Origin of the sequence: Pseudomonas farsensis, from assembly GCF_014268805.2 — a bacterium.
Classification (GTDB): Bacteria; Pseudomonadota; Gammaproteobacteria; order Pseudomonadales; family Pseudomonadaceae; genus Aquipseudomonas; species Aquipseudomonas farsensis.
Genome location: NZ_JABWRF020000001.1, coordinates 573211 through 688553, shown reverse-complemented (window position 1 = coordinate 688553; position 115343 = coordinate 573211). Strand labels below are relative to the sequence as shown.

Below are 115343 nucleotides of genomic sequence, written 5' to 3'. Positions count from 1 at the left end.
GGCGACCTGCGCGAGGCACGTCTGCGCCATGCCATGAGCAGCGGCGGCGAAGCTGAGAGCAAGGCACTGCAAGCGGCCATGGATGCGTTCAAGACGCCGCTGACGCAACTGCGCGCCGTGGTCCGTGCCCCGGAAAACCGCGAAATCCAGAGCAAGGCCGAACAGCACCTGCAAGCCTACGCTGCCAATCAGGCACTGAGCTTTGCCGCCTACCAGCAGATGCGCGAGGCGCAAAAGCAGATGGGCACCCTGGCCAGCACCGCCTTTGCAAGCCTGGACCAGATCGCCGAGCAGGTACGCAACCTGCCCGATGCCGAGCAGCGCTATGTGCGCAGCGAAGCCGTGCACCAGCTGCGGGAAAACCTGATCCTGCTGCGTTACCAGGTGCGCGGCTACACCAGCAACACCAACGCCGACACTGAAAAGCTGGTGAACACCCAGTTGGCCACAACCCTCAGCGACCTACCGACCCTGGTTGCACGCTTCAACGGCAGCTATGCCACACAAGTCGAGCAGTTGCAGGCCCAGGTGCGCGCCTACGCCGCTGCGGTCGAGACCTTCCGGGGCCAGGCCAGCAAGCTGGTCGAATACCGCGCCGCGATGGGCGCCGATATCGAAGGTTTGAACACCCAGCTCGGCCAGTTGCTCGACAACCAGGCCGCCTCGGTAGAGCACGACAGCCACTTCGCCAAGACCCTGCAGATCGTCACCACGCTGCTGGCGCTGGTGCTCGGCATCATCGCCGCGCTGACCATCGCCCGGCAGATCAGCCAACCGCTGCAGCGGGTGCTCAAGGCCATGGAGCAAGTGGCCGATGGCAACCTCGGCGAGCAGCCGGCCAGCCCGCGTCGCGATGAGCTGGGCCTGTTGCAGAACAGCCTGCGCGCCATGACCGCAAACCTGCGCGAGCTGATCAGCGGTGTGCGCGACGGTATCGGGCAGATCGCCAGCGCTACCGAAGAGTTGTCGGCGATCACCACCCAGACCAGCGCCGGGGCCAACAACCAGAAGATCGAGACCGACCAGGTGGCCACCGCCATGCAAGAGATGGCCGCCACCGTGCAGGAAGTGGCGCGCAATGCCGGCGAGGCTTCGGTGGCAGCCAGTGCCACCGACCAGGAAGCCCGCGAAGGCGACAGCGTCGTCACCCGCGCCGTGGCGCAAATCGACCGCCTGGCCAACCAAGTCGGCTCGACCAACACCGCCATGGATGCGCTGCGTAGCGAAAGCCTGCGTATCGGCAAGGTGATGGATGTGATCAAGGCGGTGGCCGAGCAGACCAACCTGCTGGCGCTCAACGCCGCCATCGAGGCTGCGCGCGCCGGTGAAGCCGGGCGTGGCTTTGCCGTGGTGGCCGATGAGGTGCGCGGGCTGGCCCAACGCACCCAGGCCTCCACCGCCGAAATCGAGTCGGCGATCAGCAGCCTTGAGCAAGGCACGCGCTCGGTCAGTGACCTGATGGAGGAAAGCCAGAGCCTGACCAGCAGCAGCGTGGCGCTGGTGCGCGAAGCCGGCTTGGCGCTGGAAGGCATTACCCGCCGGGTGTCGGCCATCGAGCTGATGAACCAGCAGATCGCCGCCGCTTCCGAGCAGCAGAGCGCAGTGGCCGAGCAGATCAGCCGCAGCGTGGTGACCGTGCGGGATATTTCCGAACAAACCGCCGAAGCCAGCCAGCAGACCTCGGTGTCCAGCGTCGAGCTGGCACGCCTGGGCGGTGATTTGCAGCAGATGATCAGCCGCTTCCGCTTCTGACGCTGCCTGTACCGGGGCTGGCGCGCAGCCCCGGTGTTACCGCCTGTTCTAGGCCGAAGCCTTGAGTGCCGTGTCCAGGTCTTCGATCAGGTCGCGATAGTCCTCGATCCCCACCGACAGCCGCAGCAGGTTCTCGCTGATGCCCATCACGCCCTTCTGCTCGGGGCTTAGCGAGTTGTGCGACATGGTCCAGGAGTGGTTGATCATGCTCTCCACCCCGCCCAGCGAATCTGCCAGCACAAAGATCTGCAGGCTTTCTACCAGCCGGTTGACCGCCGCCCGGTCGCCCTTGATCCGCAGCGTCACCACCGCACCGCCGGTGCGCATCTGCCGTTCGCACAGCGCGTGTTGCGGGTGGCTGGGCAGGCCTGGGTAGTAAACCTGCTCCACCTGCGGGTGGCTTTCAAGGAACTGCGCCACGCGCAGGGCGTTGGCGCTCTGGCGCTCCATACGCACATCGAGGGTCTTCAGCCCGCGCAGCGCCAGGTAGCAATCGAACGGCCCCTGCACCGCGCCCACGGCCATGCTGATATGGCGCAGGCGCTTGTACAGCGCCTCGTTGGCCGCCACCACCAGGCCGCCGGTAAGGTCGGAATGGCCGCCGATGTACTTGCTCGCCGAGTGCATCACCAGGTCCACACCCAGGGTGATCGGCTGCTGGTTCCACGGCGAGCAGAAGGTGTTGTCGATGCAGGTGAGGATGCCGCGGGCGCGGGCCAGGTCGCACAACGGCTTGATATCGACCAGGTGCAGCAACGGGTTGGTCGGCGACTCGATCCAGATCAGTTGCGTGTTCGGGCGGATGGCGGCGGCCACTGCATCCAGGTCGTTGAGGTCGACGTAGGTGGTGGTCAGGCCCGAGGTGCGCGCGCGGTAGTCTTCGAGCAAGCGGAAGGTGCCGCCATAGACGCCGTTCATCACCACCACATGGGCGTCTTTGTCGAGCAGTTCGAGCACCGTGGCGGTGGCACCCACGCCGGATGCGCAGGCCACTGCACCGACGCCCTCTTCCAGGGCTGCGACGCAGGTTTCGTAGGCGTGGCGGGTGGGGTTGGCGACCCGGCTGTAGGCGTATTCGGGGTGATCGTCCAGGCCGCGCTTGATGAACGAGCTGGAGGTCACGATAGCCGGAAAGATGGCGTTGTCGGCAACGCTGGACTGCTCGCCGGCGTGGATGGTGCGGGTGGCGAAATTGCGCGGCTTGTCGGACATGCTCAGGCTCGTGGAGTGTCGGGGGAAAGGCGTCACTATCTCATATCCGCCCGGCGCTGGCGCCTGCGGGGAAGCTCTTCTCGGCGAAGGTGCGCAGCCATTCCATCGGTTGCGGCAACCGGTTAATCTCGGGGTGACTTTTCTCCTTTCGAGCCAAAAAGCGCCATGGACATTTTCGACCAGCACATCCTCACCTTGCTCCAGCGCGATGCGTCGATGTCGCTCAAAGACCTGGCCGAAGCCGTCAACCTGTCGACCACCCCGTGCTGGAAACGGGTCAAGCGCCTGGAAGAGGAAGGCTACATTCGCAGCCGCGTCGCCCTGCTCGACCCGGAACGCCTCGGGCTGGGGCTGACGGTGTTCGTGCAGCTCAAGACCCAGCGCCATGACAGCGCGTGGCTGGCGCAATTCGCGGCGACCGTGACAGCCTTCGAGGAGGTGATGGAGGTGTACCGCATGTCCGGCGACTGGGACTACATGCTGCGGGTGGTAGTGGGCGACATCAAGGCCTACGACGACTTCTACAAAAGGCTGATTACCAGCACCGATGGGCTGTCGAACATCACCTCCAGCTTTGCCATGGAACAGATGAAGTACACCACGGCGTTGCCGGTGAATCGCTGAGCGGGCTTGCATAGTTTTCGCGCCCGTTGAGTAGGAGCGGCCTTGTGTCGCGAAAGGGCTGCGCAGCGGCCCCAGGATCTCGACCTCATGCACAATTGCCGGGGCCGCTGCGCAGCCCTTCGCGGCACAAGGCCGCTCCTACAAATTGACAGCACGCTGGCCAGCAGCCGTGATAGAGGGCGTCGATGATGCGGTCAGGCAAAGCAATTTGACGGGGCTGGCCACTAGGGATAGCTTGGACCGCATAGTCCAATGCCCTTCGAGCGCCAATGTGGAACAGCTTCCCGCCCTGATCGACGGTTTCAATCGCAAAGTCGACTACCTGCGGATGTCGGTGACCGACCGCTGTGATTTCCGTTGCGTCTACTGCATGGCCGAAGACATGCAATTTTTGCCGCGCCAGCAAATCCTCAGCCTCGAAGAGCTTTACCAGGTGGCCGAACGCTTCGTCGCCCTGGGTACCCGCAAAATCCGCCTGACCGGTGGCGAGCCCTTGGTGCGCCAAGGCATCGTCGAGCTGTGCGGGCGCATCGCCGCCCTGCCCGGCCTGCGTGAACTGTGCCTGACCAGCAATGGCTCGCAGCTCAGCCGCCTGGCGCAGCCGTTGTTCGATGCCGGGGTCACCCGCCTGAACATCAGCCTCGACAGCCTCGACCCCGAGCGCTTCCGCGCCCTGACCCGCACCGGCGACCTGGCCCAGGTGATCGCCGGTATCGACGCCGCGCGCGCTGCAGGCTTTCGCCGCACCAAACTCAACGCTGTGGTGCTCAAAGGCCGCAACGATGATGAAATCGTCGACCTGGTGCGCTTTGCCATCGAGCGCGAACTGGACATCACCTTTATCGAAGAAATGCCCCTTGGCGTCATCAGCGAGCACCAGCGCGACGAGTCGTATTGCTCAAGCGATGAGGTGCGCGCGCGCCTGGCCGAGCATTTCAGCCTGATCGAGTCGGCCGAATCCTCCCAGGGCCCGGCGCGCTACTGGCGTCTGGCCGAAGCACCGACCACCCGGGTTGGCTTCATCTCGCCGCACAGCCACAATTTTTGCGCCACCTGCAACCGCGTGCGCCTGACCGTCGAGGGCCGCTTGTTGCTGTGCCTGGGCAACGAGCATTCGGCAGACCTCAAGCAGGTGCTGCGCGAACACCCCGACGACCCGGCACGGCTCGAAAGCGCCATCCGCGATGCAATGCACTTGAAGCCCTACCGGCACCACTTCGAGGTCGGCGGCGAGGTGCAGATTCTGCGCTTCATGAACATGACCGGCGGCTGAGCCGTGATCGTCACGCCCCACACCGACATGCTGCGTGTGCTGTTCACCCTCAAAGGGTCGATCATCAAGCGCATCGCCCTGCGCTGCCTCGGGGTGACCTTGCTGGCAGCGCTGATCGTGCTGGTCGAGCGGCACTACCCCGCGCTGTTCTACCCGGTCAGCGCCACCCCGTTCACCCTGCTCGGCCTGTCGCTGTCGATTTTCATGAGCTTTCGCAACAACGCCTGCTACGACCGCTGGTGGGAAGGCCGCAAGGCCTGGGGCCAGATGATCGTCGAGGTGCGTTCGTTCACCCGCCAGAGCGTGGTGATTGCCGACGAACAGCTGCGCGGGCAACTGCTGCGCAGCCTGTGCGGCTTTGCCCACGCGCTGAACGCCAAACTGCGCAACGAAGACGAACTGCAGGCCGCCAAACCATGGCTGGACGATGCGCAATGCATCAGCGTGCACAATGTCTGCGACAGCATTCTGCGCGAGGTCGGCCGGCAGTGCGCGCAACTGCCCATCGGCGACCTGCGCTACACCCAGCTGGAGCAGCGCCTGAGCGGGCTGGCCCAGGTGCAGGCCACGTGCGAGCGGATCAAAGGCACGCCGCTGCCGTTCCCCTATACCCTGCTGCTGCACCGCACCATTTATATCTTCTGCCTGCTGCTACCATTTGCCCTGGCCGAGCCTCTTGGGTGGTTGGCGCCCTTGTTTACCACCTTGGTGAGCTACACCTTCTTTGGCCTGGATGCGATTGGCAACGAGCTGGAAGACCCGTTCGGGCGCGATGAAAACGACCTGCCGACCGATGCCATGGTGCGCACCATCGAACGTGACGTGCTGGCCGCGCTGGGGCACGAGCCGCTGCCGCCGGTGTGGGTGGCGGTGGAGCATGTGTTGAGTTGAACAGCGCCGTGCGGCAAACCTGACGATCACCGCAATGCCCCTGCGGCGATACGGCCAACGCCAGGGCGCCGGCTGCTCCATCCCATAGATATCCCGAACCAGCTGATCAATGCGCTCTATCGCGCCGGCCTGGAGTTGGTTAAGGTCAACCTACCCAGCACTTCCAGGCCGCACCATGGATATCAAGCAACTCAAGTTCCTTATCGCCCTCGACCAGACCCGCCACTTCGGCCAGGCGGCGGCGCTGTGCCACATCACCCAGCCGACACTGTCGATGCGCCTGCGTAACCTTGAGGAAGAACTGGACCTGGTGCTGGTCCAGCGCGGCCAGCGCTTCGAGGGTTTTACCGAAGCGGGAGAGCGCATTCTGGCCTGGGCGCGCACCCTGCTCGCCGCCCACGATGGGCTGCAGGCCGAGGCGGCCAGTTGCAGGGGCCAGGTGGTCGGCAGCCTGCGCCTGGGCACGGTGCCGCTGGCCAGTTTCAACCCCATGCAACTGCTGCTGCCGCTGCGCGAGAAATACCCGGGTTTGCAGTTTCAGCTCAGCTCCCACAGTACCGAGCAGATCATGGATGCGCTCAGCCGCAACCAGCTTGACCTAGGCATCTGCTACCTCGACCAGGTCAACGCCAGCTTCTTCGAGGTAATTGAACTGGGCACCACCACCATGGGCCTGCTGCACGATACCCGGCACTTTGCCTTCGACACTGAAAGCCTCAACTGGGACCAGCTCGGCGACTTGCCGTTGGGCCTGCTGAGCAAGGGCATGCACTACCGCCAGTCGCTGGACCTGAGTTTCCGCAGCCGCAGCCTTGCGCCCAACGCGGTGCTGGAAAGCGACTCGACCTTCCAACTGATCCAGGCCATCAATACCGGCGTGTGCTGCGCGATCATGCCGCTCAATTGCGGGCTCGAAGACTTGAGCGAGCACATGCGCATGCTGCCCATCCTCGATGCCACCATCCACAGCCCGGTGGGGCTGGTGCTGCGCCGCAGCGAGCCACGCTCGGCGCTGGCCGAGCAGTGCTTCGATGAGGCGCGGGCGCTGTTTGCGGGGGTATGAGCTCAAGCGCGCGCGATCAACTGCGGCCCCTGCCAGCCTCAGCGATAACGCTCAAGCCAATGCGCATACGGCGCCGGCAGCGTCCAGGAAGCTTTGTCGACACCCAGTTCCTTGGCGGCAACGTATGGCCAGTGCGGGTCGGCCAGGTGCGCGCGGCCTACCGACACCAGGTCTAGCTGGTTGGCCTGCAACGCGCCTTCAGCCAGTTGCGGCGTACCGAAGCCCCAGGCCGAGGTCACCGGCAGGCTTGCTTCACGGCGCACCCGTTCGGCAATCGGCCCCATGAACGCCGGGCCCCAAGGGATGTTGGTTTCAGGAATGGTAAAGCCGACGCTGACGCTGAGCAGGTCCAGGCCACCGGCCTTGAAGCGGCGCGCCAGGTCGATGGACTCTTGCAGGGTCTGCTCATCGCGCCCGTCATACTCCAGCACCCCAAACCGCGCAGTCAGCGGCAGATGCTCAGGCCAGACCTCACGCACCGCGGCGAGGGTTTCGAGCAGGAAGCGAATGCGGTTTTCGAAGCTGCCGCCGTAGGCGTCGGTGCGCTGGTTGGAGTGCTCGGAGAAGAAGCTCTGGCCCAGGTAGCCGTGGGCAAAGTGCAGCTCGATCCACTGGAAGCCGGCATCACGGGCGCGGCGCGCGCCGTCGACGAAGTCCTGCTTGACCCGGGCGATGTCATCCAGGGTCATTGCCCGTGGCACTTTCGGCAGGTTGGCACCAAAGGCAATTGCCGACGGTGCGATGGTTTCCCAACCGCGAGGGTCATCGGCGCCAATGTGGTCGTCACCTTCCCAAGGGCGGTTGGCGCTGGCCTTGCGCCCGGCGTGGGCGATCTGGATACCCGGCACCGAGCCGGCTGCCTTGATTGCCTGCACCACCGGCACGAAAGCCTGGGCGTGGGCGTCGCTCCAGATACCGGCGCAACCGGGGGTAATACGGCCTTCCGGTGCCACGGCCGTCGCCTCGACCACCACAAGACCAGCGCCACCACGGGCCAGGCCGGCCAGGTGCACATGGTGCCAGTCGTTGATCAGGCCATCTTCGGCCATGTACTGACACATCGGCGGGATCGCAATGCGGTTGCGCAGGGTCACATCTTTGAGGGTGTAGGGCTGGAACAATGCAGACATGGGAACTCCAGGGATGGGTTGAATACGATTGTTCGATCATATTCGAACTATGGCAATTTGGTAAACCCCGTTATCATGTGCGGCATGCGAGCCTATACCCACCCCTCCCCCGAACACCTCTCCCTGGAGCGCCTGCTCTACGCCTTGAGCGACCCCGTACGCCTGGACATCGTCCGACGCCTGGCAGGCGTTGCCGAAGCCAGCTGCGGCGAGCTGGACGGCGGCCGGCCGAAATCGAGCATGTCCCACCACTTCCGCGTGCTGCGTGAGGCGGGGCTGGTGTACACCCGCAACGTCGGCACCACGCACATGAACTCGCTGCGTAGCGATATTCTCGATGTGCGTTTTCCCGGTTTGCTTGAGTGTGTGTTGCGCCAGCACTGACGCTGCGCAGTCGTGTCTGGGCGCGATCACTGTTGGTGTAGGAGCGGCCTTGTGTCGCGAAGGGGCGCGCAGCGGCCCCAAAATCGCGGCCATACGCAAGATTGCCGGGGCCGCTGCGCGCCCCTTCGCGACACAAGGCCGCTCCTACACAAGCAAAAGCGAACCGGGAATCGCCCACAAAAAAGCCACGAGGCCGCCGCAGGCAGCACTCGTGGCTGGTGTTGCCGGGCGAACCCGGCAAGCGGTCTGGCTTACAGCGCCATGTCGTTGGCAGGCTTGCTTTCGACAGGTGCGCTTGGCGCAACGCTGGTGCCGACGCTCTGGTCGATGACCGGCGGTTTCTCCAGCTGCAGCACTTCAGCGGTGTAGTTCCACTCTTTCTGCGTAGCGGCTGCCGAATCATTGAGCTTGGTGCCATAGCTCGGCACGATCTCTTTGATCTTGGCTTGCCACTCTGGGGTAGCAACCTTTTCCTTGAACACAGTCTCAAGCACGTTGAGCATGATCGGGGCTGCGGTCGAGGCGCCTGGCGAGGCACCCAGCAGGCCAGCAATGGTACGGTCCTGGGACGCAACCACTTCGGTGCCCAGTTTCAGCACGCCGCCCTTCTCTTCGTCACGCTTGATGATCTGCACGCGCTGACCGGCCTGCCACAGGCGCCAGTCTTCTTTCTTGGCGTTCGGGAAGTAGGTGCGCAGGGCTTCGAAGCGGTCGTCATCCGACAGCATCAGCTGGCCAGCGAGGTATTCCACCAGCGGGTACTGCTCGACGCCGACCTTGGTCATAGGCCATACGTTGTGCATCGTGGTGCTGCTCAGCAGGTCCAGGTACGAGCCGTTCTTCAGGAACTTGGTCGAGAAGGTGGCGAATGGGCCAAACAGAATCACGCGCTTGCCGTCCAGCACGCGGGTGTCCAGGTGCGGTACCGACATGGGTGGCGCGCCAGTGGAGGCAATGCCGTAGGCCTTGGCCATGTGCTGCATGGCAACAGTCGGGTTCTCGGTCACCAGGAACGAGCCGCCAACCGGGAAGCCTGCGTATTCCTTGGCTTCAGGGATACCGGATTTTTGCAGCAGTTTCAGCGCGCCGCCGCCGGCACCGATGAACAGGAACTTGGCGTCGGTGGCAGACTCGGTGCCATCTTTCAGGTTCTTGTACTCGACGTGCCAGGAGCCGTCTTCGTTGCGGGTGATGTCCTGCACTTCGCTGGACAGCTTCAGGTCGAAGTTCTTCTGGGTCTTCAGGTGGCCGACGAACTGGCGGGTGATCTCACCGAAGTTGACGTCGGTGCCGATTGGCGTCCAGGTCACAGCCAGCTTCTGGTTCGGGTCGCGGCCTTCCATCATCAACGGGACCCACTTGGCGATCTGCGCGTGGTCCTCGGAGAACTGCATCGGGCGGAACAGCGGGCTGGCTTGCAGCGCGTCGTAACGCTTCTTCAGGAAGCTGATGTTGTCATCGCCCCAGACGAAGCTCATGTGCGGGGTGGTATTGATGAACGAGTGCGGGTTCTTCAGCACGCCCTGGCGAACCTGCCAGGCCCAGAACTGGCGCGAAATCTGGAACGACTCGTTGATCTCGATGGCCTTGGAGATGTTGACGTTGCCGTCTTTGTCCATCGGGGTGTAGTTCAGCTCGGCCAGCGCGGAGTGGCCGGTACCTGCGTTGTTCCAGCCGTTGGAGCTTTCTTCGGCGACGCCGTCGAGGCGCTCGACCATCTCCATCGACCAGCTTGGCTCCAGCTCATGCAGCCAGACAGCCAGGGTGGAACTCATGATGCCGCCACCGACCAGCAGCACGTCTACTTTTTTGGTCTCTTCGGCGTGGGCGTGCATGAAGCTCGCCGCAACAGCCATGCCCAGCAAGGTTTTGCCAGCTTTCTTGAACATTGATCGTATCCAGTGTGTAGAACGGAGGATGGGCCTGTGGCTAGCCCGGTATTTCCATGTTCTTCAGCGCAGGCTTGTTGTGGTCATTGTTCGGCAGCCAGAGAACCAGAAAACGCCACAGCCTTTTGTCGAATTGACTGATGGCTGAAACGTTTCGCGGCGGATTGTAACCGAATTGCCAGCACAAACAAATTCCGCCCCGACAGGCAACGCGGCAGGTTGTCTCAGGAGCGAGCCAACAGACCGGGAAGGAGGTGGTAGATAACTACCGACGGCCATTGCCGCAGCCACTTTATGCTCAAACTCCCTGACCAAAGGAGTTACCAATATGCCTATGCACGACATGGAAATGGTGATCAGCTGCGCTGACCCATCGGCACTACCGCCTGGCAACACCCTTGAAATCAAACTGGCCCACAAGCTCCTCGGTGTCGTTCACCGCGAGTACAGGAACCTGGATGATCTGAAAAATAGCGGCCAACCACTGGTTGTGATGCTTTCAGCGGATATACCGGAGCCCAATCAGAATAACGGCAAGCCTAATGGCTGGCTGGTCGCTTGGGTAGGTATCGCAGGGTTCAACGAGTGGTTCGTCATGGCACAGCATTATGACGACGAACCCCCCAGCCGGTGGGAGCTGGAGCTGCAACCCAACAACTACTGGGGCAAGAATTTCATTGATCATTTTGTTCACCCACAAGGCTGAAGCTGCGGGCGCAGTTCAGCACGCACCGTGGACTGCACCCACTGTTCTTCAGCAAGAACGCGAGGTGTTGCGAATCGCCTTTTAATAGCAGCACGTTCTGGCCACCCGGCAACCACGACAGTTTGTCGGTGCCGATTGCAGTATTCATCCGCCAGCACTACCATTGCGAGCATTTCTCATTCGCAAAAAGTCAGCGCTTGCGCCGGATGCCGCCGTGGTTTCGACACCTGAAGTGAATGCCTCGATCCAGACCTTGTATTGCAGCCATTCGCGCTGGCTGCTGGGTTTTCTGTACCGACGCCTGGGCTGCCGCTGCGAAGCGGCTGACCTGGTGCAGGACACTTTCGTGCGCATTATCCAGCGCCCGCGCAGCTTCGACGGCGCCAATGGCGAGCGCTCCTACCTGGCAACCATCGCCCGCGGCCTGTGCATCGACACCTGGCGGCGCCAGCGCCTTGAGCGCGCCTGGCTGGAACAACTGGCGCTGCAGCCCGAAGCCGTACAGCCCTCCCCCGAACAGCACGCGATCATCGTCGAAACCCTGCACGAGATCGACGCCATGCTGTTGCGCCTGCCGAGCAAGGTGCGCCAGGCGTTTCTACTGGCCCAGCTCGATGGCATGGCCTACCGCGACATCGCGGCGCACATTGGCGTGAGCGAACGCATGATCAAAAAGTACCTGGCCCAGGCGTTGCTGCATTGCGCCATCCTCGAAGCCGAACTCGACGGCGTGCTGGTGGAATAACCCATGAGCCTGCCCGCCCCCAAACTCAGCCACCAAAGCCTGCAGCAGGCCGCGCACTGGTACGTGCAACTGCAGGAAGAACCGGTGCCTGCGCACCTGCAGCAGCAATGGCAGCTCTGGCTTGACCAGCACGGCGACCACCAGGCGGCCTGGCATTACGTGCAACGGGTGGGCCAGCGTTTCGCCCCACTGCTCGAAGATGGCGGCGCCGCTGGCCGCGTGCTGCACCAGCCGCAGCGTTTCAGCCGACGTGCCGGGCTGAAGACCTTGCTGGTGCTCGGCGCCAGCTCGATGCTCGGCTGGCAAGCCTGGCGCGGCGCGCCCTTGACCGGGTGGACGGCAGACCTTTCGACCGGCATCGGCGAAAGCCGGCACACTCGCCTGGCTGATGGCAGCCAATTGTGGCTGGGCGCGCAAAGCGCCATCGACCTGGACTTCACCGCACAGGCACGGGTACTGCACCTGCGCTTCGGCGAAATGCTGGTGGACACCGCCCATGACCCCCGCCGCCCCTTCTTCGTCGACACCGCCCAAGGGCGTATGCAGGCCCTGGGTACGCGCTTCGCGGTGTGCCAGCAGGGCGATCTTACGCGGCTGAACGTGTACGCCGGCGCAGTCGAAGTGTGCACGGCCCTTGGCGGCGAGCGGCGCATCGTGCAGGCCGGCCAGCGGGTCGAGTTCAACGCCCAGGCCATCGCTGCCAGCGGGCCTGCGCAAAGTGCCGGGCAATCGTGGGTCGACCATCGCCTGAACGCCGAGGACATGCCCCTGGCGCAACTGCTGCACACTCTGGGCCGTTACCGCCACGGGCATCTGGGCTGGCACCCGTCGGTGGCGCAGCTGTCGGTGATGGGCGCGTTCCCGCTGGATGACACCGACCGCGCATTGGCGCTGCTACAGGCGGCATTGCCGGTGCGGGTACAACGGCTGACGCCATGGTGGGTGAGTGTGGAGCCGGCTTGAAGTGGGCGGCCAGGTAAGGATTACCGGGGTGCAAAAATAAAGTTGCACGCGCAGTTCCCTTTTCTCGGTCTCGTCCGGTTTACCCCTGGCAACCCCCTTCAACCTACCGTACCGACTTCAGGGACCCGCATGCCGACGCCTTTGCACCCCGCGCTTCGTCTGGCGCTCGCCGCGCCGCTCACCCTTTGCGCCGCCGCCCCTCTACTGCTGCCGGCAGCCACTGTGCAGGCTGCGCAGGCTACCCCGGCAGAGCAGACTTTCGACATCGCCCCCGGCTCGCTGGCCGCCGCCCTCAACCAGTTCAGCGGCCAGGCCGGCATTTACCTGGCTGGCAGCAACGAACTGGCTGCCGGCAAGACCAGCCGGGGCTTGCAGGGCCGCTACAGCGTGGCCCAGGGCCTGGCACTATTGCTGCAAGGCAGCGGTTTGCAGGCCGTGCCCCAGGGCAGCGCCGGCTATGTGCTGCAACCCGCCCCGCAAGACGGCGTGCTGCAACTGGACGCCACCGCGATCAACGCCGGGCTGCTGACTGCCAACGGCCAGAGCGACAGCGGCTACCGCGCCGTAACCAGCAATACCGCGAGCAAAACCGGCGCCGCCTTGGCCGAAACGCCACGCTCGGTATCGGTGGTAACCCGCCAGCGCATGGACGACCAGCAATCGCAGACCCTCACCGAGGTGCTCGGCTATGTACCGGGCATCTTCTCGCCGCCCTTTGCCGGCGGTGACGGCCAGGCTGGCGACTTGTTCTTCATTCGCGGTTTCAATGCCACCGACTACGGCTATGGCCTGCTGCGCGACGGCCTGCGCGTGCAGGGCAACCGCTACGACACCAGCAGCGAGCCCTACGGCCTTGAGCGGGTGGAAGTGTTTCGTGGCCCCACCTCTATTCTGTATGGCGAAAACGCCCCAGGTGGCGTGGTCAACCTGGTCAGCAAGCGCCCCACCGCCGAAGCGCGCGGCGAGGTGCAGCTCAGCTACGGCTCGCACAACCGCCGCCAGTTGGGCGTGGACGTCTCTGGGCCACTGACCGATGAAGGCAATATTCTCGGGCGCGTAGTGATGATGGGCCGCAACGCCGACACGCAAGTCGACCATCAGCCCGACGACCGCCTTTACATAGCGCCGTCGCTGACCCTGGACTTCGACGACTTCAACAGCCTGACGCTGCTGGCCACCTACCAGCGCGACCGCACCTTGATGGAACTCGGCCACCCCGCCGCCGGCACGCTGCTGAACAACCCCAATGGCAAGATCGACAAGGACCAACTGTCGGGCAACCCTGACTGGGACAACTTCGAGCGCGAAACCTGGAGCCTGGGCTACGAGTTCAGCCACCGCTTCAACGACACCTGGCAGTTCCGACAGAACTCGCGCTACCTGCAATCGCGCATCGACCGCCAGGAAATGTGGCCTGGCAGCCTGAATAACGGCGGTTTTGGCACCACGGTCTTCAACACCGCCTACGACCGCTTCAACAAATCCAGCGCCTATTCGCTGGACAACCAGTTTGAAGGCCACTTTGAAAGCGGGTCGGCCGAACACACCGTGCTGATGGGCGCAAGCCTGGACCGCACCTCGTTCAGCCAGGATTGGTACGCCGGCAGCGGCGGCACCAGCAACGTCTTCAACCCGGTGTGGAATGTCGTGCCCAGCATGACCGTGCACGTACAGGACGCGGTGCTGGACCAGACCATGTATGGCCTGTACGGCCAGTGGCAAACCAAGGTCGACCAATGGGTGCTGCTGTTGGGCGGGCGCCTGGACCGGGTCAACAGTCAGTTCACCAACAAGGCCGGCACGAGAGCCGACATGGATAACTGGGACAGCGACTTCACCTGGCAGACTGGGGTGATGTACCAGTTCGAAAACGGCCTGACGCCGTACGTCAGCTACTCCACCGCCTTCGCCCCAACCCAGCAGACCGAGAGCAAGGGTGGCGCGCTCGACCCGACCACCAGCGAGCAGTACGAAGTAGGCCTCAAGTATGAGCCCAAAGGCTGGAACACCGCCTTCACCGCCTCGGTGTACGACCTGCGCAAAAAAGACGATGTGCTTTTCGACAGCTCAGTGGGCGACTACCGCCAGGTCGGCGCCAGCCGCTCCAAGGGTGTGGAGCTTGAACTCAACAGCGACCTGAACGAAAACCTCAACGTCACGGCGGCCTACACCTATACCGACTCGCGCATCACCAAGGACGTAGCAGGCTCGCTGTACGAAGGCCATCAAATGACCGGCGTACCGCGCAACCAGGCCTCGGTGTGGAGCACCTACCGCTGGCGTGACGGCTTCCTTAAAGGGCTGCAGCTCGGCGCAGGCGTGCGCCACTTCGACAGCACCTTTGCCTACACACCAGCAACCCTGTACGGCAAGCTCGATACCGGTGATGTCACCTTGGTGGACGCCAAGGTTGGCTACACCATCGACGAAAACTGGTCGGTTGAAGTCAACGCGCGCAACCTGTTCAACCAGGAATACGTGGCCGGCTGCAACAACGCCGGGCGTTGCTACTGGGGCGAAGAGCGCACGCTGCTGGGTACCGTGTCGCTGCGCTGGTAAACCCGCTTGACCCCAATAACAAAAACCCCCGGCCATATCCATGGTCGGGGGTCTTGGATCACGCCATTAGTGGCCTGATCGGGGCATTTCCAAAATTACTGCTGCTGAGGCAGTTTGTCGATCGGGCCGCAGCCGCCGATGATTTTGGAGATGGAAACTGCTGGGTGGAACAGGTAGTCGTACGAGCAGTTCTTAGGCTGGTTGTAGACTTGGCCGGTGCAGCCGGACAGCAGGGCAACGCCCGAAACAACAGCGATAGCTACGGTAGCTTTGATCAGCTTTTTCATAAAAGTCCTTTAAGTCCTTGATCCGCCACCACACTGATGGCGCGGGGATAATACGGGAAAAGCTGCCCTAACAACAGTCGATGCCACAAGGGCGCTATTGATCGAAGACAGCCTGCGCAATAGCTTCCTGGTCGTGCGCAGCCCGAACTTGGACATCAACCGATTCAGCAACTACTACGCTGTCAGTTACAGCCTTTTGCACGTTGAGCCAAGTGAGCAAAACTAAATAACGCACAACGCAAAAGCCCCTGAAGGCAGTGCCTTCAGGGGCTTTCACTTATATGGCGGAGAGATAGGGATTTGAACCCTAGGTACTGTTGCCAGTACAACGGATTTCGAATCCGTCCCGTTCGACCACTCCGGCATCTCTCCAGTGGCGCGCATCATACCAGCGTTTTCGTTTCAGGCAAACTTTTTTTGAAAAAAATCCGCGTGGTATCAGGCGCTTGCGTGAACGTGCGAGTTACAGCGGCACGCCCAGACGCTTGGCGACTTCTTCGTAAGCTTCGATGACATCACCCAGGCCCTGGCGGAAGCGGTCCTTGTCCATCTTCTTGCGGGTTTCCTTGTCCCACAGGCGGCAGCCATCTGGGCTGAACTCGTCGCCCAGCACGATCTGGCCGTGGAATACGCCGAACTCGAGCTTGAAGTCGACCAGCAGCAGGCCGGCGTCATCGAACAGCTTGGCCAGCACTTCGTTGACCTTGAGCGACAGCTTTTTCATCTCGACCAGCTGCTCGGCGGTACCCCAGCCGAATGCAACCACGTGGGACTCGTTGATGAACGGGTCGCCCTTCTCGTCGTTCTTCAGGAACAGCTCGAAGGTCGATGGGGTCAGCTGGATGCCTTCTTCGACGCCCAGGCGCTTGACCAGGCTGCCGGCAGCATAGTTACGCACCACGCACTCGACCGGGATCATGTCGAGCTTCTTGACCAGGCACTCGTTGTCGCCCAGCAACTTGTCGAACTGGGTCGGAACGCCCGCTTCTTCGAGTTTCTGCATGATGAAGGCGTTGAACTTGTTGTTCACCATGCCTTTGCGGTCGAGCTGTTCGATGCGCTTGCCGTCGAACGCCGAGGTGTCGTTGCGGAACAGCAGGATCAGGCGGTCGGCGTCGTCAGTCTTGTAAACCGATTTGGCCTTGCCGCGGTAAAGTTCTTCGCGTTTTTCCATGATGGGCTCCGCTTGCTGAGTTGGTGGGCTAGGCGATGTGGCGCCAGTCGAGCCCATGGTCCTGATTGGCCACCTGGAGCCAGGCTGGGTCGCACCCGAGGGTGTCGACGAAGCACTGCAGCGCCAGTTGTGGCAGGTTGTTCTTGCTGCTGAGGTGGGCCAGCACCAGGTGCTGCAGGTTGTTCCAGCCCAGCTCGGCCACCAGGCTCGCGGCCTGGTGGTTGTTCAAATGGCCTTGGCTACCACCCACTCGCAGCTTGAGAAAGCGTGGGTAGTGCCCGCGGGCAAGCAGGTCGCGGCAGTGGTTGGCCTCGATCAGCAACGCATCGAGCCCTTGGTAGCGCTCCAGCAGCAGTGAATCATAGCTGCCCAGGTCGGTGAGCATGCCAAAACGCCGACGACCATCACTGATCACGTATTGCAACGGCTCGTAGGCATCATGCTCGACCCTGGCGGCACTGACTTGCAGCGCGCCAATGTGCAGCAGGTCGCCGCAGCCAAGAAAACCCGCCACCTCGACCGGCTTGCGCAAGCCGCGCTGGGTGCCTTGGCTCATGTACACCGGTACGTTGTAGCGCCGCGCCAGCAAGCCCACCCCATGCACATGATCGGCATGTTCGTGGGTCACCAGCACCGCGCTCAGTTGTGCCGCCGACACACCGAGCAGCGCCAGGCGCCGCTCGGTTTCACGTAGCGAAAAACCGCAATCGACCAGGATGAACGTGTCACCACTGGCGATCAGCGTGCCGTTTCCCTGGCTACCGCTTCCAAGAACTGCGAAGCGCACTTAACCCAGACGGTCCTGGATGGCGCTCAGCACGCGGCGGGCGACATCGGCCGGGGCCACGGTGTTGATGTTCTTCTCGACGGTCACCTGGACGTTTTCGCCCACCTTGCTCAGACGCACCTGGTAACGCTCGGCGCGGGCTTCACGCTCTTCCTTGCTCGGCTCGCTGCCGAACAGGCGACTGAAGAAGCCAGGCTCTTTCTGCTTGTCGTCAGGCTTTTCGGACAGGTTGATGTAGTACAGGCCCAGGCTGCGGTTGATGTCTTCAACGCGCCACTCGCCTTGCTCCAGGGCACGGCCAACGCCGGACCAGGCGCGGTCGAGGTCGGAGCCCAGGTTGAGCACCGGGTTGCCGCTGCCGTCTTCGCTCAGGCTGACCTGGCTCGGGGCATCGAAATCACGCGCGGCGAGCAACGACACCGAACCGCCCTTTTCGGCATTGCGGTTCATGCTGGCGAGCATTTCGTCGACCAGCAACGCGTCGGCGCCGGCATTGGTGGAGTTGGACGGGAAATCAGGCTGGGCCGTGCTGCCTGCCGGGCGCTCGACGGTGACCACGTACACCTCGGAGGTGTTGCGCTGCACGCCGGGCTCCATGCGTACACGTACCCGCACTTCGCTGTCCTGGCTGCTGGAGACACTGGCCAGACGCTGGCCGAGCGACGCCGACAGCTCGTCGAAACGCTGCCAGGTGGTGGTGAATTCGCCGGTCTGCGGGCGCTCTTCAGCGATGCGGAAACCGTTGTCTTCGAAGAACTGGTGAGTCACCGGCCAGACTTCGGCCGGCGCACGCTGGGCCAGTACCCAACGGCTGCTGCCGCTGCGCTGCAGGGTGAAGTCGCTGACATCGGCACTGGCCGAAAGCGGCTGCGGGCGTGGCACTTCGAACTCGCCGGTGGCACGGTCGTCGGCAACGTTGCGCGGAATCGGCAGCAACGGGTCGAGACGCTTGACGTTGGTGGCGTCCGGGGGCAGCTGCATGGCAGCGGTGGGGCGCGCTTCCAGGTAGTCGCTGCCGCGGTCGCGGAAATAGCCGTCCTCGCCCCATAGCCAGCCGCAACCGCTGGTGCTGGAGATGATCAGGGCAAGGGTGGAAAGACCAGCCAATCGCTTCATGCGGTGTACTTCCTCGATTAAACCAGTACGCCGGACTGGCGCAAGGCAGTACGGACTTTGTCGTGGCAGCCTTCACTGAGCCAGGTCAGCGGCAGGCGGATACCTTTTTTCATCAGGCCCATTTCAACGAGTGCCCACTTCACCGGAATCGGGTTGGCCTCGCAGAACAGGTCTTTGTGAAGCGGCATGAGTTTGTCGTTGATCGCGCGGGCCTTCTCGGCATTGCCCTCAAGGGCGGCCTCGCACAGATCGGCCATTTCGCGCGGGGCGACGTTGGCAGTCACGGAGATATTGCCTTTGCCGCCCATCAGGATCAGCTCGACGGCAGTCGGATCGTCGCCGGACAGCACGATGAAGTCGCTGCCTACGCCATCGAGGATGGCCTTGGCACGCACCAGGTCGCCGGTGGCTTCCTTGATGCCGATGATGTTCGGCACGCTCGACAGGCGGATAACGGTTTCGGCCTGCATGTCGCAGGAGGTGCGGCCGGGCACGTTATAGAGGATCTGCGGGATGTCGACGGATTCGGCAATGAGCTTGAAGTGCTGGTACAGGCCTTCTTGCGTCGGCTTGTTGTAGTACGGCACCACCAGCAGGCAGGCGTCGGCGCCGGCATTTTTGGCGTTTTGCGTCAGGTGCACCGCTTCGGCAGTGGAGTTGGCACCGGTACCGGCGATCACCGGCACGGAGTGGTCGCTGCGTTTGACGCGCTCGACCACGTGCTTGATGACCAGAATGTGCTCTTCGACATCGAGGGTAGCGGACTCACCCGTGGTGCCGACCGCAACGATGGCGTGAGTGCCGTTTTTCAGGTGGAAGTCTACAAGTTTGTCGAGGCTGCCCCAGTCCACACGCCCTTGTGCATCCATGGGTGTGACCAACGCCACCATACTGCCCGCAATCATGTAACTGCTCCTGCCGGAAAAAGAGAGCGGTAATGGTACTGGCGCCATCGGCCTTGCACAAGCGAAGCAGGCGGGCGGAGCATTCCCCTTCGCGCTGCTTTTCGCTACCCTTGATCCTTTGATCGGTGCAACGCGGCCCGCCGGGCCGTCGACAGTGCCCGCTGCCCTGCCTGCAAGGCCGCCCACCACGTCCTGCGCCGACCGCTCATCGCTTTAGGAATGCTGCATGTCCACCGCCACCGTCCGCGAACAATTCCTCGTCATCAGCGCCTTGGGGCCCAACCCCATGGAGCTGGCCAATGTGCTGAGCCGCGCAGCGTTCGAAAACCGCTGCGCGGTAGTGTCCTCGCGCCTGACCCGCCACGGCGAAACCAGCGCCCTGGTGCTGCAAGTCGGCGGTAGCTGGGATGCCCTGGCACGCCTCGAAACCACCCTGCCGGGCCTGGCCAAGAAACACGGCCTGACCCTTGATGTGGTGCGTAGCGCCGAGCAGGAAGTACGCCCGCAGGCACTACCGTACGTCGCTTATGTCAGCGCCGCCTATCGCCCGGACATCGTCAACGAGCTCTGCCAGTTCTTCCTCGACCACCACGTCGAGCTGGACGCCATGACCTGCGACACCTACCTGGCGCCGCAAACCGGCAGCAGCATGCTCAATGCCCAGTTCACTGTGATCCTGCCGGCTGGCACGCAGATCAGCTGGTTGCGCGACCAGTTCCTGGACTTTGCCGATGCCCTGAACCTGGACGCGCTGATCGAACCGTGGCGCCCACAGAACCCTGTCTAAGGAAGCTCCCATGGCCGTAGCTATCGACCAACCGGTCGCCGATTTCAATGCCCAGGCCACCAGCGGCCAGGCCGTCAGCCTGGCTGAACTCAAGGGCCAGCAAGTGGTGTTGTATTTCTACCCGAAAGACAGCACCCCCGGCTGCACCACCGAAGGCCAGGGTTTCCGCGACCAGTACGCGGCGTTCCAGGCGGCTAACACCGTGGTATTCGGGGTTTCGCGTGATGGCATCAAGTCGCACGAGAACTTCAAGGCCAAGCAGGCCTTCCCGTTCGAGCTGATCAGCGACAAGGACGAAGCCCTGTGCCAGCTGTTCGACGTGATCAAGCTCAAAAAGCTGTATGGCAAGGAATACATGGGCGTTGACCGCAGCACCTTCCTGATCGACGCCAACGGCGTGCTGCGCCAGGAATGGCGCGGCGTGAAGGTACCGGGGCATGTGGAAGCGGTGCTGGCCGCGGCCCAGGCGCTGAACAAAGGCTGAGCAGTCTCTGAAGGAGATTCTATGGCTTTGTACAACCCTGTTTTCGCCAGACATATCTCCTTGTGGCGAGCGGGCTTGCCCCGCGCTGGGCTGCGCAGCAGCCCTGAACACCCAAGGGGCTGCTGCGCAGCCCAACGCGGGACAAGCCCGCTCGCCACAACTATCTATCGTTTCCCTCAGGATTGGGTACAACCAGCAATGTTGCGGTTGAGTACGGCCTGCGTGTGAGCCTGCGATGAGGACGGTGCAGGACTGCACATCACCGACGCGGCGCTTCTACCCAATCAAAAGCACTAAAGCAGCGGCGCAACGCTGCTTTCGCGCTCATGCTTGGGCCAGGCATCGAGCACGGCCTTGAACAGCGTCGCCAGCGGGATGGCAAAGAAAATCCCCCAGAACCCCCACAGCCCGCCAAACAGCAGCACCGCACAGATGATCGCCACCGGGTGCAGGCTCACCGCCTCCGAGAACAGCAGCGGCACCAGTACGTTGCCGTCCAGCGCCTGAATGATCGCGTACACCGCCATGAAATAGATGAACTGGTCGCCCCAGCCCCACTGAAACAGCGCGATCAGCGTCACCGGCACCGTCACCACCACAGCCCCGACATACGGCACCACCACCGACAGCCCCACCAGCAGCGCCAGCAAGGCGGCGTAGTTGAGGCCCAGGCTGATGAAGGCGATGTAGGTCGCGATACCGCAGATCAGAATCTCGATGCCCTTGCCGCGGATGTAATTGGCGATCTGCCGATTCATCTCGTTACCCACCCGGTTGAGCAGGTTGCGCTCGCGTGGCAGGTAGCCGCTGACCCAGCGCCCGATCAGTTCGCGGTCCTTGAGGAAGAAGAACACCAGGATCGGCACCAGCACCAGGTAGATCATGGCGTTGACCAGCAGCGGCAGGCTCGACAGCGAGAATGTCAGCGCCCACTGGCCGAACTTGCCGATTTCGCCGCGCACCGACTCGATGGCGCGCAACACCTGCTCGTCCGAGACCAGATGCGGGTAGCGCTCAGGCAACAGCAGCAACAACGACTGCCACTTGCCGAGCATGCCCGGCAACTCGTTGAACAGGGTAATAAGCTGGTGCCAGAGCAGCGGCACCAGCACCAGCAGAAACACCCCCAGCGCCCCCATGAACAGCGCGAACACCAGCCACACCGCCGCGCGGGTCGGCACCTTGAAGCGCTCCAGAGCGTTGACCAGCCCTTGCATCAGGAACGCCAGCACCATGCCCGCCAGCACCGGCGCCAGCATGCCGCCGAGGGTGAGCACCACGGTAAAGGCCAGAAACAGCAGGACCGCCAGCACCACGGCTTCTTCATCGGAGAAGTAGCGCTGTATCCAGTCGCGTAGCACTTTGAACATTGACGATCCTAGGTAAAAGAAATCAGGCCTTGCGCAGCCAGTAGGTGTAAACACCGGCTTCGGCGGTTTCATGCAGCAGCGTATGACCCGCCAGTTGCGCAAAGGTGCGCAAATCGCGTTGCGAACCTGCATCGGTGGCGACTACCTTGAGCACCGCACCGCTGGCCATAGGGTTGAGCGCCATCTTGGCCTTGAGCAGCGGCAGCGGACAATTGAGACCGCTGGTATCGAGCTCGGCGTCACAGTTGGGGGTGTCACTCATCGGGCGCAGCTCCAGGGCGGGTACAAAGAGTGGGCTAGGATACCGCCACTGGTCGGCATCGCGCGACCCGGCTACAGTAAGCCTTTTCACCAACACGAGCCTGTGCATGAATCTACTGCGCCCTACCCTGCTCGCGCTGGCCTGCCTGATGGCCATGCCCGGCCACGCCGACGACCTGCCGTCACTGGGCGATGCCAGCTCCGCGATCGTTTCACCGCAACAGGAACATCAGCTCGGCCGCGCCTGGCTGAGCCTGCTGCGTGGCCAGGTCAACCAGCTCGACGACCCGCAGCTCAAGGACTTCGTCGAGACCAGCGTGTACAAGCTGGCCGAGACCAGCCAGCTGCAGGACCGGCGCCTCGAATTCATCCTGATCGACAGCAAAGAGCTCAACGCCTTCGCGGCGCCCGGCGGCATCATCGGGGTCAACGGCGGCCTGTTCCTCAACGCCCAGACCGAAGGCGAGTATGCCTCGGTGCTGGCCCACGAACTGGCGCACCTTTCGCAACGCCACTTCGCCCGTGGTGTCGAGGCGCAGCAGCGCATGCAACTGCCGATGATGGCGGCCCTGCTGGCCGGTATCGTGCTGGCGGCAGGTGGTGGTGGCGATGCCGGTATCGGCGTGATTGCCGGCACCCAGGCGGCGGCCATCCAGGAGCAGCGGCGTTTTTCCAGGCAGAACGAACAGGAAGCCGACCGCATCGGCATCCAGAACCTGGAAAAGGCCGGCTATGACCCGCGCAACATGCCGAGCATGTTCGAACGACTGGCCCGCCAGTACCGCTACGATGCCAAGCCGCCGGAGTTTTTGCTGACTCACCCGGTCAGCGAATCACGCGTTGCCGACACCCGCAACCGCGCCGAACAGGCGCCCAAGGGCGGCATCGAGGACAGCCTGCGCTACCAGCTCATCCGTGCTCGCGTGGCGCTCACCTATGAGGGCACCCCGGGCCTTGCCGCCAAGCGTTTCCGCGCCCAGCTGGACGAAAACCCCAATCTGGACGCAGCCCGTTACGGCCTTGCACTGGCGCAGATCAAGGGCGGCCAGCTCAACGAAGCGCGTGAGAGCCTCAAGCCGCTGCTGGCCAAGGCGCCCAACGACATCACCTATAACCTGGCGCAGATTGACCTGGATATCACCAACAACCGCCTGGCTGACGCCCAGCAACGCGCCACGCGCATGCAGCAGTTGTACCCCGGTAGTTACCCGCTCAAGCAGGTGCGGGCAGACCTTCTGGTCAAGCAGAGCAAGCCGGCCGAGGCGGAAAAGGTGCTTGATGACCTGGTGAAGAGCCGCCCGGACGACCCGGACGTGTGGTATCAGGTGGCCGAGGTACGCGGGTTGTCCGGCAATACCATCGGCCTGCACCGCGCCCGCGCCGAGTATTTCACCCTGGTGGGCGATTTCGACCAGGCGGTGCAGCAGTTGGATTACGCCAAGCGCCGCGCCGGCAGCAACTTCCCGTTGGCCGCGCAGATCGACCAGCGCCAGCGTGAGGTGATGGAGCAACAGCGCATGGTCAAGGAAATGATGGGGCGCTAGGGCCCCTCGCGGGGCAAGCCCGCTCCCACAGAGGCAGCGTCAGTTGCGATAGTGACGTCTGGCACGATTGCTGTGGGAGATTCTATGGTTTTGTACAAACCTGTTCCCGCCAGACATATCTCCTTGTGGCGAGCGGGCTCGTCCCGCGTTGGGCTGCGCAGCAGCCCCTAGGGTTTTCAGGGCTGCTGCGCAGCCCAACGCGGGACGAGCCCGCTCGCCACAACTGTCTGTCAGTTCCCACAGGATTGGGTCCCACCAGCAATGTTGCGGTTGAGTAGGGCCTGCGTGGGAGCTGGCGCCAGCCTGCGATGAGGCCGGCGCGGTCTGGCCTCAGGCGTTGCCAGACAGCTTCAGGCGCGCTGCCTGGGTGAAATCGAGCATGCGCTGCAACGGTTTCACAGCCTTCGGGATCAGCGCCGGTTCGACGAAGATCTCGTTGCTGCCAGTGCGCAGGCAGTCGAGCACCCGCTCCAGGGTGTTCATCGCCATCCACGGGCAATGCGCGCAACTGCGGCATGCCGCGCCGTTACCGGCAGTGGGCGCTTCGACGAACTCCTTGTCCGGGCACAGCTGCTGCATCTTGTAGAAGATGCCGCGGTCGGTGGCGACGATGAAAGTCTTGTTCGGCAACGTCTGCGCAGCCTTGATCAACTGGCTGGTGGAACCCACCGCATCGGCCAGGTCGATCACCGCCTCCGGCGACTCCGGGTGCACCAGAATCGCTGCATCCGGGTACAGCGCCTTCATGTCCGCCAACTGGCGCGACTTGAACTCTTCGTGAACGATGCAGGCGCCATCCCACAGCAGCATGTCGGCGCCGGTCTTTTTCTGGATGTAACGGCCAAGGTGCTGGTCCGGGCCCCAGATGATGGTCTCGCCGTTGTCCATCAGGCTTTCGACGATTTCGAGCGCGCAGCTTGACGTTACCACCCAGTCGGCGCGGGCTTTGACCGCTGCCGAGGTATTGGCATACACCACCACGGTGCGCTCGGGGTGCTGGTCGCAGAACGCCGAGAAGGCCTCTACCGGGCAACCCAGGTCGAGCGAGCAGGTGGCCTCGAGCGTGGGCATGAGCACGCGCTTTTCTGGGGTGAGGATTTTCGAGGTTTCGCCCATGAAGCGCACGCCCGCCACCACTACGGTGTCTGCGGCGTGGTTCTTGCCGAAGCGGGCCATTTCCAGCGAGTCGGACACGCAACCGCCGGTCTCCTCGGCCAAGGCCTGGATGATCGGGTCGCAATAGAAGTGGGCCACTAGTACCGCGTTCTGCTTTTTCAGCTCAGCAGCGATGGCCGCACGGTATTCGGCCTCTTGCGCGGGCGTCAGCGGCTGGGGCTGCTTGGCGTCGAGATGGGCCTGAACCAACAGGCGTTCGGAAATCTGGGTCATGATCGCTGGACCTGCGGGGCGCCGTGGCGCGTCAGTCGAGAGTATCACCCGGCCCTGGCAGATCGGCTAATGGCGCCGGACGGCCAGCCGGGGCGGGCCCTCGCGGCCCCTTCTGCGGGCGCGGATTATTATCGGACGGCGAAGGCTACAGGCAATCGAGGCGATGCAAAAGGGGTTTTTGCGCCGGGCTGCCCAACGCAATCGCGGGGCCAGCCCGCCCCCACGCTGCCCGGTATATCAGGCTTGCGTGCAAGCGCGCTGGCCCCGCGATTAAAGTGCCGCGCGGTGAATCAGCCCTGCGGCTGCAACGCCGCTACCTGCGAGCTGATCATCATGGCGAATTCTTCAACGGTCATTTTCTTGCCATTGAAGTCGACCATGCCATCGGCGTACTGCAGGCTGGTCACCACGTCGTTGCCCTGCACGGTAGCCATGCCGCTCTGCACCGCCATCATGCCGACCATTTCACCAGCCTGGCTGGACTGCTGAGCAATGGCCTGGGCATCGGTTTCACCGCCCAGCAGCGCTTGCAGCGTGGCCAGGTCGCCAATCATCGGCTTGGACAGGGTGAGCTTGCTGTGCATACGGCTGACCAATTGCTTGCCCAACTGGTCAGGCGGCAGGTCGAAGGAGCTCGGGTTGGTGAAGTCCATTGCCAGGTTGAAGTGGCTCTCGCCGTTGGCCGTCTTGAACGCCAGCTTTTCCAGTGCGAACTGCGGCTTGCCAGCCAGCAGCTTCTGCACATCGGCCTGCACCTTGGCTTTTTCTTCTGCGCTCAAGTTCAGCTGAGGCAGGCCGTTGCCTTCAGCGGCAGCTTGCTGCATTTCTGGCAGCTTGGTCTGGTACCACTGCACCAGCGCCTGCATGGCCGGGATATCGATGGACTTCATGGTGAAGACCATCTCGCCGCTACCCACTTTGCGCCCGGCATAGGTGATGTCGCCGACCTTGTACTCCAGGCGGCCAGACAGTTTGTCCTCGGCGTCGCCTTCAGCGGTGTACAGGTTGTTCTGCTGCAGGTCCGTCATCAACAGCACGTCCTGGGTCAGGCCGCTGGTGATGCGCGCCTCGGCCAGGGCCAGGTCGATGTTGCCGACGTAGATCATGTCATGGCTGGTCTGGCGCATCTTGCCGCCCAGCTTGAAGCCTTTGAGCTCGACCTTGGCCGGCACCTGCTGGGCATCGGCGAAGTTCAGCTCCAGGCTGCCCATATTGCCGTGCACCTCGGCGGCCTTGCCTTCACGGTCACCGCTGACCAGCAACTGCATGCCGGAGAAGTCCAGCACCTTGACGCCTTCCTCTTCGACCTTGACCGGCGCCAGGCGGATATCGCTGTCGACGCTGCCGGTGTAACCCAGGCTCACCTGCGCAGTAACCGGTGGCTTGTCGCCAGCGGCGGCGAACCAGTCGGCGGTGAAGTCGTCTTTTTCCAGCGCGCTGTTGCTGGTGGCCATGACCGGCATCAGCTTGAACGCCTTGACCCGCGACCATGGGAATGGCCCGTGTTCGATATTGTCGACCACGCCAACCTCGAAGTTGAGCGCTTCGGCTTCACCGAACGGGATGTCTTTGGCTTTGATGCGGTAATGGGCTGTGCTGGTAAAGAAGCGCTGCTCCAGCGAGGCCAGCTCGATGGTCATGCTGCCACCCGTGCCGGCCAGGGATTTTTTCAGCTCGGCGTTGCCGTCAGCGATCGAGCGCTCAAGCTCTGCCGGCAGTTGCTGGCCGGTGTACCAGGCGCCAGCGGTGGCGGCGATGGCGATGGCAACTGCCAGGCCGGAAAGGATGCCTACTGATTTCTTCATGAATGGGAACCGTTGCTGTCCATAAGGGGCGAATGCGCAGTGTTACGCAGGCGCCAAGAATATCCCATTGGATGGACCGGCTGCACGAGGCGAAGCGCAAGCAGGGTTGGCAATCAGGCAAAAAAACGGGGTTTCTTGCCTGGAACGCACCCATTGGCCTTAGCCGCACCTTGGATTGAAATACGGGCCGCGCATTCTCTGCACGATAGTGCTCATCGCCCTATTTACATACTGTAACAAGGTGGCAGAATGCCACAACTCTGCGTGACTGCTTTACGCCGCCCCGCTGCACCCCTTCCGCTGCCAGGGCACGAATGCCCTGGCCAATCCTGCAAGGAAATGGACATGAGCACTCTGGATCAATACACCTTCGGCAATGATGGCCAGAATATCGTCATCAAAGAAGGTGCTACGGTGAAGTACGAAGGCAGCGGCAGCCAGAGTGTTCAGCTCGATGGCGGTAGCGTGCAGATTATCCGCGAAAGCAACAACACCCTGGCCTCGGGCAACGTCGATGGGCCAGCCATGGCCGCACTGACCGCCAATGGCCAGGACGATGGCTATGCGCTGGTGTGGAGCTCTACTGACGCTACCTTCGAAGGCGTGGTAGTGGCGCGCTACAGCGCCAGCGGCGAGTTGTTGCAGCGTACCGAAATCGCCAGTGACGAGGTTGATGACCCGTCGGTTACGGTCTTGCCCAATGGGCAGTTCATCGTGGCCTGGACGTCGGAGAATGACGCAACTGACGTTTCTACCGTCTACACCCAGCTGTTTGCAGCTAACGGCAGCAAGGTCGGCAACCCGGTCAAAGTCGCCAGCGCCGGTTTCGAACTCGAAGACGCCACCGTCACAGTGCTGGGGTCGAACAAGTATATTGTCATGTGGGGCGAAACCCATGGCGACGACCGCACCCAGGACGATCTCTACTCCAATGTCAAAGCGGTGGTGTACACCAACGGCAAGGCCGGCGCGGTACAGACGCTGCTGACCGGCAACGCCCAGAAAGGTGAAGCCGACGACATGGCGTTGCATTCGGCGGGTGACGGTAACTACTGGCTGACCTACACCCTGCAGAAATACCAGTTCGATACCGACGGCCAGCAGTTAATGACCCCGACCACGCTGATGGCCACCAAAGTGACCGCCGATGGCAAGCCCATCGCTGGCACCACCGTGACCGTGCAGGAGGTGGTGCCTACCGGTACCGCCAACGCCGAGTACTTCCAGGTTGTGCCGACTTTTACCGGGTTTCTGGTTACCTGGGTCGACACCGGCAGTTCAGACCCCTCGCGCGTGATTCACGCCCAAGCCTATGAATCGAACTTCGAGCCGCGCGGCGACGCTTTCGAGGTGGGAAGCAGTGTCAACGGTTCTTCGGCCATCGCCCTCCCCGACGGCGCATACCTGCTAGCCTGGAACGTCTACGACCCAAATGGCGCCGATGTCTACGTACAACGCTTCAACTACAACGGCAGCGCCATGGATGAGACGCCGATTCTGGTCGGCAAGTCGGCCAGTGGCGAGCAGCTATGGGACGCCCCGACCGTATTGGTACGCGCCGACAACAGCATGGTCGTGAGCTGGTCGACCTCCACTGAGCCCGGCAACAGCGATGATAGTTTTTCTCAAGTCGTGCATGTGCAACATGTCAACGCGCAAGGCTTCCTGGTCGGTAATAGCACGATTACTGAAATCCGCGGTGACGAAGGCGACAACACCCTGCACTGGGTCGGCAGCGACGACGTCACCCTCGACGGCGGCGACGGCAACGACACCGCACAGCTGGACGGCAACCTGGCTGACTTCACCTTTGGCACCGACAAAGAAGGCAATGTCGCAGTCAAGGGCCAGCAGACCACCAGCTTGGAAAGCATCGAACAGATCCGCTTCGATGACGCCACCCTGACCCTCGACACCGGCCGCTTTACCAACGAAAGCGGCAGCACAATCACCATGGAGCCGGCCTCGACCAAGCTGAGCGATGGTGGCTACGTGATCGTCTGGGAACAACTCGGCGACGTTGGCCAGCCTAGCGGCATCTGGCTGCAGCAGTACGACAAAGACCAGGACCTGGTTAAAAACGTCCTGCTCGACGGCGCCAACGGCAGCAACCCGATCGTTACCGCCGACAAGGACGGTGGCTATCTGGTCGGCTGGACCGCCACCGATTACACCTTCACTGTCCAGGCCTACACCAATGCAGGTGTGGCCAATGGCACGCCGGTCACCATCCACACCCAAGACAGCGACAACCCCAGCGTGCGCGTCGAAGACGCCTCGATCACCGTGCTCAAGAACGGTACCTGGGTGTTTGCCTGGAACGAGGAGATGCGTGATTCGTGGGTGGACCAGCAGGGTAACAATCACTTCTCCGAAGGCGGTGAAGTGTTCATCCAACTGGTCAACCCGGTGACCCACGCGCTGATTGGCGAGCCCATTTCGGTCGATTCCGCCACCCGCGACAATTTCATCTACGCCGAAGAGCCGAGCGTGACCGCCCTGACCAATGGCGGCTTCGTGGTGGTCTGGGAGCGTGAAATCGACGCCACCGATGACGCCGATATCTACATGCAGCGCTATGACGACAGCGGCAAGGCCATCGGCGCGAATGTGCGCGTCAACACCACAACCGCAGGCAGGCAGACGGGCTCCGAGGTCGCGGTACTGGACGATACCAGCTACGTGGTGACCTGGGTCAGCACCAAGCTGGACAAGAACGAAAACGCCATCAGCGGCAATGTGTTCATGCAGCGCTACAGCGCCACCGGCGCCAAGCTGGGCGGCGAAACCCAGGTCAACACCGCAGGCACCGAGATCCAGGGCGAACCTGCAATCACCGCGCTCAAGGGCGGTGGCTACGTGATCAGCTGGGCCACCTCCGATGAAGCCCCGCACAGCGGCCCGGCCAACCTGTACGCGCAGGTGTTCGACAAGAACGGCGTCAAGGTCGGCAGCCAGTTGACCATCGCTTCGGACGACAGCAACGACCTGTTCCCGGTGGTTGCAGCCACCGACGATGGCGGTTTCATCGTTACCTGGGAAGCGCTGTCGCCTACTCGCACCAACGGCCGTAACGACTCCGGCGACATCTACAGCCAGCGCTTCGACGCCAACGGCAACTCCACCAAGCTGATCGGCGACAGCGGCGACAACACCATTACCTGGACTGGCGACAGCGCGGTGATTCTCAGCGGTGAAGAAGGCGACGACCACCTGGTCGGCGGCAAAGGCAACGACACCCTGATCGGCGGTGCTGGCGATGACGTGCTCGACGGCGGTGCCGGTGCCGACACCCTGGCTGGCGGCACCGGCAACGACACCTACATCGTCGACAACATCAAGGACGTGATCATCGAGAACGAAGGCGAAGGGACCGACACCGTACAGTCGTCGATCACCTGGGCCTTGGGCGCCAACCTTGAGCACCTGACCCTGACCGGCAGCGCCGCAATCAACGGCACCGGCAACGCAGGTGACAATATCCTGATCGGCAACAGCGCCAGGAACGTGCTCACCGGCGGCGCCGGCAATGACACCCTCGACGGCGGCGCCGGCATCGATACCCTGATCGGCGGCACGGGCGATGACAACTATGTCGTCGACCTGCTGGTCAAGGGCACCGGCGCCAAGGCGACCGTGGCGCTGGAAGACACCATCACCGAGAAAGCCAACGAAGGCACCGACACCCTGACCCTGCGCATGGGCAGCGATGCCATCGCAGCGTTCGCCGGGACCGCCGCACTCACCCTGGCCGCCAATCTGGAAAACCTCGACGCCAGCCTGACCGGCGCGCTCAAGCTGAACCTGACCGGCAACGCGGCCAACAACACCCTCACCGGCAACGACGCGGACAACGTGCTCGACGGCAAAGCCGGCATCGATACCCTGATCGGCGGCAAAGGCAACGACACCTATGTGATCGACGACGCCCAGGAACTCGACCTGCTGGTAGAACACGCCGACGAAGGCATCGACACCCTGCAGATCACCTACCGCAACCTGTCGAAAACCACCGCGTTGCAGGTCGACCTGTCCCAGGCCTCGCTGCTGAACGTCGAGAACGTCACCGTTACTGGCACCGGCCTGTTCAACATCACCGGCAATGACGGCGACAACGTGCTGATCGGCAATGCCCTGCGCAACATCATCATTGCCGGCGAAGGCGACGACACTCTCAACGGCAAGGGCGGCGGCGACCGCCTGGTCGGCGGCAATGGCAACGACACCTACTACGTCTACAGCGACAAGGACGAGGTGATCGAGGACAACGCCGAGGCCGGCGGCATCGACACCGTGCGCGTGGTGTCCTACGCCAAGAACAGCTACACCCTGGCCGACAACGTTGAAAACGCCATCGTCGACTCGGCCGCTGCCATCAACCTGACCGGCAACAGCCAGGACAACGTCCTGACGGGCAACGCCGCCGCCAACATCCTCGATGGCGGCCTTGGCGCCGACACCATGATTGGTGGCAAGGGCAACGACACCTATATCGTCGATAACGAAGGCGACGTGGTGGTCGAGCTGTTGAACGAAGGCATCGACACGGTCAAGTCGTCCATCGACTACGTCCTGGGCGATAACCTCGAAAACCTGATCCTGCTCGATGGCGCCAGCAACGGCACCGGCAACGACCTGAAAAACAGCATCACCGGCAACAGCGGCAACAACCGTCTGGACGGTGGCAAGGGCGTGGATATCCTGACTGGCGGCGCTGGCGACGACACCTATGTCGTCGACCTGCTGGTCAAGGGCACTGGCGCCAAGGCGACCGTGGCGCTTGAAGACACCATCGTCGAGAAAGCCGGCCAAGGCACCGACATTGTGGAACTGCGCCTGGACGCCAACAGCATCGCCAGCTTCACCGGCAGCGCCTCGATCACCCTGGGCGCCAACCTTGAGAACCTCGACGCTCGTCAGCTGGGCAACCTGTCGATTAATCTCACCGGCAACGCGGCCGATAACGAAATATGGGGCAGCGGTGGCAACAACGTGCTCAACGGCGGCGCTGGCAACGACACGCTGCATGCTGGGGACGGCGGCAACAATGTGCTGATCGGCGGCCTCGGTGCCGACACGATGTATGGCGGTTCGGGCAAGGACACCTTCAAGTTCAACGCCTTGACCGAGTTGGGCCTGGGTGACAAGCAGGATGTGATCCATGACTTCGGCACCGACGACACGCTCGATTTCTCGGCGCTCAAAGGTTACACCTTCAAGGGCACCGGGGCGTTCGACGGCGCCAAGCAGCTGCGTTACGAGGTCGATGGTGACGGCGGTATCACGGTGTATGGCAACAGCAACGCCAACACCGCGCCAGATTTCTCGATCAAGCTGGTCGGCGTTACCGAACTGCATGCCGATCAGTTGACGCTGTAAGGCATACTCGCCCCCTGCCCTGGCCTGCCAGGGCACCCTGCCAATGCCCATGCCTGCCTCGCAGCCATGGGCATTGGCCTGTTCGAACGTTCACTTTTTCACGCATCACCACCCGAATTTCAGGCACATACCCATGGCGACACCCACCCGAACCGAACTTGAGCAAGCGCTTGCCACCTGCAAGAACAGCTTCCTCTCGGTCGGCTTCTTCAGTTTCTTCGTCAACCTGCTGATGCTGGTGCCGTCGTTCTACATGCTGCAGGTGTACGACCGCGCAGTGGGGAGCGCCAGCGAATCGACCCTGTTGATGCTGACGCTGATCATGCTGCTGTTGATGGGCACCCTGGGCGCCCTTGAATGGGTACGCTCGCGCATCATGGTGCGCATCAGTACCCGGCTGGAAACCTTGCTGGGCAAGCGCCTGTTCGATGCAAGCTTTCGCCAGGCCCTGGACAGCGGCGGCATGAACGCTTCGGCGCAGCCGTTGAGCGACCTCAGCAGCCTGCGCCAGTTCTTGACCGGCAATGGCCTGTTCGCCTTCTTCGACACCCCGTGGATTCCGATCTACCTGGCCGTGATGTTCATGTTCCACCCCTGGTACGGCTGGATGGGCGTGATTTGCGCGCTGCTGCTGGGCCTGCTGGCCTGGTTCAACGAGCGCATGACCAAGGCGCCATTGCACAACGCCAACCGCGAGCACATGGCCGCCACCGCCTTTACCAACAAGAGCCTGCGCAATGCCGAGGTGGTGGAGTCGATGGGCATGTTGGGCGACCTGCGCCAGCGCTGGAGCGCGCGGGTGCACAAGGTGCTGAGCCTGCAGAGCGTGGCCAGCGACCGCGCCGGGGCCATCGCTTCGGTATCGCGCACCTTCCGGCAAATCGTGCAGTCGCTGGTACTGGGCCTGGGTGCTTACCTGACCATCAAGCATGAGATCAGCTCGGGGCTGATGATTGCAGGCTCAATCCTGCTGGGCCGGGCGCTGGCACCCATCGACCAGCTGATCGGGGTATGGAAGGGCTTTGTCGGCGCCCGTGGCCAGTATGCCCGCCTGCACGAACTGCTGGAGAAGATCGCCGCACAGCCCGAGCGCATGTCGTTGCCGGCGCCGGTGGGTGCAATCAGCGTCGAAGGCCTGTCGGTGGCCGCACCCGGCAGCCGCACGGCGCTGCTGCGCAACCTGAGCTTCAAGGTTGGCGCAGGCGAAACCGTCGGCATCATCGGCCCCAGCGGCGCGGGCAAATCGACCCTGGCCCGCGCCCTGTTGGGTATCTGGCCAGGCCTTGCCGGCACGGTGCGCCTGGACGGCGCCGATATCACCCAGTGGCGCCGCGAAGAGCTCGGCCCGCACTTGGGCTATCTGCCGCAGGATATCGAATTGTTCGAAGGCAGCATCAGCGAAAACATCGCCCGCTTTGCCAGTGTCGACGCCGCAGCCGTGGTGGAAGCGGCGCGCATGGCCGGGGTGCACGAGATGATCCTGCAACTGCCCCAAGGCTACGACACGCTGATCGGCGCCAACGGCGGCGGCCTGTCCGGTGGCCAGCGCCAGCGTGTGGGCCTGGCCCGCGCGCTGTACCGAAAACCGCGGCTGGTGGTGCTGGACGAACCCAACTCCAACCTGGACGAAACCGGCGAGCGGTTGCTGGCCGAGGCGCTGCTCAAGCTCAAGCAGAGCGGCGCCACGGTGTTTGTCATCACCCACCGCTCCGGCGTGCTGGCCGCCGTCGATCGCCTGCTGGTGCTGAACCAGGGCGAGCTGAGCCTGTACGGCCCACGCGACAAGGTGCTCGCCCATCTACAGAACGCTGCAAACCCGCCCGCGCCGAATGCGCAGGCCATCGGTACCCCGCTATGAACCTGAACCTGCAAGCACCGGCCTCGGCGGATGACGCCGACGCCCCACTGCCGGTGGACGACCGCCCGACCCGGCGCATTGGCTACCTGATCGTGCTGGTGACCTTCGGCCTGTTTGGCGGCTGGGCCGCCCTCGCCCCGCTCGACAGCGCCGCCCTCGCCCCAGGCGTGGTCACAGTGAAAAGCTACCGCAAGACCGTGCAGCACCTCGAAGGCGGCATCGTGCGCGAATTGCGCGTGCATGACGGCGATCAGGTCAAGGCCGGCGATGTGCTGCTGGTGCTGGACAACACCCAGGCCCGCGCCGAAGCCGAGATGATCCGCAGCCAGCTGATCGCCGCACAGGCGCTGGAAGAGCGCCTGGTGGCCGAACGGGACGGCCTCGCCGCCCCTGCCCTGCAAGCACGGCTCAACGCCGACGACCCGCGGGTGCGTGAAGCCCGCGAAAGCGAAGCGCGAATCTTCCAGGCCCGTCGCGCTGCGCTGCTGGGCGAAATCAGCCTGCAAGAAAAGACCATGCAGCAGATCCGCGCGCAGATTGCCGGCAACAAAGCCGTGCGCGCCGAGAAAGAGCGCCTGTTGCCGGGCTACGACAGCGAAATCGCCAACCTCGACGACCTGCTCAAGCAAGGCTATGTCGACAGCCAGCGCCTGCAAGAGCGCCAGCGGGACCTGGGCAACATGAAGGCGCAACTGGCCGAACTGCACTCGGACGCCGCCCGCGCTGAACAGCAGATCGCCGAGGCGCAATTGAAAATCCTGCAACTGAACAAGGCTTTTGCCAGTGAGGTGGCTGGGCTTCTGGGCGAGACTCGCAACAAGGTCTACGACCTCAGTGAACGCCTGGGTGCCGTGCAGGACCGCGAGCAACGTACCCAGGTGCTGGCCCCCGAGGCGGGCATGGTGATGGGCATGACCGTACACACCCTGGGCGGGGTCATCAGCCCTGGCACCCCGCTGATGGATATCGTGCCGGCCAATGAAGAGCTGATCGTCGAGGCGCAGATCTCGCCCATGGACATCGACCGCATCAACGTCGGCACCTTGGCCAACATCCGCTTCAGCGCCTTCAAAAGCAGCACCACCCCGGTCATCGAAGGCCGCCTGGTGCAGGTTTCGGCTGACCGCCTGATCAACAAGGACACCGGCGCACCGTACTACCTGGCGCGGGTTGCGGTGACCGACAACGGCCACAAGGCGCTGGGCCGCCTGGCACTGTTGCCGGGCATGCCGGCCGAAGTGCTGGTCAATACCGGCGCACGCACGCTGCTGCAGTATCTGATGCAGCCCGCCAGCAACGCCTTTGCCCGTTCGCTGATCGAGGAGTGACATGAAGTACTTGTTCATCCTCCTGCTGGGCTTGCCCGGCTTGGCAATGGCCAGCCCTGCGTCGACCGACCTGTGGCAGTTGCAGCAAGAAGCCGCCAGCGCCGACCCCCGCGTGCTGCGCGCCCAGGCGGTAATCCGCAGTGGCGCGGGCCGCGAACGCGAGGCGCTGGGCCAGATGCTGCCGCAGATCAGTGCCACCGGTAGCATCAACCGCAGCCGCCGTGACGATGCGCTGAGCCGCACCGAATACAACGGCAAGCGCGTGGCCATGAGCATCAACCAGGCGATCTACGACCCCCAGGTGTGGCGCAGCTACCAGAAGTTCCAGCAACTGACCCGCCAGCGCACCTTCGAGGCCGAAGATACCCGTATCCAGGCCAGCATCGACCTGGCCGAACGCTACTTTGCGGTACTGGCCGCCGAAGACGAACTGCAGCTGGTGCGTGCCGAGCTCGAAGCCACCGAGAAAGACAGCAAGCGCCTGGATGCCATGCTCGCCTACCACATGGCCACCACCCAGGACTCGCAGGCGATGCGCGCCCGCGCAGACAACCTGATCGCCGATGAAATCGAGGCAAGCAACCGCGTGGCCGTGGCCCGCGAGGCGATTTCCGAGCTGGTCGGGCGTGATGTGCAGGAGCCGCTCAAGCGCATCGCGAGCAACGCCACCTACACCTTGCCGGCGCAGTCACGGGCGTACTGGGAAGAGACCGCGCTGCGTGAGAACCCGGGCATCAAAGCCCGCGAACGCAGCCTGGATGCCGCCCAAGCCGCTATCTCGGAGGCCAAGGCGGGCCACTTGCCGCGCCTTGGGCTGAGCCTGACCGCGCTACGCAGCGACATCGGCTATGAAGGCACGCTGACCCCGCGCTCGGACAACTATGTCGCCTCGCTGGACATGCAGGTGCCGCTGTACAGCGGTGGGTCCACCAGCGCACGGGTGGCAAGTTCGATGGGGGATCGGGATGCGGCCGAGCAGGAACTGGAAGCGTTGCGCCGGGAAGTCAAACGCGAAACGGCCACGGCGTTTCTGACCATGAACGCCGAGTTGCAGCGCATCAAGGCGACGCGGGTGGCGGTTGAGTCGACGGCCAAGGCTACCGAGTCGTCCAAGGAAGTGTTCAAGCGCGGCATTACCACCAGCACTGATGTGCTGTACAACATCCGCGAAGAGTTTCGCGCACGGCGCGATTTGCAGCAGGCGCAGTACCGCTTCATCACCAGCCTGCTGACCCTGCACCGCTGGCGCGGGCAGTTGACCGACAGTGATATACGTCGGGCCAATGACTGGTTGGTCGAGCCCTGAGGCGGGGTTTGGCTTGGGCGCCATGGGGGCCGCCACGCGGCCCTTCGCGGGGCAAGCCCGCTCCTACACGTACCGCGTGATCATGCAGGGGCGGCCTTGTGCCGCGAACACCGGCTACACGTACCGCGTGATCATGTAGGGGCGGCCTTGTGCCGCGAACACCGGCGAAGCCGGTGCCCCGAAACAGCGATGCCAACTGTCAGGTGAGTGCCAGGAAGTCTGCCTGGGTCAGGCTCTTGACCCCAGTGAGTGCGATCTCGAAGCCTGGCTCCAGGCTGCCCTCCAAGGTGCCCTGCAGCACGCCTTGCACCAGTTTGACCTGGAAGGCGCCGGTGAAATCCGCACTGCTGTCGATCAACTGGAAGTTGCCGATGGCACTCAAATCGATCAAGTCTTCGCCGCTTTTGAAGTCGGTGATGGTGTCTCGGCCAGCAACACCTTTGCCCAACTGATCCAATGCATCAAAGCGGAACACATCGCTGCCACGCCCCCCGGTGAACACGTTCTGGGCGCTGTTGCCGACGAGCACGTTGTCCAACGCGTTGCCGACCAGGTTCAGGCGCACACCCGCTGCCGTTGCGCTAACGTCGAGGTTTTCAAGGTTGGCGCCCAGGGCGATGGTCTTGCTCGCAAGCCCGGCCGTGCCGCCACGTACATGCAAGGTGTCGCTGCCCTGCCCCGCCAGTTCGACAACCTGGTCCTCCAGCGCGTTGGCCGCAGTCAGGTCAACGAAATAGCTGTCGTTCCCGTCCCCGCCGCGCAACGTGTCCACCCCCGCACCGCCGTCGAGGCGGTTATCGCCGTCGTTGCCGATGATGATGTTCTTCAGGCCATTGCCGGTGCCGTCGATGCCGCTGGAGCCTAGCAAAGTGAGGTTTTCAACGTTGGCACCCAAGGTGAAACTGACGTTGGCCTGGACCAGGTCGATACCTTCATTGAAACCTTCGACCACGGTGTCGCCAGCGCCGACCACGTAGGTATCGTTGCCTTTACCGCCCGCCAACTGGTTTGCCGCGCTGTTCTGCGAACCGTCGAGCAGGTTGGCCAAGGCGTTGCCGGTGGCATTGATGGCTGTACTGCCGGTGAGCACCACGTTCTCCAGCGTGGAATTCTGCAGGTCGAAGCTGATGCTGGAGATGACCGTGTCGACTCCTGCGCTGTCGATGATGACATCGCCAGTATTGTCCACGTAGTACGTGTCGTTACCGGCACCACCGTTCATGGTGTCCGCACCCGCGCCGCCGTTGAGCACATTGGCGGCAGCGTTGCCGGTCAGGATGTTGTCCAGGGCATTACCGGTGAGGTCAAAGGCTACCTTGTTGATCAAGGTGCCATTCTCGACGTTGGCGCCGAGGGTGTAGCTGCCTTTGGCCAGCGCGATGGCGATCTTGACCGTGTCGGTGCCCTGGTCGGCCAGCTCGACCACAGTGTCCGCAACGTTGTCGACGGTGTAGGTGTCGTTACCTTCACCGCCGAACATCTGGTCGACGCCAAGGCCGCCGTCAAGGGTATCGTTGCCCAAGCCACCGCGCAGGGTGTCATTGCCGGCCAGGCCCTGGATCACGTTATCGGCATCATTACCGATGATTTCGTTGTCGGCGGTGTTACCCGTGAGGTTCAGCAGCGCCGCGCCGGTTTGCTGCGCGTCGAGGTGCTCAAGGTTGGCGCCCAACACCTGCGTCACCAACTTGATGCCAGTGGTGCCGCCGGTAAGGCGCAGGGTATCGGTACCGGCCGCGGTAGCCTCGATGACGCGGTCTTGCAGCGCGTTGGTGGCGGTCAGGGCAACGATGTAGGTGTCGTCGCCAGCCCCACCCTGCAAGGTATCCACGCCGCCGGCGCCGTCCAGCACGTTGTCGCCACTGTTGCCGATGATGATGTTGGCCAGGTCGTTGCCAGTGCCATTGATATCGGCACTGCCGAGCAGGGTGAGGTTTTCGATGTTGGCGCCCAAGGTACGACTGAAGCTGGTCTGGACCAGGTCAACCCCTTCATTGAACGCCTCGACAGCGGTGTCGTTGGCACCCAGCAGGTAGGTGTCATTGCCCTTGCCACCGGTCAGCACGTTGGCTGCGCTGTTGCGGGTGCCATCTAGAATATTGGCCGCGTCGTTGCCGCCGCCGTTGATCGCGGCGTTGCCGGTCAGGGTCAGGTTTTCAAGGCCTGCGGCGAGGCTGTAGGCGATGGACGACTCAACGGTGTCGATGCCTGCGCTGTCGATGATGCGGTCATCGGCATTGTCCACCACATAAGTATCGTTGCCTGCCCCACCGTCCATGGTATCGGCGCCCAGACCACCATCGAGGCGGTTGGCCGCAGCGTTGCCGATGAGGATGTTGTCCAGCCCGTTACCAGTAAGGTCGTAGGCAACCCGGTTGGTGAGCGTGCCGTTTTCGATATTGGCGCCCAAGGTGTAGCTGCCGCTGGCGGCAATCGCGACCTTGACCGTATCGGTGCCTTCGTTGGCCAGCTCCTCGACCTGGTCGGCGATATTGTCCACCACATAGGTGTCGTTGCCTTGCCCGCCACGCATGAGGTCGGCACCCGCGCGCCCGTCGAGCAGGTCATTGCCGGCAAAACCCAGCAACGTGTCGTTGCCCGCACTGCCCAGCAACGTATCGTCGCCGTCGAGGACATAGGCGTAGGTTTCCAGCGTGTCGCCCTCGGTGAGGGCAAACTCTGCCAGCTCCGCCAGGCTCTTGTTCATACCGGTGACGGTATAGACGAGTGCGCCATTCATGCGGAATGTGCTGGTAGACACCACGCCGCTGACCATATCCCCGAAGTACACGAAGCGGCCGCCAAAGGTCTGGGTGTGAATGCCGTCGCTGATGACCATTGAGGTGCTGGTGGCCTGGGTGACATCCCAGCCCCAGTCCTGCGCGTCGAGAAAGCTGAAAGTGCGGGATAAGGTGATTGTGGCCATGTCGCGTCGCTCATTCCGTTGATAGGGGATCGGGCTGGCAGCACAGGGCTGCGACAAGGCCGATGAACCAGCAGACTAGTTGATCTTGCGGCGAGTAGGAACAACCCTTTTACAAGGTTTTTTGCCTGCAGTAATACCGAAAAGCGCGCACAAAAAAGCCCGCCATGAAGGCGGGCTCTTTCTTGTTGCGTATGGTGGGTCGTGTAGGATTCGAACCTACGACCAATTGGTTAAAAGCCAACTGCTCTACCAACTGAGCTAACGACCCGTTGGATGGCGCGTATATTACTGATTTCCCACAGGAAATCAACACCCTGCGGGAAATTTTTCAGTAGTAGCGCGTCGGGTCTGGTACGCCAGCCGCCTTGAAGCCATCGGCGCGCAGGCGGCAGCTGTCGCACTTGCCACAGGCGCGGCCAGCATCGTCGGCCTGGTAGCACGACACCGTGAGGCTATAGTCAACGCCACGCGCCATGCCGGCTTGCACGATCTGCGCCTTGCTCAGGTTCTGCAGCGGCGCCTGGATGCGGAAGCCATTGCCTTCGACACCGGCCTTGGTGGCCAGGTTGGCCATGCGCTCGAACGCTTCAACGAACTCAGGGCGGCAGTCCGGGTAACCGGAGTAATCCACCGCGTTGACACCGATGAAGATATCGCGCGCTTCGAGTACTTCCGCCCAGCCCAGGGCCAACGACAGAAACACTGTGTTGCGCGCCGGTACATAAGTGACCGGGATGCCTTCAGCGGGTGCCTCCGGCACAGCGATGCTGCTGTCGGTCAGGGCCGAGCCGCCGATACCGTTGAGGTTCAGGCCAATCACCTTGTGCTCGACCACACGCATCTCGCGGGCCACGCGTTCTGCCGCATCCAGCTCGGCGCGGTGGCGCTGGCCGTAATCGAAGCTCATGGTATAGCAGGCGTAGCCGTCGGCCTGGGCCATGGCAACCACAGTGGCGGAATCAAGGCCACCGGACAGCAGAATTACCGCACGTTTGTCAGTCATGTCTTTTCCTCTCAACGGCCAGGTTCGTCGTTCCACAGCAGCTTGTGCAGCTGCATCTGGAAACGCACGGGCAGATTGTCAGCAACGATCCAGTCGGCCAGGTCAGTGGCGCTCACCTGTTGGTGGCTGGGCGAAAACAGCACTTCACCGGCGCGCTCGGCCAGGTTGTACTGGATCAACTTGGAAACTGCCCAGTCGTAGTCTTCGCGCGAACAGATGACGAACTTGACCTGATCGTTCCGGGTCAGCAGCTCGATGTTCTCGTAACGGTTGCGATGCGACTCCTGGGAACCTGGGGTCTTGAGGTCGACTACACGGCTCACCCGGGTATCGGTCGCCGAGATATCCAGCGCGCCGCTGGTCTCTAGCGATACCTCGTAACCTGCGTCGCACAGGCGCTGCAACAGCGGCACGGCGTTAGGCTGGGCCAGTGGTTCGCCACCAGTGACACAGACGTAACGCGGCTTGAAGCCGGCCACCTGTTCCAGGATGGAATCGAGGGTACGAAGGGTGCCGCCGGTGAAGGCATAGGCACTGTCGCAGTACTGGCAGCGCAGGGGGCAACCGGTGAGGCGCACAAATACGGTGGGCAGCCCCGCCGTTCGTGTTTCACCCTGCAACGAGTAAAAGACTTCGGTGATGCGTAATGTGTCTTGCATGATCGCCTCGGGCGCGGCAGCTAAACAGGCTGCTCGCCTCTGTCAGGCACTGTCGCGGACTCGACATGGCGTTATCCGCAAAAGCGTGTGAAAAAAGGGCGGCAAGTGTAACGAAAAGCGCCTATTCAGTCCACAAGCACCGGGATCAGGAGCGGCCTTGTGTCGCGATGGGCTGTATCCACAACGAAAAAACCCGCGACAGGCGCGGGTTTGGTCTTGGCGGTACAGCTCAGAGCTTTTGCAGGTCGCGTTGCGCCAGTTGCGCGGCAGAGGTGCCGGGGTACTGGGTGACGACCTGTTGCAAGATACCTTTGACCTTGTCGGTGTGGCCAAGACGGCGTTCGACGTCGGCCAGCTTGTACAGCGAATCTGGCACTTTGCTGTGCTGCGGGTATTGCTGGCTGACCTTGGCAAAGGCTTGCCCTGCAGCTTGCAGGTCACCCTTGGCCAAATTGACTTCGCCAAGCCAGTACTGGGCATTGCCGGCGTACTGACTGTTGGGGTATTTGCGCAGGAAGGCATTGAACGCCTGGCTGGCCTTGTCGAAGTCTTTCTGTTTGATCTGGTCGAAAGCAGCATCGTAATAGAGCTTTTCTTTCGCCGGATCACCCGGCTCGCTGTTGGCGGCCGGTGGCTGCGCGGCGTTGGTACCGGCGGCCGCACCTGTGGCTGCGCTGTTGGCGCCACCGGTGGAAGAATTGTCTGGAGTCGCGGGTGCAGGTGTACCGGTGCCGATTCGGCGGTCCAGGTCCTGATAGCGCTCGAGGTTTTCCTGCTTCATGCGCGACACATCGTTTTGCAGCTCTTCGATGATGCCTTGCTGGCGGGAAATCTGGTCCTGCATCTGTTGCAGTTGCATGAACAGCTGGCCATTTGCAGAAGCAGGGGCCGAAGCCCCTGCTCCGGCATAGGCGCCGCTCGTGCCATAACCCGCAGGTGGCGAACCACCCGCGTTGTCATCTACTACGGGAACCGCAGCCCACGCCGAAAGCGGCAGGCTGAGTGCGAGGACGGTTACAGCACGACGGCACATACGCATAGGAACTTACTTACGCAGTTCTACGCGACGGTTTTGAGCCCAGGACTGCTCGTCGTTGCCGGTAGCAACTGGACGCTCTTCGCCGTAGGAAACCAGTTCCAGCTGAGCAGGGGAAACGCCCTGCAGAACCAGGTAACGCTGGACAGCCTTGGCACGACGCTCACCCAGAGCCATGTTGTACTCGCGGGTGCCGCGCTCGTCGGTGTTGCCTTCCAGGACAACACGGTTGCCGTTGGACTTCAGGTCCTTGGCGTGAACGTCCAGGGCGCGCATGGCTTCTGGCTTCAGATCCGAGCTGTCGTATTCGAAGTAGAAGGTGGTGATTGCGCGCAGGGCGGCTTCTTCGCTCAGGGAACCGTCGACAGCGCCGGTGTTTGCACCGTAGCCAGCGTTCGGATCAACAGCGCCTTCGCCAGCGTTATCGCCGCCTTTGGAGGAGCAACCTACAGCTACAGCCATGGCCAGAGCCAGCGCAGCGAATTTACCAAACTTCAGCATTTCCATCGTGAAACTCCTAATGAAACCCCAGTGTGTTAAGCAAAACGTATTACGCCGCAATCAGTTCAGGTAAGGGGACCAGGACGGTTCTCTGACTTCGCCTTGAGCGGTAGGAAGTGGGAGCCTCACGCGGCCATTAAGCGACACGAGCATCAAGACTCCCCGGCCCTGCTGGCGGGTGGCGTAGATTAGCATGGTGCCGTTGGGCGCAACAGTAGGAGACTCATCAAGACTGGTCTCAGAGAGAATCTTTACACTTCCGCGTTGCAGATCCTGGGCCGCCACCTTGAAGTTGGTGAAGCCTTGTTGGCGATGAATCATCACCAAGGTCTTTTCATCTGCCGACAGTTTAGGGTTGGCGTTGTAGTTACCGACGAAAGTTACGCGCTCGGCACCACCACCGCTGACCGACTGTTTATAGATCTGCGGTTTGCCGCCACGGTCGGAGGTGAAGTAAAGCGTGTTGCCATCCTTGCCCCAGAACGGTTCGGTGTTGATACCGGGGCCGGCAGTGACACGGCTGATCTGGCGCGAGGCGACATTCATTACATAGATGTCGGGGTTGCCATCCTTGGACAGCACGAACGCCAGGCGAGAGCCATCTGGCGACCACGCGGGTGCACCATTGAGGCCTTCGAAGTTAGTGATCTGCTCGCGGCGCCCAGTATCGATGTGTTGAACAAAGATGCGCGGACGCTTCTGCTCGAACGACACATAGGCGATACGCTTGCCATCCGGTGCAAAACGCGGCGACAGGATCGGCTCGCGCGATTGCAGCAGCGTTACGGCACGGGCACCGTCGTAGTCCGAACGTTGCAAGGTGTAGCGGGTGTTGTTGGTCGAGAAACGTTCGGCAGTCACGTACAGCATGCGCGTGGAGAACGCACCCTTGATACCGGTGAGTTTCTCGAACGACTGGTCGGCAATGTAGTGCGACATGTCGCGCAGTTGGTCAACCCCGCCAGCGACGCTACCGGTCAGCACTTGCTGTTCGGTGGCAACGTTGAACAGCGCATAGGTGACCTGCAGGCGGCCGCCCGCTGGCACGATGCTACCCACCATCACGTACTGTGCACCCAGTGCTTTCCAGTCGCGGAAGATGACTTCGCTGGCCTGGCTTGGCTGGCTGATCATGTTCTGGCGCGGGATCGGCGCATAGTAACCGGAGTTACGCAGGTCGTTGCCGATAATGTCGGCCATGTCTTCGGGCAGCACGCTGCCGCCCTGCACACCGAATGGCACGACCGCGATAGGGGTTGCCCGGTCACTGCCACTGGTGACCAGGATGTTTTTTTCTTCCGCCATTGCCATGCCCGCTACGCAGCAGAGCAAGACCAGGAGTCCTCTCAGACGTTTAATCACAACGCTAGATCCTCAGGTGTAAATGTCATCTTGAACGAACGATACGGATTGAAATCGCTCGGCTTCAAGCCCTGCATCTCGGTCAACCGGCCAATGTTCTTCACTGCGGCCACTGCCGAGCTGTCGAACGGGCCGTCGCCGCTGGATTTGGCAACGCTCACATTGGTCACGGTGCCGTCCGGCAGCATGTTGATCTGCAGAACTACCGTCATACCCTTGCGCGCAGATGGCGGACGCGCCCAGCCTTCGGCTGCTCGCATGCGGATCAGGTCGTCGAAGTCGCCGGCTACCTGGTCACCCTGCTCATCGGCCAGCGCTTGCTGACGCTCGGTCGAATCGGACAACAGCTCGGCCAGGGCCTGGGCTTTCTTGTCTTCTGCCGACTTGCGTGCAGCTTCCTGTGCCTTTTTCTTCTGGGCGTCTGCAGCGGCCTTTTTCTTGGCCTCTTCAGCAGCTTTTTTCTTCGCATCCTCGGCCGCGGCTTTTTTCTTGGCGTCCTCGGCTGCTTTTTTCTTCGCGTCTTCGGCGGCTTTCTTCTTCGCCTCTTCCGCGGCTTGTTTCTTGGCTTCTTCGTCGGCTACTTTCTTGGCCTCTTCTTCAGCCTTCTTCTTGGCGATGTCAGCCTGCTGCTTTTTAGCTTCTTCGGCCTTTTTGGCTTCGGCGGCCTTTTTCTGCTCGGCAGCCTTGGCAGCGTCATCGGCTTTTTTGGCTTCGGCGGCTTCGCGAGCCTCTTCGGCCTTTTGAGCGGCATCGGCTTTCTTTTGTTCCGCAGCCTTCACGGCTTCCTGCTCGACCTTCTTCTGCTCAAGCTGCTCGACCTCGGTCTGGCGCGCTGCAGTCTTCTTGGCTTCCCCGGCAATCTTCTGATTGGTCTGGGTGGTCGCCTGACTCTTGGACTTGAGCTGATAGAGCGTAGCCTGAACGATGGGCTTGGAAGGCGGCAGTTCCGGCGTCATGGCGAAACTGACGAACAGCAGACCGAACACCAGCACATGCAGGCCAATGGCCCAGACACTGGGCCAGAAGAAGCTTTCCGAGGCGGATGGCTCTCGCTGTTGCATCAGGGCGCCTCGGTAATCAGGCCAACGTTACCGACACCAGCCTTCTGCAACCCGCCCATGGCGCCCATTACCGCACCGTAGTCGACGGACTTGTCGCCACGAATGAAGACTTGGGTCTGCTTGCCCTGGTCGCGACCGGCGGCGATGATTTTAGTCACCGCGGCAGTCATGTCCGGCAAGGTCATGGCCTTGTCCATCTGTTTGTCGGTATCGACTTCACTGCCGAGGTTCCAGAAGTAGGTCTTGTCGGCCTTGATCGAGATGGTGAGGATCTGGACGTTGTTATCCTGCGGCAAGGCTTCACTGGAAACCTTGGGCAGGTCCACCTTCACGCCCTGGTTGAGCATGGGGGCAGTCACCATGAAGATGACCAGCAGCACCAGCATCACGTCGATGTAGGGCACCACGTTCATCTCGGCGACCGGCTTGCGTTTTTGGCGAACTCGGGCCATGGGTTTCTACCTGATCACTCTTCGCTGGTGTGCACTTTACGGTGCAGGATCGCCTGGAACTCGTCGGCGAACGTGTAGTAACGGCCGATCAGCGTTTCACTGCGCGCCGCGAAACGGTTGTAGGCGATTACTGCAGGGATGGCTGCGAACAGGCCGATCGCGGTGGCGATCAGGGCCTCGGCAATACCCGGGGCCACGGTGGCCAAGGTCGCCTGCTGGGCACTGGCCAGGCCGCGGAACGAGTTCATGATGCCCCATACGGTACCGAACAAGCCGATGTACGGGCTGGTGGAACCGACAGTCGCCAGGAATGGCAGGCTCTGTTCGAGCTTTTCTTCCTCGCGGGAGATGGCCACGCGCATGGCTCGGCCAACGCCTTCCATGACCGCATCAGGGTCAACGCCCGGCTGCTGGCGCAGACGCGAGAACTCCTTGAAGCCGGCGCGGAATACCTGCTCTACGCCCGAATCCGGGTCTGGGTTGCTGCCCGCCTGGCGGTACAGCTTGGACAGGTCGATACCCGACCAGAAGCGCTCTTCGAAGGCTTCGAGGGCACGACGACCGGCGCGCAGCATGGTGCTGCGCTGGAAGATCATGATCCACGAAGTCACCGAAGCGGCCACCAGAGTCAACATGACCAACTGAACAACGACACTGGCATTGGCGACCAGGCTCCACATGGAGGTATGGTCGACGACGTTTGCTTCCACGCTTATTCTCCTGCGTTGGATTGAGTACCCGCGCCATCCGCCAGAAAGGCGTCCCGCAGTGCTGCGGGCATGGCTCGGGGTTTGAAAGTGTCGGCACGCACTGCGGCCACCAGAAACTGCCCTTCGCAGAGCAGCGTTTGATCTTTTGTACGCCAGACCTGCTGCACGAAGCGCAGGCTGGCACGGTTCAATTCGGTTACTTGCGCGGTGACCTGCAGCTCGTCATCCAGCCGCGCCGGCGCGTGGTAGCGCGCTTCGCTGGAATGAACGACGAACAAAAGGTTGTCCCCGGCCAGCTGCAACTGGGAAAACCCCAGGTGTCGCAGGCGTTCGGTACGCGCACGCTCCATGAACTTGAGGTAGTTGACGTAGTACACCACCCCGCCTGCGTCGGTGTCTTCGTAATAGACGCGACAGCGGTGTGCGAACGGTTCCAGCCCATTTTGCGCGCGCATACTCTAGTGCTTACTCCTGTACTTGCCAATCCGCCCCGGCAACTGTTTTTGCATCGATGGTGTCTTATTGCCAGCGGCGAACCTGCGTGCCTGCGGTAGGACCACGAAAACGCCGATTCGATCTGTCATTCATCGTCCTGCGCCGAATATTCCCCGCCCTCGCAGAAGCGCCCTGGAATGTTCAGGCCAAAGTGCAGGTAGGCATGACGGGTGACGACCCGGCCGCGCGGGGTGCGCATGATATAGCCCTGCTGAATGAGGTAGGGCTCAAGCACGTCCTCGATGGTGTGGCGCTCTTCGCTGATGGCCGCGGCCAGGTTGTCGACCCCCACCGGGCCGCCATCGAACTTCTCGATCATGGTCAGCAGCAGGCGGCGGTCGGAATGGTCGAAGCCGCGCTCGTCGACATCCAGCAGGTTCAGTGCCATATCGGCCACTGCCTTGGTGATATCGCCCTTGCCGCGCACCTCTGCGTAGTCACGCACACGGCGCAGCAGGCGGTTGGCGATACGTGGGGTGCCACGGGCACGGCGCGCAATCTCGAAGGCGCCTTTGTCTTCGATGGCAAGGCCCAGGATGCCCGCCGAACGGCTGACGATGGTGGCCAGGTCGCGGTCGCTATAGAACTCCAGGCGCTGGACGATACCGAAGCGGTCGCGCAACGGGTTGGTGAGCATGCCGGCACGGGTAGTGGCGCCAACCAAGGTAAACGGCGGCAGGTCGAGCTTGATCGAACGGGCCGCCGGGCCTTCGCCGATCATGATGTCGAGCTGGAAGTCTTCCATCGCCGGGTAGAGCACTTCTTCGACCACCGGGGAAAGCCGGTGAATCTCGTCGATGAACAGTACATCGTGGGGCTCAAGGTTGGTCAGCATGGCGGCCAGGTCGCCTGGGCGCTCAAGGATCGGGCCCGAGGTGCTTTTCACCGACACGCCCATTTCGTGGGCAATGATGTTGGCCAGGGTAGTTTTGCCCAAGCCCGGCGGGCCGAAGATCAAGGTGTGGTCGAGCGACTCGCTGCGACCCCGCGCCGCCTGGATGAACAACGCCATCTGCTCGCGGACCACCGGCTGGCCGATGTAGTCTTCCAGGCGCAGGGGGCGGATGGCCCGGTCCTGGACTTCTTCGCGGTCGCGGCCGGAGGCGGCGATCAGGCGGTCGGTCTCGATCACTTGGTAATCATCCCTTTGAGGCTGCGGCGGATCAGCTCTTCACTGCTGAGGTTGGCCTTGCCCTCGATGGCCGAAATGGCCTTGCTCGCCTCTTGAGGCTTGTACCCCAGCGAAACCAGGGCACTGACCGCATCGGCCTCGGCATTGGAAACGCCGGCCACCGGCAGCGGGCCATCAGACACCAGGGCGAACATCGAAGGCGAGGTTTCCCAGGCCTTGAAGCGGTCCTTGAGCTCGACCAGCAGCCGCTCGGCGGTCTTCTTGCCGACACCCGGCACACGCACCAGCGCCGACGCATCCTGAGCCTGCACGCAGCGCACCAGTTCATCGGCTTCAAGGCCGGACATCAGGGCCAGCGCAAGCTTGGGGCCAACGCCATTAAGACGGATCAGCTCGCGGAACAGCTCACGCTCGCGCTTTTCGAAGAAGCCGTAGAGCAGATGGGCGTCTTCGCGCACGACAAGGTGGGTGTGCAGCGTGACGGTTTCGCCGAGCTTTGGCAGGCGATACAGCGTGGTCATGGGGACCTCGAGCTCATAGCCCAGACCGCCCACGTCAATAATCAGGTGCGGCGGCTGTTTCTCCGCCAGGGTGCCGCGCAAACGTCCAATCACGTTCCGATCCTTCCTCTCGGGTGCCGGCCGAAAACCGGTTCACCCTATCAGCAAATGTGCAGGGTGAATGTTTCACCCGGACAAAATGTGTATCAGCGCATGAAGCCGCTACAGACGCAAGCGCCCGCCGCGTCGCCGCGCCGTGCTCAGCCCATGGGGAATCAGGCTGGAGCGGGTATGGGCATGGCACAGGGCAATGGCCAGGGCGTCGGAAGCGTCGATCTGTGGTTTTTTGGTGAGTTTGAGCAGGTGCATGACCATCAGCATGACCTGTTCCTTGTTGGCCCCGCCGCTGCCGGCGACCGCCTGCTTGACCTGGCTGGCGGTGTATTCGGCGATTTCCAGGCCTGCCTCGGCGGCGGCGACGATGGCAGCGCCGCGGGCCTGGCCAAGCTTGAGCGCAGAGTCGGCATTGCGCGCCATGAACACCCGCTCGATGCCCATGGTCACCGGGCCATGTTGACGGATGATTTCGCTTACGCCGCGAAAAACCACCAGCAAGCGGTCGTGCAGCTCGCCATCGCCGGTACGGATGCAACCTGAGGTGACGTACTCGCAGCCGCGCGCAGTATGGCGAACGACGCCGAAACCGGTGATGCGCGAGCCGGGGTCGATACCAAGAATCAGAGTCATAGCGCCTACGGATGTTTGGGGATTTTCCCGCTACTGCTCAGCCCAACGTTTCCATGATCTCGTCGGAGATCTGTGCATTGGAATAAACGTTCTGCACATCGTCCAGGTCTTCGAGCATGTCGATCAGTTTGAGCACCTTTTCAGCACCGTCCTGGTCCAGCTCGGCACTGGTGGTCGGCTGCATCACGATCTCGGCATCAGAAGCCTTGAAGCCGGCCTCCTCGAGCGCGTTGCGCACCGCATAAAAACTGTTGAACGAAGTAAACACCTCGAACGAGCCATCGCCATTGGCAACCACGTCATCAGCATCGGCCTCCATGGCCGCTTCCATCAGCGCGTCCTCGTCGACCTGAAGCTCGGCGGCAAAGCTGATCTGGCCCTTGCGTTCGAACAGGTAGGCCACTGAACCGTCGGTACCGAGGTTGCCGCCGCACTTGGTGAACGCATGGCGCACGGCGGCCGCCGTACGGTTGCGGTTGTCGGTCATGGTCTCGACCATGATCGCCACACCGCCTGGGCCGTAGCCCTCGTAGCTGAGCTCTTCGACGTTGTCGTTTTCGTTGGTACCCGCACCACGGGCGACCGCGCGATCAATGATGTCGCGGCTCATGTTGGCGCCCAGGGCCTTGTCCAGCGCCAGACGCAGGCGCGGGTTGGAGGCAGGGTCTGCACCACCTTGCTTGGCCGCGACGGTCAGTTCACGGATCCACTTGGTGAAGATCTTGCCTCGCTTGGCATCCTGGCGTTCTTTGCGGTGCTTGATGTTCGCCCACTTCGAATGACCGGCCATAACCACTCCAAATCCTTGAAACAGAAACAGGTTCCGCCCCGTAGGGCGGAACGCGATAAAACTGCGCGCAAGCGCGGGGCACCCCGTTGGCGAGGTGCCCGGGGCCGATTACTCGACCTTGGTCTGCTCGCGCAGACGGATGTGCAGCTCGCGCAGTGCCTTGGCATCGACCTGGCCTGGGGCCTGGGTCATCACGTCGGCGGCGCTTTGGGTTTTCGGGAAGGCGATCACTTCGCGGATCGACTGCGCGCCGGTCATCAGCATGACCAGACGGTCCAGGCCGAAGGCCAGGCCGCCGTGGGGCGGTGCACCGAACTTCAGGGCGTCGAGCAGGAAGCCGAACTTCTCTTGCTGCTCGTCAGCCTCGATACCCAGCAGGCGGAAGACCGCTTGCTGCATTTCCTTGCGGTGGATACGGATCGAACCGCCCCCCAGTTCGGTGCCGTTGAGGACCATGTCGTAGGCACGCGACAGCGCGCCAGCCGGATTGGCCTCAAGCTCTTCGGGCGAGCATTTCGGTGCGGTGAACGGGTGGTGCAGCGCGCTGAAGCTGCCGTCTTCGTTTTCTTCGAACATCGGGAAGTCGACAACCCACATCGGCGCCCACTTGCAGGTCAGCAGCTCAAGGTCGTGGCCCAGGCGAATACGCAGCGCACCCAGGGCTTCGCTGACGATCTTGGCCTTGTCGGCGCCGAAGAACACGATGTCGCCGTCTACGGCGCCAACGCGGTCGAGGATGACGTTGAGGTTGGCCTCAGGGATGTTCTTGACGATCGGCGACTGCAGGCCTTCAACACCTTTGGCACGCTCGTTGACCTTGATGTAGGCCAGGCCCTTGGCGCCGTAGATGCCGACGAACTTGGTGTACTCGTCGATCTTGCTGCGCGGCATGCTGGCAGCGCCAGGCACGCGCAGGGCGGTAACGCGGCACTTCGGATCGTTGGCAGGGCCGGCGAACACCTTGAAGTCGACGTCCTTGAGCTGGTCGGCAACGTCCACCAGTTCCAGCGGGATGCGCAGGTCCGGCTTGTCCGAACCGTAGCGGCGCATGGCCTCTTCATAGGTCATGTGCGGGAACTCACCGAACTCCAGGTCCAGGACTTCCTTGAACAGCTTGCGGATCATGCCTTCGGTCAGGCCCATGATCTCGGCTTCGTCGAGGAAGCTGGTCTCGATGTCGATCTGGGTGAATTCCGGCTGGCGGTCAGCACGCAGGTCTTCGTCGCGGAAGCACTTGGCGATCTGGTAGTAGCGGTCGAAGCCGGCGACCATCAGCAACTGCTTGAACAGCTGTGGCGACTGCGGCAAGGCAAAGAAGCTGCCTGCGTGGGTACGGCTAGGTACCAGGTAGTCGCGAGCGCCTTCAGGCGTTGCACGGGTCAGGATTGGCGTTTCGACGTCGAGGAAGCCGTTTTCGTCGAGGAAGCGACGGATGCTGCTGGTGATGCGCGAACGCAGACGCAGCTTGTCGGCCATTTCCGGGCGACGCAGGTCGATGAAGCGATAGCGCAGGCGGGTTTCTTCGCCAACGTCGGAGAACTCGTTCAGCGGGAACGGCGGGGTTTCGGCTTCGTTGAGTACGGTCAGCTCGTAGCCCAGTACTTCGATGCCACCGGAGGCCATGTTCGGGTTGACCGCGCCTTCAGGACGCAGGCGCACCTTGCCGGTGATCTGTACGACGTATTCGCTGCGCACGCGGTCGGCGTTGGCGAAGCTCTCGGCGCGATCCGGGTCGAACACGACCTGGGCCATGCCTTCGCGGTCACGGATATCGAGGAAGATCACCCCGCCGTGGTCGCGGCGACGATGGACCCAGCCGCAAAGGGTGACTTCCTGGCCGTCCAGGCTCTCGTTCAGTTGGCCGCAATAATGGCTGCGCATCATGATGGTGTTCGCTTCTCGTGATTCGTGTAGTCGGTGAAGGTCTCGCTTGCCAGGGGCAAACAGCGCAAGACCCGATCAGGGCAATTCAATTCAGTCGGCTTTGTCGCCGCCTGCCAGGTTCTTTTTCGCCCCGGTCTTGAAGTCGGTCTCGTACCAGCCGTTGCCACTCAGGCGAAAACCGGGGACAGACAGCAGTTTCTTCAATGCCGGCGCCTGGCAGGCCGGACAGTCGGTCAGCGCAGCGGCGCTGATTTTCTGCATGGCTTCAAACTGGTGCTCGCAGGATGCACATTGATAGTCGTAAAGGGGCATGGGTGTCTCTCGTCAACCACATCGCACGCTGCCCAACGCAGCAAAGAGCGGGATTATATATGGTTAACGGAAGCAGTGCAGCCCGCCCGGCGATCAGTGCATATCTGGAGCGTCTGCAGCCAGGCCACGCAAATGACCCGTACCAGCCCGCTGAAATTCCTGACCCCGCCATGGCGCAGGTGCACTTCGCGATCCACATAGGACAACACCGCGCTTACCGAACAGCCATTGGCCTGCGCGATGCGCTCGAGAATCCGCCAATACACCACCTCCAGGCGCAGACAGGTAGCAAAGCCATTCAGGCGCACCGAGCGCGACACCGGCCCCGCCTGGTCCATGTCGAAATCCACCTTGAATGGGTCGAGTTCGGGCTTGCCTGCCCGCTGCCCCAGCTTCGCACCCCCACCCGCCACACGCACCACTTCGCCCATCGCCTCGCCCCCTGTCACGAAAAACCCGTTCGCCATGGCGAGCAGGTCAAGGGCGACCATCAAGCGCTGCAACAAAGCACCATCCCAGCAGCAAGGTTTTCCCTGCAAGCGAACGGGCCCGACACCTGCCACGGCGTCGGGCCCGTATTCAAAGCGCTGCAAGCGACTCAACCGGCAATTACTTCCCGTCGAGTAATACCCTCAGCATCCACGCGGTTTTTTCATGCACCTGCATGCGCTGGGTCAGCAGGTCGGCGGTAGGCTCGTCACTGACCTTTTCCACATCCGGGAAAATGCTGCGCGCCGTGCGCACCACCGCCTCCTGGCCCTGGACCAGTTGACGGATCATTTCGTCGGCATGCGGCACCCCTTCTTCTTCCTTGATGGACGAATGGCGGGCATAGAAAGCGTAGGAACCTGGCGCCGGGAAACCCAGGGCGCGGATGCGTTCGGCGATGGAATCCACGGCCAGGGCCAATTCGTTGTACTGCTCCTCGAACATCAAGTGCAGGGTGCGAAACGATGGACCGGTGACGTTCCAGTGAAAGTTGTGGGTTTTCAGATACAGCACATAAGTGTCGGACAAAAGACGCGACAGCCCATCGACGATGGCTTTGCGATCTTCTTCATTGATACCGATATCGATTGCCATGAAGTTCCCCTTTGCTAAAGGCCTGAATAACCAAGCGGACGCGACCCACTGTAGCAAGAGTTTCCCCACCGTGCATGGCCGCCCAAGCGCGCCTGCGGTTTGAGAAGACTGCGCCTTTGCTGTTAAATAGGCAGCGTGCCACCCGTGCGGATTGTCAATGCCGGGTGCATAGGCTGGCTTGCCGCGTTTTCGCGCTTCTGTTCACGCGCACCGTGCAGCCCGCTCATCCTGTGATTGGCCTTATCAATGTGAGCCTAACCAAATGTTCAAAATCGTCCATCTGGTGACGGGCGTGGCTGCCTTGCTGCTATCGCTCATTCCCAGCCTCAGAACCGACGCCACACCGTTGCTGCAACAACCCGAGGCCGTTTACCTGGCCTTGCTCGGCCTGCTGAACCTGCTGCTCGCCCCTGCCCTGCCGCTTTATTACCGAGGCATGCGCCAGCAACTGCAGCACACCGCCAGCGTCCTGCTGGTGGCTGCGGTAATTCTGCAGACCATCACCCTGCTCGCCCGCCCAGAGCTTGGCAATTTGCCTGCGCTGGCTTGCGCAGCCCTGGCTACCGCCTTGCACCTGGCCGCAGGCCTGGCACGCAGCCCTCGCCGGGCCCGCGCCAGCCAAGGCAGCACCACGGAGACCAGTAACCGCGATACTGGCACGGTGAAGTGGTTCAACACCTCCAAGGGCTTTGGCTTCATCTCGCGCGATTCGGGTGACGATATCTTCGTGCACTTTCGCGCCATCCGCGGCGAAGGCCACCGGGTACTGGTCGAAGGCCAGCGCGTGGAGTTTTCGGTGATGCACCGCGACAAAGGCCTGCAGGCCGAAGACGTGGTCGCGGTTTCGCGCCGCTGACCACCACCCTCCACCACCTTTAATAATGAGGTGGTGGAGGCTCCTCTCCCCCGCCACCGTACTGGCCGACCATATCCTCGTAGCGCTTGATCAGCTCGGCAACCTGCAACTGCAAGCGGTCGATGATCTTGTTTTGCTCAAAGACCATGTCATTGAGTGCCTGAATGGTGTCGTCCTGAAACGCCTGCCGGGTTTCCAGCTCGACGATACGCAGCTCTAGCGACATACCTCAAACCCCCTTGAAACTTTCGCCAAGCAGCGCGGTAACACGCTGACGGATCGCATCGACTGCGCCCGGCTCATAGTCGCACGCGGCAACCTTGCCCCACACCGGCGCCGGCCAGGCAGCATCGCCATGGCGACGAACGATAACGTGCATGTGCAACTGGCTGACCATATTGCCCAGCGTGGCAACGTTCATCTTGTCGGCAGCGAAGGCATCCTTGAGCGCCTCGGCCAAGGCAGTGGTTTCTTCCCACAGCTGGCGCTGGTCCGCCTCGTCGAGGTCAAACAGCTCGCTCACATCAGCGCGGCGCGGCACCAGGATGAACCAGGGATAGTTGGCGTCCTTGCTCAGCAGCAGGCTGCACAGCGGCAGCTCACCCAACAGCACAGAGTCCTGTTGCAGACGCGGATCGAGGGTAAACATGACAAACCTCCTTAAACAGATGCCTCGCCCAAGGTGCGGGCGCAGGGCGCGCAGGATACCTTGCTTGGCCTGCCGTCACACCCGCACGGCACGCAATGAAGCACCCGCGCACCAAATTGGCCCACCCGTCACCCTGCAAACGATCGCTTGCGGTAACACCGCGCTACTTTTCGCACCACAATGAGGCCGATCGTCACCGCGACACCATCAACCGGTCACACAAAACAGGCAGGATCAACAAAGAGTGGTAACACCTTGACTTTCAAGGCAGCTCGCAACGACGGGGAGGTGGCACACCATCAGACATGCGCGACCCCGTGTTTACTGGGGTTTTGCGCCAGGTCGCCCCCAGCTTGTGAAAAATTCATCAAAGGAATGTGAATTTGAGCATGCTTGTTGCATTCCTCAAACGCCAAGTCGGCACGACACCTGCAAAGACAGGTGAACGCGACAAATGGACAACAGCGGCATCGGAATCACCAGGGAGTCTGCTCGCCCTACTTTGTGTTTATACATAAATGATGGGCGCGCGACAGCGCTGGCGTTGTACACCCCTGGTAACAAGGGGTGTGATTTGCGACAAGGAAATAGCCGTTAGCGACATGGCCATAAAGTTACCGAAAGGTTGTTTTTTACCCGTATCGCCAAGAATAGTCAGCGTGATATAAATTTTCGCCGACATAAAAAGAAAGAGCTGCCCCTATAACTAAAACACTTGGGCGCAGCGGTACTCTTCCTAAAAACCAAAGGAGCAAATCACGATGCGCGTGATGAAGTGGAGCATGATCGCCCTGGCCGTTGCAGCAGGGACTTCGCAGTTCGCAGTCGCCTCTTCGCAAGACGAATCCAAAGGTTTCGTTGAAGACAGCAAACTCAACGTAAAAATGCGTAACCTGTACTTCAGCCGTGACTACCGCAACACCGAGTCGGCCGCTAACCGCGCCGCCGGTTTGCGTCACGACCAGCGTGAATGGGGCCAAGGCTTCATCGGCACCTTCGAATCCGGCTTCACCCAAGGCACCATCGGCGTCGGCGTCGACGCTATCGGCATGCTGGGCCTGAAACTGGACAGCGGCCGCGGCTACTCGGGCACCGGCCTGTTCCCTACCGGTTCGGATGGTCGCTCGCAGGATGATTACTCCAAAGGCGGCGCAGCAGTTAAGTTCCGCATGTCCGACACCGTACTGAAAGTCGGCGACCAGTTCACCGCACTGCCAGTCTTCGCCACCGACGACAGCCGTCTGCTGCCGGAAGTTGCCCAGGGCGCGTTGATCACCAGCAATGAAATCAAGGGCCTGACCCTGCATGCTGGTCGCTTCACCGGCCTGACCAACCAGGAAGAAACCAACCACGACAGCGCCCACCTGAAATCGGCGAACGTCGTCGGCGGTACCTACGCCATCACCGACACCCTGTCGAGCAGCCTGTACTACTCCAAGGTCGAAGACTACTGGCGCAAGTACTACGCCAACCTGAACTGGGCACTGCCACTGTCCGACAACCAGGGCATGGTGTTCGACTTCAACATCTATGACACCAAGAGCGAAGGCAGCGAAGCCCGAGCGTTCGATGGCGACAAGATCGACAGCCGTGCCTTCAGCCTGTCTGCCGCCTACAACATTGGCGCACATACCTTCACCGTGGCTTATCAGAAGATGACCGGCGACGGCGGCTATGCCTATGGCGTGGACGGCGGCGGCAGCATCTTCCTGGCCAACTCCATCGCCCGTTCGGACTTCAACGCCGAAGACGAAAAATCCTGGCAAGTGCGCTACGACCTGAACTTCGCCGAGTACGGCGTACCAGGCCTGAGCTTCATGACCCGCTACGTGCGTGGTACCGATGCCAACGTGGCCGGCACCAACAATGGCCAGGAATGGGAACGCGACGTCGACATCAAGTACGTCCTGCAGGAAGGCCCGGCCAAAGACCTGAGCTTCCGTGTCCGTCAGGCCACCTACCGCTCCTCGGACGCCGTGTACTCCAACTCCCTGGACGAACTGCGCCTGATCGTCGAGTACCCGCTGAGCATCCTGTAAGCTCTCGCCTACAGCGCTTTGCACCTGAAAAAGCCCGGCGAATGCCGGGCTTTTTCTTGGCTGACAGCAACGCACCACTGCTGCATTCTGTACGCTTTCGTTTCGCCCCCGTACAATGCGGGGTCATTTCACATTCAGGCAATCGACACGGCTCCCCATGCGCACCAGTCAATATTTGCTCGCCACCCAGAAAGAAACCCCGGCAGACGCCGTGGTCATCAGCCACCAGCTCATGCTGCGCGCCGGCATGATCCGTAAGCTGGCCTCCGGCCTGTACACCTGGCTGCCGATGGGCTTGCGGGTAATGCGCAAGGTCGAGGCCGTGGTCCGCGAAGAAATGAACGCAGCCGGCGCCCTCGAAGTGCTGATGCCGAGCATCCAGCCTGCAGAGCTGTGGCAGGAATCCGGCCGCTGGGAACAGTACGGCCCTGAGCTGCTGCGTTTGAAAGACCGCCACCAGCGCGAATTCTGCGTAGGCCCGACCCACGAAGAAGTGATCACCGACCTGGCCCGCAACGAGCTGTCCAGCTACAAACAGCTGCCGCTCAACATGTACCAGATCCAGACCAAGTTCCGTGACGAGATCCGTCCGCGCTTCGGCCTGATGCGTGGCCGCGAGTTCATCATGAAGGACGCCTACTCCTTCCATGCCGACCAGGCTTCCCTGCAAGAAACCTACGACCGCATGCACCAGGCCTACAGCAATATCTTCACCCGCCTGGGCCTGGACTTCCGCCCAGTGCAAGCCGACACCGGCTCCATCGGTGGTAGCTACTCCCACGAATTCCACGTACTCGCCTCCTCCGGCGAAGACGACGTGATCTTCAGCGACAGCTCCGACTACGCCGCCAACATCGAAAAGGCCGAAGCCATGCCACGCGAAAGCGTGCGCCCGGCACCGACCGAAGAGCTGCGCCTGGTCGACACGCCGAACGCCAAGACCATCGCGCAACTGGTCGAGAACTTCGGCCTGCCGATCGAGAAAACCGTCAAGACCCTGATCGTGCACGGCGCCGAAGAGGGCAAGCTGGTTGCCTTGATCGTGCGCGGCGACCACGAGCTCAACGAAATCAAGGCGACCAAGCTGGAACAGGTTGCCGACCCGCTGGTCATGGCCAGCGAAGCCGAACTGCGTGACGCCATTGGCGCCGGTGCCGGTTCGTTGGGCCCGCTGAACCTGCCGCTGGAATGCATCATCGACCGTTCGGTTGCCCTGATGAGCGACTTCGGCATCGGTGCCAACATCGACGACAAGCACTACTTCGGCGTGAACTGGGAGCGTGACCTTCCGGTTCCACAAGTGGCAGACCTGCGTAACGTGGTTGCCGGCGACCCGAGCCCAGATGGCCAGGGCACCCTGGTGATCAAGCGCGGCATCGAAGTGGGGCACATCTTCCAGCTCGGTACCAAGTACAGCGAAGCACTCAAGTGCCAGGTGCTGGGCGAAAACGGCAAGCCGGTGGTGCTGTCCATGGGCTGCTACGGTATCGGCGTCTCGCGCGTGGTAGCTGCGGCCATCGAGCAGAACCACGACGACAAGGGCATCATCTGGAACGACGCACTGGCGCCATTCCAGGTCGCCCTGGTGCCGCTGCGCTACGAAACCGAAGTGGTGCGTGAAGCCACCGACAAGCTGTACGCCGAACTGACCGCCGCAGGCTTCGAAGTACTGCTGGACGACCGCGACAAGAAGACCAGCCCCGGCATCAAGTTTGCCGACATGGAGCTGATCGGCATCCCGCACCGCATCGTCGTCAGCGACCGCGGTCTTGCCGACGGCAACCTGGAATACAAGCACCGCACCGAGTCGGACGCCCAGGCGCTGCCGCTCAACGAAGTGCTGACCTTCCTGCAGGCCCGCATCCGCCGCTGATAACCCGTTACGCGAGTGACCATGTCCAAGCGAAGTACCTACACCCTGGGGGGCGCCGCACTGTGCGGCGCCCTGCTCCTCAGCGGCTGCGCCAACCAGATGTCGCAGCGCAGCGACCATGAGGAGCGCGTCGAGCGCAAGCTGCTCGAACACACCCTGCAGATCGACGTCGGCGAGCCAAAGGTGATGGAGCTTGCGCAGCGGCGCGTGCGCGTTCACGAACAGAAGCGTTTCGAGGTCACCGAGTTCGAAGTGACCCGCCACTACGACCGCTACACCCCTTACCAACCCTGGCGGGAGATCTACGAGATCCCACTGGGCGCGGTCGCGGTGGTCGCAGGGGTAGGCGCCAATGTGGTCAACGTGTTCGCCCTGGGCAACCTGCCTGCCAGCGTTACCCATGACTGGCTCAGCTATGGCGTGGCCGGGCTCAACCCGTTCATGAACGTGCAGTCCAACGGCCGCGCCCAGCAGAACCTGGCCGGGATCAGCGAAGTGGAGAAGGACAAGCGCGAGGAGTTCACCAGCCTGCCTTGGAACGAGCGCCTTGTTGAGGTCAAAGCCGGCAAGATGACCCACGAGCTGACCACCGACAAGAACGGCGTACTGCGCCTGAACCTGTTGGACAGCCCGTTTTCCGAACAGAACCTCAAGCACGTCGGCACCTTGCACCTGCAAGTGGTCGATGAAGACAACGGCGTGCGTGGCGATGCCAGCCTGCTGGTCAGCAGCAGCCTGCGCGGCAAGCTGCTCGAAGCCCACGAGCTGATTTTCGACGACCTTGAGGACGACGAGGTCGGCCAGTGGGTGCATCGGGTCAAGCGTTTGTCCGAGCTGGGCCTTGAAGAAGAAGCCAGTGAACTGGAGCAGAGCCTGATCGAGCTGACCCGCAACGATCCGGAACTGCAAGAGGAATTCGTCAAGAGCCTGACCAAGGCAACTGGCCGCGTGGTGGTAGATCCGGGCGCGCAATGAGCGCGCCTGGCACTCCTGTAACCACCGGGCCTGCTCTGCAGGCTGTCGCCAGCTCCCACAGAGCTCGCCCATCCCCATATCGATGCCGTCTACGCGGTAAGTGTAGGAGCGGCCTTGTGTCGCGAAAGGGCTGCGAAGCAGACCCGGGATCTGAGCACCCACCAGAATCGCTGGGGCTGCTTCGCAGCCCTTTCGCGACACAAGGCCGCTCCTACACAATCAAAAGCGACTTGCCCGAAACCATAGAATGTCGCAATTTCGAGGCTTGCCCCAGATCCCTGTGGGAGCTGGCGCCAGGCTGCGATGAGGCCGAAACGGGCTTGCCGGGCCCTGAAACCTGCTTTACCCAAAGCCAGTGTTACAAATCCTTGAACAGATCCAACTGCTCATGCGCCCCGCGCAGATCGCGCAACCTCACCCCTACCCCAAGCAAACGCACAGGCTTGCCGCCGCGGGCGAATGCCTGCCTGAGCAAATGCTTGTAGCTGGCCAGGTCGCGGCCCGCACCAGCCTGCTCCAGGGTGGTCTGGCTGAAGTCATGGAACTTGACCTTGACGAACGGCTTTTCAGGCCGGTAGCTGCTGTCCATGCGGGCAATGCGCTGGTCCAGGCTGGCCAACAGCTCGGGTAGCTTCTCCAGGCAGCTGTCCAGGTCTGGCAGGTCCTGGTCGTAGGTGTTTTCAACGCTTACCGACTGCCGCCGGCTGTCGTTGTGCACCGGGCGCTCATCAATGCCACGGGCCAAGCCCCATAAACGTTCGCCAAAGCTGCCGAACTCGCGCACCAGCGCCAGGCGCGGCCAATCGCGCAGCGACAGGCAGGTATCGATGCCCAGCCGGGCGAGTTTCTCTGCCGTGACCTTGCCAACCCCATGCAGGCGCGCTACAGGCAGTGCAGAAACGAACGCCTCCACCTCATCAGGGGTAATGACAAACAGCCCGTTTGGCTTGCGCCAATCACTGGCGATCTTGGCCAGGAACTTGTTCGGCGCCACCCCAGCTGAAACGGTGATGTGCAACTGCTGGGCGACACGCTTGCGAATATCGTCGGCGATGCGCGTGGCACTGCCGGCAAACCACTGACTGTCGGTGACATCCAGGTAGGCTTCATCCAGGGACAGCGGCTCGATAAGGTCGGTGTAATCACGAAAGATCGCATGGATTTCCCGCGACGCCTCTTTATAAGCGTCAAAGCGCGGCTTGACGATCTCAAGGTCCGGGCACAGCTTCATGGCATGCCCTGAGGCCATTGCCGAGCGCACCCCATAGGCGCGGGCTTCGTAATTGCAGGTGGCAATCACGCCACGCTGCCCCGGTTGCCCGCCCACAGCCATCGGGCGCCCCACCAAACGCGGGTCGTCGCGCATTTCGATGGCGGCGTAGAAGCAGTCACAATCGATGTGGATGATCTTGCGCTGAGGCATGGACGACAGCCAGTACTGTAAATTCATACAGATAGTACTCCATGCGCCTGTCAGCGAAACAGCCCGCGCGCGACAATCGGCCTACAAGCCCCGCCGATACTGGCCTCCCGCCCGGCCAAGGATGCTAAGAGTTTGAACGAGAAAGGTTTTTTCCATTTAAAACTTGACATGCGGAAGGAATTCCGTAGAATTCGATCTCACAGGCGCGGGATGGAGCAGCCTGGTAGCTCGTCGGGCTCATAACCCGAAGGTCGTCGGTTCAAATCCGGCTCCCGCAACCAGATTCAAGAAAAGGCCACTGTTTCGACAGTGGCCTTTTTTATTGTCTGCAGAAAGTCTGGGGGCGCTACGCACCCCTTTCGCGGCACAAGGCCGCTCCTACAAGAGGTTGCGGTCACCTGTAGGAGCGGCCTTGTGCCGCGAAAGGGGTGCGTAGCAGCCCCGGCGATTTCAGCCTTGAGTCAGGCTTTGGCCTTGGCAGCTGCGTCCTTGATCAGGGTCTGCAGTTCACCGTTTTCGAACATTTCCAGCATGATGTCGCTACCGCCGACCAGCTCACCGGCTACCCACAGCTGCGGGAAGGTCGGCCAGTTGGCGTACTTGGGCAGGTTGGCGCGGATTTCTGGGTTCTGCAGGATGTCGACGTAGGCGAACTTCTCGCCACACCCCATCACCGCTTGCGATGCCTTGGCCGAGAAACCGCACTGCGGGGCATTCGGCGAACCTTTCATGTAAAGCAGAATGGTGTTGTTGGCGATCTGCTCTTTGATTGTATCGATGATATCCATGAAGCACCTCGGCTGAACTTTGCGACGTGATCGTCGGCACGGTGACGCATTGTAACGAAAAGCTCGACAACGTGCTCGCCCTGCCCCGGCTTCACGCGGCCTCGACATCCACCGGCACGCCATTGAGCGCCGCATTGCCAGACACGCCATCACGCAGTTGCTCGTCGGTCAGGTCATTGGCGCTGACCCCAGGCTGCGCGGCCGCAATCTGCAACTGCGCGCCATGGCGCTTGTGCCCGTAGCCATGGGGCAGGCTGACCACCCCGCGCATCATTTCTTCACAGGCCTGCACCTGCACTTCGAGCGCACCAGTGCGCGAACGCACCCTCACCGTCTGGCCGTCCTGTAACTGGCGATGCCGCAGGTCGTCGGGGTGCATCAGCAACTGGTGGCGTGGCTTGCCTTTGACCAGCCGATGATAGTTATGCATCCAAGAGTTGTTGCTACGCACATGGCGACGGCCGATCAGCAGCAATTGATCACGCGCCGGGGGCGCCTGCTGTGCCAGCCGTTCAAGGTCAGCGAGCAATGCCGGCGGCGCCGCCTCGACCGCTTGCCCGGCAGTGCGCAAGCGCTTGGCAAGATTGGCGCGCAATGGGCCCAGGTCGAGGCCGTGGGGATGCCGATCGAGCGTTGCCAGCGACAGCCGGTGCTCAGTCTCATCGCCGTAGCGCCCCTTGCGCAGGGCGAAATCGATCATCTGCGCAGGAGCCATGGTCGGTTTCAGCTCCATCTGGGCGCGGGCGGCGAACGCCTTGGCCAGGCCGACGAAAATCTCCCAGTCATGCAGCGCGCCCTCGGGCTTGGCCAGAATCGCCCGGTTGAAGCGGGTAACGTTGCGCACCGCCAGCAGGTTGAAGGTCGAATCGTAGTGGTCGTTTTCAAGCGCCGAGGTGGACGGCAGGATCAGGTCGGCATGGCGGGTGGTTTCATTAATGTACAAGTCGATGCTGAGCATGAAATCCAACCCCTCCAGGGCCTGGTCCAGGCGTCGCCCATTGGGGGTGGAAAGCACAGGGTTGCCGGCCACAGTCACCAACGCCCGCACCTGGCCTTCGCCCGGCGTGAGCATTTCTTCTGCCAAGGCCGAGACCGGCAGCTCGCCGGCATACTCCGGCAGGCCGGAAACGCGGCTCTGCCACTGGTTGAAATGCCCGCCAGAGGTGGTGGCGACCAGATCGACTGCAGGCTCAGTGCACAGCGCGCCACCCTCACGGTCGAGGTTGCCGGTGACCAGGTTGATCAGTTGCACCAGCCAATGGCACAACGAGCCGAACGTCTGCGTCGAAACCCCCATGCGGCCATAGCACACGGCCTTGTCGGCAGCGGCGAAGCCCCGCGCCAAGTGGCGGATGTCATCGGCAGCGATACCGCACAACGCGCTCATCGCTTGGGCATCGAATGGCGCAATGGCTGCGCGCACCTGCTCAAGGCCGGTCACCGGCAGGTGGGTGCCGCGGGCGAGGCCTTCGGCGAACAGCGTGTGCAACAGCCCGGCCAGCAACGCCGCATCGCCGCCGGGGCGGATGAACAGATGCTGGTCGGCAAGCATGGCGGTTTCACTGCGCCGTGGGTCGACCACCACCAGCCGCCCGCCGCGAGCCTGCAAGGCCTTGAGCCGCTTCTCGACGTCCGGCACGGTCATGATGCTGCCATTGGATGCCAGCGGGTTGCCACCCAGGATCAGCATGAACCCGGTGTGATCGATGTCCGGCACCGGCAGCAACAGGCCATGACCGTACATCAGGTGGCTCGTCAGGTGCTGGGGCAACTGGTCCACCGAGGTGGCCGAGAAGCGATTGCGCGTTTTCAACAGGCCCAGAAAATAGTTGCTGTGGGTCATCAACCCATAGTTGTGCACGCTTGGGTTGCCTTGATACACCGCTACGGCATTGCGCCCGTGAGCCTGTTGTACCGCCCACAACCGTTCGGCGGCCAGCGCAAAGGCTTCATCCCAACTGATTGCCTGCCACGCCTGGCCCACACGCCGGTGCGGCTGGCGCAGGCGATCGGGGTCCTCTTGAATATCCTGCAGCGCCACCGCCTTCGGGCAGATATGCCCACGGCTGAACGGGTCGAGGGCATCACCTTTGATCGAGGTGATCCGGGCGGCGCCCGCTGGGTCGTGGCTGACTTCAATGTTCAGGCCGCAGATGGCCTCGCACAGGTGACAGGCTCGGTGATGCAGGGTCTTGGTCATGGCCGCCTCTGCCTTGTTATGGGTCGCCCGACTATGCGCTGCCGGCCCATGCCGGGCCAGCGCACTTTGCGGCGTGAATCGGGCGACATCAGGCGGGCGATTCACGACAGCCGGTTTGCCAAAGCTGCGCCAGGGCGTGTACAAACCCTGTAGCAAATAAAAAACAGCGCACCCACAGGGGTTTAGCACGCCTGTCGTGGCGCGGACGCTGTTTCTCCCCTTGGTTTCAGGCGACATTTAATTATAGTATTGCGCCTTTCCCTAATCCGTCCGCCCCGTGCGGCTTACGCCGCAGGTCACTCCCGTTGTCAACAAAACCCATACGGTCGACCTGCACACTGTTGCAGATAAGGTAGTCAATCATGAGCGCTAGGCACTTTCTCTCCCTGCTGGACTTCACCACCGACGAATTGCTCGGGGTGATCCGCCGAGGCATCGAGCTGAAGGACCTGCGCAAGCGCGGCGTGCTGTTCGAACCGCTGAAAAACCGTGTCCTGGGCATGATCTTCGAAAAGTCGTCCACCCGCACCCGGGTGTCGTTCGAAGCCGGCATGATCCAGCTCGGTGGCCAGGCGATCTTCCTGTCCCCGCGCGACACCCAACTGGGCCGTGGCGAGCCGATTGCCGACAGCGCCATCGTGCTATCGAGCATGGTCGATGCGGTGATGATCCGCACCCACGCCCACAGCACCCTTACCGAGTTCGCCGCCAACTCGAAAGTCCCGGTGATCAACGGCCTGTCCGATGACCTGCACCCCTGCCAGTTGCTGGCCGACATGCAGACCTTCTTCGAGCACCGCGGCTCGATCCAGGGCAAGACCGTCACCTGGATTGGCGACGGTTTCAATATGTGCAACTCGTATATCGAGGCCGCCCGCCAGTTCGACTTCCAGTTGCGCATCACCTGCCCTGAAGGCTACGAGCCCGACGCCCGCTTCCTGCAGCTTGGCGGTGACCGCGTACAAATTGTGCGTGACCCCAGGCAAGCCGTGCGCGGCGCCCACCTGGTGACCACGGATGTCTGGACTTCCATGGGCCAGGAAGAGGAAACTGCACGGCGCCTGGCGCACTTCGCGCCTTACCAGGTCACCCGCGAACTGCTCGACCTGGCGGCACCCGATGCCCTGTTCATGCACTGCCTGCCCGCCCACCGCGGCGAGGAAATCAGCCAGGACCTGCTCGACGACCCACGGTCTGTCGCCTGGGACGAAGCTGAAAACCGCCTGCATGCACAGAAGGCCCTTCTCGAATTCCTTGTCGAACCGGCTTACCACCACGCATGAGTCAACCCCTACTGCTGAACCTGCGCAACCTCGCCTGCGGCTATGGCGACCAGCGCATCGTGCAAAACCTCAACCTGCACCTGAACGCAGGCGACATCGGTTGCCTGCTGGGCTCGTCCGGTTGCGGCAAGACCACCACCTTGCGCGCCATCGCAGGCTTTGAGCCTGTGCATGACGGCGAGATCCAGCTGGCTGGCGAGGTGATATCCCGTGCCGGTTTCACCCTGGCACCGGAGAAGCGCCGCATCGGCATGGTGTTCCAGGACTACGCGCTGTTTCCGCATCTTACCGTTGCGCAGAACATCGCCTTCGGTATCGGCAAACACCCCAAGCAAGCCGAAGTGGTCGAAGAAATGCTCGAGCTGGTCAAGCTTGGCGGCCTCGGCGGGCGTTACCCGCATGAGCTGTCCGGCGGTCAGCAACAACGTGTAGCGCTGGCCCGCGCGCTGGCGCCAGAACCGCAACTGCTGCTGCTCGACGAGCCGTTCTCCAACCTCGATGTCGAGCTGCGCAGGCGCCTGAGCCATGAGGTTCGCGACATCCTCAAGAGCCGCGGCACCAGCGCCATTCTGGTCACCCACGACCAGGAAGAAGCCTTCGCCGTCAGCGACCAGGTGGGCGTGTTCAAGGAAGGCCGCCTGGAGCAGTGGGATACGCCTTACAACCTCTACCACGAGCCGCAGACCCCGTTCGTCGCCAGTTTTGTTGGCCAGGGCTATTTCATTCGTGGGCAGATGAGCAGCCACGAGTCGGTCAGCACCGAGCTTGGCGAGCTGCGCGGCAACCGGGCCTATACCTTGGCAGTCGGCAGTTCGGTGGATGTGCTGTTGCGCCCGGATGACATCATCCATGCGCCCGAAAGCGAGCTGCGTGCGCGCATTGTCGGCAAGAGCTTCCTCGGCGCCTCGACGCTGTATCGCCTGCAATTGCCGACTGGCAGCCAGCTTGAAGCGATCTTCCCCAGCCATATCGACCATCAGGTCGGGCAGGATGTCGGCATCGCCGTAGCGGCCGATCACCTGGTGTTGTTCCCGGTGCCTGGTAGCGTGGCGGCGCGCCAGGAGAACGGCGTGCGCCGCTACAGCTCGGCGCATTGACCTTTGCTCTGAGCCAGCCAGTGCTGGCCTCATCGCAGGCTATCGCCAGCTCCCACCGGGTCTGGGCAAGGACTCATTATTACGACTGCGCACGGTCTCTGTGGGAGATTCTATGGTTTCGGGCAAGTCGCTTTTGATTGTGTAGGAGCGGCCTTGCGCCGCGAAAGGGCTGCGAAGCAGCCCCGCGATTCTGGTGGATGCTCAGATCCTGGGGCTGCTTCGCAGCCCTTTCGCGGCACAAGGCCGCTCCTACACTGACCGCGTAGACGGCATCGATATGGGGATGGGCGGTCTCTGTGGGAGCTGGCGACAGCCTGCGATGAGGCCCTCTAAGGCTATTACACCTCAGAGCATCAGCGTCCCGCTGGCAACCCGCGTGGCATGCCCGCCGATCTTCACCCGCTGCCCTTCCAGTTTGCAGTACAACTCGCCGCCACGCGCCGAACGCTGCGCCGCGCGCAACTCGGTCTTGTCCAGCCGCTGCGCCCAGTACGGGATCAGCAAGCAGTGGGTGGAGCCTGTGACCGGGTCTTCGGGAATGCCAATGGCAGGGGCGAAGTAGCGCGATACGAAGTCATGCTCCACACCCGGCGCGGTGATGATCACGCCCAGCCCCGGCAACGCCGCGACGGCCGCCATATCCGGCTTGCAATCCAGCACCGCCTGCTCAGAAGCCAACACCACGAACAACTCCTTGCCCTGGCGCACCTCCAGCACCTCGCAACCCAGCGCTTCGGCCACCCCCGTTACCTCGGTGGCCGGCTGCGCATCGATACGCGGGAAGTCCAGCCACAACAGGTCGCCATCACGGCTTACGCTCAAAAGGCCAGACTGGCTGTGGAAATCAAGCCGTGGCTTGTCCTGGCCGTACACCTCGAACAACACATAAGCACTGGCCAGGGTGGCGTGGCCACACAACGGCACCTCGGTGGACGGGGTAAACCAACGGATCGCGTAAGCCTCACCTTGAGCGACCACAAACGCCGTCTCGGCCAGGTTGTGTTCGGCGGCAATGCGCTGCATCAACGCATCGTCCAGCCACTGCTCAAGGAGGTAGACCATTGCCGGGTTACCGGCGAAGGGGCGATCACTGAAGGCGTCGACCTGGTGGAAGTGCAACTGCATGACACGGTCCTTCTAGCTTGTTATCGAAGGCCGAGCATGGGCTACCGGGCCCCGACCGTACAGTGACAGAGCAGCAGTATTTACCACCATACAGATGCGGTTTTCAGCTGCGACCGATCGCCGCGAATTGCCCCTGGGTATGGGCGGCCAGCACCGTCGCCGCCAGCTCTACTTCAAGCCCCCGCCGGCCGGCGCTGACATGAATGGTGTCATGCGCCTGCGCCGAGCTGTCGATAAACGTGCGCAGGCGCTTTTTCTGGCCCAGCGGGCTGATGCCACCTACCAGATACCCTGTGGCACGCTGGGCAGCTTGCGGGTCGGCCATCTCGCACTTCTTGACCGCAGCCGCATGGGCCAACGCTTTGAGGTCAAGGGTGCCGCCTACCGGAACCACCGCCACCAGCAACTCGCCTTTCTCGCTGCTGGCGAGCAAGGTCTTGAACACGCGCTGCGGGTCGAGGCCAAGCTTCTCGGCGGCCTCCAGGCCATAGGAAGCGCTCTTTGGGTCGTGTTCATAGCTGTGCACGCGGTGTTCGGCGCGCGCCTTTTTCAACAGGTCCAAAGCGGGGGTCATCAACGGCTCCAGTCGATCACAGGTCGGCGGCTACTGTAGGACAAATCAACACACCCAGCCAGCATACTGCCCGCACCAGAGCGGTGCCCAAGGATTCGCGCAGCACCATTGCAGTCAGAATGTGGCTATACGTTCATTTTCGACCTTTGACAGCAGCGTTTCTTGTCTATATTTTTTCGTTTCTGAATAAGCGCCGCACCCATTGAGTGCACGCTTGTTGCCCGTCCGGCGTCAATGGGGATTCACGCCGGGCTTATTTGCTGTCGAGCGCCCTGCGCCTCACAACAACAAGAACCGAGGTCATACATGACGACTGCTCTACGACAACCCACGCTATCCGCCCAATGCATGGCCGAATTTCTCGGCACCGCGCTGCTGATCTTCTTCGGTACGGGCTGCGTCGCCGCGCTCAAGGTAGCGGGGGCAAGCTTTGGCCTGTGGGAAATCAGCATCATCTGGGGGGTGGGCGTCAGCATGGCCATCTACCTCACAGCCGGAGTATCCGGTGCGCACCTGAACCCGGCGGTAAGCATCGCGCTGGCCGTATTCGCAGGCTTCGAAAAACGCAAACTGCCGTTCTACATCCTGGCCCAGGTGGGCGGCGCGTTCTGCGGCGCTGCGCTCGTTTACACGCTTTACAGCAACCTGTTCTTCGATTTCGAACAAGCCCACGCCATGCTGCGCGGCAGCCAGGCGAGCCTAGAGCTGGCCTCGGTGTTCTCGACCTATCCGCACCCGTCACTGTCCACCGGCCAGGCATTTCTGGTGGAGGTGATCATCACTGCCATTCTGATGGCCGTGATCATGGCCCTGACCGACGACAACAACGGCCTGCCACGTGGCCCGGCAGCACCGCTGCTGATCGGCCTGCTGATCGCCGTGATCGGCAGCGCCATGGGCCCGTTGACCGGCTTTGCGATGAACCCTGCGCGTGACTTCGGGCCCAAGCTCATGACCTTTTTTGCCGGCTGGGGCGAAGTTGCCTTTACTGGCGGGCGCGACATCCCGTATTTCCTGGTACCGGTATTCGCCCCCATTGTTGGCGCAAGCCTGGGTGCGGCGATCTATCGCGGCCTGATTGCGCGCAACCTGCCAAGCGTTGCGGCCACACCCGAACAGACAGACGATAATCCTCAGGGCAATACCCAGGTTTCCTGACGCCAGCGCCGCGTGCCGGCGCTCGCCACACCCTGACCTACCCCTATTTCGTGCAAGGCCATCGACATGACAGACACTCTGGACAAGAACTACATCATCGCCCTGGACCAGGGCACCACCAGTTCGCGTGCCATCATTTTCGACCGCGATGCCAATGTGGTCGGCACCTCGCAGCGCGAGTTCGCCCAGCATTACCCGCAGGCCGGCTGGGTCGAACACGACCCGATGGAAATCTTCGCCACCCAGAGCGCGACCATGGTCGAAGCCCTGGCCCAGGCTGGGTTGAGCCACGCCCAGGTTGCCGCCATCGGCATTACCAACCAGCGTGAAACCACAGTGGTGTGGGACAAGGAAACCGGCCGCCCGGTGTACAACGCGATTGTCTGGCAGTGCCGACGCAGCACCGAGATCTGCGCCCAGCTCAAGCGCGACGGCCACGAAGACTACATTCGCGAAGCCACGGGCCTGGTCACCGACCCGTACTTCTCCGGCACCAAGCTCAAGTGGATCCTCGACAACGTCGAAGGCGCGCGCGAGCGGGCCGAGCGCGGCGAATTGCTGTTCGGCACCATCGATAGCTGGCTGATCTGGAAGTTTTCCGGCGGCAAGGTGCACGTTACCGACTACACCAATGCCTCGCGCACCCTGATGTTCAACATCCACTCGCTGCAGTGGGACGACAAACTGTTGGATATCCTCGGCATTCCACGGCAGATGCTGCCCGAGGTGCGCCCTTCCTCCGAAGTGTACGGCCACACCAAGAGCGGTATCGCCATCGCCGGTATTGCCGGCGACCAGCAATCGGCACTGTTCGGGCAGATGTGCGTTGAAGCGGGCCAGGCCAAGAACACCTACGGCACCGGCTGCTTCCTGCTGATGAACACCGGCGCCCAGGCGGTCAAGTCTTCCCACGGCCTGCTAACCACCATTGCCTGCGGCCCACGTGGCGAAGTGGCCTATGCCCTGGAAGGCGCGGTATTCAACGGCGGCTCGACCGTGCAATGGCTGCGTGACGAGCTCAAGATCGTCAACGATGCCCACGACACCGAATACTTCGCCAACAAGGTCAAGGACAGCAACGGCGTGTACCTGGTGCCCGCCTTCACCGGCCTGGGCGCCCCCTACTGGGACCCGTACGCCCGCGGCGCGCTGTTCGGCCTGACCCGTGGGGTCAAGGTCGATCACATTATCCGCGCTGCGCTGGAGTCGATCGCCTACCAGACCCGCGATGTCCTCGATGCCATGCAGCAGGACTGCGGCCAGCGCCTGAGCGCGCTGCGCGTGGACGGCGGTGCGGTGGCCAACAACTTCCTCATGCAGTTCCAGGCCGACATTCTCGGCACCTGCGTCGAGCGCCCGCAAATGCGCGAAACCACGGCATTGGGCGCTGCCTACCTGGCGGGCCTGGCCTGTGGCTTCTGGGGCAGCCTGGATGAGCTGCGCAACAAGGCGGTGATCGAGCGCGAGTTCAGCCCGCAGCTTGATGAAGGCGCCAAGGAGAAGCTCTACAAAGGCTGGCGCAAGGCCGTTGATCGCACCCGCGACTGGGAAGACCACGAGGCCTGACAGCCATCACAAACGACCATCGCGGTGCTGCAGGCGCCGCGATGGTCGTTTGCGCAAAGCGCACGCTGGTCCTGCCCCCCTTCCTGCGGCATCATTGCAGCATTTGTCCGGCAGCCCAAAAGGACCGCCCATGAATCTGCCCCCCCGCCAACAACAAATCCTTGAGCTGGTCCGCGAACGCGGCTACGTCAGCATCGAGGAAATGGCCCAGCTGTTCGTCGTCACGCCGCAAACCATTCGCCGCGACATCAACCAGCTCGCCGAGGCCAACCTGCTACGCCGCTACCACGGCGGCGCGGCCTATGACTCAAGCATCGAGAACACCGCCTACGCCATGCGCGCCGACCAGATGCGCGACGAAAAGCAGCGTATCGCCGAAACCGTGGCCCAGCAGATCCCCGACCACGCCTCGCTGTTCATCAATATCGGCACCACCACCGAATCCATCGCCCGCGCGCTGCTCAACCACAACCACCTGAAGATCATCACCAATAACCTGCATGTGGCGGCGATCCTCAGCGCCAAGGATGACTTTGAAGTACTGGTGGCCGGTGGCACCGTGCGCCGCGACGGCGGCGTGGTGGGCCAGGCCAGTGTCGACTTCATCAGCCAGTTCAAGGTCGATTTCGCGGTGGTGGGTATCAGCGGTATCGATGAAGATGGCAGCCTGCTGGACTTCGATTACCAGGAAGTGCGGGTGTCCCAGGCGATCATCGCCAATGCACGCCAGGTGATCCTCGCCGCTGACTCCAGCAAATTCGGGCGCAACGCCATGGTGCGCCTGGGTTCGATCAGCCTGGTCGATTGCCTGGTGACCGACCAGCCCCCCTCGCCCGCCCTGACCGAACTGCTCACCCAACACAAGATCCGCCTCGACGTGGTGTGATCCACGCTGCGCAAAATGGCCGCGGCTGGCAAGGCCAGCGGCCGCTTTGTTTTCGTTAATGTTCATTTGTTTGTCATCCGATCAGTTTTTTCTATAAAGACGGACTGGCGAGTGCCTGTTCATTGCGCTAGTATTTTCGAATTCGAACATGAATGTTCACATTCGATGTGAGCTACCAGGAGGCCTTGCCGTGTCCCAGCCCGTTTCGCCACAACCGCTCGACTGTTACGACCTTGCCGTCATTGGTGGCGGCATCAATGGCGTGGGGATCGCGGCCGACGCTGCCGGGCGCGGCCTTAGCGTGTTCCTTTGCGAAAAGGACGACCTCGCCCGCCACACCTCGTCGGCCAGCAGCAAGCTGATCCACGGCGGCCTGCGCTACCTGGAGCACTACGAATTCCGTTTGGTACGCGAAGCCCTGGCCGAGCGCGAAGTGCTGCTGGCCAAGGCCCCGCACATCGTCAAGCCGATGCGTTTCGTGTTGCCGCACCGCCCGCACCTGCGCCCGGCCTGGATGATCCGCGCCGGCCTGTTCCTGTACGACAACCTGGGCAAGCGCAAGCGCCTGGGCGCCTCGCGCAGCCTGCGCTTTGGCCCCGGCTACCCGCTCAAACCGGCCATCACACGCGGTTTTGAATACGCCGACTGCGCAGTCGATGACGCGCGCCTGGTGGTGGTCAATGCCATGTCCGCCCGCGAAAACGGCGCGCACATTCACACCCGCACCCGCTGCCTGCGCGCCGAACGTGTTGGCGGCCTGTGGCAGGTCGAGCTGGAGCATGCCGATGGCAGCCGCCAGAACATCCGCGCCCGTGCGCTGGTCAATGCCGCTGGCCCTTGGGTCGCAAGCTTCATCCGCGACGACCTCAAGCTGGACGCCCCTTACGGCATCCGCCTGATCCAAGGCAGCCACCTGATCGTGCCACGCATGTACGAGGGCGAGCACGCCTACATTCTGCAGAACGAAGACCAGCGCATCGTATTCTGCATCCCTTACCTGGACCGTTTCACCCTGGTTGGCACCACCGACCGCGAGTACAGCGGCGACCCGGCCAAGGTGGCGATCACCGAGCAGGAAACCGACTACATGCTCAAGGTGGTCAACGACCACTTCAATCAACTACTCAGCCGTGCGGACATCCTCAACACCTATTCCGGTGTGCGCCCGCTGTGCAACGACGAGTCCGACAACCCCTCGGCCGTGACCCGCGACTACACCCTGGCGCTGTCGGCTGCTGCCGGCGAGGCTCCCTTGTTGTCGGTGTTCGGCGGCAAGCTCACCACCTACCGCAAGCTGGCCGAATCGGCGATGGCCGAACTCAAGCCTTACTTCACCCAGATGCGCGGCAGTTGGACGGCTGACGCGCCTCTGCCAGGTGGCGAAGACATGACCACGGCGCAGGCACTGGTCGACAAGCTGCTGGCCCGCCACAGCTGGCTGCCGGTGGATATCGCCAAGCGCTGGTCGGTGACCTATGGCAACCGCGTATGGCGTTTGCTTGAAGGCGTAGAGGGGCCGGAGGATCTGGGCCAGGCGATGGGTGGCGGGCTGTTCACCCGCGAGGTGGATTACCTGCGCGCCGAAGAGTGGGCAGTCGATGCCGACGACATCCTCTGGCGCCGCACCAAGCTTGGCCTGTTCACCAATGCGGCGGAGCAACAAGCGTTGGCCGATTACCTGCAACAAGCCCGTACGACGCGCGACCGCGCCGCCTGAGGCAGCTCCTGCAAGCGGGCCAGCGCACTCTGCGCCTTAATGGCCCGCTCGCCCGACTGCTTCGCGGGCCAAGTCCCGGGTCAGAACACGTTCCGCCTCCTCCAGCTCAACCATTAATGCGTTGCACTGCTTAAGGTAGTGTTGTTCGCCACCCTCACCGGCGCCGCGCTCGAAGTCCTCCAGGCGCAGATGGAACGGTTCGGCCAAGGTTTCGAAGCGCTGCGCATGGCGATCACGCACATAGTTTTGCCAGAACGGCCGCTGCGCCAGCGACGAAATCAGCACCTCGTCTGTTTCATTCTGCAGGACCGCCGCCTGCGCGCGTTTCAGGTCGCTGGTGGTAACTGATGCAAAGCTTTCGTAATGCATTTCTGCAGGCTGTGCAGGCAGCGCCAATACCCTGGCCAAACGCACACGATAAAACAGCCGAGTCTCGATTTCGTCAACCGCACTGCCCGCCTGCTGCCGCATTTGTTGCACATGCCGCGCGGCAAACGCATCAACCTCATCCAGGCGCCACAAGGCACGTCCAAGACGCACCAGACGCTGCTCGACTTGGGCACTAGGGCCGTCGAACAGCGCCTGTTCAGCCAGCACCGATAACTCCAGCTGGCTGAGGATGAGCAACAGCCGGTCATCGCACGTGCGCACCCCGCCTGCCTCGCGAAACAGCCGCACGCGCAAAGGCAGGTGTTGCTCGGCAGCCTCAAGGATGTGCCAGACGCGCGCCCGGTAGTAATCCGGGTTTTCCTCAAAGTCATCGGTCTGGGTGAAATCATCGAGAAAGCGGAACAGGTCCGCCGAGCCGTCCTGCGCCTGAACATTCTGCCAGAGCGCCTCGCGGCGCTGGCCCTGCTCACTGCTGCGGCTCACCAACCATGGGTTGAGCGGGTCGTCGCTCCTGGAATGATGGAGCCTCCTTTGCTGGCTGAGGCCGGCTGCCTGGTCTAACAACTGTTCACTGCTGGCCTGCAGCGGGTTGTCGTGCAAGCTCAAGCGCTCGATCCGCAGACGCAGGTTGCCTAAATCGCCCCGCACCCGCCGGATGCTGTTGTCGCGCAGATCAGCGATACCGCGCCATGACAGCTGGTCAGCCGGCTCAGGCAGGTTCTCAAGCCCAGTCGCACGCAGCCCGAGCCGACGCAGATGGCGTAACTCGCTTAGCGCAGGGGGCTGGCCGAGCGGATTACGGCTCAGGTCAAGGGTGTGCAGCCGAGTCAACGCTGTCAGACGCGCGTTGCCGGCGGCGTCCAGGGCTATCCGGTTGCTGCTGAGCAGCAGGCGCCTCAGGGAGGTCAGCAGCTCCAGCCCGGCCGGCAGGGCACTCAGTTGGTTGTGGCTGAGGTCAAGCTCGACAAGACCAGTAAAGCGACCGAGGAAATCGGCATCCAGGCTGGCAAGCCCCATGTTGCGCAAGATCAACCGGCGCACATGGACAAAATCCAGCCCGGTCGGCAGCGCGGGCAGGTGCCCTACCCGCTCGCCATCGATGCTCAGTACGTAGTCGCCGCCGGCATCAACCACCTTGCGCCGCCAACTGCGGCGAATGGCCTGCACCACACGCTGACGGCTGAGCAGCTCAAGCGGGTTACGCGTTGCGTCACGCCAGCTTCTCAACCCCTGGCGAAGTGCATCGATCTGCAACTGCAAGCGATTGAAGTGCGCCCACAGGTCCACCCGCCGGTGCAGCAAGTCCAATACATAGGCTTCCATCTGCAAATCGGTCATGGTTGGAAACAATTGATGCATACCGCGCCGTACAGCAGCTCGCCCTCCTACGCCGCGGCCACTGAGCATGTAGCCGACCCGACCGTCTCCGAGCCGCACCGGCGGTCGCAGGCCACGCCCGATTGGCGCCATGCCGATCAGTTCGGCAACCAGGGGGCGCTCGCTTGCAGCGTTGGCAACCAGCACATCGGCAAGCCCCTGCGAACTGAGCTGGGCGTTACCCAGCATCCCTTTCTGCGCCTCGTCCAGACTCTGCCACACCGCGCCCATCAGGCTGCCTTGAGCGTTGACGCCCCCTGCCTCCGCGCCCAGCCGATAACCTGTCGGCCCGCGGACAATGCTGCGCACCTCGTCGGCCGCCTCGGCTCCATGAGCAGCAAGCAGCGGCCCATCGAGCGTGTCTTGCCGCAGTTCGATACGCATGGAGTCCGGCCAAGGTGCCAAACGGTCAATCAGCCCCAGAACCAGGCGTTCGCTATCTTCGTTGACTGCCTGGGCCAGACGCAGCCCCGCACAGGCTCGGTCCAGGCGGCTGTCACGCAATTGCCAACGTGCCTGCTCGGCCAGCTCCAGTGGCACCCTTTGGGTGGCAAGCATGGTCTCAACCTGCGCACTACTGGCCCTGGCGAGTATTTCCTCGGCACAGCGCACGCTCAGGCCTGTAAAGTCCCGGCGCAACAGGCCTGCCGCCGCACTCGGCACCACTTCGCGCTCAGCCAGGTAGCTGTCGAACGCGGCACCGCGCAGCGCCGGATACTCCAAGTGCAGTTGGTAACGCTCATAGGCGTCCAGCAGGCGTGCAGGCGCATCGGCGTTCTCAAGATGCAACTGGCGCACGCGCGCCTCATCAAACGCCGTGGTGTCCAACAATACCTGGGCATCAGCGTCCGACACGGCGGCCAGGCGCCGATGCAGACGGCGCGGCAACTGGCCAGCCCCGCGCCATTGCTGCGCAGACTCGAACTGATGGCGCCAACTGCCGACACCGTTGTGTTCAAGCCAGGGGGTATGGGCGTCTTGACGCTGCGGATGGCGGATCAACCAATTGTCGCCATCGCTTGACAACCGAAACGTACCTTGCTGCAAACGCAGGTGCCATTGCCCGTCGAGCAGCGCCTGATGGCCCACGGCGATGCCTTGATCGGCGACCGCATAGCCACGCAACTGCCCATCGGCCAAGCGCACCACGCCCGCTCCTGTACGCACCGGCTCCAAGGCATCGACAAACGGAACGCGGGCCAGTTGCACCGCTGCCCCACTGACCCCGCCCACCACGACGCCCAACGCCAGGCTCTGTGCCACGCTAAACAAATGGTCCAGGGCGCCCTGGCGATCACCTAACTGCCAATCTTGATAGCCCTCATAAAGCTGTTCGCCAAGCTCGACTGCGCTGACCACCAGCATCAATTCGCCCAGTACCGGTACGAACATCCCGGCCAAGCCGAGCAGGTCGAAACCAGCGGCGAATTGCGCCTGCAAGCGCTCACGGCGGTCGGCTTCATCTTCCATTCCTGTGGGCACGGCCAGTACCTGAGCGTCGTCCAGCAGCTTGCTGAGCTGCAGCCCACGCAGGTGTGCAAGCAGGCTACCTGCCACTGGCAGATGCCGGCCATCGAGTTCGACCGCCTGCCCCGGTGGCACGCCGCGCAACAACCGCTTCAGCGTGCTGAAGAATGCGCCGCGGTCGCGCTCCTTGATGAACCGGGCAAAGAAGTCTTGGTAGTCACGCTCACGCAGGCGCTCCGCCAGGCTTGTATATACAGCCTGCTACGAGGCATGCCGGGAGACCGGCCGATGCGGATCCTTGGCGACCCATAGAAGCACCGCCTCAAGCGTAAGCCCATCTGCTGAGCGCACCTCAAGCGTAGCCACGCCACAAACTTCCTTGCCCAGTAGGTACAACTGCCGTGCCGTAAGCTCGCCTGGCGTCGCGGGGACCACCGGACGTGCGCTGAATACCGCCAGCAGTTGTAGATAGCTCTGCTCGTCCAATTCGCCCTTGAGCAAGGCAATGCGCACCGCGAGTTCCAGGTGCAAGCGCAGGTTCTCCTGTACGGCCTGTTCCACCATCTGACGTTCGGCACTCCCTTCTTCGCCCGGCAGAAAACGCTCCTTGAGCAGCGCCTGGTAGCCTGCGCCGATATCCAACTTGCGACACAGCCCGGCGAATACTTCAAAGCCCAGACCCAGCAGTTGGCCATTGACGTCGACCAGCCTGCCACGGCGCAACACCGACGGTCGTGTCTCTTCACGGTGGAAGTTATGCAAGGCGGCGCCAAGCAGGCTCTGTCTGGAATGAAAGGTATGCCGGGGTGGCGGCAGGTTGGGCGCAGCCGTCGGCAGCTCTACGATACGCGCTATGCGCACCTGGCAGGCTCGAACGTCGAGCGCATCAAGGCCGGCATCGGACAGCGCCTGAACCAGCTTAGGCGTCGCATAGTCGTCCAGTGTCGGCAAGTCGGCGAACAACTGGCTGACAACAACGCCATGGGCCTGCTGAGCACGCATGGCACTGTGCAAAGCACTGAGTCGATCCTGGTTAGGGTGAGCCAGCCAACGTGGCAGCCTGTCGGCGATCAGGGCATCAATCGAGTCGACAGGAATGGGGATATCGGGCACGACACTCTCCTGAATGCAAAAGCACCAGCAGACCCGCTTCCAAGCAATACCGTGCGGTAGTCCACTACAGCCGACAACAAGCCACCCATTCGGATTTCCGAATATGGCGTATCGCTTCGTTCGGCAACCCGCACGAAAAATCTTACAAAGCAATCGTAAGAAAAGATTAATCCTCAATGATTTCGCGCCGTTATGATCAATAGCGGGGCTTGGCACGAGTCATGCTCTACACTTGGAAGCCGAATGCACAGTTCACGCTGTATTCGTTGAACGAAGAGTCCGCCAACCGGCTCCATAAGAAAAACAAACACGTCGAGGAAAATTCATGCGCATCGTTCGTCAATTGCTGGGCGCCGCCATTGCGGCTGCAGTCATCGCATCGCCAGTCATGGCCGAAGAACTGACCGGCACCCTGAAGAAGATCAAGGAATCCGGCACCATCACCCTGGGCCACCGCGACTCCTCCATTCCGTTCTCCTACCTGGCCGGCAAGCCGGAGCCTGTGGGCTACTCCCACGACATCCAGCTGGCTGTGGTCGATGCCCTGAAAAAGCAACTGGGTACCGACATCAAGGTCAAGTACAACCTGGTTACCTCGCAGACCCGTATCCCGCTGGTGCAGAACGGCACCGTTGACCTGGAATGCGGCTCCACCACCAACAACGCCGAACGTCAACAGCAGGTCGCCTTCTCGGTGGGCATCTTCGAAGTGGGCACCCGCCTGCTGACCAAGGTCAAAAATGGCGCGCCAGAATACAAAGACTTTGCCGACCTGGCCGGCAAAAACGTGGTGACCACCGCCGGTACCACCTCCGAGCGCCTGCTCAAGACCATGAATGCCGACGATCAAATGAAGATGAACGTGATTTCCGCCAAGGACCACGGTGAAGCCTTCCACATGCTCGAAACTGGCCGTGCCGTTGCCTTCATGATGGACGACGCCCTGCTGGCCGGTGAAATGGCCAAGGCGCGCAAGCCTGCCGACTGGGTCATCACAGGCACCCCAAAGTCGTACGAAATCTACGGCTGCATGATGCGCAAGGGTGACGATGCGTTCAAGAAAGCAGTCGATGACGCCATCGTTGCCTATTACAAGTCGGGCGAAATCAACAAGAGCTACGACAAGTGGTTCCAGCAGCCAATCCCGCCCAAGGGCCTGAACCTGCAGTTCCCGATGAGCGACGAGCTGAAAAAGCTGATCGCCGAGCCTACCGACAAGGCCGCGGACGAGAAGAAGTCCTGATCCTCAGCCGTAACTAGTGGCCTGGCGCTAACGCGCGATTCCATCCGACAGGCCACTCATTAAGTGTCTACCCTTCTTTCGAGGGCGCCCAGCGCCCCCGAAAGCTCGAAGGTGCCCGTGAAACAACCGTCTGAGGGGAAATCCCGATGAATTACAACTGGGACTGGGGCGTGTTCTTCAAGTCCACTGGCGTGGGCAGCGAGACCTATCTGGACTGGTACATCACCGGTCTGGGCTGGACGATCGCCATTGCCGTTTGCGCCTGGATCATCGCACTGCTGCTGGGCTCGTTGCTGGGCGTCATGCGTACCGTGCCCAACCGCCTGGTATCGGGTATCGCTACCGCGTACGTGGAGCTGTTCCGCAACGTGCCGCTGCTGGTGCAACTGTTCATCTGGTACTTCCTGGTACCCGATCTGCTGCCCGAAGGCCTGCAGGAATGGTTCAAGCAAGACCTCAACCCGACCACCTCGGCGCTGATCAGCGTGGTGGTGTGCCTGGGCCTGTTTACCGCTGCACGGGTGTGTGAGCAGGTGCGCACCGGCATCCAGGCGCTGCCACGCGGCCAGGAAGCCGCGGCCCGCGCCATGGGCTTCAGCCTGGCGCAGATCTACAACAATGTGCTGCTGCCGCAAGCCTACCGGATCATCATTCCGCCGCTTACCTCCGAATTCCTGAACGTGTTCAAGAACTCCTCGGTCGCCTCGCTGATCGGTCTGATGGAGCTGCTGGCGCAGACCAAGCAAACGGCTGAGTTCTCCGCCAACCTGTTCGAGGCCTTCACCCTGGCCACGCTGATCTACTTCACCCTGAACATGGGCCTGATGTTGCTGATGCGCCTGGTGGAGAAGAAAGTCGCGGTACCTGGCCTGATCTCCGTGGGGGGCAAGTAAATGGAACTGGATTTCAGCGAAATCATCCCCGCCATTCCGGCCCTGTGGGACGGCATGGTGCTTACCCTGCAACTGATGGTCATGGGCGTGGTCGGCGGTATCGCGCTGGGTACAATCCTGGCCCTGATGCGCCTGTCGTCGAACAAGCTGCTGTCGAATGTGGCTGGCGCCTACGTCAACTACTTCCGCTCCATCCCGCTGCTGCTGGTGATCACCTGGTTCTACCTGGCGGTGCCGTTCGTGCTGCGCTGGATCACCGGCGAAGACACCCCAGTGGGTGCGTTCACTTCGTGCGTAGTCGCATTCATGATGTTCGAGGCGGCGTACTTCTGCGAAATCGTCCGCGCCGGCGTGCAGTCGATCTCCAAGGGCCAGATGGGCGCCGCGCAGGCCCTGGGCATGACCTATGGCCAGACCATGCGCCTGATCATCCTGCCCCAGGCGTTTCGCAAGATGACCCCGCTGCTGCTGCAGCAGAGCATCATCCTGTTCCAGGACACCTCGCTGGTGTATACCGTGGGCCTGGTCGACTTCCTCAACTCGTCGCGCGCCAACGGCGACATCATCGGGCGCTCCCATGAGTTCCTGATCTTCGCCGGCGTCGTCTACTTCATCATCAGCTTCTCCGCTTCGTGGCTGGTCAAGCGCCTGCAAAAAAGGATCACCGTATGATTTCCATCAAGAACGTCAACAAGTGGTACGGCGACTTCCAGGTGCTGACCGACTGCAGCACCGAGGTCAAGAAGGGCGAAGTGGTGGTGGTCTGCGGCCCGTCCGGTTCCGGCAAGTCCACCCTGATCAAGTGCGTCAACGCCCTTGAACCGTTCCAGAAGGGCGACATCGTGGTCGATGGCACCTCGATTGCCGACCCCAAGACCAACCTGCCCAAGCTGCGCTCGCGGGTCGGCATGGTGTTCCAGCACTTCGAGCTGTTCCCGCACCTGACCATCACCGAGAACCTCACCATTGCCCAGCGCAAGGTGCTTGGCCGCAGCGAAGCCGAAGCCACCAAGAAGGGCCTGGACCTGCTCGACCGTGTTGGCCTCAGTGCCCACGCCAAGAAGCACCCGGGCCAGTTGTCCGGTGGCCAGCAGCAGCGTGTGGCAATTGCCCGCGCGCTGTCGATGGACCCGATCGTCATGCTGTTCGACGAACCGACCTCGGCGCTGGACCCTGAAATGGTCAACGAAGTACTGGACGTGATGGTGGAGCTTGCCCACGAAGGCATGACCATGATGTGCGTAACCCACGAAATGGGCTTTGCACGCAAGGTCGCCAACCGGGTGATCTTCATGGACAAGGGCAACATCATCGAGGACTGCGTGAAGGAAGACTTCTTCGGCAAGCCCGAAGGCCGCCACGAACGCACCCAGCACTTCCTCAGCAAGATCCTGCAACACTAAGCAGGCCGCCGTGTCCGCTGCCTACGGGCAGCGGATGCTGGTCGTGACAAGGCCACTGTGATGAAATGCGACCCCTCGCTCCTTCGCCCTGCCCAGCCCGCCGTGAAATCCCGCCTGATCCGCCAATTGTTGCTGCCCCCCCTGGTCATCCTGCTGATGGTTGGCTTGGGCTTCGTCGGTTTCTCGATCAGCGAAAGCAACGGCATCCGCGCCCTCAGCGAAAACGGCGAGCGTCAGCTTGAGCTGCACGCGCGCACGGTCGAGAGCGAAATCAGCAAGTACACCTACCTGCCCAGCCTGCTTGAGCTTGAAGACAGCGTCTCGCAACTGCTCACCGACCCCGAGGCAGGCGACCGCCAATCGGTCAACGAATACCTCGAAGGCTTGAACCGGCGCAGCCGCAGCCGAGCGATCTTCGTGCTCGACACCAACGGCCGGGTGCAAGCCACTAGCAACTGGCGCGATGCCGACTCGTTCCTCGGTGAAGACCTGGCCTTCCGTGCCTACTTCCAGGATGCCGTACGCGGCGAACCTGGGCGCTTCTACGGCATCGGCAGCACCACCGGCGAAGCGGGGTATTTCCTCGCCCATGGCCTGGAAGAACACGGCAAGATCATCGGCGTTGCGGTGATCAAAGTGCGCCTGGACACCCTCGAAGAGCGCTGGCAACGGGCCCGCCTGGAAGCCTTCGTCAGCGACGAGAACGGCATCATCATTCTGTCCAGCGACCCGGCGCGGCGCCTCAAGTCAGTCCGCCCACTGACCCCGCAGATCAAGGAACGCCTGGCGCGCAGCCTGCAGTACTACTGGTGGCCGCTTAACGAGCTGCAGCCCCTGGGCCGCGAAACCCTGGCCGATGGCGTGGAAAAACTCACCTTCCCGGCCAACCGCCAAACCGACAAGGGTAAACAGCACGAGGTCGCCTACCTGGCGCAGACCCGCCGCCTGGCTGACACACCGTGGAACTTCACCCTGCTGACGCCGCTGCAGGACCTGCGCCGCGAATCGATGGTGCAAGGCATTCTGGTCGGCGTCGCGTTTGCCTTGCTGGCGATCCTGGGCATCGCCTGGAACGAGCGGCGCAAGGTGATCGCCACCCGCCTGGCGGCCCGTGAAGCGCTGGAAGAGGCCAACAGCCAGCTGGAACGGCGCATCACCGAGCGCACCACCGACCTGCGCGCCAGCAACGAACGGCTCAAGGGCCAGATACGCGAGCGCCGCCACGCCGAACAGACCCTGCGCCACGCCCAGGACGAGCTGGTCCAGGCGGGTAAACTGGCGGCGATCGGGCAGATGTCGACCAGCATTGCCCACGAGCTCAACCAGCCGCTGGCCGCGCTGCGCACGCTGTCCGGCAACACCGTTCGGTTTCTCGAACGCGGCGCGCTGGAAACCGCCAGCACCAACCTGCGCACCATGAACGACCTGATCGACCGTATGGGGCGCATTACCGCGAGCCTGCGCTCGTTCGCCCGGCGCGGTGACGACAGTGGCCAGGCCTCGCTGGAAAAAGCCGTCGACGCCACCTTGCAGGTGCTGGGCGAACGTATCAGCGCCAGCCACGTGCAACTGCACCGCGAGTTCGCGGACCTGCAACTGGCCATCGATCAAACCCGCCTGGAGCAGATTCTGGTCAACCTGATCGGCAACGCCCTGGACGCCATGGCCACCCAGCCAAACGCCGAGTTGTGGCTAGAAGGCGAAGTGCAGGGCGACAAGTACCGCCTGCGGGTGCGCGACAATGGCCACGGCATCGACCCCGAGGCACGCAAGCATTTGTTCGAACCGTTCTTCACCACCAAACCAGGCGAGCACGGCCTGGGCCTGGGGCTGACCTTGTCGGCCAGCCTGGCCACCGCCGCCAAGGGCACCTTGAGCGTCGAAGACCCCGCCAATGGCGGCACGGCGTTTATCCTCGCCCTGCCCTTGGTAACCCCTCCCAGCGAAACGGCAGATTCCCCATGACCCAAGCGCCCCTCTCCGTCCTGATCGTCGAAGACGACCCGCATGTGCTGCTCGGCTGCCAGCAGGCCCTGGCTCTGGAGGACATCGCGTGCGAAGGCGTGGGCAGTGCCGAACAGGCGCTGGAGCGCATCGGCGACAACTTTGCCGGCATCGTGGTCAGCGACATCCGCCTGCCTGGCATCGACGGCCTGGAACTGCTCAACCGCCTCAAGGCCCGCGACCGCAGCCTGCCGGTGGTACTGATCACCGGCCACGGCGACATCGACATGGCGGTGGGCGCGATGCGCAATGGCGCCTACGACTTCATGGAAAAGCCATTTTCCCCCGAGCGCCTGGTGGATGTGGTGCGCCGCGCCCTGGAGCAGCGTGGGCTGGCCCGTGAAGTGGTCGCTTTGCGCCGGCAACTGGCTGAACAGAGCAGCCTGGAGGGGCGCATCATCGGCCGCTCGCCGGCCATGCAACAGCTGCGAGAACTGATCAGCAATGTGGCCGATACCTCGGCCAACGTGTTGATCGAAGGCGAGACGGGCACCGGCAAGGAGCTGGTCGCCCGTTGCCTGCACGACTTCAGCCGGCGCCAGAGCCAGCCGTTCGTGGCACTGAACTGCGGCGGCCTGCCGGAAAACCTGTTCGAGAGCGAGATTTTCGGCCACGAGGCCAACGCGTTTACAGGCGCCGGCAAGCGCCGTATCGGCAAGATCGAGCACGCCAATGGCGGCACGCTGTTCCTCGATGAAGTGGAGAGCATGCCGATCAACCTGCAGATCAAGCTGCTGCGTGTGTTGCAGGAACGCACGCTGGAGCGCCTGGGTTCGAACCAGAGCATTGCGGTGGATTGCCGGGTCATCGCCGCTACCAAGTCCGACCTCGATGCACTGGGGCAGACCGGGCAGTTTCGTAGCGACCTGTATTACCGCCTCAATGTGGTGACCCTGGAGCTGCCCCCGCTGCGTGAGCGCCGGGAAGACATTCTGCAACTGTTCGAGCACTTCCTGCAGCAGTCGGCGCTGCGCTTCGACCGCGAAACCCCCGAGCTGGACAGCCAGACCTTGTCGCGGCTGATGGCCCATGACTGGCCGGGCAACGTGCGCGAACTGCGCAATGTCGCCGAGCGTTACGCCCTGGGCCTGCCGGCCTTCAAGAAAGGCCCGAGCGGCGGCGCCAGCCAAGGCCTGGGTTTTGCCGAGGCGGTGGAGGCGTTCGAGCGTAACCTGCTGACCGATGCCTTGCAGCGCAGCGGTGGCAACCTCAGCCAGGCTAGCCAGGAGTTGGGCATGGCCAAGACCACGCTGTTCGACAAGGTGAAGAAGTACGGCTTGGGGTAAGTATTTGCAAAGTACCGGCCTCATCGCAGGCTGGCGCCAGCTCCCACAGGGTCTGAGTTCGGCCCAATATCGCGGCTGGGCAAGTTCACTGTGGGAAATGCTATGGTTTTGTACAAGCCTGTTCTCGCCAGACATATCTCCTTGTGGCGAGCGGGCTTGCCCCGCGTTGGGCTGCGCAGCGGCCCTGAAAACCCAAGGGGCTGCTGCGCAGCCCAACGCGGGGCAAGCCCGCTCGCCACAACTCCCTATCATTTCCCACAGGATTGGGTCCAATCAGCAATGTTGCGGTTGAGCAGGGCCTGCGATGAGGCCGGAACAGGATAGGCCGCACTAAAGCCCGGCGATATGCGTCGCATCCTGGCGGTGCGCCTGCAAATACGGCAGCACTGCCCCCAGCAGCGGCTGCTTGAACGGTTCCTGAAAACGATGCGCCAGCCCCGGAATAAGCCGCAACTGGCTGCCCTGGATATGCGCCGCCAGGTGCACGCCATGCATCACCGGTAGCAGCGGATCAGCCGTACCATGCACCACCAACGTCGGCACCCGTAGCTGGTTGAGCAACTCCACCCGGCTGGGCTCGGCGAGGATCGCCATAATCTGGCGCTTGACGCCATCAGGGTTGAACGCCCGGTCATACGACTGCGCCGCCTGGTGCAGCAACCCCGCGCGCTCGTCCTTGACCTGCGGGCTGCCCAGCGCTGCCAGCAGGTCGGCCTGCTGCTCGATGGCCACCTCGCGGTTTGGCGCACTGCGCCGGGCCAGCAGTTGCACCAGCGCCGGGCTGGGCGCGGGCAGCCCGGCAGCCCCTGAACTGGACATGACCAAGGTCAGGCTACGTACCCGCTGCGGGGCCATGGCGGCGATGTGCTGGGCGATCATGCCGCCCATGCTGACGCCCAGTACATGAAACTGCCGAATGCCCAGGGCGTCCATCAGGCCGATGCCATCGCCGGCCATGTCAGTCAGGGTGTAGGGCGCCGCCACTGGCAGGCCGAGCTTGTAGCGCAGCAGCTCGAGCGTCAGGTTGGCGTTGGCCGGTAGCTGGTTCCAACGCGACAGGCCGACATCGCGGTTGTCATAGCGAATTACCCGAAAACCCTGGCGGCACAAGGCCTCGACCACGTCATCGGGCCAATGGATAAGCTGCCCGCCCAGGCCCATGACCAGCAGCAACGCAGGGTCGCGCGGCGCGCCAACGCTTTGGTACACCAGGCTCAGTTCACCCAGCTCGGCACGTTGCACCGGTACTTGTGGATTACAGCGGTCGTCGGCAAAGCTTGCCGGCACGCTGAAAGACAGCAACAGAAAAAGCAGTAAAGCCCGCATGAAAGAAACACCAGAATGCAGATCCCCAGTAGAGCGCGAGTCTGATGAAATCCTTTCGGTCGCGCTGCCACAAAACCGTGACAGTTTCGTGAAGGCTGCTGAGTGGTCGTGGTCGACAGGCCATGGCAACATGAGGGAAACTCAACACCGCTGTGTTTACCCTCAAAGATCGTTCACGGAGCCACTGTGCTTGAAATCCGCCACCTGAAAACCCTTCATGCCCTGCGCGAAGCCGATAGCCTGGTGGAGGCCGCCGAGCGCCTGCACCTGACCCAATCAGCGTTGTCGCACCAGTTCAAAGAGCTGGAAGAGCGCCTGGGGCTGCCGCTGTTCGTGCGCAAGACCAAGCCGCTGCGCTTTACCAGCGCCGGCCTGCGCCTGTTGCAACTGGCCGACGCGACCCTGCCGCTGCTGCGCGGCGCCGAGCGCGATATCGCCCGCCTGGCCGGGGGCACCGCCGGGCGTTTGCACATGGCTATCGAATGCCACAGCTGCTTCCAGTGGCTGATGCCGACCATCGACCAGTTCCGCGATGCCTGGCCTGAAGTCGAACTCGACCTTGCCTCAGGTTTCGCCTTCGCGCCGCTACCCGCCCTGGCGCGTGGCGACCTCGACCTGGTGGTCACCTCCGACCCGCTGGACCTGGCCGGCATCACCTACGTGCCGCTGTTCACCTACGAGGCCATGCTCGCCGTGGCCAACCAGCACCCGCTGGCCGCCAAGCCTTTCGTAGTGCCGCAGGACCTGCTGGACCAGACCTTGATCACCTACCCGGTGGAACGCGACCGCCTGGACATCTTCACCCGCTTTCTGGAGCCGGCAGACATCGAGCCGGCCGCGGTGCGCACCTCGGAACTGACCGTGATGATGATGCAACTGGTCGCCAGCGGCCGTGGCGTCTGCGGCATGCCGCACTGGGCGCTGCACGAGTACAGCTCGCGCGGCTACGTCAAAGGCAAGCGCCTGGGTGAGAAAGGCCTGTTCGCCACGCTGTACGCCGGGGTGCGCACCGACATGCTCGATGCCCCCTACATGCGCGACTTTCTGCTCACGGCCAAAGACACCTCGTTCGCCACCCTCGATGGCGTCAGCGCGGTGCGTTGAGGCCTTCGCGCCACAGCGGCAGGATCAGGTCGCGGGTCAGCGGTGCCAGGTTGATGGCAGCGGTGGCGCTAGCGGCAAGCCACAGCACTTCCTCGATTTCAGCCGCCGGCGCCACCGGCTCTGCGCAGCCCACGCGAAACAGCTCGGCCTGCACCACACAGCCCGGCTCGTTGGCCGCAGGCGCGCTGAAACAGCCCAGGTGCACCGCCTGGGCCGGGTCGATGCGCAGGCCCAGCTCTTCGTGCAGCTCACGCGCCAGCGCAGCGGCCGGCGTTTCACCGGCATCGATCTTGCCGCCCGGCTGCATGAACGCCTCGGTGCCGCGCTTGCGTACCAGCAGCGTGCGCCCCTGCGGGTCGACAAGCAGCGCAGCGGCAATGCGAATGATGTTGGACATGGGCAGGCTCGCAAATAAATGAGCGGGCGAGAATAACGCAGCCCGGCGTGAATGGCTTGCTGCCCATCGCGGCACACTGGCGCGAATGATTTTCGATACCGGAGTTTTCGTTTCTGGCGTGCCGTTCCAGGGTGGCTAAGTGCCGCCGAACCGGGCTATGGTCGGCGTTTGCCTCAGGCCCCGAGCCTGACCGAGTCATCCGCAAGGACCCCGTATGAGCCTGTCACTTCTCAGTCGCTACGCCTTTTTTGCCGCCTGTGTGTTGTTCACTTTGGCCAGCCTGCCGTTTCTGCACCACGAATGGCTGTGGCCGTTCACCCTGACCACCGGGGTGCTCAGCCTGATCGGGGTGTTCGACCTGTTGCAGCCGCGTCATGCGGTACGCCGCAACTACCCGATCCTGGGCAATATCCGCTACCTGGTCGAAGGCATCCGCCCGGAAATCCGCCAGTACCTGCTCGAATCCGACAGCGACGCCCTGCCCTTCTCCCGTGCGCAGCGCTCGCTGGTGTACGCACGCGCCAAGAACGAAGCCTCGGACAAACCCTTCGGCACCCTGATCGACGTCTACCAGTCAGGCTTCGAGTTCATCGGCCACTCCATGCGCCCGGCGCCATTATCCGACCCCGCCAGTTTTCGCGTGGTGGTGGGCGGGCCGCAGTGCACCCAGCCGTACTCGGCGTCGATCTTCAATATTTCGGCGATGAGCTTCGGCTCGCTCAGCGCCAACGCCATTCGCGCGCTCAACCAGGGCGCCAAGCTGGGCAATTTTGCCCATGACACTGGCGAAGGCAGCATCAGCCCGTACCACCGCGAACATGGCGGCGACCTGACCTGGGAGCTGGGCAGTGGCTATTTCGGCTGCCGCACCCCGGACGGGCGCTTCGACCCTGAGCGCTTCGCCGCCCAGGCGCAAAACCCGCAAGTGCGCATGATCGAGATCAAGATGAGCCAGGGCGCCAAGCCGGGCCATGGCGGCATCTTGCCCAAGCACAAGGTGACTGAGGAAATTGCCGAGACCCGCGGCATCGTCATGGGCGAGGACTGCATCTCGCCATCGCGCCACAGCGCCTTCTCCACCCCCATCGAGCTGATGCAGTTCATTGCCCAGCTGCGCGAGTTGTCCGGCGGCAAGCCGGTGGGCTTCAAGTTCTGCCTGGGCCACCCGTGGGAGTTCATGGGCATTGCCAAGGCCATGCTTGAGACCGGCATCCTGCCGGACTTCATCGTCGTCGATGGCACCGAGGGCGGTACGGGGGCGGCGCCGGTGGAGTTCACCGACCACATGGGCGTGCCGCTGCGCGAAGGGCTATTGTTCGTGCACAACACCTTGGTCGGGCTGAACCTGCGCGACAAGATCAAGCTTGGCGCCAGCGGCAAGATCGTCAGCGCTTTCGACATTGCCAGCGTGCTGGCCATTGGCGCCGACTGGGCCAACTCGGCGCGCGGCTTCATGTTCGCCATCGGCTGCATTCAGTCGCAGAGCTGCCACACCAACAAATGCCCAACCGGCGTCGCCACCCAGGACGCCCTGCGCCAGCGTGCACTGGTGGTGCCGGACAAGGCCCAGCGGGTGTTCAACTTCCACCACAACACCTTGCGCGCCTTGGCCGAAATGCTCGCAGCTGCCGGGCTTGAGCACCCGGCGCAGCTGGAGGCCAAGCACTTGGTGCGGCGCATTTCTGCCACCGAGATCAAGCTGTTCTCGCAGATGCACGTGTTCCTCAAGCCGGGCGAACTGCTGACTGGCGAGGTCGACGGGCAGTTCTATTCGCGCATGTGGCAATTGGCGCGCGCCGACAGTTTCGAGCCCCATAGCGAAGTGGCGGCCTGAGCTAGCCGGCCTGTACCGGCCTCATCGCAGGCTGGCGCCAGCTCCCACAGGATCTGAGCCAGCCTCCAATACCACAGTTGTGCGCGGACTTTGTGGGAGCTGGCGCCAGCCTGCGATGAGGTCGGTACAGGCCGGCCTAAAAACACAGGCAATTGGCCAGGTACAAAGCCTGCGCCACAAATTTTTCACCACGCCAGCCCACCGTCTAAGCTTCAGGCAAGCAAGACGATAATCCCTGGCCGGACTCAAGACTATGGGCGCACTGTGGCAATCGGAACAGACCAGAACGGAAGCACCCAACGCACCCCAGGCTGAAACTCCCCCGCCAATCCAGCCCCGCCAGCGTCGTCTGTGGTGGCGGCTGATACTGCTGGTGCTGGTGCTGGCCTTGATCGCCGTGGGTTATGCCGCCTGGCAGGAAATCCAGACCTCGCGCCTGCAGTCACGCGAGTTCAGCCGCCTGGCCAGTACCCTCACCTACCGCCTGCAACCCGGCCCAAGCGACGCCATCGTCTACCCAGGCGAAGGCCCGTTCGACAAGCGCCTGGGCTACAGCGGCCTGGGTGAATTCTTGCCACGGCTGCTCAAGCGCGACTACCTGATCAACCAGCAGGTGCGTTTCTCGCCTGAGTTGATGCGCTACGTCGACCACGGCCTGTTCGTGCCCTATGTGGAAAAGATCCAGGCAGGGCTGTCGATCACCGACTGCCGTGGCGATGCGTTGTACCAGTACAACTACCCGCAGCACCTGTACCCCGACTTTGCCGCGATCCCGCCGGTGGTGGTCAACAGCCTGCTGTTCATCGAGAACCGCGACCTGCTCGACCCGAAGGACCCACAGAACAACCCGGCCGTGGACTGGCCGCGCTTCGCCAAGGCCGCCTATAGCCAGGTTGCCAAATACCTGGCACTGCCCGGCCAGTCCGCCGGCGGCAGTACCTTGGCCACGCAGCTGGAAAAGTACCGGCATTCCCCCGACGGGCTGACCGTCTCGGGCAGCGAAAAAATCCGCCAGATGATCTCGGCCAGCGTGCGGGCCTATCTTGGCGGGCCGGACACCACCTTGGCCCGCGAGCGTATCGTGCGTGACTACCTCAACAGCGTGCCGCTGTCGGCAGTACCCGGCCACGGAGAGGTGCATGGCATGGCCGAAGGGCTGCGGGTGTGGTACGGCGCCGACTTCGACCAGGTGAACCGGGCGCTCAACTCGACCGCAACCGATGAGCAAAGCCTGGCCCAGCGTGGCCTGGCCCTGCGCCAGGTGCTGTCGCTGATGATCGCCCAGCGCCGGCCTTCCTATTACCTGTCCAAAGGCCGTATCGAGCTTGCCGAACTCACCGACTCGCACATCCGCGTGCTGGCAGGCGCCAGCGTCATCGACCGCCCGCTGGCCGATGCAGCACTGGCCAGCAAGGCGGTGTACCGCGACTGGGTGGCGCAGCCGACCATCGTGCCGATCATCACCAACAAGGGCATCAGCCTTGCACGCAACCGCCTGGCGGCGATGCTCAACCGCCCGCTGTACGACCTCGACCGCCTCGACCTGTCGGCCACCAGTACGCTGCAGGCCGACCTGCAACTGCAAGTCAGCCAATACCTGAAAAACCTCTCCGACCCGGCCTTCGCCGCGCAACTGGGGCTGATCGGCGAGCGCCTGCTGACCAGCAAGACCACCGACCAGGTGAGCTACAGCTTTACCCTGTTCGAGCGCACCGCCGACGGCTCGCGGGTGCGGGTGCAGACCGACAGCACCGACCAGCCGTTCGACATCAACGAAGGCAGCAAGCTGGAACTGGGTTCCACCGCCAAGCTGCGGGTGCTGACGACCTACCTGGAAATCATCGCCGAGCTGCACGACAAGTACGCAGGCATGCCCCCCGCCGAGCTTAAAAAAGTGCCAGTGGCCGAACTCGACCGGCTGACCCAGTGGTCGCTGGAGTGGCTTGCGCAAAACAGCAAGAACCAAAGCCTGGATGCCATGCTCGATGCAGCGCTTGAGCGCAAGTATTCGGCCAATACCGGCGAGGCGTTCTTCACCGGCGGCGGCATGCATGTGTTCAACAACTTCCGCAAGGAAGACAACAGCCGCAACCCAACCCTCAAGGATGCCCTGCGCGAATCGATCAACCTGCCGTTCATTCGCCTGATGCGCGACATTGTGCGCTATGTGACCTACCAGCAGCCGTACAACCGCGAACCGCTGCTGCGCGACGATGGCGACCCGCGCCGCCAGGAATACCTGGCGCGCTTCGCCGACCGCGAAGGTACCAACTACATGATGCGGTTCTGGAAAAAGTACCAGCGCAAGACCTCGCAGCAGCGCCTGGACACCTTCCTCGACAGCCTGCGCGTGACCCCGCAGCGCCTGGCGGCGGTGCACCGCTACCTGTTCCCGGAAGCCAGCCAGGAAACCTTCAACGCCTTCGTGCGCGCCCACAGCAAGGGCGACAAGCAGGCCATGGCCAAGCTCACCGACAGCCGCCTGGTCGAGATGTACGCAGCCTACGGCCCCGGCAAGTACGACCTGCCCGACCAAGGCTATATCGCCAAGGTGCACCCGCTGGACCTGTGGATGCTCGGCTACCTGCTGAAAAACCCGGGGGCTTCGCTGAGGGACACCCTCAACGCCAGCCGTTTCGAGCGCCAGGAAGTGTATGGCTGGCTGTTCAAGAGCCGCCATCAGGGCGCCCGTGACAGCCGCATCCGCACCATGGTGGAAATCGAGGCGTTCACTGATATTCACCAGCGCTGGAAGCGCGTCGGCTACCCGTTCGACCACCTGGTACCGTCGCTGGCGACCGCCATCGGCAGCTCCGGCGACCGCCCGGCGGCGCTCTCGGAGCTGGTCGGGATCATCCAGAACGACGGCGTGCGCCTGCCGACCCTGCGCATCGACACCCTGCATTTTGCCCAAGGCACCCCGTTTGAAACCCAGTTGATCAGCGACCCGGACCGCGGCGAGCGGATCCTCCCGGTAGAAGTTGCGCGGGCGCTTAAAGGCGCCATGTCGCAAGTGGTCGATGCCGGTACTGCGCGGCGTATCTCCGGCAGCTTCAAGCTGCACGACGGCACCCCGCTGGTGATGGGCGGCAAGACCGGCACCGGCGACAACCGTATCGCCAGCTACGGGGCCGGTGGTCGGCTGCTCGGTTCGCGCTCGCTCAACCGCACTGCCACCTTTGTGTTCTACCTGGGCGACAACCACTTCGGCACCCTTACCGCGTTCGTCTCCGGGCGCTCGGCTGAAGCCTTCACCTTTACCTCGGCGCTGCCGGTGCAGGTGCTCAAGGGCATGGCGCCGATTCTGATGCCGTACCTGGAACCCGGTAACCCGAACGCCTGCAAGGCGCCGCAAGTCGCCATGGTGCCCGTGGGCGGGCATGACCTATCGGCCAATTAGATGATAATCATCTGCATTTGAGGGCTTGTCTTACGATATATCTTGAGTAATATCTTGCGATATATCGAAACACACGGAGCCCCAGCGCCATGCGTGACCATGACCCTTTTGAACGCCGCCCCGTCCGGGGCGAGCGCGGTCCTCGGGTGTTTGCCCCCGGTGACCTGAAGCTGTTGATCCTGTCGATGCTGGCCAGCCAGCCTGGCCATGGCTACGACCTGATCCGCCAGATCGAAAACCTCTTCGACGCCAGCTACAGCCCAAGCCCAGGGGTGATCTACCCAACCCTCAATTACCTGGAAGAAGCCGAGCTGATCAGCGGCCAGGTGCAGGGCAGCAAACGCCTGTATGCCATCACCGAGGCCGGCCGCAACGCCTTGGCCGAACAGGCGGTCGCCCTCGACGGCGTACGCATGCGTATCGAGGTCAGCAAGCGCGCCCTGCGCGGCCACGACCGCCCCGCCGAAATTCACCAGGCGGTCGGCAACCTGCGCCACGCCTTGCACATGCACAGCGGCCACTGGACGCCGGAGGAGATCGCGCGGGTCAGCACCCTGCTCAACGACACCGCCAAGGCCATCGCCGCTGGGCCCGCCATTACGGAGTACACGCCATGAGCGACAGCATTCACCGCGTCAACCATCAAATCCGCCAGCGCCGCTTGGTAGTGCTGCGGGTCACCGAGCTGACCCCGCGCATGCGCCGCATTACCTTGGGCGGCGCCGAGCTTGCCGGCTTCAGCAGCCTGGGCACGGACGACCACATCAAGCTGCTGTTCGCCACCACGGCTGAGCAGCAACAGGCCATCGATGCGCGCGAGCTGAACCGCGACGGCGCCCGGCCAACCATGCGCGAGTACACGCCGCGGCGCATCGACCTGGTCAACCTGGAGCTGGATATCGACTTCGTGCTGCATGGCGACGGCCCAGCGTCCACCTGGGCTGCGCAGGCGACGCCTGGGCAAACGCTGAATATCGCGGGGCCGAGAGCGTCGCTGGTGGTTCCAGATATTTTCGACAGCTATTTGTTGATTGGCGATGAAACGGCGATCCCGGCCATCGCCCGGCGCCTGGAAGCATTGCCTGCCGGGCGCCGGGTGGTGGCGGTGATCCAGATCGAAGACGACCAGGAGCGCCAGGTGCTGGCCAGCCAGGCGCAGGTGGAGGTGACCTGGGTGCTCCGGCATCAGCAGGACCTTCTGCAGGTGGTCAGCGGCTTGAGCCTGCCGCAAGGGCGGCTGTACAGCTGGGTAGCGTTGGAAAAGTCGCTGACCCGCCAAGCCAAGGCGCTGCTGCTGGATAAAGGCGTGCAGGAGGATGCATTGAAAGCCGCCGCCTACTGGCGGGCTGAGGGTACGGCGGACGACGATTGATGCTCGCCTGCTCAGGCCCCATCGCAGGCTGTCGCCAGCTCCCACAGGGATCTCGGCCGGCCCTCAAAATTGCGGCGATGCGCGGTTTCTGTGGGAGCTGGCGCCAGCCTGCGATGAGGCCAGAGGCCTGTACACTTATCGCCCAGCGCGCCAGCGGTCCACACCCAGCAGCACCAGCCCAATCCCCCAGAACCCCGCAAGCACGCCAAGTGCATTGAGCATTGCCTGCCCATAGCCCAGTTGCGCCACATCCACGAACGGATAGGGATACACCCCGATCTCATGCCCGCGCAGCAGCACCAGGGCAAAGTAGCCCGCCGGGTACAGCGCCCAAGCAGCCAGGTGCCAAACGCGCAACTGCCCCTTGGGCACCTCGCACCACCAGTACACCGCGAACACCAGCGGCATTACGTCGTGCAGCAACTCGTCTGCCAGCCACTGCCAGCCCTCGGGGTGCCACAAGTGGCGCAGCAGCACGCTGTAGGCCAGCGCCACCAGCACGATACTGGTGGCGATGCAGCTGCTGACCGCAGGCGACAGAAACCAGCGCCGCGCACGTGACTCACGGCCAAACGCCGCATGGGTCAGCACCGTGGCCACCAGGGTGTTGCTGAGCACGGTAAAAAAACAGAACAAGTTGACCAGCCCGCCGATGAGGCTGGCCTGTTCCTGCCAGCGCGCCCACAGCACCAGGTACATCTGGATCGCCAGGCCCGTCCAGCCGAGTACGGCAGCCACGGCCAGCCATGGGCGCTGCGGCATCAGCCTTTGCGCTGCAACTTGAGGTACAGGTGCTCGACTTTCTCACGGGCCCACGGGGTTTTGCGCAGGAAGGTCAGGCTCGACTTGATGCTCGGGTCGCTCTTGAAGCAGCGGATATCGACACGCTCGGCCAGGCCCTGCCATTGGTAGTGCGCCACCAGCTCGGTGAGGATCTGCTCGAGGGTCTTGCCGTGCAGCGCATTGTGTTGGGCCGTGCTCATGCCAGTGCTCCAGGTTCGTGAAGGTGCGCACCTTACACCAGTGTAGAGGCCAGTGGCAGGCACATGGCCCCCGAGAACAGGGTGGGAGCGGGCTTGCACCGCGATGAAGCCACTATCCACCCGTGGCATGGCCTGACCCGCCCCGCGATGGATGCAGGACTGTTACAACAACGGCAACAATCCCCTGCGACATTTTGTCTTTTTTTCTTACAAATTCCCCTATATTCTCCCGCCGCACGCTGAAACGCTTCATCTAGACACCTTTGCTGCCATAACCCTCGAAGTATTCCTGCCTCGAAGGGTTTGCCGTTCCTTCAATAAATTAAAGATAGCGCTATCTCATGCTCCAACTGCCTGTTGTTCGTTATTGCGCCTTGGCCGCCCTGGTGGGCTCGCCACTCATCGCCAACGCTGCCGAAATGTTTGCCAACGACTCCCCGTGGATGCTCGGCGACTGGGGCGGCACCCGCACCGAGTTGCTGGAAAAAGGCTACGACTTCACCCTCGGCTACACCGGCGAAATGGGCAGCAACCTGCACGGCGGCTACAGCCACGACCGCGCAGCACGCTACAGCGACCAGTTCACCCTGGGCGCGCACATGGACCTGGAGAAGATCCTCGGCTGGCACGACACCGAGTTCCAGCTCACCGTGACCGAGCGCCACGGCGACAACATCAGCAACGACCGCATCAACGACCCACGGGTCGGCGGGTTCACCTCGGCCCAGGAAGTCTGGGGCCGCGGCGAAACCTGGCGGCTGACCCAGATGTGGATCAAGCAGAAATACTTCGACGGCGCACTGGATGTGAAATTCGGCCGTTTCGGCGAAGGCGAGGACTTCAACAGTTTCCCGTGCGACTTCCAGAACCTGGCGTTCTGCGGCTCGCAGGTGGGCAACTGGGTGGGCGGCATCTGGTACAACTGGCCGGTCAGCCAGTGGGCGCTGCGCGTGCGCTACAACCTCAACGATCAGCTTTACGCACAGGTTGGGGTGTTCGAGCAGAACCCCTCCAACCTTGAATCCGGCAACGGCTTCAAACTCAGCGGCAGTGGCACGCAAGGCGCCGTGATGCCGATCGAACTGGTGTGGAGCCCGCGGGTCAATGGCCTTGAAGGGGAATATCGCGCCGGCTACTACTACAGTAATGCCAAGGCACAGGATGTTCTCAAGGACAGCAATGGCCAGCCTGCGGCAATCAGTGGCGCCGCCTACCGCAGCAGCTCGAGCAAGCATGGGTTGTGGCTGGGCGCCCAGCAGCAGGTCACCGCCCAGGCGTCCGACGCCTCGCGCGGCCTGAGCCTGTTCGCCAATGCCACGTTGCATGACAAGAAGACCAATGCCATCGACAACTATGTGCAGGCTGGTGTGGTTTACAAAGGGCCCTTCGATGCCCGTGCCAAGGACGACATCGGTTTCGCCCTTGCCCGCGTGCACGTCAACCCCGGGTACCGCAAGAACGCCCGCCTCAGCAACCAGGCCGCGGGCCTGGACGACTACGACAACCCCGGTTTCCTGCCGGTGCAGGACACCGAATACAGCGCCGAACTGTATTACGGCGTTCACCTGGCCGACTGGCTGACCGTGCGCCCGAACCTGCAGTACATCCGCCATCCGGGCGGGGTGTCGCGGGTCGATGACGCGCTGATCGGCGGCCTGAAGATTCAAAGCACTTTCTGACCTGACACTTTCACTTACACGGAGAACCTGACATGAGCACTGACGGTGCCGAGACTGGAACCCGCTGGCTACCCCGGCTGATGGGCGTGCTGCTGTTGCTGATGGGCCTGGCCCTGTTGGCCGGCGGCATCAAACTGAGCCAACTGGGCGGCTCGCTCTACTACCTCATCGCAGGCATCGGCTTTGCCCTGTCCGGCGTGCTGTTGCTGGCGCTGCGCCGCATCGCCCTGGGCCTGTATGGCCTGGTGCTGCTGGGCAGCACAGTGTGGGCCCTGATGGAAGTCGGCCTGGACTGGTGGCAATTGGTGCCACGCCTGGCCATCTGGTTTGCCCTCGGCGTGGTCCTGCTGCTGCCCTGGGCACGGCGCCCGCTCAGCGGCCCGGCAGCAACGGTCAATACGGCACTGCTCGGCCTTGCAGTGGTGGCCTCCGGCGCCAGCGCCATTGGCAGCCAGTTCACCCACCCAGGCGAGATTCACGGCCAGTTCACCCGTGACAGCAGCGAAATGGCCAGTGCCGCACCGGCCATGCCCGATGGCGACTGGCAGGCCTACGGGCGCAGCGAACACGGCGACCGCTACTCGCCGCTGCGCCAGATCACCCCGCAGAACGCCTACCAGCTCACCGAAGCCTGGCGCATCCGCACCGGTGACCTGCCGACCGACAACGACCCGGTCGAGCTGACCAACGAAAACACCCCGCTCAAGGCCAACGGCATGCTCTACGCGTGCACGCCACATGGCCGAGTGCTGGCGCTGGACCCGGACACCGGTGCCGAGATCTGGCGTTTAGACCCGCAGATCACCAGCCCCACCAAGACCTTCAAGGGTTTTGCCCACATGACCTGCCGTGGCGTCTCGTTCTATGACGAGAACAGCTACATCAGCCGCGACGGCAGCCCGGCACCGAAAATCAGCGACGCCGGCCAGGCCGTGGCCCAAGCCTGCCCACGCCGCCTGTACCTGCCCACCGCCGACGCCCGCCTGATCGCCATCAATGCCGATAACGGCAAGGTTTGCGAAGGCTTCGCCAACCAGGGCCAGATCGACCTGACCCGCGGCATCGGCCCGTTCACCGCGGGGGGTTACTACTCCACCTCGCCTGCGGCAATCACCCGCGACCTGGTGATCATCGGCGGCCACGTTACCGACAACGAGTCGACCAACGAGCCATCCGGCGTGATCCGCGCCTATGACGTGCACGACGGCCGCCTGGTATGGAACTGGGACAGCAACAACCCGGACGACACCAAGCCGCTGGCCGACGGCAAGCAGTACAGCCGCAACTCGGCCAACATGTGGTCGCTGGCAAGCGTCGACGAAGAGCTGGGCATGGTCTACCTGCCTTTGGGCAACCAGACCCCCGACCAGTGGGGCGCCGACCGCACCCCAGGCGCCGAGAAGTACAGCGCAGGCGTAGTCGCCCTGGACCTGGCCACGGGCAAGGTGCGCTGGAACTACCAGTTCACCCACCACGACCTGTGGGACATGGACGTTGGTAGCCAGCCAACATTGGTGCACCTGAAGACCGACGATGGCGTCAAACCCGCCGTGATCGTGCCGACCAAACAGGGCAGCCTGTACGTGTTGGACCGCCGCGACGGCACCCCGATCGTGCCGATCCATGAGATCCCGGTGCCACAGGGCGCCGTCAAGGGCGACCACACCGCGCCGACCCAGGCCCGTTCCGACCTGAACCTGCTGGGCCCTGAGCTGACCGAACAGGCCATGTGGGGCGCTACGCCGTTCGACCAACTGATCTGCCGCATCCAGTTCCGCGAGCTGCGTTACGAAGGCCAGTACACCCCGCCGTCCGAACAGGGCAGCCTGATCTACCCAGGCAACGTCGGGGTGTTCAACTGGGGCGGCGTTTCAGTCGACCCGGTGCGCCAGCTGCTGTTCACCTCGCCCAACTACATGGCCTTCGTGTCGAAGATGGTGCCACGCGAGCAAGTTGCCGCAGGCAGCAAGCGCGAAAGCGAGACCAGCGGCGTGCAGCCCAACACCGGCGCACCGTACGCGGTGATCATGCACCCGTTCATGTCGCCGCTGGGCGTACCGTGCCAGGCCCCGGCCTGGGGTTATGTGGCCGCCATCGACCTGTTCACCAACAAGGTGGTGTGGAAGCACAAGAACGGCACCACCCGTGACAGCACGCCAGTGCCGATCGGCCTGCCGGTTGGCGTGCCGAGCATGGGCGGTTCGATTGTCACCGCAGGTGGCGTAGGCTTCCTCAGCGGCACGCTGGACCAGTACCTGCGCGCCTATGACGTGAGCAACGGCAAAGAGCTGTGGAGCGCCCGCCTGCCGGCCGGCGGCCAAGCCACGCCGATGACCTATACCGGCAAGGACGGCAAGCAGTACGTACTGATCGTCGCCGGCGGCCACGGCTCGCTGGGCACCAAGATGGGCGACTACATCATCGCCTACAAACTCGGCGAGTAAGTCTGCATCGCGGGGCAAGCCCGCTCCCACCGGTTGGTGTGGGAGCGGGCGTGCCCCGCGATGGCATCTGTCATCTACCATTGAAACCTGTTGCCCCCCGCCCCATCTAAGCACCCATAGCCATTGACGCAGGTGCCCCATGAGCGACCAGCAGGATTTTCCCGATCACCCTGACGAACACAGCGAAGTCGAGCATCTGGCCGCAGCGCCCGGCACCGGCCACCTCCTTGCCCTGCCCGGCCAGCAACTGCCGGACAAGGTCTATGTGATCCCCATTCACAACCGCCCGTTCTTCCCAGCACAAGTGCTGCCGGTGATCGTCAACGAAGAGCCATGGGCCGAAACCCTGGACCTGGTGGCCAAGTCCGAGCACCACAGCCTGGCGCTGTTCTACATGGACAGCCCGCCCGAAGATCACCGCCATTTCGACACCAAGGCCCTGCCCGAATACGGCACCCTGGTGAAGGTGCACCACGCCAGCCGTGAAGGCGGCAAGCTGCAATTCGTCGCCCAGGGCCTGACCCGCGTGCGCATCCGCACCTGGCTCAAGCACCACCGCCCGCCGTACCTGGTTGAAGTCGAATACCCCCGCCAGTCCACCGAGCCCACCGACGAGGTGAAGGCCTACGGCATGGCCCTGATCAACGCGATCAAAGAGCTGCTGCCGCTCAACCCGTTGTACAGCGAAGAGCTTAAAAACTACCTCAACCGCTTCAGCCCCAACGACCCTTCGCCGCTCACCGACTTCGCCGCCGCACTGACCTCCGCCACTGGCAGCCAGTTGCAGGAAGTGCTCGATTGCGTGCCCATGCTCAAGCGCATGGAAAAGGTCCTGCCGATGCTGCGCAAGGAGGTCGAGGTCGCCCGCCTGCAGAACGAGATTTCTGCCGAGGTGAACCGCCAGATCGGGGAACACCAGCGCGAATTCTTCCTCAAGGAGCAGCTTAAGGTCATCCAGCAGGAGCTGGGCCTGACCAAGGACGACCGCAGCGCCGACCTTGAGCAGTTCCAGCAGCGCCTGGTCGGCAAGACCCTGCCCGAGCAAGCGAAAAAACGCATCGACGAAGAAATGGGCAAGCTTGGCATTCTGGAAACCGGCTCGCCCGAGTACGCCGTCACGCGCAATTACCTGGACTGGGCCACCGCCTTGCCCTGGGGCGTGTACGGCGCTGACAAGCTCGACCTCAAGCATGCGCGCAAAGTGCTCGACCGCCACCACGCCGGGCTCGATGACATCAAGGAGCGCATCCTTGAGTTCCTCGCCGTCGGTGCCTGGAAGGGCGAAATCAGCGGCTCCATCGTGCTGCTGGTTGGCCCGCCGGGGGTGGGCAAGACCAGTATCGGCAAGTCCATCGCTGAATCCCTTGGCCGGCCGTTCTATCGCTTCAGTGTCGGCGGCATGCGCGACGAAGCCGAAATCAAAGGCCACCGGCGCACCTACATTGGCGCCCAGCCGGGCAAGTTGGTGCAGGCGCTCAAGGACGTCGAGGTGATGAACCCGGTGATCATGCTCGACGAAATCGACAAGATGGGCCAGAGCTACCAGGGCGACCCCGCCTCGGCCTTGCTCGAAACCCTCGACCCCGAGCAGAACGTCGACTTCCTCGATCACTACCTCGACCTGCGCCTGGACCTGTCGAAAGTGCTGTTCGTGTGCACCGCCAACACCCTGGACTCGATCCCCGGCCCGTTGCTTGACCGCATGGAGGTGATCCGCCTGTCTGGCTACATCACCGAAGAAAAGATGGCCATCGCCAAGCGCCACCTGTGGCCCAAGCAGCTGGAAAAAGCCGGCGTATCGAAAAACAGCCTGGCCATCAGCGACGGCGCGCTGCGTACCGTAATCGAGGGCTATGCCCGCGAAGCCGGCGTGCGGCAGTTGGAAAAGCAGCTCGGCAAGCTGGTGCGCAAGGCCGTGGTCAAGCTGCTGGATGCCCCCGATGCCAAGCTCAAGATCGCCAATAAAGACCTCGAAGCGGCCTTGGGCATGCCGGTATTTCGCAGCGAACAGGTGCTGGCCGGTAAAGGCGTCATCACCGGCCTTGCCTGGACCAGCATGGGCGGCGCCACCTTGCCCATCGAAGCCACACGCATTCATACCCTCAACCGCGGCTTCAAGCTCACCGGCAAGCTGGGGGATGTGATGAAGGAGTCTGCCGAAATCGCCTACAGCTATATCAGCTCCAACCTCAAGGCATTCGGCGCGGACCCGGCGTTCTTCAACGAGGCATTCATTCACCTGCACGTGCCCGAGGGTGCCACCCCCAAAGACGGCCCAAGCGCCGGGGTGACCATGGCCAGTGCGCTGCTCTCGCTGGCCCGTGACCAGGCGCCGAAAAAAGGCGTGGCCATGACTGGCGAACTGACCCTTACTGGCCAGGTGCTGCCGATTGGCGGGGTACGCGAGAAAGTGATCGCCGCGCGCCGGCAGAAGATCTTCGAGCTGATCCTGCCAGAGCCTAACCGTGGCGACTTCGAGGAATTGCCTGATTACCTGAAAGAGGGCCTGACGGTGCACTTTGCACGGCGCTATGCCGACGTTGCCAAAGTGTTGTTCTGACACCTGCCACACACAGCGGCCCGCGCAAGCGGGCCTGCTTGCCCAGGGGCCGACATCAGCAGCCGCTTCGGGTATTCTGCGGCTATCTTCCGCCTGCGGAGCCTTTATGACCGCCCATCGTTTGCTTGCTCCCTTTAGCCTTGCCCTGCTCGCCGCCTGTGCCCAGCAACCCAAAGGCCCGGTAGAACTCGACGCCGAAAGCGAATGCCCCAAGCGTCTGGTAGTAGGCCAGACCCTGGCCTTGACGCTGCCCGCCAACCCCACCACGGGCTATCGCTGGCTGCTGCAGAACCCGGCCTCGAATATCCTGCAAAGCCTTGGCCCAGAGGTGTACAGCGCACCCGAAGACGCCGGCATCGTCGGCAGCGCGGGTGTGTCTTCATGGCGTTTCCAGGCCAAGGCCGCCGGCGACGGGCATCTGGTGCTGGTCTATCAACAGCCCTGGGCCCCAGAGGTACGCCCGGTGCAGACATTCGATTGCCAGATCAGGGTCACGGGTGGTTGATCAGGCACACCACCGGTTAGCGATTTGGCTTGCTGTCGACCTTTGGATAAAATGCCGGCCTTGAAAGACATCGCATCGAGCCAACTGTGAGCCAACCCCCCGACCGTTTATTCGCCCAGCCTCTGGAACAAGTGCCCGACTTCGTCTTCAACGAGGACGTGGTGCGGGTGTTCCCGGACATGATCAAGCGCTCGGTACCCGGCTACCCGACCATCGTCGAGAACCTCGGTGTGCTCGCGGCGCGCTTCGCCCAGCCCAATACGGCGCTGTATGACCTCGGCGCCTCACTGGGCGCCGTTACCCAGGCCCTGCGCCGCCATGTGCGGGTCGACGGCTGCCGGGTCATTGCGGTGGACAATTCCGCCGCCATGGTCGAACGCTGCCAGCAATACCTCAACGCCCAAGACTCGATGTTCCAGGAGCTGCTGCCGGTTGAAGTGGTCGAGGCAGACATCCTCAACCTTGCCCTGCAACCGGCCTCGGTGGTGGCGATGAACTTCACCTTGCAGTTCATCGCGCCCGAGCAGCGCCTGGCGCTGCTGGCGCAAATTCGCCAGGCTTTGCTGCCGGGCGGCGCGCTGATTCTGTCCGAAAAGCTGTGCTTTGCCGATGACCAGCAACAGCAACTGCTCAACGAGCTGCACCTGGACTTCAAACGTGCCAATGGCTACAGCGAGCTGGAAATTGCCCAGAAGCGCAGCGCCATCGAGCATGTGATGAAGCCCGACACCTTGCAGGCCCACGAGCAACGTTTGCGCGAGGCCGGTTTCTCCAAGGTCGTGCCGTGGTTCCAGTGCCTTAACTTCGCCTCTCTGATAGCCCTGCCATGATCGATCTTTCCCCCCTCGTCCGCCGCCTGGCGGGTACGCCGCTGGCTACCTGGTCGCAAGGCCTGCAGGCCCAACTCGACGCCAAGCTTGAAAAAGGCCACGGCGACCTCGACCGCTGGCGCGGCGCACTTGAGGCGCTGCCCAAGCTTGTGCCGAGCGAAATCGACCTGGTCAACGGCCTGCGCCTGGATTGCGACTGCGACCCGGCCACCCGCGCACAAATGCGCGAGGCACTGATGGGCTTGTCGCCGTGGCGCAAAGGGCCGTTCGACCTGTTCGGCGTGCATGTCGATACCGAGTGGCGCTCGGACTGGAAATGGTCGCGGGTCGGCCCGCACCTGGACCTCAAGGGCAAGCGCGTGCTCGATGTCGGCTGTGGCAATGGCTATTACCAATGGCGCATGCTCGGTGCTGGCGCCGACATGGTGGTGGGTGTCGACCCTAACTGGCTGTTCTTCTGCCAGTTCCAGGCTGTGCAGCAGTACCTGCCGCAGCTACCGGCCTGGCACCTGCCCTTCGCCCTGGAAGACCTGCCGGCCAACCTCGAGGGGTTCGATACGGTGTTCTCCATGGGCGTGTTCTACCATCGCCGCTCGCCCATCGAGCACCTGCTGGCGCTCAAGGACTGCCTGGTAAAAGGGGGGGAGCTGGTGCTGGAGACACTGGTCATCGAGGGCGACGAGAACCAGGTGCTGGTGCCCGAAGACCGTTACGCGCAGATGCGCAACGTGTGGTACCTGCCGTCGGTACCGGCCTTGGCGCGCTGGTTGCGCCGCGCAGGTTTCAGCGATGTGCGCTGCGTCGATGTCAGCGTCACCAGCCTTGAGGAGCAGCGCAGTACCGAGTGGATGCGCTACCAGTCGCTGGGCGATTTCCTCGACCCCAACGACCCCGGTAAAACCGTCGAAGGCCTGCCGGCCCCGCGCCGCGCCACGTTGCTGGCGCGCAAGTAAAAAAGGCGCCGGCAGCCAAGCTGCGGGCGCCTGAAGTCACCTGCGCCGTGGAGCGGTTGCGGCGCAGGTGCAGTGCCTCTCAATCCTTCGCAACCTTGCGGGCCTTGGCTTCACGCTCACGCTCGGCAACCGCCTGCGCCTGGTCGTTGCCATACAGCCGCGCCTGATCTTCGCGAAACGCCTGCCAGAACTGCTTGGATCGCTCCGCGCCACCTTCGGCGAAAACGCTGGTGCTGCCCAGGGCGAGGATTGCCAACAGCAGGTACTTGCTCAGGTTCATGGTGCTTGCCTCGTGGTAACCGTTTAGTTGAGGCAATCTTGCCAAGGGCTAGCTAACACCAAGGTGAGCCGCGCATTACAGTCTTGAAAGCCGCATCTCGAATTGCTGTGGGGCGGGCTTGCTCGGAATGCCGAACCACCGCGAGGGGGCTCAGGCACAGCACCGTCAGCGACATGGCCGGCAGATTACAAATTCGTTATCCACGCCGCTTGGCTGCTCGTATCCCGTAACATGCCCCCGCTTGACCCTGATGCTGCTACAGGGTCGAGAATCGCCCCCCCCTTTCTTTCGCCCCACCGAGCCTGAGCATGCGCCTACTGATCATCGAGGACGAACCCCGTACCGCCGACTACCTGCAACAGGGCCTGCGTGAAAACGGCTATGTGGTCGACTGCGCCTACACCGGCACCGATGGCCTGCACCTGGCCCGCCAGCAGCCCTACGACCTGGTGATCCTCGACGTCAACCTGCCCGAGCTGGACGGCTGGAGCGTGCTGCAACGCCTGCGCGCCGAATCCGCCACGCGCATCATGATGCTCACCGCCCACGGGCGGCTGGCCGACCGGGTAAAGGGGCTGGACCTGGGCGCCGATGACTACCTGCTCAAACCCTTCGAGTTTCCAGAGCTGCTGGCACGCATCCGCAGCCTGCTGCGGCGCACCGAACAAAACCTGCAGCCCAGCACCCTGAAGGTTGCCAACCTGGAGCTTGACCCTGGCCGGCATCGGGCCTGGCGTGCCGGCCAGCGCATCGACCTGACCGCCAAGGAGTTCACCCTGCTGCACCTGCTGATGCGCCAGAGCGGCGAGGTATTGTCGCGCACGCAGATCATCTCGCTGGTGTGGGACATGAACTTCGATTGCGACACCAACGTGGTCGAGGTGTCGATCCGCCGCTTGCGAGCAAAAATCGACGACCCGTTCGAAGACAAGCTCATCCACACCCTGCGCGGCGTCGGCTACGTGCTGGAGGCGCGGGCGTGAAGCCAGCCACGCTGTCCATGCGCCTTGGCCTTACCGTCATACTGATGGGCGCGGCGCTGGTACTGCTGCTGGCAGCCCTGGCGGTGTTCGCCCTCGATCATGAGCTGGACAGCCGGGCGCGCAAGGACCTTACCCGCAAGATGCTGCAGGTCGAGCACAACCTGCGGGTGGATCTGCGCAGTGACGACCTCGGCGTACGGGCGCACCCACTGCTGGACCTGGTGATGGGCCACGACAACCTCAGCCTCAGCGTGCTGGCCATCAATAGCCGCCACCCTGCCCTGCTGAGCCTGGGCCCGGCGCTGCAATCACAGCATCTGCAAGCACTGCCTGCACAGGCGCAGCTCACCTTCCATGAGTGGCGCGACGCCAGCGACACGCCGATGCTCACCGCCAGCCGCGTGATGCAACTACGTGATGACACCCCGGTGAAGGTGCTGATGTCGCTGAACCGCAACGATGACAGCGCACTGCTCGATGCGTACCTGCATTCAACCTTGCTGGGCCTGCCGCTGGTGTTGCTGCTGATCGGCGTTGCCGCCTGGAAGCTGGTGCAGCGCGGCCTGCGGCCTTTACGGCATTTTCGAAGAATTGCCGGGTTGGTCTCGGCCCAGGACCTGGGCCACCGCTTGCCCCATGAAGGGCTGCCGCTGGAGCTGGCGGACCTTGCCCGGGCAATCAACGTGATGCTCGACCGCCTCGACCACGGCGTAAGCCAACTGTCGCAGTTCTCCGATGACCTGGCCCATGAACTGCGTACCCCGCTGAGTAACCTGATGGGCAAGGCGCAAGTCACCCTGGCGCGCGAGCGCGACGCCGGGCGTTACCGTGAGGCGCTGGAAGACAGCGTGGAGGAACTGACGCGGCTCAGCCGGATCATCAATGACATGCTGTTTCTGGCCCAGGTCAGCCAGCCCCACAGCCAGGTTGGCCTGGCGCCGCTGGCGTTGGCAGACGAGGTGGCGCGGGTCAGCGAGTTGTTTGCCTTCAGCGCCGAACTCAAGGATATCTCGCTGCAACTGCAAGGCTGGGGCACCGCGCTTGCGGACAAGCTGATGTTCCAGCGGGCACTGTCCAACCTGCTGAGCAATGCCATTCGGCACGGCGCCGAAGGGCAGCCGGTGACGGTTGGGGTCGAGCGGGTGGCGGACGGCATGGCTGTGTGGGTCGAAAACTGCGGGCCGGGCATTGCTGAAGCAGACCTGCCGCACCTGTTCGAACGGTTCTACCGCGCAGGCAGCGGGCGTTCCAGGCTGGAAGGTGGTACCGGGCTGGGGCTTGCCATCGTGCAGTCGATCATGCGCCTGCATGGCGGGCGGGTCGAAGTGCGCAGCGCAGTGCAAGGGCCTACGCGCTTCAGCCTGGTGTTTCAGACGCAGTGATGGGCTGGCGTTGAGGGCCCTTCACCTGATCGCAGGCCGTGCTCAACCGCAACATTGCTGGTTGAACCCAATCCTGTGGGAGATTCTATGGTTTTGTACAAGCCTGTTCCCGTCAGATATATATCCTTGTGGCGAGCGGGCTTGCCCCGCGTTGGGCTGCGCAGCAGCCCCTTGGGTTTTCAGGGCTGCTGCGCAGCCCAACGCGGGACAAGCCCGCTCGCCACAACTCTCTATCATTTCCCACAGGATTGGGTCCAACCGGCAAGGTTGCGGTTGAACATGGCCTCTGTGGGAGCTGGCGCCAGCCTGCGATGAGGCCAGCACAGGCTTGCGCGAAACAGTGCCCAACCGGGCGTAGGGGCGAGCTGGCTCGGAGTGCCGAACCAGCACGAGGTGATCAGCGCGAAGCGGCGATGATCAGGGCTTTCATTTCGGCGACTGCCGCCTTGAAGCCGACAAACAAGGCATGCGCCACCAAGGCGTGGCCGATGTTCAGCTCATTGATGCCTTTGATTGCCGCCACCGCCTCGACGTTGTGGTAGTGCAGGCCATGGCCGGCGTTCACGATCAGGCCCTGGCCGACGCCAAAGGCGACGCCATCCTTGATGCGCTGCAGCTCTTCTGCCACCTCGGCTGGCGTTTCGGCATCCGCGTAACGCCCGGTGTGCAGCTCGATAGCCGGCGCACCCACGCGGCGCGAGGCTTCGATCTGGCGCTCGTCAGCATCGATGAACAGCGACACTTCGGCGCCGGTGCGCGCCAGACGCTCGACGGCAGCCTTGATACGCGCCTCTTGGCCAGCCACGTCCAGGCCACCTTCGGTGGTCAGCTCCTGGCGGGTTTCCGGCACCAGGCAGATGTGCGCAGGGCGGACCTTTTCGGCGAAGGCCATCATCTCTTCGGTGACGCCCATCTCGAAGTTCATGCGCGTTTGCAACACGTCCTTGAGCAGCAGTACATCACGTTCCTGAATATGCCGGCGGTCTTCACGCAGGTGCACGGTAATGCCGTCGGCGCCCGCCTCTTCGGCGTCCAGCGCAGCCTTGACCGGATCAGGGTAACGCGTGCCGCGTGCCTGGCGCAGGGTGGCCACGTGGTCGATGTTGACGCCAAGAAGCATGCGGTTGCTGTGAGTCACGAAAGGCTCTCCTGATAGTTGAGCCACACAGCATACGTCGTGATCAGCGCTTGCGAAACAGTTCCCGGCTGACCAGCGGCTTGGGCCCCAGGTGCACCGCCAGCGCCTGGCGCATCAGGCGCTTGGCCGCAAGCAATGCACCGGGGCGGCCCAGTCCGCGTCAGCCAATGCCAGCAGCTCGGTGCCCTTGAACAACCCGGGCTGAAACAGCTCGACCCGCTCAAGCCCGGCATCGACCAGCAACCGGTACAGGCCATCGGCAACCACCGGGGCATCATTGACGTCATGGTGCAGGGCAAAGGCGTAGCCCAACTCGTCCAGCAGCCGCCATTCGAACGCACGCAGCAGGCTCCAACGGGCGACCGGCAGCCAGGGCCTGCAAGGTCAGGGTGTAATGCTCGAACAGCGCCGGGTACGGCGCCTCCGCTGGCAGCAGGCGCATCAGCAACTCATTGAGGTACAACCCGCTGAATAGTGCATCGCCATGCAGCCAGGCGGCGATACCGCTGCTGTCCATACGGCCGACGTTCTTCAGCTCCCCTCGCCCGCGCAGCTCAACCTCAAGCGGCACGAATGGGCGCACCAGGCTACCGCCCTTGCCCCGCGCCCGGCGCAGCACCGCCCGTACCCGCCCCTGGGGGGTGAGCAAGTCCACCAGCGCGCTGGTTTCCTTGTAGGCGCGGCTGTGCAACACGTAGGCCGGCTGGGGGGTGGGTTGGTCCATGCGAAATCACTCGGGGCCAGAAAGAACTGTGGGAGCGGGCTTGCCCCGCGATTGCAATCACGGGGCAAGCCCGCTCCCACGGGATACAGCGAACTGGCTGAAAAGCTTACAGGTCGCCGTAGCCCAACGAGCGCAGGGCGCGTTCGTCGTCAGACCAGCCGCCTTTGACCTTCACCCACAGGTTGAGCATGACCTTGGAGTCGAACAGCACTTCCATGTCCTTGCGCGCCTCGGAGCCGATGCGCTTGATACGCTCGCCCTTGTCGCCAATGATGATTTTCTTCTGGCCGTCGCGTTCAACCAGGATCAGCGCATGGATATGCAGCACATGGCCCTGTTGCTTGAACTCTTCGATTTCGACGGTGATCTGGTACGGAAGCTCTGCGCCCAGCTGGCGCATGATTTTCTCGCGGACCAGCTCGGCGGCCAGGAAACGGCTGCTGCGGTCGGTGATCTGGTCTTCGGGGAAGAAGTGATCGTTTTCCGGCAGGTGCTTGGCGATCTGGGCTTCCAGCGCTTCGAGGTTGTGCCCCTGCTGCGCGGAAATCGGCATCACCTGCGCGTTCGGCAGTTGCTCCTGCAGCCACTGCAGATGCGGGATCAAGTCGGCTTTTTCTTCCATGCGGTCGGTCTTGTTGACCGCGATGATCAGCGGGCCGGTCACGTACTGAACGCGCTCGAGCACCAGTTGGTCCTCGTCGGTCCAGCGGGTACGGTCGACCACGAAGATCACCACATCCACGTCTTTCAAGGCTGCCGAGGCGTTGCGGTTCATGTAGCGGTTCAGGGCCTTGTCGTTGGCCTTGTGCATGCCGGGGGTGTCGACATAGATCGCCTGCACGTCGCCTTCGGTCTTGATGCCGAGCATGTTGTGGCGGGTGGTTTGCGGCTTGCGCGAGGTGATCGCAAGCTTCTGCCCGAGGATGTGGTTGAGCAGCGTGGACTTGCCCACGTTGGGGCGGCCGACGATGGCCACATAGCCACAGCGGGTCGCAGTATTCTCAGTCATTGCCATTCTCCACGCCCAGGGCGATCAATGCAGCGGCGGCGGCTACCTGCTCGGCGATACGCCGGCTCACGCCCTGGCCGCGGCTTTTGTTGTTCAGCAGCACCACTTCGCATTCGACGAAGAAGGTGCGGCAGTGCGGTTCGCCCTGGATGTCCACCACCTCGTAACGCGGCAGGTCGCAGCTGCGCGACTGCAGAAACTCCTGCAGGCGGGTCTTGGGGTCTTTGTTGGTATCGACCAGGGTCAGGCCGTCGAACTCGTCGGTCAGCCACGCCAGAACGCGCTCACGCGCGGTCTGCATGTCGGCATCCTGGTAGATCGCGCCGATCAACGCCTCAAGGGCGTCGGCCAGGATCGACTCGCGGCGAAAACCGCCGCTTTTGAGTTCGCCCGAACCCAGGCGCAGGTAGTCGCCCAGGTCGAAACCACGGGCCAGGCGGGCCAGGGTTTCACCCTTCACCAGGCGTGCGCGCAGGCGCGATAGCTGGCCTTCGCGGGCCTGGGGGAAACGCTCGAACAGCGCTTCGCCGGCCACGAAGTTGAGAATGGCATCGCCGAGGAATTCCAGGCGCTCGTTATTGCGCCCGGCATAGCTGCGATGGGTCAAGGCCAGCAGCATCAGCTCCTGATCCTTGAAGGTGTAACCGAGCTTGCGCTCCAGTTGGGCCAGGGTTGCACTCATCGGGCCACCCCTGCGGTGTTAAACGCGTTATTCAAATCAACATCCTGAAAGACGGTTTGGCGGTGCTGTCGCCGGAAACGGCGAAATCTCTCGCTCCCTGAGAACACAGCCTATGTCAGAAATGCAATCGGCGCTGTCTGTAGACAGCGCCGTCGATGCTCAATGGATCAGGCCGACCCGCGACAGGTTGGGGAAGTGGCTGAGCTTGGGCTCTGGCCAGCTCATCCATACCGCGAACGCCTTGCCGACGATATTGTGGTCTGGGACCATGCCGTGCAGCTCTTTAGGGATATTCGGGTCATCCCAGAAGCGGCTGTCGTTGGAGTTGTCGCGGTTGTCGCCCATCATGAAGTAGTGCCCGGCCGGCACGGTCCATTGCTGGTCCGGCGGCATGCGGTAACGGGTCATTTCCTTGCGGATCAGGTGCTCGGCTTCGCCGAGTTTTTCCTTGTACAGCTCGGCGCTGCCCAAGGTACCTGGCTCGCTGCCAACCAGTTGCTCGGCAACCGGCTGGCCATTGACGTACAAGCGCTTGTCGTTGGTGTAGCGGATCTGATCGCCCGGCAGGCCAACCACACGCTTGATGTAGTTGACGTTAGGGTCGCTCGGATACCGGAACACCATGACATCGCCGCGCTGCGGGTCGCCGATCTCGATGATTTTCTTGTCGATCACCGGCAGGCGAATGCCGTAGGAGAACTTGCTCACCAGAATGAAATCGCCCACTTCGAGGGTCGGTTTCATCGACCCCGAGGGGATCTGGAACGGTTCAACCAGGAACGAACGCAGCACCAGCACGACGAACAGCACCGGGAAGAACGACTTGCCGTACTCGACCAGCAACGGCTCCTTGTTCAGGCGCTCCACCACAGCCATTTCCGGCTGGGTGACGCTGCCCTGATAAGTAGCGATTGCCGACCGCCGGCGCGGGGCCAGGAACAGCAGGTCGATCAGGCCCAACAGGCCACAGACGGCTACGGCGATGACGAGCAACAGCGGGAAATTTAGCGACATAGGACCTAGCTATCCAACCTGAGCACGGCGAGGAAGGCTTCCTGTGGAATTTCCACGTTACCCACCTGCTTCATGCGTTTTTTACCGGCCTTCTGCTTCTCGAGCAGCTTCTTCTTACGGCTGACGTCGCCGCCGTAACACTTGGCCAGTACGTTCTTTCTGAGCGCCTTGACGGTTGTCCGGGCGATGATCTGGCCGCCAATGGCTGCCTGGATCGCCACATCGAACATCTGCCGCGGGATCAGTTCCTTCATTTTTTCGGTCAGCGCACGGCCTTTGTAGGCCGCGTTGTCGCGGTGCACGATCAGTGCCAGGGCGTCGACCTTGTCACCGTTGATCAGCACGTCCAGCTTGACCAGGTTGGCCGGCTGGTAGCGATCGAAATGGTAGTCCAGCGAGGCGTAGCCACGGCTGGTGGACTTGAGACGGTCGAAGAAGTCCAGCACCACTTCGTTCATCGGCATGTCATAGCGCACTTGCACCTGGCTGCCGAGGAACTGCATGTCACGCTGCACACCGCGTTTTTCGATGCACAGGGTAATCACGTTACCCAGGTGCTCCTGCGGCACCAGGATGGTAGCAGTGACGATCGGCTCGCGGAATTCGGTGACCGCAGACACATCGGGCAACTTCGACGGGTTGTCGACGGTGATGGTCTCGCCGGTCTTGAGTTCGAGCTCGAAGATCACGCTTGGCGCAGTGGTGATCAGGTCCAGGTCGTACTCGCGCTCAAGGCGCTCCTGGATGATCTCCATGTGCAGCATGCCGAGGAAGCCGCAACGGAAGCCAAAGCCCAGGGCGTCGGAGCTTTCTGGCATGTACTGCAGCGACGAGTCGTTCAGGGTGAGCTTCTGCAGGGCATCGCGGAAGTCTTCGAAGTCGTCGGAGCTGACCGGGAACAGGCCGGCGTAGACCTGCGGCTGGATCTTCTTGAAGCCCGACAGCACCTCGACCTCTGGGGTCGTGGACAGGGTCAGGGTGTCACCGACCGGCGCACCGTGAATGTCCTTGATGCTGGCGATGATGAAGCCCACTTCGCCGGCCTTGAGGTCGGCAGTTTGCGTGTGCTTGGGGGTGAAGACACCGACGCTGTCGACCAGGTGCAGCTTGCCGGTGGACTTGACCAGGATCTTGTCGCCTTTCTTGACCCGGCCCTGGCGCACGCGCACCAGCGAGACCACGCCCAGATAGTTGTCGAACCAGGAGTCGATGATCAGCGCTTGCAGCGGCGCGTCGATTTCGCCAACCGGTGCGGGGATGGTCTGCACCAGGCGCTCGAGCACCTCGTCCACACCCATGCCGCTCTTGGCGCTGCACGCCACGGCGTCGGTGGCATCGATGCCGATGATCTTCTCGATCTCGTCCTTGACGCGGTCCGGGTCGGCCTGGGGCAGGTCCATCTTGTTGAGTACGGGCATGACTTCCAGGCCCTGCTCGATGGCGGTATAGCAGTTGGCCACGGACTGGGCTTCGACGCCCTGGCCGGCGTCGACCACCAGCAGTGCACCCTCGCACGCCGCCAGCGAACGCGAGACTTCGTAGGTGAAGTCGACGTGGCCGGGGGTATCGATGAAGTTCAGCTGGTAGGTTTTACCGTCCTGTGCCTTGTAGTGCAGCGTGACGCTGTGGGCCTTGATGGTGATCCCGCGTTCGCGCTCCAGGTCCATGGAATCGAGGACCTGGGCTTCCATTTCACGCGCAGTCAGGCCACCGCACATCTGGATGAAACGGTCGGCCAGCGTCGACTTGCCATGGTCGATGTGGGCGATGATGGAGAAATTGCGGATATGACTCAAATCACTCACGGGTCAACACTCGGAAAAGGCTGCGAGCCGGACGCCCGCCGAAAAATAGCCGGGAATTGTACCTCAAGCCGGAAGGATATGGGAGATTCCTCTGTCGGCCTGTATACAAACCCTGTGGCAGCGGCGCGCGCCCTACGATGGGGCGCTACAAGGCACGATATTGCCTGGCAGGGCCCTATCGCGGGGCAGGCCCGCTCTCACGCGGGGTGTTGAGCGCCCGTTCTTACGGCAAAAGGGCAGCCGAAGCTGCCCTTTTCCTACATCACTCTCAGCTTATTCAGCGAGCTTGAACGTGATGAAGCTTGCACGGCCTTGACGCAGCACGCGCATCGATACCGAACGGTTCTTCGGCAGCTCCTTGGCAATCTCGGTGAACTCCTTGGCCGAAGCGATGGCCTGGTTGTTCAGGTGGCTGATGACATCACCCGGGCGCAGGCCGATCAGCGCCGCCGGGCCGTCCTGGACTTCCTTGATGACTACGCCGCCTTTGAGCTCAAGGGCCTTCTTCTGCTCGGCGGTAAGGTCGGCGACCGCAACACCCAGGCGGTTGCTGCTGCGCTCGGTGCTGCCTTGAGCGCCGCTGGTGATGTCGGCGTCGTCATCGGGCAAGGCGCCAATGGTCACATCCAGGGTCTGGCGCTTGCCATTGCGGATGATGTCCAGCTTGGCCTTGGCGCCATCCTTGAGGCTACCCACCAGGTGCGGCAGGTCAGCGGACATGACGATCGGCTGGCCGTTCATGCTCAGGATCACGTCACCGACCTGCAAGCCACCCTTGGCGGCCGGGCCGTCTTCAAGCACCTGCGCCACCAGCGCACCGGCGGGTTTTTCCAGGCCGAACGACTCGGCGAGGTCCTTGTTGACCTCCTGAATGACCACACCCAGCCAGCCGCGGCTGACCTTGCCGTCTTTCTTCAGCTGGTTGGAGACATCGATGGCGACGTCGATCGGGATGGCGAACGACAGGCCCATGAAGCCGCCGGAACGGGTGAAGATCTGCGAGTTGATACCCACCACTTCGCCTTTCATGTTGAACAGCGGGCCACCGGAGTTACCGGGGTTGATGGCGACGTCGGTCTGAATGAACGGCACATAGGTGTCGTTGGGCAGCGTACGGCCCTTGGCACTGACGATACCTTTGGTCACCGAATGGTCGAAGCCGAACGGCGAGCCAATGGCCAGCACCCATTCACCGACTTTGAGTTTCTCGGAGTCGCCCAGCTTGACGATCGGCAGGTTCTTGCCTTCGACCTTGAGCAAGGCCACGTCGGTACGCGGGTCGGTACCGACCAGCTTGGCTTGCAGCTCGCTGCGGTCGGACAGGCGGACGATGATCTCGTCGGCGTCGGCGACCACGTGGTTGTTGGTCAACACGTAGCCGTCGCTGGAAATGATGAAGCCCGAACCCAGCGACTGCGCCTCACGCTGACGGTCGCCACGGGGCGAACGGGGTTGCTGCGGCATGTTGCGCTCGAAGAACTCGCGGAACATCGGCGGCAGGCCTTCGAGGTCAGGCATCTGCCCGGCAGCGACGCGCCGGTCCGGCAGTTTCTGCTTGGTACTGATGTTCACCACCGCCGGCGAGGCTTGCTCGACCAGAGTGGTGAAGTCCGGCAATGATTCCTCGGCCTGCGCGGTGAGCACCTGGCCCAGCATCAGCACAGCGGCAAACATCGATAGGTAGGGTTTCAAGCGTGGTATTGACATACGGCTCCCGTCACAACGAGCGTAGTTGGCAAAAGTCCCCTGCGAACGCAGGAAAGGCCAGACTTCAAGAAGCCTGACCTATAGAAAATTTATGGCTGGATTGCAAATGACAATGGGTTAATTTCATGTCAGCTGTGTGTAACAAGAGCTGTCAGGAAGCCCACCGTCATTGGCGCGCCTGGGCATCTTGTGCACGGATCGACAGCGCCACGCGCTCGGCCGT

General features: G+C 62.7%; 97 protein-coding genes, 3 tRNA genes and 2 pseudogenes (2 of these 102 only partly in view). 48 read left to right on the top strand and 54 right to left on the bottom strand.

The genetic code is table 11. From position 1 onward, the window contains the following. A pseudogene (locus HU719_RS23805) lies at positions 1-897 on the top strand (methyl-accepting chemotaxis protein) (its annotated part extends 168 nt beyond the left edge of the window); the annotation flags it as partial. Then, positions 889-1752: a methyl-accepting chemotaxis protein gene (locus HU719_RS23800; RefSeq protein ID WP_424804629.1), complete on the top strand. Its 864-nt coding sequence runs from the start codon at positions 889-891 to the stop codon at positions 1750-1752. The pseudogene HU719_RS23805 and the gene HU719_RS23800, both read left to right, overlap by 9 nt. A gap of 48 nt (positions 1753-1800) precedes the next feature. Here the strand turns inward: HU719_RS23800 and HU719_RS03060 are convergent, their stop codons facing one another. Then, a complete protein-coding gene (locus HU719_RS03060; RefSeq protein ID WP_186521160.1) occupies positions 1801-2964 on the bottom strand; it encodes a trans-sulfuration enzyme family protein in 1164 nt (387 codons plus the stop codon). A gap of 165 nt (positions 2965-3129) precedes the next feature. Here HU719_RS03060 and HU719_RS03055 point away from each other — a divergent pair, with 165 nt between their 5' ends. From HU719_RS03055 to HU719_RS03040, 4 genes are all read left to right on the top strand, one after another. Next, positions 3130-3588: an Lrp/AsnC family transcriptional regulator gene (locus HU719_RS03055; protein ID WP_186521159.1), complete on the top strand. Its 459-nt coding sequence runs from the start codon at positions 3130-3132 to the stop codon at positions 3586-3588. Positions 3589-3859: 271 nt separating this feature from the next. Next, positions 3860-4861 carry a GTP 3',8-cyclase MoaA gene (moaA, locus tag HU719_RS03050; RefSeq protein WP_186536320.1) on the top strand — a complete coding sequence of 334 codons (1002 nt, stop codon included), beginning with the start codon at positions 3860-3862 and terminating at the stop codon, positions 4859-4861. Positions 4862-4864: 3 nt separating this feature from the next. Beyond that, entirely contained in the window at positions 4865-5752 is an 888-nt protein-coding gene (locus HU719_RS03045) for a bestrophin family protein (RefSeq protein WP_186536319.1), read from the top strand. A gap of 175 nt (positions 5753-5927) precedes the next feature. Beyond that, complete coding sequence (locus HU719_RS03040; RefSeq protein ID WP_186536317.1) at positions 5928-6815, top strand: LysR family transcriptional regulator; 888 nt, start codon at positions 5928-5930, stop codon at positions 6813-6815. A 38-nt stretch (positions 6816-6853) separates the two neighbouring features. Here the strand turns inward: HU719_RS03040 and xenA are convergent, their stop codons facing one another. Then, positions 6854-7945 (bottom strand): xenobiotic reductase XenA, encoded by a 1092-nt coding sequence (gene xenA, locus HU719_RS03035; RefSeq protein WP_186521155.1) that lies wholly within the window; start codon positions 7943-7945, stop codon positions 6854-6856. A gap of 84 nt (positions 7946-8029) precedes the next feature. On the opposite strand from xenA, the gene HU719_RS03030 reads away from it, so the two are divergent. Beyond that, positions 8030-8329, top strand: coding sequence for an ArsR/SmtB family transcription factor (locus HU719_RS03030; RefSeq protein WP_437179639.1), 300 nt, complete (start codon positions 8030-8032; stop codon positions 8327-8329). Between the two features lie 251 nt (positions 8330-8580). On the opposite strand, the gene mqo is transcribed toward HU719_RS03030, so the two are convergent. Further along, positions 8581-10218 carry a malate dehydrogenase (quinone) gene (mqo, locus tag HU719_RS03025; RefSeq protein ID WP_186536013.1) on the bottom strand — a complete coding sequence of 546 codons (1638 nt, stop codon included), beginning with the start codon at positions 10216-10218 and terminating at the stop codon, positions 8581-8583. Positions 10219-10546: 328 nt separating this feature from the next. Between mqo and HU719_RS03020 the strand changes: the two genes are divergently transcribed. The 4 genes from HU719_RS03020 to HU719_RS03005 all read left to right on the top strand — a co-directional run bounded on the left by HU719_RS03020 (position 10547) and on the right by HU719_RS03005 (position 15191). Then, the gene (locus HU719_RS03020; RefSeq protein WP_186536015.1) at positions 10547-10924 is read left to right on the top strand and encodes a hypothetical protein; all 378 of its coding nucleotides are present in this window, start codon (positions 10547-10549) and stop codon (positions 10922-10924) included. A 214-nt stretch (positions 10925-11138) separates the two neighbouring features. After that, positions 11139-11669, top strand: a complete 531-nt coding sequence (locus tag HU719_RS03015; protein WP_186536017.1) for a sigma-70 family RNA polymerase sigma factor — start codon at positions 11139-11141, stop codon at positions 11667-11669. Positions 11670-11672: 3 nt separating this feature from the next. Continuing rightward, on the top strand, positions 11673-12632 hold the full coding sequence (locus HU719_RS03010; protein ID WP_186536018.1) for a FecR domain-containing protein: 960 nt from the start codon (positions 11673-11675) through the stop codon (positions 12630-12632). A gap of 129 nt (positions 12633-12761) precedes the next feature. After that, a complete protein-coding gene (locus tag HU719_RS03005; protein ID WP_186521149.1) occupies positions 12762-15191 on the top strand; it encodes a TonB-dependent siderophore receptor in 2430 nt (809 codons plus the stop codon). 95 nt (positions 15192-15286) lie between these two features. Here the strand turns inward: HU719_RS03005 and HU719_RS03000 are convergent, their stop codons facing one another. The 6 genes from HU719_RS03000 to dapA all read right to left on the bottom strand — a co-directional run bounded on the left by HU719_RS03000 (position 15287) and on the right by dapA (position 19460). Next, positions 15287-15478, bottom strand: a complete 192-nt coding sequence (locus tag HU719_RS03000) for a YhfL family protein (RefSeq protein WP_186521148.1) — start codon at positions 15476-15478, stop codon at positions 15287-15289. Positions 15479-15760: 282 nt separating this feature from the next. After that, positions 15761-15850: transfer RNA gene (locus tag HU719_RS02995), tRNA-Ser, on the bottom strand. Positions 15851-15941: 91 nt separating this feature from the next. Beyond that, positions 15942-16652, bottom strand: coding sequence for a phosphoribosylaminoimidazolesuccinocarboxamide synthase (gene purC, locus HU719_RS02990; RefSeq protein WP_186536020.1), 711 nt, complete (start codon positions 16650-16652; stop codon positions 15942-15944). Between the two features lie 28 nt (positions 16653-16680). Then, on the bottom strand, positions 16681-17439 hold the full coding sequence (locus HU719_RS02985; protein ID WP_186521146.1) for an MBL fold metallo-hydrolase: 759 nt from the start codon (positions 17437-17439) through the stop codon (positions 16681-16683). Then, positions 17440-18555, bottom strand: coding sequence for an NlpB/DapX family lipoprotein (gene bamC, locus HU719_RS02980; RefSeq protein ID WP_186521145.1), 1116 nt, complete (start codon positions 18553-18555; stop codon positions 17440-17442). 17 nt (positions 18556-18572) lie between these two features. Beyond that, positions 18573-19460 (bottom strand): 4-hydroxy-tetrahydrodipicolinate synthase, encoded by an 888-nt coding sequence (gene dapA, locus HU719_RS02975; protein WP_186536022.1) that lies wholly within the window; start codon positions 19458-19460, stop codon positions 18573-18575. 226 nt (positions 19461-19686) lie between these two features. Between dapA and HU719_RS02970 the strand changes: the two genes are divergently transcribed. Both HU719_RS02970 and HU719_RS02965 read left to right on the top strand, forming a co-directional pair. Continuing rightward, positions 19687-20247, top strand: a complete 561-nt coding sequence (locus tag HU719_RS02970; RefSeq protein ID WP_186521143.1) for a glycine cleavage system transcriptional repressor — start codon at positions 19687-19689, stop codon at positions 20245-20247. 10 nt (positions 20248-20257) lie between these two features. After that, positions 20258-20731 (top strand): peroxiredoxin, encoded by a 474-nt coding sequence (locus HU719_RS02965; protein ID WP_186536025.1) that lies wholly within the window; start codon positions 20258-20260, stop codon positions 20729-20731. A 293-nt stretch (positions 20732-21024) separates the two neighbouring features. On the opposite strand, the gene HU719_RS02960 is transcribed toward HU719_RS02965, so the two are convergent. Beyond that, positions 21025-22101 (bottom strand): AI-2E family transporter, encoded by a 1077-nt coding sequence (locus HU719_RS02960; protein ID WP_186521141.1) that lies wholly within the window; start codon positions 22099-22101, stop codon positions 21025-21027. A 22-nt stretch (positions 22102-22123) separates the two neighbouring features. Further along, positions 22124-22363 carry a sulfurtransferase TusA family protein gene (locus HU719_RS02955; protein WP_186521140.1) on the bottom strand — a complete coding sequence of 80 codons (240 nt, stop codon included), beginning with the start codon at positions 22361-22363 and terminating at the stop codon, positions 22124-22126. A 106-nt stretch (positions 22364-22469) separates the two neighbouring features. Between HU719_RS02955 and HU719_RS02950 the strand changes: the two genes are divergently transcribed. Further along, positions 22470-23906 carry a M48 family metalloprotease gene (locus HU719_RS02950; RefSeq protein WP_186521139.1) on the top strand — a complete coding sequence of 479 codons (1437 nt, stop codon included), beginning with the start codon at positions 22470-22472 and terminating at the stop codon, positions 23904-23906. Positions 23907-24236: 330 nt separating this feature from the next. Here HU719_RS02950 and nadA read toward each other — a convergent pair whose 3' ends face one another. Both nadA and HU719_RS02940 read right to left on the bottom strand, forming a co-directional pair. Then, positions 24237-25295 carry a quinolinate synthase NadA gene (nadA, locus tag HU719_RS02945; RefSeq protein WP_186520331.1) on the bottom strand — a complete coding sequence of 353 codons (1059 nt, stop codon included), beginning with the start codon at positions 25293-25295 and terminating at the stop codon, positions 24237-24239. Between the two features lie 290 nt (positions 25296-25585). Continuing rightward, positions 25586-27100: a YdgA family protein gene (locus HU719_RS02940; RefSeq protein ID WP_186536028.1), complete on the bottom strand. Its 1515-nt coding sequence runs from the start codon at positions 27098-27100 to the stop codon at positions 25586-25588. Between the two features lie 345 nt (positions 27101-27445). On the opposite strand from HU719_RS02940, the gene HU719_RS02935 reads away from it, so the two are divergent. The 4 genes from HU719_RS02935 (at position 27446) to HU719_RS02920 (ending at position 36971) form a co-directional block, all read left to right on the top strand. Continuing rightward, positions 27446-32479, top strand: a complete 5034-nt coding sequence (locus HU719_RS02935; protein WP_186536031.1) for a calcium-binding protein — start codon at positions 27446-27448, stop codon at positions 32477-32479. A 133-nt stretch (positions 32480-32612) separates the two neighbouring features. Further along, entirely contained in the window at positions 32613-34337 is a 1725-nt protein-coding gene (locus HU719_RS02930; protein WP_186520333.1) for a type I secretion system permease/ATPase, read from the top strand. Further along, a complete protein-coding gene (locus HU719_RS02925) occupies positions 34334-35665 on the top strand; it encodes an HlyD family type I secretion periplasmic adaptor subunit (protein ID WP_186520334.1) in 1332 nt (443 codons plus the stop codon). Before HU719_RS02930 ends, HU719_RS02925 begins: the two co-directional genes overlap by 4 nt. A gap of 1 nt (position 35666) precedes the next feature. Further along, positions 35667-36971: a TolC family protein gene (locus HU719_RS02920; RefSeq protein WP_186536034.1), complete on the top strand. Its 1305-nt coding sequence runs from the start codon at positions 35667-35669 to the stop codon at positions 36969-36971. A gap of 199 nt (positions 36972-37170) precedes the next feature. Here HU719_RS02920 and HU719_RS02915 read toward each other — a convergent pair whose 3' ends face one another. From HU719_RS02915 to HU719_RS02825, 19 genes are all read right to left on the bottom strand, one after another. After that, on the bottom strand, positions 37171-39897 hold the full coding sequence (locus HU719_RS02915) for a calcium-binding protein (RefSeq protein WP_186536037.1): 2727 nt from the start codon (positions 39895-39897) through the stop codon (positions 37171-37173). Between the two features lie 192 nt (positions 39898-40089). Further along, a tRNA-Lys gene (locus tag HU719_RS02910) sits at positions 40090-40165 on the bottom strand. A 60-nt stretch (positions 40166-40225) separates the two neighbouring features. Then, a complete protein-coding gene (gene queC, locus HU719_RS02905; RefSeq protein ID WP_186536041.1) occupies positions 40226-40900 on the bottom strand; it encodes a 7-cyano-7-deazaguanine synthase QueC in 675 nt (224 codons plus the stop codon). 11 nt (positions 40901-40911) lie between these two features. After that, positions 40912-41559 carry a 7-carboxy-7-deazaguanine synthase QueE gene (gene queE, locus HU719_RS02900; RefSeq protein WP_186536042.1) on the bottom strand — a complete coding sequence of 216 codons (648 nt, stop codon included), beginning with the start codon at positions 41557-41559 and terminating at the stop codon, positions 40912-40914. Between the two features lie 229 nt (positions 41560-41788). Beyond that, the gene (gene ybgF / locus HU719_RS02895) at positions 41789-42598 is read right to left on the bottom strand and encodes a tol-pal system protein YbgF (RefSeq protein ID WP_186520339.1); all 810 of its coding nucleotides are present in this window, start codon (positions 42596-42598) and stop codon (positions 41789-41791) included. Between the two features lie 6 nt (positions 42599-42604). Continuing rightward, complete coding sequence (gene pal, locus HU719_RS02890; protein WP_008090230.1) at positions 42605-43102, bottom strand: peptidoglycan-associated lipoprotein Pal; 498 nt, start codon at positions 43100-43102, stop codon at positions 42605-42607. A gap of 54 nt (positions 43103-43156) precedes the next feature. Beyond that, entirely contained in the window at positions 43157-44407 is a 1251-nt protein-coding gene (tolB, locus tag HU719_RS02885) for a Tol-Pal system beta propeller repeat protein TolB (RefSeq protein WP_189659887.1), read from the bottom strand. Positions 44408-44454: 47 nt separating this feature from the next. Further along, entirely contained in the window at positions 44455-45519 is a 1065-nt protein-coding gene (tolA, locus tag HU719_RS02880) for a cell envelope integrity protein TolA (RefSeq protein WP_186520341.1), read from the bottom strand. Continuing rightward, positions 45519-45971 carry a protein TolR gene (gene tolR, locus HU719_RS02875; protein ID WP_186520342.1) on the bottom strand — a complete coding sequence of 151 codons (453 nt, stop codon included), beginning with the start codon at positions 45969-45971 and terminating at the stop codon, positions 45519-45521. Before tolR ends, tolA begins: the two co-directional genes overlap by 1 nt. 14 nt (positions 45972-45985) lie before the next feature. Beyond that, the gene (tolQ, locus tag HU719_RS02870) at positions 45986-46681 is read right to left on the bottom strand and encodes a protein TolQ (protein WP_186520343.1); all 696 of its coding nucleotides are present in this window, start codon (positions 46679-46681) and stop codon (positions 45986-45988) included. A 2-nt stretch (positions 46682-46683) separates the two neighbouring features. Further along, positions 46684-47136, bottom strand: coding sequence for a tol-pal system-associated acyl-CoA thioesterase (gene ybgC / locus HU719_RS02865; protein WP_186520344.1), 453 nt, complete (start codon positions 47134-47136; stop codon positions 46684-46686). A gap of 125 nt (positions 47137-47261) precedes the next feature. After that, positions 47262-48308 carry a Holliday junction branch migration DNA helicase RuvB gene (gene ruvB, locus HU719_RS02860; RefSeq protein ID WP_186520345.1) on the bottom strand — a complete coding sequence of 349 codons (1047 nt, stop codon included), beginning with the start codon at positions 48306-48308 and terminating at the stop codon, positions 47262-47264. Then, on the bottom strand, positions 48305-48922 hold the full coding sequence (gene ruvA, locus HU719_RS02855) for a Holliday junction branch migration protein RuvA (protein ID WP_186520346.1): 618 nt from the start codon (positions 48920-48922) through the stop codon (positions 48305-48307). Before ruvA ends, ruvB begins: the two co-directional genes overlap by 4 nt. A gap of 108 nt (positions 48923-49030) precedes the next feature. Beyond that, a complete protein-coding gene (ruvC, locus tag HU719_RS02850; RefSeq protein ID WP_186520347.1) occupies positions 49031-49555 on the bottom strand; it encodes a crossover junction endodeoxyribonuclease RuvC in 525 nt (174 codons plus the stop codon). A 37-nt stretch (positions 49556-49592) separates the two neighbouring features. Then, a complete protein-coding gene (locus HU719_RS02845; protein ID WP_186520348.1) occupies positions 49593-50345 on the bottom strand; it encodes a YebC/PmpR family DNA-binding transcriptional regulator in 753 nt (250 codons plus the stop codon). A 108-nt stretch (positions 50346-50453) separates the two neighbouring features. After that, on the bottom strand, positions 50454-52229 hold the full coding sequence (aspS, locus tag HU719_RS02840) for an aspartate--tRNA ligase (RefSeq protein ID WP_186520349.1): 1776 nt from the start codon (positions 52227-52229) through the stop codon (positions 50454-50456). 90 nt (positions 52230-52319) lie between these two features. Next, positions 52320-52541 (bottom strand): FmdB family zinc ribbon protein, encoded by a 222-nt coding sequence (locus tag HU719_RS02835; RefSeq protein ID WP_186520350.1) that lies wholly within the window; start codon positions 52539-52541, stop codon positions 52320-52322. A gap of 53 nt (positions 52542-52594) precedes the next feature. Beyond that, on the bottom strand, positions 52595-52879 hold the full coding sequence (locus tag HU719_RS02830; RefSeq protein ID WP_225917142.1) for a ribbon-helix-helix domain-containing protein: 285 nt from the start codon (positions 52877-52879) through the stop codon (positions 52595-52597). 271 nt (positions 52880-53150) lie between these two features. Further along, complete coding sequence (locus HU719_RS02825; protein WP_186520351.1) at positions 53151-53624, bottom strand: Dps family protein; 474 nt, start codon at positions 53622-53624, stop codon at positions 53151-53153. A gap of 262 nt (positions 53625-53886) precedes the next feature. On the opposite strand from HU719_RS02825, the gene HU719_RS23720 reads away from it, so the two are divergent. Beyond that, a complete protein-coding gene (locus HU719_RS23720; protein WP_186536043.1) occupies positions 53887-54480 on the top strand; it encodes a cold-shock protein in 594 nt (197 codons plus the stop codon). Between the two features lie 19 nt (positions 54481-54499). Here the strand turns inward: HU719_RS23720 and HU719_RS02815 are convergent, their stop codons facing one another. Together HU719_RS02815 and HU719_RS02810 are read right to left on the bottom strand one after the other, a co-directional pair. Continuing rightward, positions 54500-54706 (bottom strand): SlyX family protein, encoded by a 207-nt coding sequence (locus HU719_RS02815; protein WP_186520353.1) that lies wholly within the window; start codon positions 54704-54706, stop codon positions 54500-54502. Between the two features lie 3 nt (positions 54707-54709). Then, a complete protein-coding gene (locus HU719_RS02810) occupies positions 54710-55129 on the bottom strand; it encodes an HIT family protein (protein WP_186520354.1) in 420 nt (139 codons plus the stop codon). A gap of 761 nt (positions 55130-55890) precedes the next feature. On the opposite strand from HU719_RS02810, the gene HU719_RS02805 reads away from it, so the two are divergent. The 3 genes from HU719_RS02805 to HU719_RS02795 all read left to right on the top strand — a co-directional run bounded on the left by HU719_RS02805 (position 55891) and on the right by HU719_RS02795 (position 60016). Continuing rightward, positions 55891-57168, top strand: a complete 1278-nt coding sequence (locus tag HU719_RS02805) for an OprD family porin (protein ID WP_186520355.1) — start codon at positions 55891-55893, stop codon at positions 57166-57168. A 157-nt stretch (positions 57169-57325) separates the two neighbouring features. After that, positions 57326-59041 (top strand): proline--tRNA ligase, encoded by a 1716-nt coding sequence (locus tag HU719_RS02800; RefSeq protein WP_186520356.1) that lies wholly within the window; start codon positions 57326-57328, stop codon positions 59039-59041. Between the two features lie 21 nt (positions 59042-59062). After that, positions 59063-60016, top strand: coding sequence for a YceB family lipoprotein (locus tag HU719_RS02795; protein ID WP_186520357.1), 954 nt, complete (start codon positions 59063-59065; stop codon positions 60014-60016). Between the two features lie 358 nt (positions 60017-60374). Here HU719_RS02795 and dinB read toward each other — a convergent pair whose 3' ends face one another. After that, positions 60375-61439, bottom strand: coding sequence for a DNA polymerase IV (dinB, locus tag HU719_RS02790; RefSeq protein ID WP_186537457.1), 1065 nt, complete (start codon positions 61437-61439; stop codon positions 60375-60377). A 204-nt stretch (positions 61440-61643) separates the two neighbouring features. Between dinB and HU719_RS02785 the strand changes: the two genes are divergently transcribed. Then, positions 61644-61720, top strand: a tRNA-Met gene (locus HU719_RS02785). A 180-nt stretch (positions 61721-61900) separates the two neighbouring features. On the opposite strand, the gene grxD is transcribed toward HU719_RS02785, so the two are convergent. Continuing rightward, positions 61901-62227: a Grx4 family monothiol glutaredoxin gene (gene grxD, locus HU719_RS02780; protein WP_186520358.1), complete on the bottom strand. Its 327-nt coding sequence runs from the start codon at positions 62225-62227 to the stop codon at positions 61901-61903. 91 nt (positions 62228-62318) lie between these two features. Then, complete coding sequence (locus HU719_RS02775) at positions 62319-64427, bottom strand: molybdopterin-dependent oxidoreductase (protein ID WP_186537456.1); 2109 nt, start codon at positions 64425-64427, stop codon at positions 62319-62321. Positions 64428-64789: 362 nt separating this feature from the next. On the opposite strand from HU719_RS02775, the gene argF reads away from it, so the two are divergent. Both argF and HU719_RS02765 read left to right on the top strand, forming a co-directional pair. After that, on the top strand, positions 64790-65710 hold the full coding sequence (argF, locus tag HU719_RS02770) for an ornithine carbamoyltransferase (RefSeq protein WP_186520360.1): 921 nt from the start codon (positions 64790-64792) through the stop codon (positions 65708-65710). Next, positions 65707-66807 (top strand): ABC transporter ATP-binding protein, encoded by a 1101-nt coding sequence (locus tag HU719_RS02765; protein WP_186520361.1) that lies wholly within the window; start codon positions 65707-65709, stop codon positions 66805-66807. Before argF ends, HU719_RS02765 begins: the two co-directional genes overlap by 4 nt. A 345-nt stretch (positions 66808-67152) precedes the next feature. On the opposite strand, the gene HU719_RS02760 is transcribed toward HU719_RS02765, so the two are convergent. Beyond that, complete coding sequence (locus tag HU719_RS02760; RefSeq protein ID WP_186536516.1) at positions 67153-67932, bottom strand: PhzF family phenazine biosynthesis protein; 780 nt, start codon at positions 67930-67932, stop codon at positions 67153-67155. Positions 67933-68035: 103 nt separating this feature from the next. Continuing rightward, positions 68036-68506 (bottom strand): Cys-tRNA(Pro) deacylase, encoded by a 471-nt coding sequence (gene ybaK, locus HU719_RS02755; protein ID WP_186522292.1) that lies wholly within the window; start codon positions 68504-68506, stop codon positions 68036-68038. Positions 68507-68812: 306 nt separating this feature from the next. Here ybaK and HU719_RS02750 point away from each other — a divergent pair, with 306 nt between their 5' ends. The 4 genes from HU719_RS02750 to glpD all read left to right on the top strand — a co-directional run bounded on the left by HU719_RS02750 (position 68813) and on the right by glpD (position 73833). Continuing rightward, a complete protein-coding gene (locus HU719_RS02750) occupies positions 68813-69664 on the top strand; it encodes an MIP/aquaporin family protein (RefSeq protein WP_186522288.1) in 852 nt (283 codons plus the stop codon). A 66-nt stretch (positions 69665-69730) separates the two neighbouring features. Continuing rightward, a complete protein-coding gene (glpK, locus tag HU719_RS02745) occupies positions 69731-71230 on the top strand; it encodes a glycerol kinase GlpK (RefSeq protein WP_186522286.1) in 1500 nt (499 codons plus the stop codon). 130 nt (positions 71231-71360) lie between these two features. After that, the gene (locus tag HU719_RS02740) at positions 71361-72116 is read left to right on the top strand and encodes a DeoR/GlpR family transcriptional regulator (protein ID WP_186522276.1); all 756 of its coding nucleotides are present in this window, start codon (positions 71361-71363) and stop codon (positions 72114-72116) included. Positions 72117-72306: 190 nt separating this feature from the next. Then, the gene (gene glpD, locus HU719_RS02735) at positions 72307-73833 is read left to right on the top strand and encodes a glycerol-3-phosphate dehydrogenase (RefSeq protein WP_186536518.1); all 1527 of its coding nucleotides are present in this window, start codon (positions 72307-72309) and stop codon (positions 73831-73833) included. A 36-nt stretch (positions 73834-73869) separates the two neighbouring features. Here glpD and HU719_RS02730 read toward each other — a convergent pair whose 3' ends face one another. Both HU719_RS02730 and HU719_RS02725 read right to left on the bottom strand, forming a co-directional pair. Then, positions 73870-77202 (bottom strand): NEL-type E3 ubiquitin ligase domain-containing protein, encoded by a 3333-nt coding sequence (locus HU719_RS02730; RefSeq protein WP_367616411.1) that lies wholly within the window; start codon positions 77200-77202, stop codon positions 73870-73872. A gap of 126 nt (positions 77203-77328) precedes the next feature. Then, the gene (locus HU719_RS02725; RefSeq protein WP_186536521.1) at positions 77329-78180 is read right to left on the bottom strand and encodes a dermonecrotic toxin domain-containing protein; all 852 of its coding nucleotides are present in this window, start codon (positions 78178-78180) and stop codon (positions 77329-77331) included. A gap of 325 nt (positions 78181-78505) precedes the next feature. Between HU719_RS02725 and HU719_RS02720 the strand changes: the two genes are divergently transcribed. From HU719_RS02720 to aauR, 6 genes are all read left to right on the top strand, one after another. Beyond that, positions 78506-79423: a glutamate/aspartate ABC transporter substrate-binding protein gene (locus HU719_RS02720; protein ID WP_186536522.1), complete on the top strand. Its 918-nt coding sequence runs from the start codon at positions 78506-78508 to the stop codon at positions 79421-79423. Positions 79424-79569: 146 nt separating this feature from the next. Beyond that, positions 79570-80316, top strand: a complete 747-nt coding sequence (locus tag HU719_RS02715) for an amino acid ABC transporter permease (protein WP_186536523.1) — start codon at positions 79570-79572, stop codon at positions 80314-80316. Beyond that, entirely contained in the window at positions 80317-80988 is a 672-nt protein-coding gene (locus HU719_RS02710; protein WP_186536524.1) for an amino acid ABC transporter permease, read from the top strand. It begins immediately after the preceding gene. Next, positions 80985-81719, top strand: coding sequence for an amino acid ABC transporter ATP-binding protein (locus HU719_RS02705; RefSeq protein ID WP_186522262.1), 735 nt, complete (start codon positions 80985-80987; stop codon positions 81717-81719). Before HU719_RS02710 ends, HU719_RS02705 begins: the two co-directional genes overlap by 4 nt. Positions 81720-81779: 60 nt before the next feature. Continuing rightward, positions 81780-83684, top strand: coding sequence for a two-component sensor histidine kinase AauS (gene aauS, locus HU719_RS02700; protein ID WP_186522261.1), 1905 nt, complete (start codon positions 81780-81782; stop codon positions 83682-83684). After that, a complete protein-coding gene (aauR, locus tag HU719_RS02695) occupies positions 83681-85009 on the top strand; it encodes a two-component response regulator AauR (protein ID WP_186522260.1) in 1329 nt (442 codons plus the stop codon). Before aauS ends, aauR begins: the two co-directional genes overlap by 4 nt. Before the next feature lie 330 nt (positions 85010-85339). Here aauR and HU719_RS02690 read toward each other — a convergent pair whose 3' ends face one another. Next, on the bottom strand, positions 85340-86335 hold the full coding sequence (locus HU719_RS02690; protein WP_186536525.1) for an alpha/beta fold hydrolase: 996 nt from the start codon (positions 86333-86335) through the stop codon (positions 85340-85342). 186 nt (positions 86336-86521) lie between these two features. Here HU719_RS02690 and metR point away from each other — a divergent pair, with 186 nt between their 5' ends. Further along, the gene (gene metR, locus HU719_RS02685) at positions 86522-87439 is read left to right on the top strand and encodes a transcriptional regulator MetR (protein ID WP_186520759.1); all 918 of its coding nucleotides are present in this window, start codon (positions 86522-86524) and stop codon (positions 87437-87439) included. On the opposite strand, the gene HU719_RS02680 is transcribed toward metR, so the two are convergent. Beyond that, the gene (locus tag HU719_RS02680; protein ID WP_186520758.1) at positions 87423-87836 is read right to left on the bottom strand and encodes an NUDIX hydrolase; all 414 of its coding nucleotides are present in this window, start codon (positions 87834-87836) and stop codon (positions 87423-87425) included. The genes metR and HU719_RS02680 overlap by 17 nt on opposite strands. Positions 87837-88050: 214 nt before the next feature. On the opposite strand from HU719_RS02680, the gene HU719_RS02675 reads away from it, so the two are divergent. The 4 genes from HU719_RS02675 (at position 88051) to HU719_RS02660 (ending at position 94442) form a co-directional block, all read left to right on the top strand. Next, on the top strand, positions 88051-89670 hold the full coding sequence (locus HU719_RS02675; protein WP_186536526.1) for an FMN-binding glutamate synthase family protein: 1620 nt from the start codon (positions 88051-88053) through the stop codon (positions 89668-89670). 253 nt (positions 89671-89923) lie between these two features. Then, positions 89924-93070 carry a transglycosylase domain-containing protein gene (locus HU719_RS02670; protein ID WP_186536527.1) on the top strand — a complete coding sequence of 1049 codons (3147 nt, stop codon included), beginning with the start codon at positions 89924-89926 and terminating at the stop codon, positions 93068-93070. Positions 93071-93159: 89 nt separating this feature from the next. After that, positions 93160-93687: a PadR family transcriptional regulator gene (locus HU719_RS02665; protein ID WP_186536529.1), complete on the top strand. Its 528-nt coding sequence runs from the start codon at positions 93160-93162 to the stop codon at positions 93685-93687. Next, positions 93684-94442, top strand: a complete 759-nt coding sequence (locus HU719_RS02660; RefSeq protein ID WP_186536530.1) for a siderophore-interacting protein — start codon at positions 93684-93686, stop codon at positions 94440-94442. The genes HU719_RS02665 and HU719_RS02660 overlap by 4 nt, the downstream gene beginning before the upstream one ends. Before the next feature lie 135 nt (positions 94443-94577). On the opposite strand, the gene HU719_RS02655 is transcribed toward HU719_RS02660, so the two are convergent. Together HU719_RS02655 and HU719_RS02650 are read right to left on the bottom strand one after the other, a co-directional pair. Continuing rightward, positions 94578-95204: a Pr6Pr family membrane protein gene (locus HU719_RS02655; RefSeq protein ID WP_186520753.1), complete on the bottom strand. Its 627-nt coding sequence runs from the start codon at positions 95202-95204 to the stop codon at positions 94578-94580. Then, positions 95204-95425: a VF530 family protein gene (locus HU719_RS02650; RefSeq protein WP_186520752.1), complete on the bottom strand. Its 222-nt coding sequence runs from the start codon at positions 95423-95425 to the stop codon at positions 95204-95206. Before HU719_RS02650 ends, HU719_RS02655 begins: the two co-directional genes overlap by 1 nt. Before the next feature lie 341 nt (positions 95426-95766). Between HU719_RS02650 and HU719_RS02645 the strand changes: the two genes are divergently transcribed. The 6 genes from HU719_RS02645 (at position 95767) to cmoB (ending at position 104396) form a co-directional block, all read left to right on the top strand. Next, complete coding sequence (locus tag HU719_RS02645) at positions 95767-97104, top strand: carbohydrate porin (RefSeq protein ID WP_186520751.1); 1338 nt, start codon at positions 95767-95769, stop codon at positions 97102-97104. Positions 97105-97136: 32 nt separating this feature from the next. Next, a complete protein-coding gene (locus HU719_RS02640; RefSeq protein ID WP_186520750.1) occupies positions 97137-99548 on the top strand; it encodes a glucose/quinate/shikimate family membrane-bound PQQ-dependent dehydrogenase in 2412 nt (803 codons plus the stop codon). Between the two features lie 139 nt (positions 99549-99687). Further along, positions 99688-102108: an endopeptidase La gene (lon, locus tag HU719_RS02635; RefSeq protein WP_225917099.1), complete on the top strand. Its 2421-nt coding sequence runs from the start codon at positions 99688-99690 to the stop codon at positions 102106-102108. Between the two features lie 106 nt (positions 102109-102214). Continuing rightward, positions 102215-102613 carry a protease inhibitor I42 family protein gene (locus tag HU719_RS02630; RefSeq protein WP_186536532.1) on the top strand — a complete coding sequence of 133 codons (399 nt, stop codon included), beginning with the start codon at positions 102215-102217 and terminating at the stop codon, positions 102611-102613. 86 nt (positions 102614-102699) lie between these two features. Continuing rightward, a complete protein-coding gene (gene cmoA, locus HU719_RS02625) occupies positions 102700-103443 on the top strand; it encodes a carboxy-S-adenosyl-L-methionine synthase CmoA (RefSeq protein ID WP_186536534.1) in 744 nt (247 codons plus the stop codon). Beyond that, positions 103440-104396 carry a tRNA 5-methoxyuridine(34)/uridine 5-oxyacetic acid(34) synthase CmoB gene (cmoB, locus tag HU719_RS02620; protein WP_186536535.1) on the top strand — a complete coding sequence of 319 codons (957 nt, stop codon included), beginning with the start codon at positions 103440-103442 and terminating at the stop codon, positions 104394-104396. The genes cmoA and cmoB overlap by 4 nt, the downstream gene beginning before the upstream one ends. A gap of 79 nt (positions 104397-104475) precedes the next feature. Here cmoB and HU719_RS02615 read toward each other — a convergent pair whose 3' ends face one another. Then, the gene (locus HU719_RS02615) at positions 104476-104676 is read right to left on the bottom strand and encodes a hypothetical protein (protein WP_186520746.1); all 201 of its coding nucleotides are present in this window, start codon (positions 104674-104676) and stop codon (positions 104476-104478) included. Positions 104677-104984: 308 nt separating this feature from the next. On the opposite strand from HU719_RS02615, the gene HU719_RS02610 reads away from it, so the two are divergent. Both HU719_RS02610 and HU719_RS02605 read left to right on the top strand, forming a co-directional pair. Next, positions 104985-105659, top strand: a complete 675-nt coding sequence (locus HU719_RS02610; protein WP_186536536.1) for a heavy metal response regulator transcription factor — start codon at positions 104985-104987, stop codon at positions 105657-105659. After that, positions 105656-107041 carry a heavy metal sensor histidine kinase gene (locus HU719_RS02605; RefSeq protein ID WP_186536538.1) on the top strand — a complete coding sequence of 462 codons (1386 nt, stop codon included), beginning with the start codon at positions 105656-105658 and terminating at the stop codon, positions 107039-107041. Before HU719_RS02610 ends, HU719_RS02605 begins: the two co-directional genes overlap by 4 nt. Before the next feature lie 397 nt (positions 107042-107438). Here the strand turns inward: HU719_RS02605 and pdxJ are convergent, their stop codons facing one another. From pdxJ to HU719_RS02565, 8 genes and pseudogenes are all read right to left on the bottom strand, one after another. Then, the gene (pdxJ, locus tag HU719_RS02600) at positions 107439-108161 is read right to left on the bottom strand and encodes a pyridoxine 5'-phosphate synthase (RefSeq protein ID WP_189659857.1); all 723 of its coding nucleotides are present in this window, start codon (positions 108159-108161) and stop codon (positions 107439-107441) included. A 61-nt stretch (positions 108162-108222) separates the two neighbouring features. Next, positions 108223-108903: pseudogene (gene recO / locus HU719_RS02595) on the bottom strand (DNA repair protein RecO). Between the two features lie 106 nt (positions 108904-109009). Further along, positions 109010-109912: a GTPase Era gene (era, locus tag HU719_RS02590; protein ID WP_186535720.1), complete on the bottom strand. Its 903-nt coding sequence runs from the start codon at positions 109910-109912 to the stop codon at positions 109010-109012. Next, positions 109905-110594, bottom strand: a complete 690-nt coding sequence (gene rnc, locus HU719_RS02585; RefSeq protein ID WP_186520740.1) for a ribonuclease III — start codon at positions 110592-110594, stop codon at positions 109905-109907. Before rnc ends, era begins: the two co-directional genes overlap by 8 nt. Before the next feature lie 159 nt (positions 110595-110753). Next, positions 110754-111608, bottom strand: a complete 855-nt coding sequence (lepB, locus tag HU719_RS02580) for a signal peptidase I (protein ID WP_186520739.1) — start codon at positions 111606-111608, stop codon at positions 110754-110756. A 5-nt stretch (positions 111609-111613) separates the two neighbouring features. After that, positions 111614-113413, bottom strand: a complete 1800-nt coding sequence (gene lepA, locus HU719_RS02575) for a translation elongation factor 4 (protein WP_186520738.1) — start codon at positions 113411-113413, stop codon at positions 111614-111616. A gap of 273 nt (positions 113414-113686) precedes the next feature. Continuing rightward, positions 113687-115087, bottom strand: a complete 1401-nt coding sequence (locus HU719_RS02570; protein ID WP_437179653.1) for a DegQ family serine endoprotease — start codon at positions 115085-115087, stop codon at positions 113687-113689. Positions 115088-115286: 199 nt separating this feature from the next. Beyond that, positions 115287-115343, bottom strand: partial view of a MucB/RseB C-terminal domain-containing protein gene (locus tag HU719_RS02565; protein WP_186535719.1) — the 3' portion only. Its footprint extends 909 nt past the window's final position; 57 of the gene's 966 nt are visible here — the last part of the coding sequence; its start codon lies beyond the right edge, outside the window; it ends in the stop codon at positions 115287-115289.

Excerpts from the sequence above, each read along its gene's own strand:
- HU719_RS23800 (WP_424804629.1), top strand. The coding sequence starts at position 889 with ATGACCGCAAACCTGCGCGAGCTGATCAGCGGTGTGCGCGACGGTATC.
- HU719_RS03060 (WP_186521160.1), bottom strand. The coding sequence starts at position 2,964 with ATGTCCGACAAGCCGCGCAATTTCGCCACCCGCACCATCCACGCCGGC.
- HU719_RS03055 (WP_186521159.1), top strand. The coding sequence starts at position 3,130 with ATGGACATTTTCGACCAGCACATCCTCACCTTGCTCCAGCGCGATGCG.
- HU719_RS03040 (WP_186536317.1), top strand. The coding sequence starts at position 5,928 with ATGGATATCAAGCAACTCAAGTTCCTTATCGCCCTCGACCAGACCCGC.
- xenA (WP_186521155.1), bottom strand. The coding sequence starts at position 7,945 with ATGTCTGCATTGTTCCAGCCCTACACCCTCAAAGATGTGACCCTGCGC.
- HU719_RS03030 (WP_437179639.1), top strand. The coding sequence starts at position 8,030 with ATGCGAGCCTATACCCACCCCTCCCCCGAACACCTCTCCCTGGAGCGC.
- mqo (WP_186536013.1), bottom strand. The coding sequence starts at position 10,218 with ATGTTCAAGAAAGCTGGCAAAACCTTGCTGGGCATGGCTGTTGCGGCG.
- HU719_RS03020 (WP_186536015.1), top strand. The coding sequence starts at position 10,547 with ATGCCTATGCACGACATGGAAATGGTGATCAGCTGCGCTGACCCATCG.
- HU719_RS03010 (WP_186536018.1), top strand. The coding sequence starts at position 11,673 with ATGAGCCTGCCCGCCCCCAAACTCAGCCACCAAAGCCTGCAGCAGGCC.
- HU719_RS03005 (WP_186521149.1), top strand. The coding sequence starts at position 12,762 with ATGCCGACGCCTTTGCACCCCGCGCTTCGTCTGGCGCTCGCCGCGCCG.
- HU719_RS03000 (WP_186521148.1), bottom strand. The coding sequence starts at position 15,478 with ATGAAAAAGCTGATCAAAGCTACCGTAGCTATCGCTGTTGTTTCGGGC.
- purC (WP_186536020.1), bottom strand. The coding sequence starts at position 16,652 with ATGGAAAAACGCGAAGAACTTTACCGCGGCAAGGCCAAATCGGTTTAC.
- bamC (WP_186521145.1), bottom strand. The coding sequence starts at position 18,555 with ATGAAGCGATTGGCTGGTCTTTCCACCCTTGCCCTGATCATCTCCAGC.
- dapA (WP_186536022.1), bottom strand. The coding sequence starts at position 19,460 with ATGATTGCGGGCAGTATGGTGGCGTTGGTCACACCCATGGATGCACAA.
- HU719_RS02970 (WP_186521143.1), top strand. The coding sequence starts at position 19,687 with ATGTCCACCGCCACCGTCCGCGAACAATTCCTCGTCATCAGCGCCTTG.
- HU719_RS02965 (WP_186536025.1), top strand. The coding sequence starts at position 20,258 with ATGGCCGTAGCTATCGACCAACCGGTCGCCGATTTCAATGCCCAGGCC.
- HU719_RS02960 (WP_186521141.1), bottom strand. The coding sequence starts at position 22,101 with ATGTTCAAAGTGCTACGCGACTGGATACAGCGCTACTTCTCCGATGAA.
- HU719_RS02955 (WP_186521140.1), bottom strand. The coding sequence starts at position 22,363 with ATGAGTGACACCCCCAACTGTGACGCCGAGCTCGATACCAGCGGTCTC.
- HU719_RS02950 (WP_186521139.1), top strand. The coding sequence starts at position 22,470 with ATGAATCTACTGCGCCCTACCCTGCTCGCGCTGGCCTGCCTGATGGCC.
- nadA (WP_186520331.1), bottom strand. The coding sequence starts at position 25,295 with ATGACCCAGATTTCCGAACGCCTGTTGGTTCAGGCCCATCTCGACGCC.
- HU719_RS02940 (WP_186536028.1), bottom strand. The coding sequence starts at position 27,100 with ATGAAGAAATCAGTAGGCATCCTTTCCGGCCTGGCAGTTGCCATCGCC.
- HU719_RS02935 (WP_186536031.1), top strand. The coding sequence starts at position 27,446 with ATGAGCACTCTGGATCAATACACCTTCGGCAATGATGGCCAGAATATC.
- HU719_RS02930 (WP_186520333.1), top strand. The coding sequence starts at position 32,613 with ATGGCGACACCCACCCGAACCGAACTTGAGCAAGCGCTTGCCACCTGC.
- HU719_RS02925 (WP_186520334.1), top strand. The coding sequence starts at position 34,334 with ATGAACCTGAACCTGCAAGCACCGGCCTCGGCGGATGACGCCGACGCC.
- HU719_RS02920 (WP_186536034.1), top strand. The coding sequence starts at position 35,667 with ATGAAGTACTTGTTCATCCTCCTGCTGGGCTTGCCCGGCTTGGCAATG.
- HU719_RS02915 (WP_186536037.1), bottom strand. The coding sequence starts at position 39,897 with ATGGCCACAATCACCTTATCCCGCACTTTCAGCTTTCTCGACGCGCAG.
- queC (WP_186536041.1), bottom strand. The coding sequence starts at position 40,900 with ATGACTGACAAACGTGCGGTAATTCTGCTGTCCGGTGGCCTTGATTCC.
- queE (WP_186536042.1), bottom strand. The coding sequence starts at position 41,559 with ATGCAAGACACATTACGCATCACCGAAGTCTTTTACTCGTTGCAGGGT.
- ybgF (WP_186520339.1), bottom strand. The coding sequence starts at position 42,598 with ATGCGTATGTGCCGTCGTGCTGTAACCGTCCTCGCACTCAGCCTGCCG.
- pal (WP_008090230.1), bottom strand. The coding sequence starts at position 43,102 with ATGGAAATGCTGAAGTTTGGTAAATTCGCTGCGCTGGCTCTGGCCATG.
- tolB (WP_189659887.1), bottom strand. The coding sequence starts at position 44,407 with ATGGCAATGGCGGAAGAAAAAAACATCCTGGTCACCAGTGGCAGTGAC.
- tolA (WP_186520341.1), bottom strand. The coding sequence starts at position 45,519 with ATGCAACAGCGAGAGCCATCCGCCTCGGAAAGCTTCTTCTGGCCCAGT.
- tolR (WP_186520342.1), bottom strand. The coding sequence starts at position 45,971 with ATGGCCCGAGTTCGCCAAAAACGCAAGCCGGTCGCCGAGATGAACGTG.
- ybgC (WP_186520344.1), bottom strand. The coding sequence starts at position 47,136 with ATGCGCGCGCAAAATGGGCTGGAACCGTTCGCACACCGCTGTCGCGTC.
- ruvC (WP_186520347.1), bottom strand. The coding sequence starts at position 49,555 with ATGACTCTGATTCTTGGTATCGACCCCGGCTCGCGCATCACCGGTTTC.
- HU719_RS02845 (WP_186520348.1), bottom strand. The coding sequence starts at position 50,345 with ATGGCCGGTCATTCGAAGTGGGCGAACATCAAGCACCGCAAAGAACGC.
- aspS (WP_186520349.1), bottom strand. The coding sequence starts at position 52,229 with ATGATGCGCAGCCATTATTGCGGCCAACTGAACGAGAGCCTGGACGGC.
- HU719_RS02835 (WP_186520350.1), bottom strand. The coding sequence starts at position 52,541 with ATGCCCCTTTACGACTATCAATGTGCATCCTGCGAGCACCAGTTTGAA.
- HU719_RS02830 (WP_225917142.1), bottom strand. The coding sequence starts at position 52,879 with ATGGACCAGGCGGGGCCGGTGTCGCGCTCGGTGCGCCTGAATGGCTTT.
- HU719_RS02825 (WP_186520351.1), bottom strand. The coding sequence starts at position 53,624 with ATGGCAATCGATATCGGTATCAATGAAGAAGATCGCAAAGCCATCGTC.
- HU719_RS23720 (WP_186536043.1), top strand. The coding sequence starts at position 53,887 with ATGTTCAAAATCGTCCATCTGGTGACGGGCGTGGCTGCCTTGCTGCTA.
- HU719_RS02815 (WP_186520353.1), bottom strand. The coding sequence starts at position 54,706 with ATGTCGCTAGAGCTGCGTATCGTCGAGCTGGAAACCCGGCAGGCGTTT.
- HU719_RS02810 (WP_186520354.1), bottom strand. The coding sequence starts at position 55,129 with ATGTTTACCCTCGATCCGCGTCTGCAACAGGACTCTGTGCTGTTGGGT.
- HU719_RS02805 (WP_186520355.1), top strand. The coding sequence starts at position 55,891 with ATGCGCGTGATGAAGTGGAGCATGATCGCCCTGGCCGTTGCAGCAGGG.
- HU719_RS02800 (WP_186520356.1), top strand. The coding sequence starts at position 57,326 with ATGCGCACCAGTCAATATTTGCTCGCCACCCAGAAAGAAACCCCGGCA.
- HU719_RS02795 (WP_186520357.1), top strand. The coding sequence starts at position 59,063 with ATGTCCAAGCGAAGTACCTACACCCTGGGGGGCGCCGCACTGTGCGGC.
- dinB (WP_186537457.1), bottom strand. The coding sequence starts at position 61,439 with ATGCCTCAGCGCAAGATCATCCACATCGATTGTGACTGCTTCTACGCC.
- grxD (WP_186520358.1), bottom strand. The coding sequence starts at position 62,227 with ATGGATATCATCGATACAATCAAAGAGCAGATCGCCAACAACACCATT.
- HU719_RS02775 (WP_186537456.1), bottom strand. The coding sequence starts at position 64,427 with ATGACCAAGACCCTGCATCACCGAGCCTGTCACCTGTGCGAGGCCATC.
- argF (WP_186520360.1), top strand. The coding sequence starts at position 64,790 with ATGAGCGCTAGGCACTTTCTCTCCCTGCTGGACTTCACCACCGACGAA.
- HU719_RS02765 (WP_186520361.1), top strand. The coding sequence starts at position 65,707 with ATGAGTCAACCCCTACTGCTGAACCTGCGCAACCTCGCCTGCGGCTAT.
- HU719_RS02760 (WP_186536516.1), bottom strand. The coding sequence starts at position 67,932 with ATGCAGTTGCACTTCCACCAGGTCGACGCCTTCAGTGATCGCCCCTTC.
- ybaK (WP_186522292.1), bottom strand. The coding sequence starts at position 68,506 with ATGACCCCCGCTTTGGACCTGTTGAAAAAGGCGCGCGCCGAACACCGC.
- HU719_RS02750 (WP_186522288.1), top strand. The coding sequence starts at position 68,813 with ATGACGACTGCTCTACGACAACCCACGCTATCCGCCCAATGCATGGCC.
- glpK (WP_186522286.1), top strand. The coding sequence starts at position 69,731 with ATGACAGACACTCTGGACAAGAACTACATCATCGCCCTGGACCAGGGC.
- HU719_RS02740 (WP_186522276.1), top strand. The coding sequence starts at position 71,361 with ATGAATCTGCCCCCCCGCCAACAACAAATCCTTGAGCTGGTCCGCGAA.
- HU719_RS02720 (WP_186536522.1), top strand. The coding sequence starts at position 78,506 with ATGCGCATCGTTCGTCAATTGCTGGGCGCCGCCATTGCGGCTGCAGTC.
- HU719_RS02715 (WP_186536523.1), top strand. The coding sequence starts at position 79,570 with ATGAATTACAACTGGGACTGGGGCGTGTTCTTCAAGTCCACTGGCGTG.
- HU719_RS02710 (WP_186536524.1), top strand. The coding sequence starts at position 80,317 with ATGGAACTGGATTTCAGCGAAATCATCCCCGCCATTCCGGCCCTGTGG.
- HU719_RS02705 (WP_186522262.1), top strand. The coding sequence starts at position 80,985 with ATGATTTCCATCAAGAACGTCAACAAGTGGTACGGCGACTTCCAGGTG.
- aauS (WP_186522261.1), top strand. The coding sequence starts at position 81,780 with ATGAAATGCGACCCCTCGCTCCTTCGCCCTGCCCAGCCCGCCGTGAAA.
- aauR (WP_186522260.1), top strand. The coding sequence starts at position 83,681 with ATGACCCAAGCGCCCCTCTCCGTCCTGATCGTCGAAGACGACCCGCAT.
- HU719_RS02690 (WP_186536525.1), bottom strand. The coding sequence starts at position 86,335 with ATGCGGGCTTTACTGCTTTTTCTGTTGCTGTCTTTCAGCGTGCCGGCA.
- HU719_RS02680 (WP_186520758.1), bottom strand. The coding sequence starts at position 87,836 with ATGTCCAACATCATTCGCATTGCCGCTGCGCTGCTTGTCGACCCGCAG.
- HU719_RS02675 (WP_186536526.1), top strand. The coding sequence starts at position 88,051 with ATGAGCCTGTCACTTCTCAGTCGCTACGCCTTTTTTGCCGCCTGTGTG.
- HU719_RS02670 (WP_186536527.1), top strand. The coding sequence starts at position 89,924 with ATGGGCGCACTGTGGCAATCGGAACAGACCAGAACGGAAGCACCCAAC.
- HU719_RS02665 (WP_186536529.1), top strand. The coding sequence starts at position 93,160 with ATGCGTGACCATGACCCTTTTGAACGCCGCCCCGTCCGGGGCGAGCGC.
- HU719_RS02660 (WP_186536530.1), top strand. The coding sequence starts at position 93,684 with ATGAGCGACAGCATTCACCGCGTCAACCATCAAATCCGCCAGCGCCGC.
- HU719_RS02655 (WP_186520753.1), bottom strand. The coding sequence starts at position 95,204 with ATGCCGCAGCGCCCATGGCTGGCCGTGGCTGCCGTACTCGGCTGGACG.
- HU719_RS02650 (WP_186520752.1), bottom strand. The coding sequence starts at position 95,425 with ATGAGCACGGCCCAACACAATGCGCTGCACGGCAAGACCCTCGAGCAG.
- HU719_RS02645 (WP_186520751.1), top strand. The coding sequence starts at position 95,767 with ATGCTCCAACTGCCTGTTGTTCGTTATTGCGCCTTGGCCGCCCTGGTG.
- HU719_RS02640 (WP_186520750.1), top strand. The coding sequence starts at position 97,137 with ATGAGCACTGACGGTGCCGAGACTGGAACCCGCTGGCTACCCCGGCTG.
- lon (WP_225917099.1), top strand. The coding sequence starts at position 99,688 with ATGAGCGACCAGCAGGATTTTCCCGATCACCCTGACGAACACAGCGAA.
- HU719_RS02630 (WP_186536532.1), top strand. The coding sequence starts at position 102,215 with ATGACCGCCCATCGTTTGCTTGCTCCCTTTAGCCTTGCCCTGCTCGCC.
- cmoB (WP_186536535.1), top strand. The coding sequence starts at position 103,440 with ATGATCGATCTTTCCCCCCTCGTCCGCCGCCTGGCGGGTACGCCGCTG.
- HU719_RS02615 (WP_186520746.1), bottom strand. The coding sequence starts at position 104,676 with ATGAACCTGAGCAAGTACCTGCTGTTGGCAATCCTCGCCCTGGGCAGC.
- HU719_RS02610 (WP_186536536.1), top strand. The coding sequence starts at position 104,985 with ATGCGCCTACTGATCATCGAGGACGAACCCCGTACCGCCGACTACCTG.
- pdxJ (WP_189659857.1), bottom strand. The coding sequence starts at position 108,161 with ATGCTTCTTGGCGTCAACATCGACCACGTGGCCACCCTGCGCCAGGCA.
- era (WP_186535720.1), bottom strand. The coding sequence starts at position 109,912 with ATGACTGAGAATACTGCGACCCGCTGTGGCTATGTGGCCATCGTCGGC.
- rnc (WP_186520740.1), bottom strand. The coding sequence starts at position 110,594 with ATGAGTGCAACCCTGGCCCAACTGGAGCGCAAGCTCGGTTACACCTTC.
- lepB (WP_186520739.1), bottom strand. The coding sequence starts at position 111,608 with ATGTCGCTAAATTTCCCGCTGTTGCTCGTCATCGCCGTAGCCGTCTGT.
- HU719_RS02570 (WP_437179653.1), bottom strand. The coding sequence starts at position 115,087 with ATGTTTGCCGCTGTGCTGATGCTGGGCCAGGTGCTCACCGCGCAGGCC.